This window comes from Skermanella aerolata KACC 11604 (assembly GCF_000936425.1).
Lineage (GTDB): Bacteria > Pseudomonadota > Alphaproteobacteria > Azospirillales > Azospirillaceae > Skermanella > Skermanella aerolata.
Window position 1 is genome coordinate 288,358 of record NZ_AVFK01000001.1, and the last position, 115,343, is coordinate 403,700.

Sequence of the window (115,343 nt, forward strand, 5' to 3'; positions counted from 1 at the left end):
GACGACGAACGACAGGATGACGGCGGAAAAGGCCATGCCCAAGTCCAGCCGCGTCGCGACGATGACCCGGCTTAGGATATCCCGTCCCAGCGCGTCGGTGCCGAACGGATGGGCCATGCTGGGCGGCACCAGCTTCGCCGTCGCATCCGTCATCAGCGGATCGTAGGGCGCCAGCGACGGACCAAGCAGCGCGCAGGTCAGCAAAAGCAGGAGGATGCCGACCGCCACCAGCGTCAACGGGTTTTCGCCGAAGGCGTGGCCGGCATTTCGGGTCAGGTTTGCAAAGGTCATCGGTCAGCCCTCGAACCGGACGCGGGGATCGATCAGCGTCGCCAGGACATCGACCAGCAGGTTCAGCAATATGTAGAGGAGCGCCATCATCAGGACGAAACCCTGGACGGCTGCGTAGTCGGAGGCGAGCACGGCGGAAACCGCGTAGGCGCCGACCCCTTGCCAGCCGAACACCTGCTCGATCAGGACGTTCGATCCCAGCAGGAACGAGAACACCATCCCCAGCACGGACGAGATCGGCAGCAGCGAGTTACGGAACGCGTAGGTGAACAGGACCTTGGATGTAGGCAGCCCGCTGGCGTGGGCGGTCCGGACGAAGTCGCTGGACAGGGATTCGAGCATGGCGGCGCGGGTGATCCGAGCCAATGGGGCCAGTGCGAACAGCCCCAGCGAGATTGCCGGCAGCACCAGTTGCGCCAGGGCCGCCCGGAAGACCTCGCCGTCGCCGGCGATCAGCGCATCGATCGTATAGGCGCCCGTGACCCTTGGCGGGGCGGTATAAAGGATCTCGTTCAGCCGGCCCAGCGGCTCCGGCGCCCATCCCAGCAGGAAATAGAACACGTAGACCAGCAGCAACCCGATGAAGAAGGTCGGAAAGGCGGCGCAGACGGTGACGATCACGCGGCAGGCGTGATCGGCGGGCCGGTCCAGCCGGATCGCCGCCAGCACTCCCATCGGTATGGCGCAGCCGATCGCGAAGACGAGCGCGTAGGCGGACAGTTCCAGCGAAGCGGGTAGGCGGTCCACCAGATCGGTCAGCACCGGCTGTCCGGTGGTCAGCGATTTCCCCAGGTTCCCGCGCAGCAGGTCGGCGACGTAATAGAAGAACTGCTCGACCAGCGGCCGGTCCAGTCCGAGCTTCTCCCGGATCTCCGCGATCGAGTTGGCGTCCGCCGCCGGTCCGGCGAAGTAGGCGGCGGGATCGCCGGGCAGGGCATGCGACAGCAGGAACGTCAGCACGACGACGCCCGCAAGGCTGGGCAGGGTAGCGAGCAGACGTTTCCAGACGAAGTTCATCGGGCACGGGTCCTCTGCGACTGTTCCGGATGCGTGAGCCATGCCCACGCATCCGGCTATCCAATCGCAAAGCCCGTGCCGTTTAGCCGCTGCCAGGGAAATTCAGTGTTTCCAGGGTGCTTCGAGCTTGAACGAAAATCTTACATACTTGAATATGATAGAAATCGAAGCACATGATTAAAAATCATGCTCTCAGTGGACCTGCGGCGTATTCACCCAGATGATCCGGGCCTCCACATCACCGACATTGCGGTAGCTGTTGGTCAGGTAGGCCTTGAAGAAGAAGCTGTCGCCGGCGGACATGCGGTATGTAGTGTCGTCTATCGTCAACTCGATCTCGCCGCAGACAAGATAGCCGACAGCCTCGCCCTGATGGGTGATCAGGTCGATCTTCTCGCCGCCGGGAGCCACGACATGGACATTGGCTTCCAGCAGGTTGCCGGCGCCTACCGGAACCAGCCGTTCATAAGTGACGCCGGTGCCGCCTCTCAACGCATCCACGAACACCTTCAGGCGTTCCTCCGGCTTCTGCACCAGCATATGTTCGTCGATCCTCAATCCGAAGAATGACGCCATATCTCGGTCCAGCGCATGAACCAGCTTGTTGAGCATCGGGATCGAAGGCAGGACCTTGCCGGACTCGATCTTGGAAATCATGCTCTCATCGCAGTCGACGGCGGTCGCCAGATCTTTCATGCGCATGCCCTTCAACAGGCGCGCGTGACGTAACCGGACACCGACTTTCAGGGGTGCGCTTTCTTTCGTCATGATGTCCTGTCAATGAACCAAAGAAATCAGGAAAAGAAGATCAAGTAATTATGCCAATAGCATTGAAGTTCGACCGGTAAGTTCCACAAGAGTACGCTTGTAAAAGCACCTTGACGTAGGTCGGGCCTCTTCAGCCCGACATCTAACGCTCACGACCAGCGGAGCTTCGATAGTCAAACCTCCTTCAATCTCGCTGTTCGGCCCAAAGCGAAGCGACAACCGACAGCCACACGCCAAGAGCATGATGGAAAATCATGTAAAATTCAACGTGTCCTATGGGCAGACATCGGCAGGATGGGCCGCCACGATCCGCCCTGCCACCTCGCCGAAACCGACGCGGTAGCCGTCGGCCTGGCACCAGCCCGTGATGACCACCTCGTCACTGTCCAGCAGGAACGACCGCTCGCCGCCGCCCTCCAGCGTAATGGGTCGCTGCCCGTTCCAGGTCAGTTCCAACAGACTGCCGAAGCTGTCCAGTGCCGGACCGCTGATCGTGCCGGACCCCATCAGGTCGCCGATCCGTGTGTTGCAGCCGGAAACGGTGTGGTGCGCAAGCTGCTGCGCCATGCTCCAGTACATGTGCCTGAAGTTGGTGCGGCAGACCGTCGTGGCCTTCCCGGCGCCTTCCGGCTTCAGCGATACCTCCAGGTGAAGGTCGACCGACGCTTTGCCGCCCTGCCGCAGATAAGGCAGAGGCTCCGGGTCCTGCACCGGTCCGGCCACCCGGAACGGCTCCAGCGCCTCCAGCGTCACGATCCAGGGCGAGATGGACGTCGCGAAGGTCTTGCTGTTGAAGGGGCCGAGCGGCACGTATTCCCATTGCTGGATATCGCGGGCGCTCCAGTCGTTCATCAGCACCATGCCGAAGATGCGTCTTTCGGCATCGCCGACCGGAACCGGCTCTCCCAGGTCATTGCCTTCTCCCACGATGAAGGCGGTCTCCAACTCCATGTCGAGCTTTCGGCACGGACCGAAACTCGGGACCTCGTCGGCGGGCGCCTTGGTCTGACCGTTGGGCCGCCGTACCGGCGTGCCGCTGACGACGACCGAACTGGCGCGCCCGTTGTATCCGACCGGGAGGTGCAGCCAGTTCGGCAGCAGCGCGTTCTTCGGATCGCGGAACATCGTCCCGACATTGGTCGCATGCTCCTTGGACGAATAGAAATCAGTATAGCCGCCGATTTCCACCGGCAGATGGAGCAGAGATTCCGTCATCGGAACCAGCGCGCGGGACCGCAGATCGGGATCGTCGCGCAGCCTCGGAGCGTCATCGCGCAGCAACTCGCTGATCCTCGCCCGCGTGTCGCGCCAGACCGTCCTTCCCAGGGCCATAAAGGCGTTCAGGCTCGGCTGGTCAAATACCCGGCCGCCCCTGGAACCGGCGCTCAGCAGACCGGCCTGTTCTAGAACCGACAGATCCAGAACCCGGTCGCCGATCGCGACGCCGACCCTCGGCGTAGGCTCCGCGCCGGTCGAGAAGACGCCGAAGGGCAGGTTCTGTATCGGGAAGTGGCTGTCGGGCGCCACCGCGACGAAGGACTTCAGCCGGGGATCGTTGGGATGCATCGATGTTTACTCCCTCGCCCTCACGGCCGCTCGGGATCGAAGTGCTTGCGGAGCCGTGCGCCATAGGCGCCGTAGTCCCGCTGCACCTGTTCCACTCCGGCGGCATAGGCGGTCACGCGCTGGGCAAAGCGCGTCTCGAACATGAAGGCCAGCGTTCCCTCCAGCTTGTGCGGCTTCAGCACCGCATTGCTCGCTCCTTCGAAGGCGTCCGCATCCGGCCCATGGGGCAGCATCGTGTTGTGCAGCGAGAACCCGCCCGGCACGAAGCCGCCGCCGGTCTTGGCATCGTAGACGCCCTGGATCAGCCCCATGAACTCACTCATGACGTTCATATGGTACCAGGGCGGACGGAAGGTGTTTTCCGCCACCATCCAGCGTTCCGGGAAGATCACGAAGTCGATGTTGGCGGTGCCCGGCGTTTCCGAGGGCGAGGTCAGCACCGTGAAGATCGACGGGTCGGCATGGTCGAACAGAAGGGGGCCGACCGGCGAGAAACGCCGGAGGTCGTATTTGTAAGGCGCGTAGTTGCCATGCCATGCCACCACGTCGAGCGGCGAGTGCTCGATCTCCGTCACCCACAGCACGCCGCCCCACTTCGCGGTCAGCTTGGCGGCGATGTCGCGATCCTCATAGGCCGCGATCGGCGTCAGGAAGTCGCGCGGGTTGGCAAGGCAGTTCGCGCCGATCGGTCCGCGCTCCGGCAGGGTCAGCGCGCCGCCATAGTTCTCGCAAAGATATCCGCGGGCGGGGCCGCCGCGCAGGACGGCACTGAACTTGACGCCGCGCGGGATCACGGCGATCTCGCCGGGATCGATGTCGATCACGCCGAACTCGGTCCTGAGTCTCAGGCCTCCCTGTTGGGGAACGAACAGCATCTCGCCGTCGGCATTGTAGAAGTATTCGTCTTCCATTGACCGCGTCGCCAGATAGACATGCGCCGCCATGCCGGACTGGGTCCCCGCATCGCCCGCCGTCGTGACGGTCCTGATGCCTTCGATCAGCGACAGGCTTTCCGATGGGATCGGAAGCGGGTCCCAGCGCATCGGGGCAGGGGGAATTTCGACCTCGATGCAGGGGGCGGTGCGCCACAAGCCGGCGTCGGCTCTGGCGAACCTGCCCCAGTTGGCGACAGTCGGCCGGATGCGGTAGAGCCAGGAACGTTCGTTGGTCGCGCGCGGCGCCGTGAAGGGCGAGCCGCTGAGCTGCTCCGCATAAAGCCCGTAAGCGCATTTCTGTGGAGAGTTGCGCCCGATCGGCAGGGCGCCGGGCAATGCTTCCGATTCGAAGCCGTTGCCGAAGCCCGACTGATACGCCGGCGCCGCTTCAGGGCCGCCGGCATCAGCCGGATTGGATGCCGAAGTTTCCGTCATGGTCATCGTGCCTCCCCTGAAGCTGCCTAACGTTTTTATATAGTTCGATCACGGACGCTCCGGACGATCATAACCCAATTTGCTCTGGCTGGTCCGAGGGCCGAATGCTGGCTCTTCTCGATGATGGCGATCGTGCAGGTCCCCCGCCGCATTCGTCCTTTTCACAACGATTCGGAAATATTTCCTATACTATTTTGCGGTAATCTACGAACCGCAAGTCGCACAGGAAAGCCATCTTCATGCTTGAAAATATAGTTCCCAACCACACCAAATCCACCCCGCACCTATGCGATCATAGGTACGAAATCCGATCTTGCGCGGCGGCGATGTTGAGGAATGATGACATTTGCGTACAGGTACCCCCTGTCATCATCGGCTGTAAGGGGCTTGGGCAGGCATGCTGACCCTCCCCCCGGGACCGGTCCAAGTTCCCGACAAACCCGAGACCAAATCCGATATTGAACGGATAGGCTTGCGGAATCAGCGGGATACCGGCAAAAAACGTCGATAAACTCGTGCAGCGAACACGTCCGGACAGGGAGTCCCTCAGATCATGAATTCCGCATCCAGCCGCCTTGGCGCATTTTTGGCGGTGGGCCTCGCCTGTCTCGCCTCTCCGGCCCTTGCCCAGTCCGGCGAAACCAAGCCGGGCGAGATCAAGATCGGCATGATCACCACGTTGTCCGGTCCGGGCAGCGGGCTCGGCAACGACGTCCGCGATGCCTTCGCGCTGGCGGTCAAGGATCTGGGCGGCAGCCTGGGTGGCTTGAAGGCGACGGTGATCGAAGCCGACGACCAGCAGAAACCCGATGTCGCCAAGCAGTTGGCCGACCGCATGGTCGAGCGCGACAAGGTCGATGTCGTCACCGGCATCATCTGGTCCAATCTGGCCTTGGCCCTGATGCCCAGCCTGGAACGGGCGGAAGTTTTCTTCCTCAGCCCCAATGCCGGGCCGTCGCAATTGGCGGGCAAGCAGTGCAACCCGTTCTTCTTCGGCGTCGCCTATCAGAACGACGGCCAGCATGAGGCGATGGGCCAGCACATGCAGGCCCAGGGGATCAAGCGGGCCTATCTGATGGCCCCGAACTACCCGGCCGGCAAGGACGCGCTGACCGGCGTCAAGCGGTTCTTCAAGGGCGAGGTCGTGGGCGAGGTCTATACGACGGTCGGCCAGCTCGACTACGCTGCCGAACTGGCCCAACTCCGCGCGGCGGCGCCCGACGGCGTCTACATCTTCTATCCCGGCGGAATGGGCATCAACTTCGTCAAGCAGTTCGAGCAGGCCGGTCTTAAGGGCAAGGTGCCGCTGTTCGGGCCGGGCTTCAGCTTCAGCGAGGACTCGCTTCCGGCCATCGGCGACGCGGCACTCGGCGTCATGAACACCGCGCAGTGGAGCAGCGATCTCGACAATCCGCAGAACCGCAAGTTCGTCCAGGGTTTCGAAGCTGCCTATAACCGGCTGCCCTCGGTCTACGCGGCGCAGGCCTACGACGTGGCCCTGCTGCTGGACAGCGCGATCCGCAAGACGGGCGGCAGCCTGACCGACAAGAACGCCTTGCGCGCCGCCTTGCAGTCCGCCGACTTCAAGTCGATCCGGGGCGACTTCAAGTTCAATGCCAACCACTTCCCGATCCAGGACTATTACCTGCGCGAGGTGGTCAAGGACGACAAGGGACGTTTGACCAACGTGATCCGGAGCACCGTCTTCGAGGACCACGCCGATCCCTATGCCGCCGAGTGCAAGATGTGACCCTGCTTCTGCTGATCGAGCAGGGGCTCAATGGACTTCAATTGGGAGTGATGCTGTTCCTGATGGCAGCGGGGCTGACGCTCGTCTTCGGCATCATGGACATGATCAATCTGGCGCATGGCTCCTTCTATATGGTTGGAGCCTACCTGACCGCCACCTTCGCGCCGGTGTTCGACAGCTTCGCGCTGGCGGTGCTCGCGGCCTTGCCGCTCGCGGCTCTGGTCGGCATGGCGGTGGAGGTGGTGGCGCTCAGGACGCTGTATCGGCGCGAACACCTGGATCAGGTGCTCGCGACTTTCGGCCTGATCCTGTTCTTCAACGAACTGGTCCGGATCGTCTGGGGACCGCAGCCGATCTTCCTGCAACCGCCGTCCTGGCTGGCCGGCACGGTGGAGATCATCCCCGGCGTGCCCTATCCGGCGTTCCGGCTGGCGATCATCGCGGTCGGCTTGGCGGTCGCTGTTTTCCTCTACCTCCTGATCACCCGCACGCGGACCGGCATGCTGATCCGCGCCGGCGCCTCCAACCGGGAGATGCTGGGAGCGCTGGGCGTCGACGTGAAGCGGCTGTATACCCTGGTCTTCGGACTGGGCGCCGCTTTGGCCGCGCTGGCGGGCGCAATGGCCGGTCCCGTCCTGGCTGTTCAGGTCGGGATGGGCGAGAGCGTGCTGATCCTGACTTTCGTCGTCATCGTGATCGGTGGACTCGGTTCGGTCAGGGGCGCGCTGGTCGGGGCGCTGCTCGTCGGCATGGTCGATACGCTGGCGCGGGCGCTTCTGCCAACGGTGCTGAGGACGATGATGCCGCCGTCGCAGGCGGACGGCATGGGCGCGTCGCTGGCTTCCATGACGATCTATATCCTGATGGCCGCCGTTCTTGCCTGGAAGCCTCGCGGGTTGTTTCCGGCCCATGCGTGATCATGGCCGTGAAACATTGGCTGTTCTGATCGGGCTGGCCTTCCTGCTGGCATTGCCGTTCCTGGCGGAGGCTGCCGGCAAAGGGTTCTACGTGACCCTGTTCACCCGGATCCTGATCTTCGGTCTGGCCGCCGTCAGCCTCGACCTGATCCTCGGGTATGGCGGCATGGTCAGCTTCGGCCATGCCGCCTTCGTCGGGGTCGGCGCCTATGCCGTCGGCATCCTGTCGTGGCACGTCTTCGACGGCTCGCCGCTGATGACGTGGCCGGTCACCCTCGAGGGGACGGAGAACGCCTTCGTCGTCTGGCCGCTGGCGATGCTGATGGGCGGGCTGTTCGCCTTGGTCATCGGTGCGATCAGCCTGCGGACGACTGGCATCTCCTTCATCATGATCACGCTGGCCTTCGCCCAGATGCTGTTCTACCTGGCGATCGGCCTGCGGAAATACGGCGGGGAGGACGGCATCGCGCTCTACAACAAGAGCCAGCTCGTGCCGCCGATCGATCTGTTCGACCGGACGACCTTCTACTATGTCTGCCTGGGGCTGCTAGTGGCGTTCCTGGCGGTCTGCCGCCGGCTGACCCGCAGCCGCTTCGGCATGGCGGTTCAGGGTGCCCGGATCAACGAGCGGCGCATGAAGGCACTGGGCTTCTCGCCCTATCGGTACAAGCTGACGGCCTTCGTCATCTCGGGCGCGGGGGCGGGGCTGTCCGGCGCGCTGCTGGCGAATGCGGCCGAGTTCGTCGGTCCGGCCTATATGTCGTGGCAGCGCTCGGGCGAGCTGATCGTGATGGTCGTGCTGGGGGGCATGGGCACGCTGTTCGGCCCGGTCGCTGGAGCCGCTGCCTTCCTCCTGCTGGAAGAATGGCTGGCCGACCTGACCGAGCACTGGCAGATCATCCTGGGACCGATCCTGCTGTTCGTCGTGGTCTTCGCCCGGCGCGGCCTGTGGGGCTGGGTCGCGGGTCAAGGGCGGGAGGACCGATAGCCGATGCTGGAAACCCGCGATCTCTATAAGCACTTCGGCGGGCTGGTCGCGACCGACCATGTCTCCCTCTCGATCCGCGAGGGCGAACTGCATGCGGTGATCGGCCCCAACGGCGCCGGCAAGACCACGCTGATCGCCCAACTGGCGGGCGAGCTGCGGCCCGATGGCGGCGCCATCCTGTTCGACGGAAAGGACGTCACTCGGACGCCGGTCCAGCGCCGGGCCGCTTCCGGGCTCGCGCGCTCGTTCCAGATCACAAGCGTCTTTCCGTCGTTCAGCGCGCTGGCGAACGTGGCACTGGCCGTCCAGGCCCATGCCGGGCACAGCTTCCGCTTCTGGCGCCGGGCGGCACACGATGCGGCGCTGACAGGCCCGGCGCGGGACGCGCTGGAACTGGTGGGGCTGGGGTCGCGCGCCGAGGTTCCGGCCGAGCTGCTGTCGCATGGCGAACAGCGGCAGCTGGAGATCGCGATGGCCCTGGCGACCCGTCCGCGCATGCTGCTGCTCGACGAGCCGATGGCCGGCATGGGGCCGGCGGAAGGCGCGTCGATGGTGGACCTGCTGCGGAAGCTGAAGGGACGCTACACGATCCTGCTGATCGAACACGACATGGACGCGGTCTTCGCCCTGGCCGACTGGATCACCGTGCTGGTCCACGGCGCCGTCATCGCCACCGGCACGCCGGAAGAAATCCGCTACGACGCGGAAGTGCGCCGCGCCTATCTGGGCGAGGAGACCGTCTGAGCCATGCTCCAGGTCACCGATCTCCACACCTTCTACGGTACCAGCCAGGCATTGTTCGGCATGTCGATGACGGTCGGCGCCGGCGAGGTCGTGACCCTGCTGGGACGGAACGGCATGGGCAAGACGACGACGGTCCGGTCGATCATGGGCCTCACTCCCCCGCGTTCGGGTACGGTCATGTTCGAGGGCGCCGTGATTACCGGGCTGCCCTCCTTCAAGGTCGCCCAAGCTGGCCTTGGGCTGGTGCCTGAAGGGCGGCAGATATTCGGCAACCTGACGGTTCGGGAAAACCTGATCGCTACAGCCCGACCGGGACCCTGGGACCTGACGGCGGTCCACGCCATGTTCCCACGGCTGAGGGAGCGCGGCGGCAACATGGGCAACCAGCTTTCCGGCGGCGAGCAGCAGATGCTGGCGATCGGACGGGCCTTAATGACCAACCCGCGCCTTCTCATCCTGGACGAGGCGACGGAAGGGCTGGCGCCCCTCATCCGGCAGGAAATCTGGCACTGCCTTTCCGGGCTCAAGGCCGCCGGGCAGTCGATCCTGCTGATCGACAAGAACATCGAGCCGATGCTGCGTCTGGCCGACCGGCACTACCTGATCGAGAAGGGCCGGGTGGTCTGGTCCGGCACGTCGCCGGAACTGGAGGCGCTGCCCGAGCTTCGGCAGCGGTATCTCGGTGTTTGACCCTGATGCGTTCCCCCGATCAGCGCCTGATCCGTCTCAGCGACCGGCTCTGCTGGTCGGCGATCGCCGTTTCCTGGAAGGCTTGCAGCCGCGTCACGAAGATCTTGGCGGCGCGGGAGATATGGTTTCGCGCCAGCGTCTCCACCCTGTCGGCCTCGCCCGCGATCACGGCCTCAAGAATGGCCGCATGCTCGTCCCAGATGCTGCCGGGCATCTTCTCGTCGTCGCGCAGCACCTCGCCCATGACGCGGCGCAGATAGTGCCAGTAGGGCGCCGTCGTCTCGCCGATCATGAGGTTGCCGGAAATTTCGTACAGGAAGCAGTGGAACGCCATGTCGGCCGCGATTTGCTTCGTGACGGAGCCGGTTGCGACGGCTTCCCGGCCGGCCGCGATCAGCGTCGGCCCTTCCACACGCGCCCGTTCCGAACCGCACTCCGCCGCCTTCCGGCACGACAGTCCTTCCAGCACCTCCCGGATTTCGTACAGGTTGCGGATGAAGTCCACGTCAAGCGGCGAGACGACGAGGCCGCGCCTGGGGGCGTCCCTTACGAGCCCGTGGTTGCGGAGCAGCAGCAGCGCCTGCTGCACCGGTTGCCGCGAGACGCCGTAGACCTCGGCCAACTCGTCTTGGATCAACCGGGAGTTCGGCGGAAGCTTCCCTTCCGTAATCTCCGAGAGAATCGCTTCGTATACCTGCTCTACGAGGCGGGATTGAGGTGTCAGGGCGCGCATTCAGTCCTCAGCCGGATGTATCGCAGCAAAATTTACCGCACCGCAGCAGATAAACCTATCCTACAGTTCTTCAATTTGCATTCCGTGTTCTAAATTCAAATATCGCATTCGAAAGCGGCCGAGGCGTAGGGATGGAAGAACGAAGGGACTGGCTGGCTACCGGTCAGCCCGCCGCTTCCAAGGCCTTGCGCGCCATGGAAAGCGCGCCTTCCTTGCTTCCGGCGGCGCCGCAGAACCGGGCGGCATGGACGAAGACCGCATCGGGAACGCCCGAAGCCTTCTGGACTTCGGCATCCCTCAGTCCCGCCCACTCCAGCGGAAGCGGAACCCGCTGGTCGAAGCCGCCGGGCGTCCCGGGCATCGCGACGATCATCCAGTCGGTCTCCCGTCGATAGATGGCATAGACGACGGGCAGGCGGCATTCATGGACGACGCCTTGCCAGGGCACGCTGCTGGGCAATTCCAGTATGCGCGGGTCCGCGCCGGCGGCATGCGCCTCCAGCACGAGGTTGCGTGAGAGGATATGGGCAAGCTCCCGTTTCGCGACGCGGCGCAGCGTGTCCGCCGCGAACCCGGCCGCCGCCTGGAAATGCCCGTCGGGATCGCCGTCCTCGGTCCAATTCGGATTGAAGGTGTCGATCTGGTCGGCATAGGACAGGGGCGAAGCCTTTTCCTCACCGGTATCGACCCGGTCGATCTGCCGGATGAACCCGTGGTCCATCCTTGACCAGAGTTCCTCGATGTTGGCGTTCACGTCATCGGGCTTCAGGCCATCGATGCGGGACCTATCCGCCATGTTCCTGAGGGCGGAACGGCCGAAATCCCGCCATATCAGTCCGGCCGAGCTGTAGAGATGACCATCGTCGCGCTTCGGCGCGCGGTCGGCCGGCATGTGGTGGTCGTATCGTCCCTGCTCGGGAGCGTAGACGCCTCCGACGTCGAAGACGAGCGCCGCCTGAGCTATCAGCTCCGCAGAACGGCTGCGCACGAAAGACCCGGCGACCCCAGCATCCGCAGCGCACAGGATCGCAAAGGCCGTCACCTCGTCCGCATGGAAGTATCCCGAATGCGTAAGGGCGCGAATCGTCGCCATGGAGCCGCCTGACTTCGTTGTCCGATCTCCATCGCTTCTCCGGCTATCGAAGTCAAGACAAGTTCCAGCCGCGCTGTTACCCCCAGCTTTCGACGGCGCCCTGCCGCCGGGCACGAACCCTTGGCGCCGCCGGGTTTGCCGCCATCCTCGAAGTCCATTCGGGTATCGGCGACGGCTTGCCGAACAGCCATCCCTGTGCAAGCGTGACGCCGGCATTCCGCAGGAAATCACCCTGATCGGTCGTTTCCACCATCTCACCGACGGTTTCGATGCCAAGATCGCCGCAGAGACGGACAAGACCCCGCAGCAGCACGTCGTCTCTGCGGGAAGCGCCGATGCGCTTGATATAGGAGCCGTCGATCTTGACCCCGTTGACGGTCAGTGCCTGCAAGTATTCGATCGAGGCGGCGCCCGCTCCGAAGTCGTCTAGATAAACGGCGAAGCCTCGCCGCCTGATCTCCTGGATCACGCGCTCGGCCTTCACCAGGTCCTGCAATCGGGCGCTTTCGGTGATCTCCAGCGAAAGATTGCCGGCGAGATCGCGGTTCTCGTCCAGCATTGCCAGCAGCAGGCGGATGAACAGGGAGTTGTCCAGGGAGCGGCCGGATAGATTGACCGCCAGCCGCAAGGGCGAAACGCCTGGACCGTTCGGCGCCGACCTCATCGTCGAAACCGCACGGGTACATACCGCGATATCGAACTTTTCGATCACGCCGATTTCTTCCGCGAACTGGACCTTCTCGAACGGGCTGGAGCCGTCCGCGAATCGCGCAAGGACCTCGAAGTGGTGCAGCGAACCGTTGGACAGTTCGACGATCGGCTGAAAGGACAGGTCGAACTTCTCTTCACGGATGACCGTGGCGAATTCGCTCATCCGTTGCAGGGCGCTGCTGACCATCTGCTCGAAGGTCTGGCTGACCGATCCCGGCAGCTTGGCGTTCGATCCCTGCGAAGCGAAACGGTTGACCGCGAATCGAACCGCCTGCACAAGTTCCTCGCGGCCAAGGGTCTCGGCGTCCAGATCGACATGATGGGCACTGATCCCGAGGTCGATGCCGTTGCGGACGCTTTCTTCGGTAATGTCCGCCAGTCCCTTGCGCAGACTGAGATCGTCGCCGTTATGAGCGATGCCGAAGCGGGTCTCGCTGAGCCGAGCGGCGGCGTTGTGACCGGCAGCCGAGTTCTTGAGCAATACGCTGATTCGCTGTACCAGCGTCTGGCACATCTCGGGATTGCTCCGAGCCAGCGCAACCAGCCCCGGAGCGTCCAGGAATGTCAGGGCCGCACCGGCTTCGCTCGCTGCCTGTGTAGCCTTGACGAAGTCGTCTATGCTCGTCGTGAGCGGTCTTTCCGTCTCTCCTTCTCCCGGGAGCGTCGTCAGCACGCAGGACAGCCATTGATCCTGTCCTGACAGCCGGCAGGCGCTGAGGGCGGCGTGACGCTCGGGGCTTCCGCTCGGTGTCGCCATGCGGACGGTCAAAGGTCCGCAACGCCCCTGCGGCCCCAGCCCCGCCACCATCGCCCGTACCGGATTGTGATCGGCGGCATCGAAGAGATCGAGCCAGTTCCTGCCGACGAGAGTGTCTTCACGCCTGTCGGTCAGGGTCTGCGCTGCTCCCATTGCAAAGCTTATCTCACCCGAGACTCCAACCTCGATCAGAAGATCAGCCGCAGCGAAAGCGAAAGAGACGAATCTCTTTAGGTGTCTACTCATCGATCGTTCTCGGTCCACAGGACTCACAATTCAGTGAAGGGATATTGCCTGCAGAAGTTAAAGAATGTACCAGCATTTTCTTATGTATTTGGTTCTAAGCTTCTTAGCATAGGCGGTGAGAGCTTGAGAGGTGGATCTAAAGAAATGTCAGGGAGTAAAGTTTTCGGCTGGCTGAGGTCCCGGTAAACTCCAGCCGCCCTTTCAAACAATGCCAATTAACCTTTCTAAACTCCTGGAGACCAGACTTTGGAGCGGGAAGGGTTGTTTCATCCAAGATAGACCATCCAGTCCATTGGCATTGTCGTTCGGTTATCGGGAGTTCAGCGGAACCGCTTCGTGAACGCCCGGACATGCGCCGGATGTGCCGGACCGGTCCATGTCCCTCATCTCCCGGCGCGACACCGGAGACACCTATGACACCGCGTACACTGCCCTTTGATCCCAAGCTTCGAACGAGCCGGGAAGCGGGCTGGATGTCGGGACGTGCCGCGAAATCGATCCGGTGGATCGCCCTGCTCGGACTTTGTGCCGCCTATCTTCAGGGCGGGTTGAACAAGGCGACCGACTTCGGCGGCGCTATCGCGGAAATGGAGCATTTTGGGCTGATGCCGGCGGCGCCTTTCGCCGTTGCGACCATCGTCCTCGAACTGGCGGCGTCGCTGATGATCCTGGCCGGCATCCATAGGTGGGCCGGTGCCCTCGCGCTGGCGGGCTTCACGTTGATGGCGACATTGATCGCCGGCCGTTTCTGGGAGATGGCACCCCCGGAGCGGTTCATGGCGGCCAACTCCTTCTTCGAACATCTCGGCCTGATCGGCGGGTTCTTGCTGGTGGCCTGGCACGACCTGGATAGCCGTGCGCGGCTTCGGACCTCGGCGATGGACCGCTGACCAACAATGATCTGCAGGAATATCGGAATGCCGCGGCCCATGGATGGAGAGCTTTCAAGTTGACCCAGAGTACCGAGCACGTAGCTCCGCGACCGGAACCAGCCTCCTCTTCCGGCAGCTTCGCACCGCTTCGCCAGACCGTCTTCGCCGTGCTGTGGGCGGCGACGGTGCTGGGCAATACCGGCAGCTTCATGCGCGACGTCGCCAGTTCCTGGCTCATCACCGACCTATCGAGTTCTCCGGCGGCCGTCTCGATGATTCAGGCCGCCGGTACATTGCCGATCTTCCTGCTGGCGATCCCGGCCGGCGTGCTGTCGGACATCCTCGACCGGCGCAAGTTCCTGATCGTCATCCAGATCATGCTGGCATCGGTCAGCGGCACACTGATGCTGCTGTCGTATTCCGGCCAATTGACGGTCAGTTCCCTGATCGCGCTGACCTTCGTCGGCGGCATCGGTGCTGCCCTGATGGGGCCGACATGGCAATCGATCGTTCCGGAGCTTGTGCCCAAGCGCGACCTGAAGAACGCGGTCGCCCTGAACTCGCTGGGCATCAACATCGCGCGGTCGATCGGACCGGCTGCCGGCGGTCTGATCCTCGCCTCGTTCGGAGCCGCCGTCACCTATGGCGCCGATGTGCTGAGCTATGTCTTCGTCATCGCGGCGCTGGTCTGGTGGCGCCGGGCTCCCAATGCCGAGGACGCCCTGTCGGAACATTTCTTCGGGGCGTTCCGGGCCGGTCTGCGCTTCGCGAGGGCCAGCCGCGAACTTCATGTCGTGCTCTTCCGCTCCGCCGTCTTCTTCGCGCTGGCCAGCGCCGTCTGGGCGCTGCTGCCGCTCGTCGCCAGGAACCTCCTGGAAGGCGACGCCGGGTTCTACGGCATCCTGCTGGGTGCCGTCGGGGCCGGCGCCATCCTGGGAGCGCTGGGTTTGCCGCGCCTGCGGCAGCGGCTGGACGCGGACGGCCTGCTGCTGCTGTCCGCCATCGTCACCGCCTTGGTGATGGCGGTGCTGGCGCTGTCGCCGCCGAAGTGGCTGGCGGTCGCCATCCTGCTTTTGCTTGGTGCCGCCTGGATCGTGGCCCTGACGACCTTGAACGGAACCGCCCAGGCAATTTTGCCGAACTGGGTGCGCGGCCGTGCCCTGGCGGTCTACCTGGCCGTGTTCAACGGTGCGATGGCAGCGGGAAGCGTCGCGTGGGGCTTGGTGGCGCAGGAAGTGGGTATTCCCGCGACGCTCCTGACCGGTGCCGCCGCACTCGTGATCGTCGGCTTCCTCCTGCACCGGGTCAAGCTGCCGACCGGAGAAACGGATCTGGTGCCGTCCAACCATTGGCCGGAACCGCTTACCGCCAGCCCCATCGAGCACGACCGGGGACCCGTGCTGATCCTGATCGAGTACAAGGTGCGGTCCGCGGATCGGACCGCGTTCCTTAACGCACTGGATACTCTATCGGAGGAACGCCGCCGCGACGGCGCCTACGGCTGGGGCGTTACCGAGGATTCCGCCGATCCGGAGAAGATGCTGGAATGGTTCATGGTGGAGTCCTGGGCGGAGCATCTCCGGCAGCACAAGCGCGTCTCCAACGCCGATGCCGACCTTCAGCAGGAGGTCATACGGTTCCATGTCGGCACGGACAGGCCGCTGGTCCGGCATTTCCTGACCGTGGAGAAACACCGGCGTCATGCCATTAAGAAGGGCCGGTAAGAAAGCCGGGCATTGATCGGCTCGCTTACCGGCATCGTGTTAGGCTACGGCGTCATGCCCTGACAAGCAATGCCAGGGGGAAGCCGCCCAGCAGTTTGTCCGCCGTCAAGACAGCGCCTTCCTCCTGGCTTTCGGCGTCGAGCACCGCTCCGGTCAGCAGGTTTTTCCAGCGGCCGGAGCCTTCTCCGGTGACCGACGCCGGCAGCGTCACCACCGTATCGCCCCAGCTGAGCCGATTGCCTGACTCGTCTTCCAGGCGTGCGACCAAACGCGGCACCGCGATGATCACATTGTCACCTTCATGGACGCGCGCGAAGGCGCAGATCTGCTCGGATTTTTCGCCCTGGGCGGTCAATGCCTCGTAGCCGCCGAAGGCGAAAAGCTCGGGCTTTTCTTCCCGCAACTTCAGGGCCTTCAGCGTCACCGCCAGCTTGACGACGCCGTCCTGCCAGTGGTCCATGAAGCCGGGCAGGCTGGCCGGGTCGGCTTCAAGCTCGCCTTCCACCTGCTCCAACGCCCGCTGATGGGTTTCGTAATCGACCGGCAGGCGGTTGTCGGGATCGACCAGACTGAGGTTCCACATCTCGGAGCCCTGGTAGATGTCCGGCACGCCGGGAACTGTCAGTTTCAGCAAGGCTTGGGCAAGGCCGTTGAGTGCTCCCAGCTTTGCCACCTTCGCCTGGAAGGGGACGAAGGCTTCCAGGAACGGATTGCGGCGCGTCACGTCCAGGCACTCGTGCAGGAAGGCGATGACCGCGTCTTCGTATTCCGTGTTGGGAGCGGCCCAGGTCGAATGGACCTTGGCTTCACGGATCGACTTGATCATTGCGCCTTCGACACGTTCGATATAGCCCTTCAGCAGCGATGCATCCGGTTGCGTAACGTTAGTCAGTTCGGCGGGCCACGACCCGAGCAGGAGCTGGTAGAGCAGGTATTCGTCGTTCTTGTCGGGCGGTGCGGTGCCGGCCATGTCGCCGCGCCGGGCACGGACCATCCGGCTCCAGGTTTTGATCTGGCGCTCCCACTCGTCCGGCATCTCGGACAGGACGTTCAGTCGGGCACGCGTGTCCTCGCCCCGCTTGGTGTCGTGGGTGGAAGTGCCGAGCATGGCATGGGGCCAGCGCCGCGCCCGCTCCAGGTTGGCGTAGTGGAACGCGCTGACGGTGACGCCGAACATATCGGGATGGCCGCCGACCTCGTTCAGCGAGACCAGCCGGTTGTAGCGGTAGAAGGCGGTGTCCTCCAGACCCTTGGCCATCACCGGCCCGCTGTACTGCTGGACGCGCATCGCCAGCCGGATCACGGCGAACCGGCTGTAGCCGCTGCGCGGCTCGGCCACCAGATCGCCGGTCAGCAAGGCTTGCAGGAAGTCGAATACGCTGGGGTCGGCGGCATCGACCGCGCGCCGCGCCTGGGTGATCGCCCAGTCGATATCGCGCCGGTCGCTGTCCGCCGGCGTCGAGCCGTCGATATAGGTCCGGTAGACCGGGAAGCGGGCGACGATCTCCTTCAGGGCGGAATGAAGGATGTTGTTGGTGAAGTCGGCCGTCCGCCAGTTGGAGCGGGCGACGCGCGCGGCGTCGCGGGCGAGCACGTTCAGCTCGCTCGCCATCTCGTGCTCCATGATCCTGATCTTGCACTCGTGGACGATGTCCTCGAAGGGCTGGGTCAGGCCGGTGAAGTCGGAATAGATGCGGCTGAAGGCTTCCTCGTTGGCGGAATCCACGAACAGCCCGCCGACGAGGTTTGTGAACTCGTAGCCGGTGGTTCCTTCGATCGGCCAGTCCTCGCGCAGGCGTTCATGGTGCGCCAGGATCTTTTCGACGACGAGATAGAACGGCTTCGGCGCCTTCTCGCGCAGGCGGATGCAATAGCCTTTGGGATCGACCAGCCCGTCGATGTGGTCGATCCGGATGCCGTCCAGCGTGCCGTCGGCGACGAGGTCGAGAACAAGGCGATGCGCTAGATCGAACAGTTCCGGCTGCTCCATGCGCAGTCCGGCCAGCTCGTTAATGTTGAAGAAGCGGCGGTAGTTGATGTCGTCGGCGGCCACCTTGAAGTAGGCGGCCCGCCAGTTCTGCTGCTGGATCAGGTCGTGCAGCGGGCGGAAGCTCTCCGGCTTGCCCGGCGTGCCGGTGAGTCTCTTAATGCCGGCCTCGATGGCCGCGGCGACATCGGGCTTCTCGGCGACGAGGCTCGCCAGTTCGGCCTTAAGCTCCTGAGCGCGGCGCTCGACATGGGGACGGAAGGTGGGAAGGGCGTCGAAGGCGTCGCCCAGTGTCTCCAGGTCGGCTTGGTCGTGGCCCAGGATCTCGGCATAGTTCAGCGGGCAGATCGGCAGTTTATGGCTGTCATAGGCCCAGACCGCGAAGCTGCCTTCCTCCGCGTCGAACTTCAGGACCAGATTGCCGTCTTCCAGCACCTTGCCGTACTGGTCACCCAGGAACGGGATCAGCAGCTTGCCCTGAAGGAACCGGCGGTCGGGGTCCCAGTCGATATCCATGTAGCCGGCATAGGCGGAGTCCTGGCCCCATTCCAGGATGTTCAGCCACCATGCATTGTCCGATCCGCCGACGCCCATGTGGTTCGGCACGAAATCGACGATCTGGCCAAGTCCGGCCTCCTTCAGGCTGGCGACCAGCCGGCGGAAACCTTCCTCGCCGCCCAGTTCCGGATTGATGGCGTTGTGATCGACGATGTCGTAGCCGTGCGTGCTGCCCGGCCGCGCCTTCATGTAGGGCGAAGCGTAAAGATGGCTGATGCCGAGCCGGGCCATGTACTTGGTCAGGTCGGCCGCGGCATCGAACTGGAAGTCCTTGTTGAACTGAAGGCGGTATGTCGCGCGCGGAACGGGAATGCCTTCGGCGGTCTTCAGGCCGGGGGTTTCTTGGGGAGAGTTACTCATGGATGTCAGCCTATCGAGCAGGGGAAACGGGCGGGCGGGCATCCCGGAAGATCCGTGCCAGCGCGACAACGCGCGGGTTGCCGGTTAGTTCCTCAAGACTCAACGACTGCTTGCGCCGCCAGTTTGGGTGCTGGTCGGTGGTGGCGGGCAGGTTGACCTGATGGGGCTCGTCGGTCAGTTCGTCGATCTGGACCATTGCGATAGCGGAACGAGTTTGGGCCAGGAAGCGGTGGACCGCCTCCGACAGCCCGCCGGCATAGGGGGAGGTCGCGGTGAAGCCATGGGGCAAGGCGAGCTTCGCTTCTTCCAGGGCATCCAGAAGGGCCTGCTTGTCGCGGCGGCGCAGGTCGCGTTGCTTGTCCGCCTCGCCGTCGCCGGGATAAAGCCCGTGCTGCTCCTTCAGGTCGATGTCGTGCTCTTCCCACCAGCCATGCAGGGTGGCCAGATCGTGGCTGCCCGCCGTGGACAGCGCCAGTTTCGGGTAGTCGTTGGGGCCGACGAAACCGCCGTCCTCGGCGTATTCGAAGAAGACGACGCGGTACGACAGGATGCCGGCAGATTCCATCTTCTCGCGGAAGCCTTCCGGCACGGTGCCCAGATCCTCGCCAACCACGATGCATTGGTTGCGCTGGCTTTCCAGCGCCAGAATGCCGACCATGTCGTCCATCGGATAGGCGATGTACATGCCCTCGGACGCCGGCTTGCCCTCCGGTATCCAGTACAGGTGCTGGAGCGCCATGACGTGGTCGATCCTCAAGCCTCCGGCATGGCGCATATTGGCCCGCACCAGATCGATGAAGCCGGCATAGGCTTCGTTCCGCAAGGCCAACGGATTGAAGGGCGGCAGGCCCCAGTCCTGTCCGGCCGGGTTGAACAGGTCGGGCGGCGCCCCGACATGGGCCGAGACGATCACCACGCCGGGGTTGGACCAGGTCTCCGCCCCTCCGCTGTCGGCGCCGACCGCCAGATCACGGTACAGTCCGACCGGCATGCCCCTGGCCTTCGCCATGGCCGAGGCTTCGGCCAGTTGTTCGTCGGCGATCCACTGGGTCCAGGCCATGAAGTCCACGTCGGGGGCATGCTCCCGGGCGAACTTCTCGACAGCTTGGCTGTCAGGAGCCTGGTAATCCTTCGGCCAAGCCCTCCAGTCCGCCTTGTCCGGCGCGAAGTGGCGGCGGAGCGCCAAAAAGCGGCACAGCCGCTCCAGCGGTTCGCCCTGTTCCTTGCGGAAGGCGTCGAATGCGGCTTTCCGGTCGGATGAAGCCCGCTCCTGGAACTGCTGGAACATCACTTCCAGCACCGGCAGCTTGAGCGCCGTCACTTCGGCATAATCGACCAGCGGCGCTTCGCGGCAGGCCTGGAGCCGGCGCTTGAACTCGGGGGCTTCCGACAGTAGCCGGCAACGTTCGCAGGTCGCGTATTCCGGCACCTTCGCCGGGTCGATGTTGAGCATGTTCAGGTAGAGCCGGCTAGCCGGGGAGTAGGGGCTGGCGTGCTCCGGATTGTCGGGGAACATCGTGTGCAGCGGGTTCAGCCCGATCACGCCGGCTCCCATCCCAGCGGCGTCCTCGACCAGCTTCTTCAGATCGGCGAAGTCGCCGATGCCCCAGTCGTCCTGGGACCGCAGCAGGTATAGTTGGGCAGAAATCCCCCAAATGCCGGGGCCTTCGGTCAGCGCGCCGGGCAGGTAGCAGCGGTCCGGCGTGACGATCAGCGGCATCGCCACCTCGTCCATGCCGCCGCCCGACAGGCCGAGCCGGTGGTATCCGGGAGGAAGGACGACGTCCACCACCAGCCGCCGCCGTTCTATCGCACGGTCCTGGTGGCGGCCGGTGCGCAACAGTTCCAGGTCGGAGAACTTGACCGTCCCTTCATGTTCGCGCGCTCCGCCTTCCTCGGCGATGCGCCAGCGCAGGCGAGCGCCGCTGGCGGTGAACGACACGGGCACGTCGATCCGGCCGGCACTGGCCTTGACCACCAGCACGGGCGGCAGCGGGTGCGTCAGTTCCGCGTCATCCAGGGCTGCAAGCCGGCGCTCCGCTTCCTGCTCGTCGGCGGCGGGATGGCCCAGGACGGTCAGCATGGCGCGCTTGGCGTGCTCGCCGATGTGGACGGTCTCTCCCGTGGCGCTCTGGTACTCCAGCTCTATCCCCACCCGCTCCGCCAGCCGGTCCAGCGTCGGGGTCGCGGAGGCTGGCTTGCGGTCCAGCAGTTCCAGCACGCCGGCCAGCGGGATGCCGACCCAGTCCGGCCGGTTCGCCAACTCGTAGCCGACCTCGTACAGCGCCTTCTCGAACAGGAACAGGCTCAGCAGGGCGTCGGCATGTGCGGGGTCCTTGGGGTATCCCGCAGCACCCGGGATCGCCGCCTTGTAGGCGTCCATGAAGGCCCCGGTGACGGCGGCGGTCCATTGCTCCGGCTGCTCCGGCTTGGCGGTCGCCGCGGCGTAGGCGAACGATCGCAGCATGCCGGCGACATCCCGCAGCGGCGAATGCTTCGCTCGGCGCTCCGCCAGCGGGCGCATCGGCTCGCCCTCGAAATCGATGATGAAGAAGTCGCCGCGCGATACCAGCACCTGGCCCAGATGGTAGTCGCCGTGCAGCCGCGTCCGGCAGACCTCCAGCCCCTTGGGGGCCAAATCGTCGAACCGGCGGATCAGTTCCTCGCGTCGGGCCAGCAGGCTTTCAGCCTTCGGCCTGACGTCAGGGCCAAGCTTGGGCAGTGCCCGTTCCAGTGAGTCCAGGGTCTTTCGGGCCATGGTCCGCACCGCTTCGACCCATTCGTGCACGGTGGCCTGCGTGACGCGCTCGGGCCGGAAGGCGGGATCGCTCGATGGCGCCGCCATCGCGTGGTGCATCTCGGCGGTTCGCTTCCCCAGTTTTCCGATCAGCTTCAGCAGTTCGGGATCGGCCGGCGTCCGGGTCCGTTCCAGCACGTATCCCCAGGCGTCTTCCGCATCGGGAACCAGCGCCTGGACGACGCATAGCGCCGTGGCGCCGCCACCGTCGTGGCCGACACGCTCGATCGATCCCAGCAGGGCAGGGGAGTTAGGGAACTTCGCCACTTCGGTCAGGAAGCGTCCGACCTCCAGTTCCGGGTGGGTGCCCTGCTCGAGCTTGCGGAAACCCTTCAGCATCGCCTTGCCGCCGATACGGATCGAGGTGTTGGACTGTTCCGTCCGCGACCGTTCGATCGGTTCCACGTCGTCCAGGTCGCCGCCGCTCTGCCGAAACCTTAGGCCGCCGGTTTCGCGGCCTTCCCGCATGCCCTTGACCAGGGCGTTGACGAAGGTATTGCGGGCGAAGGCGTCGATCAGGAAACCCCGAGGCACCTTTGCCAGGATCGCGGGATCGCCGACATCCGCCTGATCCTCGCCGACGACCGCTAGCGGCAGGAAGTAGCGCTGCTCGGCGCAGCCGGGCGGGCGGACCAGCAGTGTAGCCAGCAGGACCGGCCCTTCGGCGGTATCGAGCGCCGGCTTGTCGAGCACGGTCACCACCGGGGCGCCGGCATCCTTGGCTCCGTACCAGCGGTGCCGCATCAGGTAGGCCGGAAGCACCCGCCTTTGCAGGGCATCCAGCGTGTCGCCGCCAAGCGCGGTCAGGTCGGAGAGGTCGATGATCGGGATTTGAGCGGCGGACGACGCCATGGGGAGCACCCTTGGTATGAACGGTGTCCGCCCAACCCTTGCAACCTGCCATTGGTTCCTGCCGATCCGTCAAAGGGCGAGGCATTCGATCTTGCGCCCAGCTACTACCCCTTCGTTGCTATCGACCTACGGCCTCCGGCGTTGGACTGTGCAGGCATGGCGGGTCCTCCGGCTGCGCCTGGGTGTGGGAGGCTTTTTATGACCGATGGCTGCAAGATCCTGATCGTCGAAGATCAGATGCTGATCGCACTGGATCTGGAGCGGCTGATCGCTGGGATGGACTATCAGGTGTGCGGCATAGCGCGTACACGGAGCGAGGCCTTGCGCCTTGCGGAGGAGCACCGTCCCGATCTGGCCGTCATGGATGTGCGCTTGGCGGATGGCAGCGACGGCATCGCCGCCGCGCGCGAGTTGCGCCAGCGCTTCGGCATCGCGGCGCTGCTGATTTCCGGCCAGATCGATGCCGCGCAGGCCGAACTGGCCGAAGCCTCCAGTTTCCTGCGGAAGCCGTTCGAGGCGCGCCAGCTTCGCCGCGCCATCGCCGATGCGCTTCGCGACCGTCCCGAACCGGCGCCGGAAGCCTAACGCTCCAGCGTCCGCTCCATCCGGTTCGTTTCGCCGCGCAGATCCTGCAACTCACGCCGTCCGAGCGTGTCCAGCTTGCCTTGTCTGTTCAACTGTTCGCGCCTGTTCTGGCTTCCGCGAAGCTGGTCACGGTACAGTTCCGCGCGTCCCCTGTCCGGCGGGTCGATTCGCTCGGACGGCGAGGGAAACCGGTAGGGCGCTACGACGTTGCGGTCCGCCGGGGTTTCCGCCAGGGCTGCGCCTAGCGGCAGCAGCGCGGCGGCAATGGCAACGGCTAGAATGGTTTTCATGAAAATCATGTAGGGCCGGTTCCCGCCTGAAACCAGTGCGGGTCAAGCGATCGTGCTCAGATCTGCTCAAGTATTGTGCAGATTGTGACTGAAGACTGCTGCGATTGTCATGTACCGAACATTGACTACCATATATTTTTTAATTAATTTTATTAAAATAATTCGGCATGGAAATTAGTTGGCGCAGGTGATTATCGGTCTTTCCGATGCTGATCTCGTCCTTTCGCAAGCTGGGTTCTTCTTGCTGTGAACAGATCTGTTTATTCAATGCGAAGGGAAACAGGCAAAACATCATGTTCAGCATCCGTCATCGTCTTCTCGGCCTTGCATCGGGCATTATTGCCGGTCTCGGCTTCATGTCCGCAGCGGCAGCCGCCGAACCCGTCAAAGTGGGCATCCTGCATTCCCTTACCGGCACCATGGCCATCAGCGAGATAACGCTGAAGGATACGATCCTGATGCTGGTCGATGAGCAGAACAAGAAGGGTGGCGTGCTCGGCCGGTCGCTGGAAGCGGTGGTCGTCGATCCGAAGTCCGATTGGCCTACCTTCGCGACATCGGCCGAAAAGCTGCTGGGCGAGGACAAGGCGGCCGTGGTGTTCGGCTGCTGGACTTCCGTGTCGCGCAAGCACGTGCTGCCCGTCTTCGAGAAGCATAACGGCCTGCTGTTCTATCCCGTCCAGTACGAGGGGCAGGAACAGTCCCCCAACGTGGTCTATACGGGAGCCACCCCCAACCAGCAGGCGATTCCGGCAGTGGAATACCTGATGAGCGCCGATGGCGGCTCCGTAAAGCGTTTCTATCTGGCCGGCACCGACTACGTCTATCCGCGCACGACCAACGACATCCTGGTCAACTTCCTGAAGTCGAAGGGCGTCGCCGAAAGCGACATCATCGTCAACTACACGCCGTTCGGTCATCAGGACTGGGCGAAGATCGTGACGGAGATCAAGGACTTCGCCTCCAAGGGCAAGAAGGCCGCCGTCGTGTCCACGATCAACGGCGACGCCAATATCGGTTTCTACAACGAACTGGCGAAGCAGGAGATCACCGCCGCCCAGACTCCCGTCGTGGCCTTTTCGGTCGGCGAGGGCGAACTGGCGGGTCTGGACGTGACGCCGCTGGTCGGCCACCTGACCGCCTGGAATTACTTCATGTCGTCCGACACGCCGGAGAATACCGCCTTCATCTCCCGCTGGCAGGCTTTCATGAAGGACGACCTGCGCGTGGTCAACGACCCGATGGAAGCGCATGTCATGGGCTTCCAGCTTTGGGTCAAGGGCGTGGAAAAGGCAGGGACGACCGATGTCGCCAAGGTACGCGAAGCCATGAAGGGGCTGACCGTGCGCTCCCTGTCGGGTTACGACGTAGTCTACGACGGCGAGACGCAGCACCTGCACAAGCCGGTGGTGATCGGCGAGATCCTTCCCTCCGGCCAGATGCAGACCGTCTGGAAGTCCTCCGGACTGGTCGAGCCGAAGCCCTGGAGCCCCTATCTGCCGAAGAAGTGAGTTGAGCGTCATGGACAGTGTCAGCGGTTCCGTTGCGGCTGCGTCCGCTACCGTCAGCCTGGGCCGGCGGCTCGCCCTTGCCGTTGCGGCTGTTGTGGTCGCGGGTGTCGCCCTCCTGGTGTCGGTACAGACTTTTTCCGCGTCCAAAGAACTGCGGGAAACGGCGGAAAACGGTACGCTGACACTGTCCGAAAGGCTGGTTCTCGACGCGGCGGAGGTGGTGCGGTGGCGCAAGGTGCCCGCCATCGACGCCTTCCTCGAAGGCGTCACCGCCAATCAGCGGGTCGATGCCGCGGCTTTGGCCGTGTTCGACGAGACCGGCAAGCTGCTGACCGCCAAGGCTGCGTCCGACCGCATTCCCTTCGATCTCGAATCGGCGTTCACGGCGAACCGCGAAGCCTTGATGCAGGGAGAGTCCCTGCATTACGGTACCGGCGATCACTTCGTCGTCCTGGCTCCGACCCGGTTCGGCAAGGACAACCGCATCGTCGGCTTCTTCACCGTGGCCTGGAGCATGGAGAGGATCGACGCGGACCTGAAGTCCTCGCTGATGCGCCAGACGGCGCTGTCCGCCGGCATGGTGGTGGCCGTCGTGCTGCTTCTGCTGCTGACGCTCCGCCGGGTGGTGATAGCACCGCTCCACGGCATGACCGCCGCCATGACCGGGCTGGCCGATGGGCGGCTCGACGTGGTCATTCCGCCGCGTGCGCGCCACGACGAGATCGGCGCCATGGCCCGGGCGCTGATCACGTTCCGGGAAAACGCGCAGGAACGGGTCCGTCTCCAGCAGGAGAACGAACGGCAGAAGCTGGAGGCGGAGGACGCGCGGCGCGCCGAGATGCATCGTCTGGCCGAAACCTTCGACCATACCGTCAAGGGCATCGTCGATGCGGTCGGCACAGCCGCCCGTCAGATGCAGACCAGCGCCCAGAGCCTGACCGCCATAGCGGGGCAGACCAGCGCGCAGGCGACCCAGGTGACTGCGGCCAGCGGGCATGCGCTGGCCAATGTGCAGACCGTGGCTGCCGCTACCGAGGAGCTGAGCGGTTCGATCGGCGAGATCGGCCGGCAGGTCGCCACCAGCGCCGGCATGGCGCGGGCCGCGGTCGCCGAGGCGGAGCAGACGAACCATACCGTGGAAGGTCTGGCGAGCGCCGTGGCTCGCATCGGCGAGGTGGTCCAGCTTATCCAGGACATCGCCAGCCAGACCAATCTTCTGGCGCTGAACGCGACCATCGAGGCGGCCCGTGCCGGTGAGGCTGGCAAGGGTTTCGCCGTCGTCGCCAGCGAGGTCAAGCAGCTTGCCAACCAGACCGCCCGCGCCACCGATGAGATTTCCGGTCAGATCGACACGATCCAGGCTGCCACCACCGGGGCCGTCGACGCCATCCGCCACATCGGCCATACCATCGTCGGCATCGACGAGATCGCCGCGACCATCGCCGCCGCCGTCGATCAGCAGGCCGCCGCTACCGGCGAGATCGCCCGCAACGTCCACGAAGCAGCCCATGGCACGACGGAAGTCAGCCGCAGCATCGGCGACGTCACCCAAGCCGCCAGTGAAACCGGCGCTGCCGCCGTCCAGGTGCTGTCCGCCTCGGACGACCTGACCCGCCAGTCCGACCGGCTGGGCCGGGAGGTCGAGATGCTGATCGCGACGATCAGGGCGGCGTAAGCGCCGCCCTTTTCCCCTGCCGCCTCCCATACCTCTTCCTGAAGCATATCGGATTCGTCAGCCACTCTTGATCTTTTTGCGCGCATAGTGTGTTCTTGATTTGTTCTTGGTGAGTCAGGGGTATGGCGGCACAGTGCTGAGAGTTGGCGCCAGGGGCTGGGGCAAGAGGTCGGGAGTGGTTGAATATCGATGGCGCGGCGGGTTCTTTCCTTATGGCTGCCTGGGCTGGCGACCGACCGGCTGGCCCGGCGCGAGCCGGCCTTGCGAAGATCGCCGCTGGTCACCGTCGTCGGGGATCGTGGCCGGATGATCGTTGCGTCGGCCAATGCCATCGCCGAATCGGCCGGCATCCAGCCGGGCATGACGCTGGCCGACGCCCGCGCGCTGGAGCCTGCGATCCGTCCGGTCGATGCCGATTTTCCGGCCGATGCGCGGGCATTGGACGGCTTGGCCGACTGGTGCGGGCGCTATACGCCCTGGATCGGTCTGGATTCCCCGGATGGAATCTTTCTCGACATCACGGGGTGCGGCCACCTGTTCGGCGGCGAGGCGGCGTTGCTGGATGGGTTGACCGGGCGGCTTGACGGTTTCGGCTATGGAAGCCGTGCCGCCATCGCCGATACGCCCGGCGCCGCCTGGGCGATGGCGCGCCACGGTGCGGAACGTTATGCCATCGTGCGGCCGGGGCAGGGCCGCCAAGCCCTTGCAGGGCTGCCGGTCGAGGGATTGAGGCTGCCTGCGGAAACTTCGGCCGGGTTGCGCCGGGTCGGGATGCGGCGGATCGGGGACCTCTACGCGATGCCGCGCGCCGGCATCACCGCAAGATTCGGTGCCGTCGTCACCCGTCGGCTGGATCTGGCGCTGGCGATCTCGCCTGAGCCGATCTCGCCGCGCCGGCCGGTTCCGCCCCATATCGTCCGCACCGCCTTCGCAGAACCGATTTCGACGCCGGAGAACCTGACCGTCGCCACCCGCCATCTGCTGGATGATCTGTGCGCCGGCATGGAGCGGGCGGGGCAAGGGGCGAGACGGCTCGACCTGGGTTTCTTCCGGGTCGATGGCCGTGTCGAGCGGTCCAGCGTCGGGACCAGCCGGCCGGTTCGAACCCCTCCCCACCTTGCCCGCCTGTTTGCCGAAAAACTGGATCGGGTCGAGCCCGGCCCCGGCGTCGAGATCATGATCCTGGCCGCGACGACCGAACCGCTCGGCGCCGTTCAGACCACGATGCAGGTAGGATCCCCGGCGCTGTTCGCCGGAGAACGCGAAGAAGAGGCCGAGTTGGTGGACCGGCTGGGCAACCGCCTCGGATTGCCTAGGGTGCGCCGCCTGCTGCCGCGGGAAAGCTGGTGGCCGGAGAACAACGTCGAGCAGGCGGCGGCGCTGGACGGTCCCGGTCCGAAGGCGGATCAGGCTGCGCCGTGGCCTTCCGACCGTTTCCGCCCCGTCCGCCTGCTGACGCGCCCCGAACCCATCCACGTCATGGCCCCGGTGCCGGACGATCCGCCGATGATGTTCCGCTGGCGCGACGTCCCGCACAAGGTCGCCCATGCTGAAGGACCGGAGCGGCTGGAGCCGGAATGGTGGCGTGAATTGACCGAAATGCGGGACTATTACCGCGTCGAGGACTTGGCCGGCCGTCGCTTCTGGGTCTACCGTGCCGGCCTTTACCAGCAGGACCGCGCGGCGCGCTGGTACCTGCACGGGGTCTTCCCGTGACCGTCCCCAGGTCTTCGGTATCCGGTCCGGTTTATGTCGAGCTTCAGGTCTCCACCAACTTCACCTTCCTGCGCGGCGCCTCCCATGCCGAGGAACTGGCGCTGAGTGCGGCGGCGCTGGGACACGCCGCCATCGCGGTAACCGACCGGAACAGTCTGGCCGGCGTCGTGCGTGCCCATATCGCCGCGAAGGGTGCGGGTATCCGTCTGGTGGTCGGCTGCCGGCTCGACCTGACCGACGGACCGAGCCTGCTGTGCCTGCCGACCGACCGGGCCGCCTATGGCAGGCTGTCGCGGCTGCTCACCGTGGGCCGCCGGCGGGCGCCCAAGGGGCAGTGCGAGCTGAGCCGCGCCGACCTGTACGAGCATGACGAAGGCCAGATCCTGATCGCCGTGCCGCCGGAGCATCCGGACGACGACTTCGTCGCAGCGCTGCGGGATTATCGGGCACGGTTCCGCAAGCGGCTCTATCTGGCGGCGAGTCACCTCTACCGGGGCGACGATGCCCGGCGGCTGGCGCATCTGGCGGCGCTGGCCGTAGATGTCCGGGTACCGCTGGTCGCCACCAACGACGTCCATTACCACGCACCGCACCGCCGGGTGCTTCAGGACGTGCTGACCTGCATCCGCGAGCACCGCACGCTCCACACCGCCGGCTACCTGCTGGCGGCCAATGCCGAGCGGCACCTGAAGGCGCCTGAGGAAATGGCCCGGCTGTTCCACCGCTACCCCGGCGCCGTCGCCCGCACGGCGGAGATCGCCGCCGCCTGCGCCTTCTCGCTGGACGAGCTGCGCTACGAATACCCGGATGAGATCACCGCCGAGGGCCGCACCGCGCAGCAGGAACTTGCCCATCTGACGGCTCTGGGTGCCGCCGAGCGCTATCCCGAGGGGGTTCCGGCCAAGGTCCAGGCGGCGATAGATCACGAGTTGCCGCTGATCGAGCAGCTCGGCTACGCGCCTTACTTCCTGACCGTCCACGATATCGTGCGGTTCGCCCGGTCGCGCGACATCCTGTGCCAGGGCCGTGGTTCGGCCGCCAACTCGGCCGTGTGCTACTGCCTGGGCATCACCGCCGTGGACCCGGCACGGTCCGACCTGCTGTTCGAACGCTTCGTTTCCGCCGCGCGCAACGAACCGCCCGACATCGACGTTGATTTCGAGCATGAGCGGCGGGAAGAGGTGATCCAGTACATCTATGCCAAATACGGCCGCGACAGGGCGGGGATCGCCGCCACCGTCAGCCGTTACCGGGCACGCGGCGCCGTTCGCGACGTCGGCAAGGTATTCGGCCTGTCGGAGGACACGGTGGGACGGCTCGCCGGCTCGATTTGGGGATGGGGGCGGGAAGGGATCGACGAGGAGCGGGCACGCGAGCACGGGCTCGACCCTGCCGATCCGACGCTTCGCAGGGTGCTGGATGTCTCGGCCGAACTTCTCAATTTCCCGCGCCACCTGGGACAGCATGTCGGCGGCTTCATAATCACGCGGGGGCCTTTGTCGGAACTCTGCCCGATCGTCAACGCGGCCATGCCCGGCCGGACGACGATCGAGTGGGACAAGGACGATATCGACGCGCTCGGCATCCTGAAGGTCGACGTATTGGCTCTCGGCATGCTGACCTGCGTGCGCAAGGGCTTCGACCTGCTGGCCCGCCACTACGGCAAGGACTGGACACTGGCGACCATCCCGGCGGAGGACAAGGCGGTCTATGCCATGCTGTGCAAGGCCGACAGCCTGGGTGTGTTCCAGGTGGAAAGCAGGGCGCAGATGTCCATGCTACCGCGCCTGCGTCCCAAGACCTTCTACGATCTGGTGGTTCAGGTCGCCATCGTCCGGCCCGGTCCGATCCAGGGCGACATGGTCCATCCCTACCTGCGCCGGAGGCAGGGCAAGGAGAAGGTCGAGTACCCGTCGGAAGAACTGCGTCAGGTGCTGGAAAAGACGCTCGGCGTGCCGCTGTTCCAGGAGCAAGCGATGAAGATCGCCATCGTCGCGGCCGGTTTCACCCCGTCGGAAGCCGATCAGCTCCGCCGAGCCATGGCGACGTTCAAGAAGGTCGGCATCATCCACACTTTCCGGGAGAAGATGATCGAGGGCATGGTCGCGCGCAACTACGACCGGGCCTTCGCCGAACGCTGCTTCCACCAGATCGAAGGCTTCGGCACCTACGGCTTTCCCGAAAGCCATGCGTCGAGCTTCGCGCTGCTGGTCTATGTCTCGGCTTGGATGAAGTGCCACCATCCCGACGTCTTCGCCTGCGCCCTGCTGAACAGCCAGCCCATGGGCTTCTACGCCCCGGCCCAGATCGTGCGCGACGCGCAGGAGCATGGCGTGACCGTGCGGAGTCCCGACCTCAACCATTCCGACTGGGACTGCACGCTCGAGCCGGTCCAGGAAGAAGGGGGCGGCGGCAGGTTCCATGCCTTGCGGCTGGGTCTGCGGCAGATCAAGGGATTCCGTCAGGCGGAGGCCGCCGCACTGATGGCCGCCCGCCTGGATGCTCCGTTCCGGGACCCCCCTGACGTCCGCCGGCGCAGCGGCCTGTCGGCGTCCTCGCTTGAACTGCTGGCCCAGGCCGATGCATGGCGTTCCCTCGGCCTGGACCGCCGCGCGGCATTGTGGGCGGTGCAGGCGTTGGGACCGGAGCCGCTGCCGCTGTTCGCCCGGCTCGACGGCGCCGTCGTGGACGAGCCCGAAGTCGCCTTGCCCGAGATGGCTCTGGGCGAGCATGTGGTGGAGGACTACTCCAGCCTGTCCCTGTCGCTGAAATGCCATCCGCTTACCCTGTTGCGGGATGGACTGGGGCAATCCGGGATCCTGCCGACCAGCCGGCTGGCCGAGGTGCGCCATGGTACGAGGATGTCCGTAGCAGGACTCGTCCTGGTCCGGCAACGGCCGGGCAGCGCCGACGGAGTCGTCTTCATCACGCTGGAGGACGAGCACGGCGTCGCCAACCTGATCGTCGTGCCGCCCGTGTTCGAGCGGTTCCGCAAGGTGATCCTGACAGCCCGCCTGATCGGCGCGACCGGCCGGGTAGAGCGCCAGGACGGCGTGATCCACCTGCTTGCCGACCACTTGGCAGACCTGAGCTTTCGCCTGCGCGAGTTGACCGCCGAGCCGGATTACTTCCAGCCCGGCGCCATGGCCGGCGGCATCGCCCGGGCCGACGAGGTGAAGCGCCCAACTGCGGACTATCGCAAGAGCGGCGAGGTCGTCCAGGTCTTTCCCGACGGGCGGAATTTTAAATAGCGGGAAGGTCGGCAGATAGCGGGAAGATCGACGGCTTGCCGCCGGGGAGTGCGTCAGCGCGACGCTAGCCCCGAAGTCTTCAGCAGGGTGCGGAGCGACAGCAGCGCCTGCTTGCGTTCCGCTTCCGCCTTGAAGCGCTTCATGAAAGGTTCGAGGAATTCCGGACTGTTGACCGCACGGCCGACCGCCTCGACGGCGCAGGCCCGCGCCTTGCCTTCCGGCAGGGGGGAAGCGGCGCACAGCTTCATCAGTTGCAGGATGCGGTCCATGAAGCTGCGGTTCGGCGCGTTCAAGACGTCGATGCGGATGATGTCGAGCAGGGTCGCGTCCAAATCGCCCAGCAGTCTTGCCTTGGTGTCGGCATCCATATCGGCGCCCGCCACGTCCCGATGCATGCCGACCAGAACGGGCAGGGCCGCCGGACGGTCCTTGCCGCCACTCTCGCGGACCAAATCGTCCGGCGACCATGCGGCGCGCACGAACTCCGTCATCTTGGCCTTGCTGGCGACGTACGGCATCAAATCGACGATCCGCACCAGCGTACGGACCTTTTCCGACGGCAGCCGGCACTGGCTGATCGCCTCGGTCACGCTTTCCGGGTTGATCAGGCGAAGGGCACGCTGCTCCAAGGTTTCCAGCATCTCGATGTCGTCGGCGAGCGGCGGCGTCTTCCGGAAGAGTTCCATCAGCAGGTGCAGCGTCTGAGCCTGGTTCCACAGCGCCCGCTCCGCTTTCAGAGGCGCCAGATTGGTCAGTTCGCGGACCACCCGGCGCTCGATCGTGCTGCGTGTCCGCGGGCACTGTCCCCGGCTGATCAGCCAGTTGAGCGCCCTGATGCCGTCGGAGGCCCGGTTCGACGGCGGCTCGTAGCGTCCGGCATGGAGATCCACCAGCGCCCGGATCTGGGTCAAGCGGTCGGAATGCTCAGGTCCGGTCAACTCGTTCGGCGTCGTCGTCGCGTTGACGATTTCCGCAAGGATCGCGTCGATCGGCATCACGAAGCGGGCCGGCAGGTCCTCTTCGACGAGATGGCCCAACGCGTCGAGCTTGCCGATCCAGCCTTTGCTGTCGGCGAGATAGAGCGCCAGGGCACGAAAGATATGGTAGGAGGCGGCAGTTCCGTGCTTGGCTTCCAGCCCAGCGCATTGGGAGCCGTATCCCCCGGAGACGCAGGCCAGCACCGGCGCCTTCTTGGCATCGGCCCTCAGCTCGCCCAGCAACTGGTCGGCCAGCGCCAGCAGCTCCTTGAAGCGGCGCTGGACCGGGACGTCGGATCCCTGGACCTGATTGATCGCGGCTTTCTGGAGAGCCCCCTGCAAGGTCGTGCCGGCATCGTTCAGACGAAGCGCGTGCGCTTCCGAATGCAGCAGTTCGAGCGGCGTCAGGCGGTTGTCGTCCATATAGCGCTGAAGCGATGTCGCGATGATTTCCCGCGCCCTGTCGCCGCGCAGGTCCGATGGGACCCGGCACAGCCCGTCGCCGCCGGGGACCGGCATGATCAGCGGTATGGCCGGATCGACCATGCCGTCGCGCCAGAGGGTACGGGACAGGATGGTCCGGCTTACGTGCCCGTAATCCTCGTATTCCGTACAGCGCGCTATCCTGACGCCGAAACCGACCTTGTCCGCCTGCGCATTGCGTGCGCCGGCTTCCGCCTCCTCCAGGTCGTCCGTGATCCTGGCGCACATCCAGTAGCTGCCATGGTATGTGTGCAGCTCGAAGTAGATCCGGGTTTTTCCAATGGCTTCGATAGTTTCAGACACGCAATCGGACCCTTTTTGGATCGTGAACCACACAGCAAGGCGACATCCTGCCGTTCTATAGCCTTGGAATAACCATAATGCATAGTATCTTAAAACTTTTTGCAATCCGATAGGGTTATCTATGGTGCGAATTGTCGCTTGCGATGATTGACCGGCGTAATCGAAAGAGGTAAGTTTCGTCATCGATCTCGCAAAATGCGGAGAATTAAAATGGAAGTTGGTAGCTATCCCTCGCCCCTAGGCGTCATCGGCCAGAAAATCGGTCAGAAGAGCCAGCAGACACAGGCGCAGGTCGTCACGGACGCTATGCAGAGCACCAAGGAACTCGTTCAGAGTTCGGCGCAGTCAGGCGGCAACAGCGGCCATAAGATCGATATCAAGGCCTGACCACGGCGCTGCGGCAAACCGGGCGCCAAGTATATCCGCATTTTGCTGTTCGTTTGCGCCGCTGGTGGTCCGCCTCAAGTCGTTGGGCCGTGGGTCCAGTCTTCCCGATCAAGATCGATTGGAGAGACCGGATTCACGGCCCGAATCTTTTCCGCAGATTTCAACCATTTCTCCTGTCAAGTTGAGCGGTTAACCCTTTCGTGTTACCTGAGCATCTAAAATGCCGAACACACTGAATGCCGTGAGCGGGGACCAGCCCTTTGGGGCGGGAGAGGACAATGACCGGGGCCGGACTTTCTGAACAGGACGTCAAACGTCTGCTGGTGGATCGCTCGCCCCAGGCGAGGATCGAGACCATGTCGAAGGTGGTCGCCGATTTCGAGTCCGGGAGGTTCGCAGCCAAGGAGGAAGATCTGGTCCGCCAGATCCTCCAGCGCTTGGCCATAGACGCCGAGATGGCGGTCCGGGAGGCGGTAGCCTGGCAGATCTATAACAGCCCGCTGCTCAATGACGATCTGGCCCAGCGGCTTGCCCATGACGTCGCCGAAGTCGCGTTCCCGATCCTGCGTCATGCCTCCGCCCTATCCGACGATTTCCTGGTCGGCATCGTTCAGCAGCGGGACAGCAAGAAACAGGTGGCCATAGCTGCCAGGGACGAAGTATCGGCCGGCGTCTCCGACGCCATCGTCGATACCGGCAACGTCACGGCAATCGAACGGCTGGTCCGCAATCCGGGTGCGGACCTGACGGAGCCGACCCTTCAGAAGACTCTCGACCGTTTCGGCGGGATTGATGCGATCAGCGAGTCCATGGCTGGCCGAGTCGACTTGCCGATCGCCGTAATCGAAAAGTTGATCCATTACGTATCGGAGGAAATCCGGGACGAACTGGCGGCACGCCATGATCTCCCAGTGGGAGTGCTCGGCGGGCTTGTCGAGCACGGCCGGGAGGCGGCGACCCTACTCCTCCTCAAGCCACTCTCCGGACGCTTCCGCGATGCCGAACTCTTCGTGAAGCATCTCCATGCCAACAACCGCCTGAGTCCGTCGCTGCTGCTCCGTGTTCTTTGTAGCGGCGACGTCGACATGTTCGTCGCCGGCATAGCCGTCCGTTGCAACCTGAGCGTCGCCAACGCCCGACTGCTCGTCTTCGACGAAGGTCAGCTTGGCATGCGCGCAGCCTTCGAACGTTCGAAAATCCCTACGGCCCTGCTGCCGCCGTTTCGCGCGGCCCTGGCTGTCGTCCGCGAGATGGGGTACCGCGACGACGAGGGGCATCGCCCGGATTTTCAGAAGAAGGCGGTCGCGCGCGTGTTCAACGACTGCGGCAGCAGCGGCGACAAGGACATCGAGGAACTTCTGCTACAGCTGTTCGATCACAAAACCGATGTCCGTCTAAAAGACGTCGTCCCTGCAACTGCTAGCGGCAGTCAAAAACAATAAAATTGCTTCTTGTGTATAATTTTTCATGATTCGTCGCTTATCGCTTTCTGTTCTGGTATCATTTATCAGCCTACTAACTAACTTTATTATCGAACTGGACCATGGAAGCTACCCATGCAGGAGAGCCGGTGGCGCATTACTCGCAACGGGACGAGGCTACCTACAACCCTCGGCATGGGCGTGAGCATAGCCCTGACTTGCGCGTGAGCGATATCCCGGCCGATGCCATGGCGATCATCGCCGATTGTCAGGTTCCTCTGGTCCTTGTCGGCGTCACATGGCCTTACGAGCTGGCGAAGTCGCCGCTGTTGTACGCCAATGCCGCCATGCTCGACCTTATCGGCCGGAACGCCGAGTCCGATCTTCCCGCGGGCCTTCAGCTTGCTTCCCTGTTCAGGATCGGTATTCCGGAGTCGTGCTGCCCGGCTGAGGTCGAGTTGTTTTCCGCCCTGTCGGTTACGACCGCGCCGGGCGGAGTCCCGCTGGCCGGAACGATCATGGTCGTTCCGGTCAAGGACCGGCTCGGCAGGCCGGCCCAGCGGTTCGCGGCGTTCCTGGCTGGAGAGCCGGCACCGCAGGAACGCCGTCTCGTCATCTCCTTGCTAAGGGCGGCGGCCCTGGCGCTGGCCCAATCCGCCGAAGTGGCGACCGCACGCACCACGCTCAACACGGTCCTTTCCAGCCTGACCGATGCCTTCATGTCGGTCGACCATTCATGGTGCTTTACACGCGTCAACCGCATGGCGGCGCAGGCTTGCGGCATGGCGCCGGAAGACATGATCGGACGCTCCTTCTGGGAACTGTTCCCCGAGGCGATCGGCAGTCCGCTCCAAGCCGCCGCGTATCGGGCGGAAAACGAGCAGGTGCCGGTCCAGGCGGAAGCTTTTCACCCCCGATTCGGCCGCTGGTCGGAATACCATGTCTACCCGTCTCCCGACGGTCTGGGCATCATCGAAACGGACATCACCTCACGCAAGCAGCAGGAAGCACGCCAGCGGCTGATGGCGGACCTGAACGAGGCGATCCGCCTGCTGGCGGATCCGACCGAGATGATGGAGGTCGCCCTCGTCCTGACCGGACGTCATTTCGGCGCCTCGCGCATGGTCTTCGCCGAGATCGATCCGGCAACCTTGAGTGTCGGCGCGTACCGGCAATACGTCGACAATGCCCCTGAATTTCCGAGCGATATTACGCTGGGCGATTTTGGCGAGGCGGCGCTGGAGCATCTTCACCGCGGGCATACCCTAGCGGTCGAGGATGTCATGACCGACGAGCGGACGGCAGCGGGCCTTGAAGCGTTCAAGCGGATCGAAACGCGGGCCCTGCTGGCGGTACCTCTTACCAGATCCAATCGCTTGCTGGCGCTTTGCTCCCTTCACGACAGCGTTCCCCGGCAGTGGTCGAGCGACGAGATCCTCATGGCCGAACGCGTCGCGGAACTGATCGGCGAGGCGGTCGAACGCTCCCGTGCCGAGAGGGCGGTACGCAACGGCGAACGGAGACTGCGGCTCGCCACACAGGCGGCGGCTCTCGGCGAGTTCGAGTACGATCCTGCCAGCGGTGCGATGATACGGTCGATGCTGGTGGACAGGCTGTTCGGTTTTCAGCCCGGAGAGGCCGATACCCGACTCGCACCGCTGCTGGAGCGTGTGCATCCCGACGACATCGCGGCCTTCCAGCAGGGACTGGCGGATGCGCTGGCAGGCAGGTCCGACTGGAACCACATCTTCCGGGTCGTCCACGAAAGCGGCCGGACCGCCTGGATCACATCGGTCGGCGAAGTGATCCGCCGGCCCGACGGCAAGCCCGAGCGGATGGTCGGCATCATCCGCGACATCACGGTGGACTGGCTGGCCGAACAGGAACTGCGCCGGGCCCGCGACGCCGCAACGGAGGCCAGTGCCGCCAAGACCCGCTTCCTGGCCGCAGTCAGCCATGATTTGCGGCAGCCGATTCAGGCCGTTTCCCTGTTCCTCGAGTTGCTCGGCAACAAGCAGATCTCGCCCGATGTCCGCGACTTGGTCGGAATGATCGACGTATCGGTCAAAGGGCTACAAGGCATGCTCAATGGCCTGCTTGACGCGGCGCGCCTTGATGCCGGCATTGTCAAGCCCGTGCTCCAGACCTTCGACCTCGACGAGTTGCTCAGCAGGCTGGCGGCCGAGTTCGAGGCGCAGACTTCCGCCGCGAAGCTCATGTTCGAGGTGAGGCCTGCGACGGTGGCGGTATACAGCGACCCCGTGCTGCTCGAACAGATCCTGCGCAACCTGCTGTCCAATGCGGTCAAGTTCACCACGCGCGGATGCATATTCCTGGAATGCGTGCGCGGAGACACTTCGGTGGACATCCATGTCGCCGATACCGGCCCTGGGATACCGGAGGATCAGACCGAAGCGATCTTCCAGGACTTCCTGCAACTGGACAACCCGGCGCGAGACCGCAACCGGGGCATCGGCCTTGGTCTTGGTACCGTCGCCCGCACCGCGCGCCTGCTCGGCCATCCGGTCAAGGTGACTTCCAAGGTCGGCGAAGGATCGATCTTCACCGTCACCGTCCCGGTCTCGGATGCGTCCGTGAAGCAGCCGGAAAAGGCATGGAGCGGCAAGGAGCAATGGCAGGACCGCATTCTGGCCGGACGCACGGTGCTGGTCGTGGACGACGATCACGCCGTTCTGACCGCACTCCAGATGCTGCTTGAGGACTGGGGAATGCGGGTCGTGCATGCCGGCGCTTTCGAGGAGGTTGCCGACCTTCTGGCCCATGGACAGGTTCCGGTCCTGGATCTGGTCCTTACCGATTACCGCCTGCCCAACGGCGCCACCGGCGCTCAGGTGATCGAACTGGTCAGGCAGCATCCGTCCCATATCGGCATCGCCGGTCTGGTGATGACGGGCGACACTTCGCCCGAACGCCTGATCGAAGCGCAGAAGGTCGAGTGCCGGCTGCTGCACAAGCCCGTCAATCCCGACGACCTGAAGCGAGCCCTGATCGCCTGCTTCTGATGCCCCGATCCGGCTTCCGACCCAGCCGTTCCGCCGCAAGCATGATCCCGGTGGCCGTTCCTTTGCGTCAAGGGCTTGCATCGCGATCGTACAACGCCATCTGAAATCGAAGAGCCTGAAATCGCAAAACGGTTTTTCCACCGGCTGGAGTAAACGAACCATGTTCGATTCGGATGCCAACCGGGGCCGTGATCCGGAACCAGCGGATCCCAACCTCCGCAGCATGACTCGTGTGGCGCTTCTCGGCGGCTTTTCCGTACTGCTGGCGTTGCTTTGGCCGCGTGAGCTTTTTCCCGTGATGCTGGCGGGATTTCTTTTCATCAACGCGCTGATGAGCGCCTTCGCGGCGGCCGTAAAACGCCAACCTGTCTGGGGCGCCACCTTCACCCGCTGGGATGAAGCCGCTGCGTTTTATGTGTTCGGCTTCCTTGCCGCGTTGTTCATCGACCCGGCGGTGATGGAGGAAGCGCTGTCGGCATCCGGAATTCAGGGCTGATCGAGCGCCGGACCGTTTTGGCTGGTTGTCGAAAGTTGTGATGAGCGTCACAATGGTATTGTCCGAAAGGTGGTAGCCTTTCGTTCTGCTTTTTTAACCAGCACCGGTTTGCCATGGCGTTCAGTGCGACCTTCTGGGGCGTGCGCGGTACGATACCCTGTCCTTCGTCGACCCACATGCGGTTCGGCGGCAATACCAGTTGCGTCGAGGTGACGGCGGGCGACCACACCATCATACTGGATTGCGGTACCGGTTTTCGGGCACTCGGAAAGGACCTGATCTCGCGGACCACCCGCCGGGCGACCATCCTGCTCAGTCATTTCCACCTTGACCATATCGCTGGCTTTCCCTTCTTCCAGCCGGCCTACAAACCCGACTTTTCGTTCCGCATCATGGCCGGACGCTTCAACGCCTGTCCCGACATCCGTTCGGTGCTGGCAACCCAGATGGACCCACCGCTCTTTCCGGTACCGATGCGGACGATGCGCGCCGACCTGACGTTCGAGGATTTCCGCCCCGGCGATACGCTGACCCTCGACGGTGGCTTGACCGTCCGGACGGCGGTGCTGAACCACCCGGATGGCGCCTGCGGCTACCGGATCGATCACGAGGGGCATTCGCTCGCCTATGTGACCGACACCGAGCATGTGCCGGATGCGCCGGACCGGAACATCCTGGAACTGATCGATGGTGCGGATCTGGTGATCTACGACGCGACCTATACCGAGAAGGAGTTTGCCTGCAAGGCGGGATGGGGACATTCCACCTGGGTAGAGGGGATCAAGCTGTGCCAGTCGGCCGGTGCCCGCCGGCTTGCCCTGTTCCACCACGAACCCGACCATGACGACACAGGCATGGAAGAGATCGAGGCGGAGGCGCAATCGGTCTGGTCTTCCGTCTTTGCCGCCCGCGAGGGGGAAACGGTCACGCTGGAATAACCGGCCTGAGAATGATTGGCCGGGGAATGACCGGCCTGGGAACGATGCTTGCGGCGGCGGTCACCGCGTCTGGACGAACCGGGTCGGCCAGTCGCTACGCGGGACGATCCTGATCACGTAGGGCGACGTCAATACCTGGGCATTGATGGTGCCGGGGGCCGGTATTCTCTCCCCGTAGGAGATCACCATCTCCCGGCTCGCCGGCAGCCCCTGCTCGGTGAAGCGCTGATCGGTCGTTATCTGCTCGTTGATGCCTTCGATCGCGACCCCGTAACCGGCGGTCTGACGCATGCCGAGGAATATCCCGATTCCCATCCAGCCCTGTGGCAGGGGACCGGGTGCCGGATTGGCCGCCAGGTTCCATATGTCCTGCCACTCCTGTTCGGTCCGCGCGATCAGGGTCGTGCGGCCCTGGACGCCGGCCTGGATGCCGCTCCATTCGAAATGGCCGTCGATGCCGGGCGGAGCCCGCCCGGCCTGGGCGCCCTCGGCGTTCGACAGGGGTTCGCCCGCCAGAAGGTTCATGGCGGGAGTGCAGCCGTTTGCCAGGATAAGAACGGCTGTGAGTACGGCTCCAGGGACAGCGAAACGGGGAATATGCATCTATCAGGCAACTCGCGGCAGGGCTGTTTCCACCAGCTTGGCCCAATAGCTGGCGCCCACCGGCAGGATCTCGTCGTTGAAGTCGTAACCGGGATTGTGGACCATGCAGGCGCTGGGACCGCCGGCCTGTCCGATCCAGACATAGGAACCGGGCTTCTTGTTGAGCATGAACGCGAAGTCTTCCGCTCCGGTGCTGGGGGCGGGATCGTAGATGACCTGCGAAGGCCCGACCACCTCGGCGGCGACCCGGCCGGCGAACACCGTTTCTTCGGCGGTGTTGACCGTGGCGGGATAGTTGCGGCGGTAGTCGATCTCCACCGTGGCGCCGAAGGCTTCCGCCGTGGCGGTCGCAACGCGCCGCAATCCTGCTTCGACCATGTCCTGCACCGCGACCTCGAAGGTCCGCACGGTACCGCTGAGCGTCACCTCGCTCGGGATCACGTTGTAGGCGGAGCCGCCGTGGATCTGGGTGACGCTGACAACGGCCGAGCGCAGCGGATCTGTATTGCGGCTGACGATCGATTGCAGCGCCGTCACGATATGGGCGCCGACCACGACGGGATCGATGCCGAAATGGGGCATGGCGCCGTGGGCGCCGTTGCCGCGGACCTTGATGTCGAACTGATCCGCCGCCGCCATGATCGGGCCGGTGCGGACCGCTATGGTGCCTGCCGGCATTTCCGGCCAGTTGTGCATGCCATAGACTTCGCTCACCGGGAACAGGTCGAACAGGCCTTCCTCGACCATCTTCTGGGCGCCGCCCTTGCCTTCCTCGGCCGGCTGGAAGATGAAGTGGACCGTGCCGTCGAAGTTGCGTGTCTCCGCAAGGTACTTGGCGGCTCCGAGCAGCATGGTGGTGTGGCCGTCATGGCCGCAGCCATGCATCTTGCCCGGATTCGTCGACGCATGCGGAAAATCGTTTTGTTCCTGCATGTTCAGCGCATCCATGTCGGCGCGGAGCGCTATCGACTTGCCGTTGCCCAAGGCTCCGCCACCCTTCAGCGTGCCGACGACACCGGTGCCCCCAAGGCCGCGATGCACCTCGATGCCCCACTCCTCAAGCTTCGCCGCGACGATGCCGGAAGTCCGGAACTCTTCGAACGCCGTTTCGGGATGGGCGTGGAAGTCGCGCCGCCAAGCGGTCATCTCTTCCTGGAAATCAGCGATTCGGTTGATGATCGGCATGTATCGTCTCTGGTTTCGTGCAAGCTTGCCCGCAAGGACACAAGTGGGCCGGGGGAGGGCCGGGGACACGTTAGCAGAGAGATCGCGGTCAGGACAGACGCAGAGGTTCGGCTACCTCATGCAGGCGGGCATCGATCGCCTCGGATGTCGGCAGGCTTTCCTGGGCGCCCAGGGCCATGCAGGCGAGCGACGCACCGACGCTGGCGCGGTGAAGCGCCTCCGCCGGTTCGGCGCCGCCGTCCAGTGCGGCCGTGAGGATGCCGCAGAAGGCGTCGCCGGCGCCGGTGGTATCGACAGGGTTGATCTTGAGCGGAGCCGCCGTCCAGAGAGCCCCGTCCGACTCAGCCATTAGGGCGCCGGCGCTGCCCAGGGTCACGACGCAGGTGACGCCGCAGGTCCGCGCCAGATCGCGGGCGAGACCGGTGGCGGAACTGGCTGACAGGCCGAGGCGGTCGGCGATCTCCGCCGCTTCATGCTCGTTGACCACCAGCACGTCGATCAGCTTCAGGACTTCCGGCGGGACGTCGGCGGCGGGCGCCACGTTGAGCACGGTGCGGGAGCCAAGGTCGTGGGCGCGCCGGATCAGCGCCCAGTTCTGTTCCGCCGGCACTTCCATCTGCATCAGGACAGTGGTGCCCGGACCGAGCCTGGAATCCTCCACCCGGTCCGACGCGGCCGCCAGATTGGCGCCGCTGGCGACCGAGATGAAGTTCTCAGCATCGGCATCGACGCAGATCATGGCGCAGCCGGTCGGCTGCTCGACCAGATGGATGCCGGAGGTATCGACGCCGGCGCGCACGAGGTTCTCGACCAGACCCGAACCGAAGGCATCGGGGCCGACGCAGCCGGCCATGGCGACCGGCGCGCCGGCGCGGGCTGCGGCGACGGCCTGATTGTTGCCTTTCCCGCCCGGCTTCAGCGTATAGCCGGGGCACAGGACCGTCTCTCCAGGTTTCGGCAGAACCGGGACCGTCATCACGAGGTCCATGTTGAGTGAGCCGAAAACCAGAATCATGGCAGTCCCGTTCCCTGAAGAAAAACGGCGCCGCTCAGTGTGAGAACAGCACCGGTATGGTCATGTGGTGCATAATATGCCGCGTTACGCCGCCCAACACCAGTTCGCGAAGCCGCGACCTGCCATATGCGCCCATCACCAGCAGGTCGGCCGACACGTCCGTCGCGTAGTTCAGGATCATGTCGCCCGCATCCATGCCCCTGGCCGAGAAGTGATCGGCGGTCACCATGACGCCGTGGCGGGCCAGGTGGAGTGCGATGTCGGCTCCTGGTTCGTCTCCCAGCCCGTCGAAGCCGGGCTTCGGGTTGACGGCAAGGACGCTGACCTTTTGGGCAGCTTCCAGCAGCGGCAGGGCGTCGTTGACGGCGCGGGCGGCCTCCCGGCTGGCATTCCAGCCGATCACCACGCGTTCGCCGATGCTGGCCTGTCGACCCGCATAGGGAACCACCAGCACTGGCCGGCCGCAGTTGAACAGGACGTCCTCCGGATGGACCGGCGGCACCTCGCCGTCGCGGTCGGGGTCGACCTGGCCGACGACGACGAGGTCGGCATAGCGGCCGACGATGCCGGTCACTTCCGTCGGATTGCCGCGCAGGGCGCGCCATTCCGACCGGCCGCCGATACCGGCCAGTTCGACGGCCCGGCGGAACAGGGCGGCGGCTTCATCCGCATGCTCCTGGGCGGTGCGCCGCTGGATGGCGATGATGCCTTCGCCCAGTTCGCCCGCCACATAGCTGGGGAGGACAGGGGGAGAGGCGATGAACAGGCCCGTCAGGTGCGCGTCGTGCTTCTCGGCCAGCAGGATCGCGGCATTGACCCGCGCAGTGGACTGGGCGGTTTGGTCCACGACGACGACCAGGTTCTTGAGCGCCATGGTTTCTCTCCCTCTTTTTGCATCATCGCCGCCTTGGCAGGCAGGCAAAGGGCTCCCTGCCCTCCAAACCAGCATCCTCCCGTTGCCGGTCCCCAATCATTGATTAGGATCAAAAGGGTGTTCAGGAAGAAAGGCGTTCAGGACGAAAGGCCGTTCAGGAAGAAAGGCTGCGCGGCTTCGCGACGCTCAGCCGATCGGCCCAGGGCTCCAGTCCTTCCAGGATGCCGTCGTACAGCTCTACCCCGTTGCGGAGTTGGTCCGCGCGCCGTTTCAGGCCACCTTCTCCGGGCAGCCGGACGGGCGGCCCGCCGGGACGGGGCGGCGTGGCATGTGCGGCATCGGCCAACCAGGTCGTTTCCCGGATGAAACCGTCCCGGCCCCCGAAGGCGTCGGGATCGAACACCTGGAGGAAGACCGAGGCGCCCCAACCGGTCGCTCCGTCCGCGCGGCCATACCCGCCCAGCGCCGACGTCATCATCTCGACCATTAATCCCAAGGCATAGCCCTTGTGCCCGAGGTCGAGGCCGCCGAGCGGCAGGATCGCCCCGGGCGGTTCGGCGAAATACGCGGAAGCATCGGCAGTGGCGTTGCCGTGGCCGTCGATCAGCCAGGGATGGGGCAGGGGCTTGCCTTCGGCGTGGCTGCGGTTGGTCAGCCCGTTGGTGGTGGTGGACATGCTGACATCGAGCAGGACCGGCCCCTTGGATGTCGGCCAGCCGGCGGCCAGCGGGTTGGGCGTCATGATCCGGCCGATGCCGCCATGCGGCGTCACGCTGGCGCCCGCCGGATCGGAGCTTGCCAGGATGATCGCCAGTCCCCTGTCGATCGCCCGTTTCAGATAGGCGGCCAGACAAGCGATATGGTGGCTGCGCCGGATCACGACGGTAGCCGTGCCGTACTGCACGGCGCGCTGGCTCGCCAGATCGAGCGCCTGGACCACCAGCCAGGGGCCGGGCAGGCGCCGTCCGTCCCAGGTTATGGCAGGCCCGGTGTCGGCGATCGTTTCCGGGTCGCCGCCGGTCGTCATGGTGCCGGCATCGATTTCCTTCAGGTAGCCGGGGAGCAACTGGAGACCATGGGTGGTATGGCCGAACAGGTCGCCTTCCACCAGGATCTCGGCGACGGTCCTGGACCGGGTTGCCGGCAGGCCGGAAGCCTGAAGCAGGGCTTCGGCATACCCGACGAGCTTATCGGCGGCGAAGCGTGGCATCGTGTTTCCTCCATGCGCTCTGTCTGAATTTTCTGATGTTGACGCCGCCCATGGGGCAGCGGATCGTTTGCCATGGCAACAAAAATTCGCCATGGGAAAACCCATAGGGGAGGAGCAAGCAAGATGGAAAGTCCTTTCGAGATCGTCGACAGCCGGTTCCGCCGTTACGCGCTCGGCAATGTCTTCATCGAAAAACTGCATACGGGAATGCGCTGGGCGGAGGGGCCGGTCTGGTTCGGAGACGGCGGGCACCTGATCTGGAGCGACATACCGAACAACCGGATGATGCGCTGGGTGGAGGGAGGCGGCGTCAGCGTGTTCCGCTCGCCGTCGAACTTCACCAACGGCAACACCCGCGACCGCCAGGGCCGGCTGGTGAGCTGCGAACATGGCGCCAGGCGGGTTACGAGGACCGAGTACGACGGCTCCATCACCGTACTGGCCGACAGCCACAAGGGAAGACGGCTGAACTCGCCCAACGATGTCGTGGTGAAATCGGACGGCTCGATCTGGTTCACCGATCCGCCATACGGCATCCTGACCGACTACGAGGGCCACAAGTCCGAGATCGAGCAGGACGGCTGCCACGTCTACCGGATCGATCCGGAGTCCGGCCAAGTCGCGGTGGCCGCCGGCGACTTCGACAAGCCGAACGGCATCGCCTTCTCACCGGATGAACGGATGCTCTACGTCGCCGATACGGGAGCTTCGCATCGTGACGACGGACCGCACCATATCCGCGCCTTCACCGTTTCCGAATCGGGGATCCTGTCGGGCGGCGAAGTCTTCGCCACGATCGAGCCCGGGCTGGCGGACGGGTTCCGCCTGGACACCGACGGGAACATCTGGACCAGCGCCGGCGACGGTGTCCATTGTTTCTCGCCCAACGGCGACCTGTTGGGAAAAGTCAGGGTTCCGGAGGTAGTTTCCAACCTCGCCTTCGGTGGACCGAAACGGAACCGGCTGTTCATCACCGCCACGACGTCGCTCTACAGTGTTTATGTCGGCGCCGTCGGGGCGGGGCGGTTCTGACCGGACGGGTCGACGGCTACGACGCCGAGGTTGAAGAAGCCTCGGCGTCACGCTCCGCATCCGGCGGGGTGTTGCTGTTGTCGTGGCGCAAAGTGGAACTGTCGAATGGCTGGAGCCCCAGATCGGCCATGACCTGCTCAAGACTGCGCGGTGGTGTCAGTAGATAGCTGCTGATAGGCATTGAAACTCGCTCCGTTCCGATGGAGACAAATTAGCGTGATCGAGTAAAAGACAGATTAATGACAGAGATTTAATTGCCGTTAAGCATGACTGACAGCCGAATGTTGCCATTTACAGGTCAAGTAACTTCGCTGCCGAAAGAGTCCGCTCGTCGCTAAAGAGGTTACTCCTACTACTTTTGACTTTATAGTGGATGGCTTCGCCATGTGGAAAATTCTGACTTTGGTTCTCGCCACCGCCGCCCTGGTGGTATTTCATACGCCTCTCATGGCGTTGGCCTTCTTCGGCGTCGTTGTCGGCTTGTTCGTTACAACCGTCTTCGCCTCAACCTCAAGTTCCGGGGGGCGTGAGTTGTAGGGCGACGGCAAAGCGGCCAGCCCGGTCCCCTCTGCGAGACCGGGCCGCCCGTCGCGGTCATTCGGCCGCGTGGTGCGTCATTTCAAGCGGGCGCTTCTTCGGCGGCGTCTGAGGCGGCGCCACCGAAGCGCGCAGCAGAAGGGAACAGCCGAACATGATCAGGCCGATTACAAAGACCACTAACGAAGCGAGCGCGGCAAAGGCCGACCTTGTCTCGTCGAGCCAAAGCGTGACCCCTGCGACGATAAAGCACGCATAGCTCCCCAACCCGATCAGGCCGGCCAGCGGACCGATGTTGAACGGAACGTTACTCAACCGCTTCTTTAAGTCCTGAGCCCAGGTGCTCGCCGTTGCATAAATCATGACTGTGCCTGACCTGTTCCTTGTTTTGATTCGGAATTGCCAAGAATAAGCGCGGTTTGCGGTTCCCGCGTCAAGCCGTTTGGTTGGCTCCGGCATAGGCCGAAAATAAGGCGGAAAGGAGATGCTCAACTGCGCGCCATTTAACCGCTTGTTGACCATCAAGCCCCAAAATTGTCTCCATGCGGCGGAGGATCCGCGTTACGGGTACTGGAGATGACGGTGTCGGGCAGTTTTGAAATCCGCCCTCGCGGGGGCGATCTTGAAGGTGGAGTTTCCTCCTCGCGCCGCACGGCGGATCATCACCGCGGCGGTGACGACGCCCTGTTCGACGAGTTCAACAATACCCTGGCACGCCTGGAAGGCGCCGGCCGCGACCGTGGAAGCACCAGCGGCCTGATCACCCAGATCGAGCAGCTGGCCTCCGTGGTCGAGCGGCAGGCACAGGAACTGCGCGTCGCCCGCGGGGCCGCCGCCAAGCTGGAAGGCGAGAACGAACGGATGCGGCAGATGCTGCACGCCCTGATCGCCGCCATCGACGCGGGGGAGACAAGGCTGTTCGGAACGGTGGAGCGCGCGGAGCGGCGTCTGCGGGAACTCATCGATACCGGCACCGCCTTGCCCGAACCGTCCCATCAGGTCCAGGCGCCGCGTCCGCGGGCCGCCCGTCCCATCCGCGAACCGGAACCCGGCCGGCCAGCCAAGCCGTCCATCCGGGTCATCGAATAGCCGAGTAAATCGCCGTGCGGGTGCCGGGCCTTTCAAGCCCGGCGATTCCGCGCAGCCGTCATTCCTATTCCAGTCCGACCTTTTTCCTGACGTCGTAGCTGCGGTCCTTGGCCCAGCGCTCCAGGAAGGATGCCAGTTCGCTGTCTGGAGGATCGGGCAGAACGACTTTCAGCTTCACGTACTGATCGCCGGCTATCCCGCTTTTAGCGTCGGGAATTCCCTTGCCCTTGAGCCGCAGGGTGCCGCCCGTGTTGGAGCCGCGCGGCACCTTGACCGCGACCTGACCGCCCAGCGTCGGCACCTTGATCGTGGCGCCCAGCACCGCTTCGGGAAGGCTGATCGGCAGCTCGAGGTGAATGTCCGATTCCTTGCGGACGAAGAACGGGTGCTGCTCGACATGGACCTCGACGATCGCGTCGCCGGCCGGTGCCCCGCCCATGCCGGCGATGCCTTGGCCCTTCAGCCGGAGCTTCTGCTGGTCTTCGGTCCCCGGCGGGATAGCCACGTCGATGCTCTTGCCGGTCGAAAGATTGATTCGGCGCTTGGTGCCGAGTGCAGCTTCGGTGAACGGGACGGTGACCGAATAGGCGATGTCGGTGCCGCGTTGCTTGAAACCGGCGCCGGCACCGGCTCCGCCGCGACGGCGGCCGGCGCCGAACAGGTCGGAGAAAAGATCCTCCGCGTCGAAACCGCCGAAGTCTCCGGCGCCCGCCCCGGCGCTGCGTCCACCGCCCGAATATGCCCGGTGAAGCGGACGTTCGTTGCCGTTGGCGTCTATCTCGCCACGGTCGAACCGCCCGCGCTTTTCCGTATCGGACAGCAGGTTGTAGGCGCCCGAAACGTCCTTGAACCGTTGTTCGATGTCGGGGCGGCCCGGATTGAGGTCCGGATGATACTGCTTTGCGAGCTTCCGGTAAGCCTGTTTGATTTCTTCGGCTGAGGCCGACCTGGTCAATCCCAGAACCTGATAAGGGTCGCGCATGACGGCCACGAGATAAAGTATCCTGTCAAAAAGATCCGGCACTACGGCGACCACCCGCCATCCGGAACGGTGGCGGGCGTCTTGACAGGTCCGACTATCCCGATCGATCGCCGCAGCTTACTGCACGATCTTCCAGGAACCGTCGGGCTGCTGGCAAGCTTGGCCGAAAGCCTGTTGGGTTCTGCCCCCGACAGTAACCGTTTGCTGGTATTCCCGGCAATAAGCGTTTGTGTTCGACTGGCGGCCCTCACGGATTGGCACGATCACGCCGGAGTTGCCGCTCTCGGGATTGTTCCAGACGATCTTCTGTCCGATCGGAGCCGCATAAGCCTGCTGAACCGCGCGCCCGGCGTAAGCCTGGTCGGCGCGATCGAGGGAGGAGCCGATCTCGCTGCCGAGCAGGGCGCCGAGGATCGTGCCGGCGCCGACCGCGACCAGCTTGCCGGTGCCGCCGCCGATCTGCGAACCGAGCAGGCCGCCGGCGGCAGCACCGCCCAAAGTGCCGAATCCCTGCTTCGGACCGATCCCGTCCGTCGTGCATCCGGCGACGAGCGTCAAGGCGAGGAGCGCCGGAGCGAATTTCTTGACCATCTTGCTGCAAAGCCTCGTTAATTCATGCCAGAGTGCGACGGTTCACCCAGGCGCTGCCAATTCGGACACTGGACCGGCATCCCCCGCCGAGGATACCTGCCATCTGAATCGGCCGACCGGTCTGTCCGCCGACGCATGGAAATCCGTATCGTCTCTAATAATGTATATTCCGTTTCACTCCAGCGTATGACGGGGATCACAGATGATTGAGTTTAATGCAAACGATCCCTTCGGGCTGTTCCGCCAATGGATGGCCGATGCGGAAAAGTCGGAACCTGAAGATCCCAACGCGATGGCGCTGGCGACTGCCGACGCCTCGGGCGTGCCGTCAGTCCGCATGGTGCTTCTGAAGGGGATCGACGACAGGGGGTTCGTCTTCTATACGAACCTGGAAAGCCGAAAGGGCGTCCAGCTTGCTGAAAATCCCAACGCGGCCCTGTGCTTCCACTGGAAATCGCTCAAGCGGCAGATCCGCGTCGAAGGTCCGGTCGAGGCGGTGAGCGAGGCGGAAGCGGACGAGTATTATCATAGCCGTCCGCGCGGCAGCCAGATCGGCGCCTGGGCATCGCGCCAGTCCAGGCCGCTGGAAGGACGCTGGGAGCTGGAAAAGCGAGTGGCGGAGTTCACCGCAAAGCATGCGATCGGCACGATCCCCCGGCCACCGCACTGGTCGGGCTTCCGTGTACTTCCCAGCCGGATAGAGTTCTGGCACGACCGCCCTTTCCGGCTTCACGACCGCGTGGTTTTCCATCGTGCAGGAGGAGGGGCCGGGGAAAATGCTGCGGGAGATAAAGGATGGACAACGGAGCGGCTGTTCCCCTAATAGCGCCGTATGGTGCAAGGGAACGACAAGATGGCCGATTTGAAACGGGACCGGGCAGAGCCTGTAGATCATGACGGCGCCTTGCGCCGCCGCGCCACCTATGCCAGCGTCGCCGTCGCGGCGACGCTGATCGTCGCCAAGCTGACGGCCTACCTGTTCACCGAGTCGGTCAGCATACTGTCTTCCCTGATCGACAGTTCATCGGACCTGCTGGCGTCGCTGGTGACGCTGCTCGGCGTGCGGGTCGCCTTGCGGCCGCCGGACCGGTCCCATCGCTACGGGCATGGCAAGGCGGAGTCGCTGGCGGCGCTCGCCCAGGCTGCCTTCGTCACCGGATCGGCCGTTTTCCTCAGCTATGAGGCGATCAACCGGCTGATCAATCCGCAGCAGATCCAGGAAGGTCTTGCCGGCATCGCCGTCATGATCCTCTCCATCTTCCTGACCGTCGGCCTCGTGGCATACCAGCGCCATGTGATCCGACGGACGGGATCGATGGCGATCGGCGCCGACAGCCTGCACTACAGCGGCGACCTGTTCATGAACCTCGCGGTGATCGCGGCGCTCGTGATCACCAATGCCACCGGCGTCGGGTCGGTGGACCCCATCTTCGCGCTCGGCATCGCCGCCTTCCTGGTGTTCGGCGCGACCCGGATCGCCAAGGGGTCGCTCGATACCCTGATGGACCGCGAACTGCCGCATGCCGACCGGAAACGCATCCGGGACATCGTCATGGCCCATCCCGCCACGCGTGACATGCACGACCTTCGCACTCGCAATGCCGGCAGCATCGTCTTCATCGAACTGCATCTGGAACTCGACAGCCACCTGACGCTTGCCGCCGCCCACGACATCACCGATGCGGTGGAAGCCCAGCTGATGGAGGCTTTTCCACAGGCCGAAGTGCTGGTCCACCAGGAACCCTACGGCCTCAGCGACGAGCGGCTCGACACCCGGATCGCCGAAGCCGGCCGGCTTCGGCGTGGTTTGTGAAATCTTAACCTCGATCCCCCGATCATCTGACCTGAATATGGATCAGGCGACGTTCGGGGTCGGTCGTGATACGGAAATTGGCTGCGCTGTTGATGACCGTGCTGGCGTTGACCGCCTGCCAGGATGAGGTGCCGTCCGAGGACGCCATAGCAAGCCTGCTTGAAGTTTCGACGAACCAGGAACTGGCGCTCGTCAGGATCGGACAGGCGGCGGGACCGAACGCCGGCATGATCCCCGACGCCGTGCGGATCGTCAATTTGAAGAAGCTGGGTGCCGTCACCGACAGCAAGGGGATCTACGTAGCCTCGATCCAGTTCGACGTGATGGTCGAACACAAGGGTGCCCTGACGCTCAACCAGCGCGGCGCCAAAGCAAGGCTCAAGTTGAGCCGCGCCGAGAATGGATGGCAAGTAGTCGAGAAGCAGTAGCCGATTAAGTTCCGCATTGCGGCATGGTGTCGCTGAAAAACTTAACTATCCGGCAGTTTTCTTATACCTTTCAATAATAAATACCTATCCAAAGGAGTAATATTTCAGTTTCTAATGAACTCCATCGTATCGAAGCGGAATACAATGGCGGGATTTTCATTAGATTTGTTATTGTTATGTGTGGCTAACTAGCAGATTTGGCAACGTTTTATTTAACGGAGACCGCTGTTAAGAGAGTGCCTCGAACAGGTCGCCTCGACCAACTTCGGAGCTCTCGATGGGTGTTTTCTCTGCAAGCGCGGGGAGCCAGCTTCTCGGTTTCTTCACCGGCCGCAGGCCGAACCGTGCCGCCTCGCCCAGGCCGGCGCGGGAAGAAAGCGACGCGTGTGCGGAGCGGACGATTGGCCCTTCGATCCCCGAGGACGGCTTCCGGGCGGTGTCGGAATTCGACGGCAAGATGCTGGAGGCGATGTTCACCGAAGCCGGGGGAGGTGGCGGTGCCGGTGCCGGTGGCGGCGGCGATGGCGGTCTGGAAATGGAGGACAACGCCAAGCGCCCCGGTGGGGAAGGTTCCCGCAACTGGGGAACCGATTACGGAGCCGCCGCTTCGGCTGTCGCCGCCCTGGATGTGCGAACCCTGACCACCCGAGCCGCGGCGGCAGTCGCAGTGGCGTCCGGCGACCTCGGCGCCGACGGCCTGTTCGATCAGGACAATGCCGACGGCTGGACGGAACTTCTGCAAAACGCGGGCGCTCCGCGCGAAAGCTTCGGTTTCGATGCCGGGTTTGCCGACGATGCCGAAGACGGCCGGATGACCGATCCCGAAAGTGGCGAAGGTTTCCCCAATCTGCGCGGTCGCGGGCACCTGCCCGATCTCAGCGAGGCGATCGGGGCGAGCGACGGCCTGAGGCAGCGGGTGGCCGATTTCATGTCTTCGGGCCAGGGTGGAGCGGACGCCGGCTTCCTGGTCACAGTGGAACGTGAGGTAACGGGAATCCTTTACGGCTGGGCTGGGATCGACGGAGTCGAAGGCGGCGCAGCCGACAGGGCACAGGCCAGCTTTCTGGACAGCTATTTCGGCAATGCTTCCGGCGTCGGGATCGCGAACGTCCTGCCGCCGGAAGAGATCTCCGGCCTGTTCGACGAGGTCCGCGATGCGGCGATGCTGAAACTGGCCGGGCAGGGGCCGGTAGCAGGCCTGTTCCGTGACTTGTCCTATGATGCGGACGCAGACCGCCTGACCGGCAGTGCAGCCATGGACCGGAACACGCTGACCGCAGCCGGCAGCAGCGCCGCCACCCTGGGGCCGGATGGCGAGGCCGGAGTCTGGCGGGCCTTGGCGGAGTTGACCCACAGCTTCGAAGCGGTGCTCGGATCATCCGGCGCATTGACGACGCTGTTCACGGACATCTGCGGCCGAGGGGCGGAACTGGCCGGCCGGGTAGGCGAAGGCATGCGCGTTTTCGGCATCGCCCCCGGCGGCCTGAAGGTCAAGTTGCCTGGGAGCGAAGACGCTGGCGAGGAGAGCGGGAGTACCGACGACGACGGCAGCGGGAGCGAAATGGAATCGACCGGCGCGGGAGAGGCCGACTCGGCACCGGACGGCCATGCCTCGGTCTTGAACCGGGATGCCTGCGACCCAAGCCAGGACTGGTCTGTCCTGCCAGGCGGTTCGGGCACTTCACAGGGATTCGGCGGCCTGTTCGGAGATTACCCGGCCGACCGCTCCCAGTCGTGGGCTGCCACAAGCGACGGCTTCCAGTGGCAGTCCGCCGCCTTGTTCCAGATCCCGTCGATCGCAGGGTTTTCCATCTTCGACAGCTTCGGCCAGCCGGAATTCCAGGCTGTATGAAGGTAGCGTGTTTTCAACCATTGATACAGGAATCGAGATCGAATCCGATCGATCGATAGAGTGATCGTTTAAGTCATTCGCTAATTAAGGTTCATTTAATAAACAAATGTGAGCATTTTGAAACGGAGGAATCAGAACTCCTGAACAATTAAAAATGGATCTGCCAGCCTATGGACACCATGCTGAGCGGTAAGTCGTTCCTCATCGGCGCGGTAGCGCAGGAAGCGGGAACGCTGGGGATCGAAATCGCCGACGTCGCGGGCAGCGTCGAGGATGTCAGTTCGCGCATGGCGAAGAAGACAGAGATCTTCGCCGGGCTGAGTGGCGCCGCCCACAGCGTGACGAGCAGCAGCAGCCATATCGTCACAGCCGCGAAGGCGGCGCGCTCGGTCGCCCATGGAGCGCTGACCGAAGTGGAGCAGTCGCGCGGCCGTCTCAAGACCTCGCTGACCGACATCGGCGCCCTGGTCGAAGGTGTCACCGGCATGGAAAGTCAGCTTGCCGGCCTGCGTGAAGCGCTGATCCGGATTGGCAAGGTCGCCCAGGAGATCAACGCGATCGCCAAGCAAACCAACCTGCTGGCATTGAACGCGACGATCGAGGCGGCACGGGCGGGCGAGGCTGGACGCGGATCCGCCGTGGTCGCCGGCGAGGTGAAGGCTCTGGCCAGCAAGACGGGCGAGGCCACCGCCGAGATCGACACGACCTTGCGGTTTCTCAACGAACAGGCACGCCTGCTGATTGCCGAGAGTGGCGAGAGCATGGTCAAGGCGAAGGCCGTCGGAGCAGGCACCCAGGCGCTGGGGTCCATGATCGACATGGTCGGCACCGCGATGGTCGAGGTCGACCGGGAAACCGGACGGATCGACGATGCCGCCATGGTGATCGGCGAGACGTCGCGGTCGTTCGAAGCCCGCATCGCCGACGTGACGGGCGACGTTCAGCTCTCCAGCAGCGACCTGAACTCCGCGCGCGACAGAGTCAACAAGCTGCTTGGGGTCAGCGAAAGGCTGATCGGGATCATCGCCGAACTCGATGTCGAGACGATCGATACTCCCTTCATCCGGCATGCGCAGAACGCCGCCAGCCGCATCTCGGCTCTCTTCGAGGATGCGATCCGCTCCGGGAGGCTGACCGAGGACGCGCTGTTCGACGAAGCCTACCAGCCCATCCCCGGCACCGATCCACAGCAGCTGCGATCGCGCTTCACCGATTTCACGGACGCGATGCTGCCACCGATACAGGAGGCCCTGCTGGAGTCCGACAAGCGGATGGTGTTCTGCGTGACGGTGGACCGGAACGGCTATCTGCCGACCCATAACAGGAAGTTTTCCAAGCCTCATGGCGCCGATGTCGCCTGGAACACGGCAAACGGGCGTAATCGGCGGATCTTCGACGACCGCGTCGGTCTGGCCGCCGGCCGCAATACGCGGCCATTCCTTTTGCAGACCTACCGCCGGGACATGGGGGGTGGACAGTACTGCCTGATGAAGGATGTTTCGGCGCCGATTACCGTCGGGGGCCGTCATTGGGGCGGCCTGAGGCTTGGCTATACGGCGTCGACTTCCTGATTCGCGGCGGATACGTCGTCAAACCAGGGGAATTATTGGCAACAAACGCGAACGAAATCCTGTTACCTTGGCAATGTGTCCTATAAAGCAGGGGTGAGGCTGCGAGTTTGCAGGAATATTCACTGATTTCTTGCAAATGACGGCCCTGTCCTTGCGAACTTGCATGGACGCCATCATGGTGCCGCCGGTTTTCGCACTACGGGGTTCGGCCGATGCAACAGATTAGATTATCGCTCTACCGCTGGCTGAAGTCCGTTATGGATGAGCGCGACTGGACGGCTTCCGCATGGGCCAGGCGCGCCGACGTCACGGCGACCAACCTGACGCGCTTTCTGAAGGACCCGGGCAACGCCAGCATGCCGAGCGCCGAAACGATCGGAAAACTGGCTTTCGCCGCCGGATCGGAACCGCGCTTCCTGTCGACCAATACGCAGCTTTCGCCCTCCTGCCGCGTGCCCGTACTCAGCCATGACCAGATCCTGAGGGTGATGGCCCTGTCGCGTGCAGCCGCACAGGACTATGTCAGCGCCGCGCTGAATGGCGGTGGACCAAGCGTCCTGCTGGACCATCCGACATCGCCCCGTGCCTTCGCTCTCCAGATCAACTCGCTGCACATGAATGCCGGCGGCTTGCTGCCGCGCGACCAGATCGTGATCGAGCCGGTTGATCAAGTGCCGCCCCGCAAGGGCGACATGGTGATCACGGTCGATGGAAACTCGATCTGCGCCTATCGCTACTACCATCCTCAACTGGTACCCATCAGCACCGATCCCGACTGCTGCCCCATGGTCGCCGAAGGCGCCGAGGTCGTCGGCGTCGCCATCCTCGTCGTCCGGCCGCTGCGCGCCGAGGCGGTCGTCTGATACTGGCATGAGGCGATAACCACCGGTTTTCCAGCCTGCGGCGACTCGGAAACTTGCCCGAGTCGGTTTCTCGATCTCGTTCCCATTTTGTTCTTGGTTAATTGCGATTTCGCAGTTAACATTGGGGAAACTATGCCCATATAGGGATGACGCTGATGCGAAGGTGCAGCGGCTCAGGGATCGACAGATGGCATTGTCCGAAGACCAGAAAGAGTTCCGGGCCGGGCGCATAGGGTCCAGCGACGCAGTCCGCATCATGGGCGGCGACTGGACGGCTCTATGGCTTGAGAAGACCGGCAAGGCGGCACCGCCTCGGCTGGACTTCGTTCCGGCAGTACAGATCGGCATTGCGACCGAACATCTCCACCCCCGCTTCTATACTTTTCGTACAGGAATAGGTGCCTATCCCGCCGATCACCGTACCTATGTGCATCCCAGGTTCGACCACATCGTCGCCAACCTGGACTTCATGACCTGGGAAACGCCTCCGCGCGACCCGATGGAGCCGCCCGACACCATTCTTGAGGCCAAGTTCCATTCCGGCTTCAAGACCGACGAGGATCTGGCGACCAAATATTACTGGCAGCTTCAGCACCAGATGATGGTGTCCGGCTACGCGCACTGCATCCTGTCCGTCCTGCGCCCCACCGGTTATTCCTGCTTGACGGTCGAGCGTAACGACTCGGACGCCGGGCTGTTGCTTGAAACGATCCAGGCGTTCTGGTGGCATATCGAGAACGATATCGAACCCGGTGACCCGTTGCCGGTGGAAGCGCCCGATATCGAGGAAATGACCGTTCTCGACATGTCCATGCATAACCGCTTCGTCACAGTCGGCGGCGTGCTGAGCGACAACCACGACCGGGTACAGGCGTACCGGGCGGCCGAGGCCGAGTTGAAGGCGATGATGCCGGCGGGTGCCCGCATTGCCTTCGTGCCGCCGTCCGACCCGGCGGCTCGCGGAATCGTCCTCAGCCGGTCGCGGGACGGCAAGCTGTCGCTGCGGCTCGGCGACCTGCCGCGCAAGTACCGGAACCGCTCGGAAACCTGGCTGCCTGAACCGGCTTCGGAGCCAGCTTACGACCTGCTGAACGACTGAGCTTTCTGACCTGATCGAGCCTTGGAGAACCGCAGCATGCCACGCTTTGCAAAGCCGGCCGAAGGGCCGGAAACCGAACACGCCCCGGCCGGCGGCCAAGTGCCCATGCGCGACGACGCCATGCGTGACAACCCCGTCCGCGATAACATGGAGTTCTGGAACGCGCTGAAGCGGACCGACCCCAAGGCGACCAAGCCGTTCCAGCGGGCCGGCGGCTTCCGCGGCACCCAGATCGATCCGGCTTGGCGTCTCCAGATGATGACCGAAGTGTTCGGTCCGGTCGGCAAGGGATGGGGCTACGAACAGCTGGAGTGGACGATCGCCGAGCGCATGGTCTTCATCTGCTGCCGCGTCTGGTACGTCGATCCGCAGAGCGGCGAGAAGCATTTCACCGGGCCGCAATGGGGCGGCACCGAGATGGTCCGCCGCAACCGCGACGGTACCGAGCGTCCCGACGACGAATGCTTCAAGATGTCGATGACCGACGCCATCGGCAAATGCATGCTCCAGGTCGGCTTGGCCGCCGACATCTATTTGGGCCAGTTCGACGACAGCAAGTACCGCGAGGAATCGGAAGTCTTCTACACGGTCAAGAGCAACCCGGACCTTCAGCCCCCGGCGGTCGAGAAGTTCGAGGCCGACCTGAAGGAGAAGCTGGACGCCATAGCCGATCTGGACGCGCTGGACGACTTGTGGCGCAGCGGCATCAACGCCCGGATCCGGGAAATCGGCTCGGTCGACAAGGCGGCGCAGAACCGCATGATTTCCGCTTTTTCGCAGAAGAAGAACGAGATCCTGAAACGCCACGAGAACGACCAGCAGGCGGCCTGACGCCGCCTGCCGCCGGTCAGGAGAATTCCCGATGTATCAGCGCTTCATAGCCGTCGGCCGCCTTGGCCGCGATCCGGAAATCAGCATCACGGCCGGCGGCAGCCGCATGGCGAGCTTCAGTCTTGCGACCAGCGAAGTCGCCAAGGGCGAGGAACGCGCGGAGTGGCACCGTGTCGTCGTCTGGGACGAGCGGTTGGTCGACGTGATCGAACGCCGTGCCCGCAAGGGTACCCTGGTAGCGCTGGAAGGTCAGATCCGGACCCGCCGCTGGAGCGGCAGGGACGGCAAGGACAACCACTCGACCGAGGTCGTGCTGGACCGTTTCACCAGCCGTTTCCAGGTCCTGTCGGGCGCCCGCCCGCATGAGGAACCCGTGGACGGCGTCGAGACCAACCAGCCGGTATTCGACAAGAGATTCGCCTTCGATGAACTGCCGTTTTGATGGGTGCGATATCGCATTTTTCGGCGGAGTCACCATCTTGATATCATTGCATAAATGCAGCTCCGCGCCCGGAGGAAGCCTCACTGGAGGACCCCTCGCATGACCATGACCGACAACGCCGACATCGGCGAAATCTACCGCTCCCCCAGTGGTCTGCTGACGCGCACCGCCTGGGAAGACGAACTGGAAAGCTCCTTCGACCAGATGCCGCGCTGGTATCGGTCTGCCGCTGAACGTGACCGCCGGTTCGCCCGCTGGGTTCACGCCGAAGCGAAAGGGCTTGCCTGCCACCTGGACCGTCTGGTCCGGCCCGATACCAAGCCGGCGCTCGCCCGCCATCTGCGTGCCGTCAGTCAAGCGCTCTGGGACGACGCCGACTGGGCGCGCCACCGCATCGACGGCAGCATGGACGAGGCCGCATGATGAGAAAGACATCCGAGATGACGCTGGAACAGCTTCAGAAGCGCCTGCGCGAGGCGCATGCCCGCATCGGCTTCGAAGGCCGCTTCGCTTTCACTATCGATCAATCCGCGGCGCTGAGTGCCGGCAACGGACACGGCGGTTGCTACGTCACCCATTGGTTTCGCCCGACGCCCTATGCCTTCGAGGACTGCAAGGCGGTAGGCGCCGGTTCCGTCGCCGACTGCATCGCGGCACTCGACCGCTATGTCGCCTCGTTCCCAAAGGCCATGACCAACGAGGAAGTCGGCATGACCCTGGGAGTCGTTCCCCGGCACGAGGAACGTTACGAGGTCGCCGCCGAATGAGGATTGGCCTCTTCCGCCTTGGAAGAGGGTAGGTCGATCGTGAGCCTGCTGCTTCGAAGTCTACGGCCGCCAAGACGTGCCGGCTACAGACCTTCGTAGCGCGAGGCATACTTGCCGACATAACCCTTCATGCAGGCGCGGTGGAACCGTTGCGACTGCGTTTCCCAGTCGTCACCGGGCCTGACCCAGCTAACATAGGTGGTGCCGGTCCTGTGATCGGTCCGTAGATATCGTCCGATGCCCTTGTCGCCCGTGACCCACTGGCCCGGCTGTAGCCGCAGGGCTCCTTCCGACATCAGCATGGATATCTGCGACGTGAGCTGGATGGTTGGAAGATACCGCATGATCGTTTCTCCGCAGCGAGGTCCGAAACCCCGGAACAGACATGCCGCAGGCCGGCGCGAGCCGCACATCCGATAGGACGGCGGCGGGGCTTTGGAGCCTTGAAGGCAGCATTACGGGGACAGGTTATATGTGGTGTTTTTGGCACATCTTTCAAGACGTTCCATTGTTCTTGGTTGGAACAAATCATGAACGTATAATCTATTTCTGGACCTTCCATGGTCCTCATTGCGCTCAATCCTGGAAAAGATGATGGCAACGACGAAAAACCGCCCTTCCGACACTGTGTCGATGCGTGTCGAGCACGCCCTCAATCTTACCCGCGGCCGGCTGAAGCTGTGGCTGGTCTTCGAAGACGATGCCGCCGTGGCGGAAGCGCGCATCCTGATCCAGCAAAAGAAGGCTCGGCATCTGCTGGCGCTTTCCCGCAACGACCTCGAGCGCCGTCACGAGAAGGCGGTGCGTGAGATCATGGAGCGCTATGCCGGCATCACTCAGCCCGCCGCCGCTCCGCCGGAGCCGGCAGCCGCCGTATTACCACAAGTCAAGCTTCCGCAAGCCAAGTTGCCGGAAGTAAAGCCCGTTCCTCGCCGCCGTGCCAAATCCCGGCAACATGCCGAAGCTCTTTCCGGTTAGGATGCAATGACAGCGGTGGCAACAGCAGCGGTTCAGCCGAGGGTGGGACCAGGGACCAAATCGACTGCGCCCGCAGCGCCCGACCGGGAAGTACTGGCGGGTCTGGTCGAACGGGTGACCTTTCACAATGCGGAGAACGGGTTCTGTGTCCTCCGCATCAAGGCGCGTGGCCATCGCGACCTGATCACCGTCGTCGGCCACGCCGCGTCGATCTCGGCGGGGGAGTTCGTCCAGGCGACGGGCTCTTGGAACAACGACCGCACCCACGGCCTCCAGTTCAAGGCCGGCTTCCTGCGCACGACGATGCCGACCACGGCGGAGGGCATCGAGAAGTATCTCGGCTCCGGCATGATCCGGGGGATCGGCCCGGTTTATGCCAAGAAGCTGGTCAAGGCCTTCGGCACGGATGTCTTCGACGTGATCGAGCGGGAGGCGGACCGGCTGCGCGAGGTCCCGGGCATTGGCCCCGTCCGCGTCAAGCGGATCATCTCCGGTTGGGCGGACCAGAAGGTGATCCGGGAAATCATGCTGTTCCTGCACTCCCACGGCGTCGGCACGTCGCGCTCCGTCCGCATCTTCAAGACCTACGGCGCCGATGCGATCCAGCTCATCTCCGAGAACCCCTACCGGCTGGCGCGCGACATCCGGGGCATCGGCTTCATCACCGCCGATGCCGTCGCTGCCCGCCTCGGTATCGAGAAGACCGCGATGGTGCGGGCACGCGCCGGTATCGCCTATGCCCTGGCCGAAGCGATGGACGAGGGGCACTGCGGCTTTCCGCGCGACGAGTTGGTGACCTTGGCCGAAAAGCTTCTGGAAATTCCCCAGGCGCTGATCGAGGACGCGATAGCGCTCGAACTGGCCGACGGGACCGTGGTCGCCGACCGGCTGGATGGGCGCGACGCGGTCTTCCTGAGCGGTCTCTACCGGTCCGAACAGAACATCGCCATGCGCCTGCTCGATCTGGCGGCGGGAACTCCGCCCTGGGGCGGCATCGATGCCGACGCCGCTATCCCGTGGGTCGAGGGCCGTACCGGCCTGACCCTGGCGGAAAGCCAGCGCACCGCCGTCCGGCTGGCGGTCTCGTCCAAGCTCCTGGTGATCACCGGCGGTCCGGGTGTGGGCAAGACGACGCTGGTCAATTCCATCCTGAAGATACTGGCGGTCAAGGGCCTGAAGTTGGCGCTGGCGGCTCCGACCGGTCGGGCCGCCAAGCGCCTGACCGAAAGCACTGGCCTGGAAGCCAGGACGATCCACCGCCTGCTCGAGGTCGATCCCGCCCATGGCGGCTTCAAGCGGAACGAGATGCAGCCGCTGGAATGCGACCTGCTGGTGATTGACGAGACGTCGATGGTCGACGTGCCCCTGATGAATGCTCTGCTCCGCGCCGTGCCCAGCCAGTCGGCGGTCCTGCTGGTCGGCGACGTCGATCAGCTGCCATCCGTGGGTCCCGGACAGGTGCTTGCCGACGTCATCAATTCCGGGGCGCTGCCGGTGGTGCGGTTGACGGAGGTGTTCAGGCAGGCAGCGGAGAGCCGGATCATCGTCAATGCTCACCGCGTCAACCAGGGCCTGATGCCGGAACCGCCACCGGCCGGCGATGGCCTGACCGATTTCTACTTCGTCGATGCCGCCGATCCCGAGGATGGCGTGCGGAAGCTGATCCACATGGTCCGCGACCGCATCCCCCGCCGGTTCGGCCTTGACCCGGTGCGCGATATCCAGATCCTGTGCCCGATGAACCGGGGCGGTATGGGCGCCCGCTCGCTCAACATCGAACTCCAGAAAGTCCTCAACCCGCCGCGCGATCCCCGGATCGAGCGATTCGGCTGGACGTTCTGCGAGGGCGACAAGGTCATGCAGATCGAGAACGACTACGACAAGGAAGTCTACAACGGCGACCTCGGCGTGGTCAGCAAGATCGACGCCGAGGACAATTCGCTGCTGATCGAGTTCGACGGGCGCGAAGTCGCCTACGACGCGGGCGAACTGGATCAGGTCGTGCTGGCCTATGCCACCACGATCCACAAGTCGCAGGGATCGGAATATCCCGCCGTCGTCCTGCCGCTGACGATGCAGCATTATACGATGCTTCAGCGCAACCTCGTCTATACCGGGATCACGCGCGGCAAGCGCCTCGTCGTCATCGTGGGACAGCGCAAGGCCATGGCGATGGCCGTCAAGGGGAACCAGAGCAGGCGGCGCTGGTCGAAGCTGGGGGACTGGCTGACTTCAGCTAATCATTGACAATGACCCGGCGGCTTGCTTCCAATCCGCCCGGCTGTGAAACGTACCTCAAAATCCAGGGTTGGCCGGTTGAAGAAGCGCCGCGAGACCAACCAGCTAGACCTCTTCGCGCAAAGGCAGGGGACGATTCCGCCTGTCGAGCCGTCGTCCGTGGCGTCGTCCGGACCGTCACCCGAGCCCTCGGCCGCGGAAGGCGTTCCCCTGCGCCCGATCGGCGAGTGGCCGACCGACCACTTGCTGGACGCTCTCAACCTCCACCTCTACGCCGAACCGCCGGACGACCCGCCGCTGGTCGCCTCCATCGTCGAACTGGGGGAGCGCGGCGAACCGCGTGCCGTACCGCTCCTGATCCGCACGTGCCGGCGCTTCGCCGGGTTCGACGCTCGACAGCCGGCGGCGGAGGTCGCGGCGGCGTTGGACGCGCTGGCGAAGATCGGCCCAGCGTCGGCAGCGGTGCCCCTGATCGACCTGATCCGACGGGGGCTGTTCAGCCCGGCTTCCACCGTGGCGGCTCTGGACTGCTTCGGCAAACTGCGCTGCCGCCAGGGCGCCGACCTGATACCGGCAGGTCTCGGCCATGAAGCGCCGATCGTGCGGCAGGCGGCCTGCGCCCTGGCGGCTTCGCTCCATCGGCGCGAGGATACCAAATTGCTGGAGCCCCTGCTGTCGGACCTGGACCGGGGTGTCGCCAAGTCGGCCCGTCTGGCGCTGGGAGCGCTAGGATACAAGCCGGCGCGGGAACCGCTCGAGGAACTGCTGGACCGGGCCACCCCGATCGACATTCCCCTGGTGGCCCAGGCTCTGATCGCGGTGGCCGACGACGACACTCCGGTCAAGCTGGCCCGTGCCGCCGAGCGCTGCGACGAGGAGGGGCGTTGCGCCATCGTCGCGGCACTGGGCGCCATGGAGACGCCGAACGCCGTCGCTCAGCTTATCCGGCTGAGCAGGGACGGCCGCCCCGTCGTTCGCCTCGCCGTGATCGAAGCCCTTGGGCGCCACGAGGACGACCGGATCGTCCCGGCACTGGGGGCCTTGACCCGGGATTCCGACGCCGAGGTGATCGAAGCGGCCGAAGCGGCTCTCAAAAGCTTCGATGCGTCGCCGGAATGGTAAGCAAATACAGAAAAAATCCGCCGGGTCTCGAAGACCCGGCGAGTTGAACAGGGAGGCTTCGCGTCTGGGAGACGCCGGATAAATGGAACGGCCCTACGGACCGACCAAGTAGTGAGCACCGCCGGGCGATACCCACACTTTTACGATACCCTCATTCTTGCATCGCACAACGCTACTTTAGGTCACCAATACTTTGGTTCAGTATGCCCATGTGCTTCATTGGCAACTATCAAGCCGTTGCCAACCGGCGCGCACCCGTCCTGAGCCTGCGCTCCATCGATGTTCCCAGTGGATCGTTCCAGGGATCGGAAGGCGCGTTCCGCCTGCTGCGCCGGTCCGGGAGTACCGCCGCGTCGGCGCTGAGAAGGGGCAGCACGCGGAGAGATCCGCAGTTCTGCCGGATCGTACGCCGTTCGATCAGCATGCGTGTCTCCGCAACGAGCGACGGCGCCACTGTTACCGGTCCACCGGGCTCGTCCACGGCAACCACAGCAATTCGGGGTGCGTTGCGTTGTGGTCCGCGCGGCATCGATGCCTTCGTTCCCGGCTTCCGATCAGCGAAGAAGACGTGCCCGTCGATCCGGTGGCTGACCGCCATCGCCGTCGTCCAGACTGGCATCCGCCTCAGTCGCTTTGGCGCCACGTAGTGGGTGGCACCCTGGCTGTAATCCGGTGCCAAGCCGGTCAGCGAGAGCACGGCGACTTCCGCCGCCCTGTGCCACGCATCCCGATCCTTGATCTCGGCCGGTTGTGACATCGGTCGGGTATTGGTCCAGGAAAACTGCTTTTTCTGATATACGACTCCGCAGATCCCCTCGGACCATCGCTTGTCGCGCACCCTGTTCAGGGTGACGGCGGCAACGGCGTACTGGCCTCGCGGCCCTTCGCCACGCGCCTCGAAGTAGATGTTTCGCGCCATGCACAAGGTATCCTGCCGGTCCAGACCTGCCGCTTCCGGATGCCACGAAGCCACTGCGGAAATCATCTGGATCACGGTCAGCAGCGGAGTCCATTCGGGGGTGAGCATGGAACGGGCATCCTGTCGGGTTTTGTCCGGGGAACTGCGGGTACCGGTCGGTGCCGCATCGGCATTTTCCAGAACAACGCCCGGACATGCTTGTTCCGGTCGCTCAAGGTATGGCGGACTGTCCGATCGGGCAGGCGGACTGCCCTAAATTGCGGGATTTCGTTGCCGGTTGATTATTCCAGGAGCTAAGATAAATTTTCCATAAGTCACAACGTGTCACAACAGCCGGACGCTGGAGGTCACGATGAAAACCAACAAAAGTCGCAACACCGATGGGCTCCCGCCGGTCTATTTGATGGCCGGAGCGGTTACCGCTATTTTGGTATGCGCGCTGCTTTCTATCGGCTTGGGGTGAAGACTCAGCTCCGATCGTCGGGCACTCCGACCGGTCACCGCTGAATCGTCACAGGCACCCCAACGGACACGCCGGATGCTGCGGCACTCTGCCGGACAGCGCCTTGAGTCCTGCCTTCGTCGTAGCATCGGAGGGAGTAATAGGCCGGTGGAAGTAAACGCTGGCGCGTGGACCTATCCGAAAAAGCGGTTAAAAAGCCGTTAAACAAATGTTGACCACAACAAAGGCAGCAAGCATTATGCGCTCAAGAGAGGTACACACCCCTCGTAATGAGCGGGTTCAAATGCCTCCAACGGCCTGAAAACGCACTTTCTTGCGGATTCAAGGCTCGCAGATGAAGAACCAATGCGCTGAATTGAGGGATTTCGAGATGACCGAACAAGACACTATTCTGATCGAGCCTAATCGTTTGTTCCGTGAAGGCATCAAACACCTGCTGGCAGGTAGCCCCTTTCGTCTAAGCAGCGAATATGCCTCCATCGACGACGCCGTGGCGGCCGATGTGCAGTCCTGCAAGCTTGTGATCGTCGATTATCCGGCCGATGCCGACGAAACCCTGGCAGCCTTGCGCGCCGGTTTCCCGCATTCCCGGATCGTCGTCCTGGCCTCGGAACTGTCGGCCGACCGGCTCAAGGCCGCCATGGGCGCCGGTGCCGACGGCTACCTGCTGAAGGATGTTTCGCCGGAAGCGCTGATCCAGTCGCTCCAGCTCGTCGTGATCGGCGAGAAGGTGTTCCCGACCAACCTCGCGGCGCTGCTGCTGTCCCAGATCTCCGCCCCCGCTCCCCAGGGCTCCTGGCGCGGCCTGTCTGCCCGTGAACGCGAGATCCTCCAGCACCTCGTGATGGGCGCCAGCAACAAGCTGATCGCCAACCGCCTCGGTATAACCGAAGCGACGGTCAAGGTTCATCTCAAGACCCTGCTGCGGAAGATCGACGTCAACAACCGTACCCAGGCCGCGATCTGGGCCATGAACAACGGCATCATCCCCGAGCAGTCGATGAACGGCGACATGCCCGCCACCCGACGCCTGCAGGCTGTCTCCGCCTGATATTGCGGTTTCTTCGGTACGGGTCGGGCGTCGCATCCGCGGCGCCGTCCGGCCCGCCGAGTTGAATGCTTCCCAAAAATAAATTTTACATTCTCTCTATAAGATTGCCGGAACTACCTATTTAGTATGATAAGGCTGCGCATCCGGATTGTTCCGGATCTCCCCATACGACGTACCGGGGTTCGATGCGCATGCTTTTCTCCGACTGGCCGGTTCGCCTGGCTCAGGTTCTACGGATTGCCGTCTTCATTGTTATTCTCGGCTGCTTGCCCGCAACTGTTTCGGCGCAGGCGCCGTCATCCGATTTCAAGGCCATGCTCGCCGGCTGGCAGACCGCCCTCGACAAGATCGCGGGGCGGCTGAGCCGGGGCAGCCTCGACGATGCCGAATATGAGGAACTGCGCGCCGGATTGGCTTCCGTGTCGGAAGAGGCGCGCCGGGTTTCGGCAGGAACCTCCGATGAACTCCGCGACAACCAGCAACTCGCCGATGCCCTGGGGAGTGCTCCGGTCGACGGTGCGCCGCCGGAGTCTCCGGCTGTCGCCGCCGACCGGACACGCCTGACCAGGATCATCGCTGAACTCGACGGGCATCGCCGTCAGGCCGAGTTGATGGCCACCAAGGCGGACATGCTGACCGAGTCGGCCTCCGACAAGCGGATGCGGCAGTTCACCGAAGCGCTGATGCTCCGGAGCGTCTTGCCGCTCGCTCCGGAAACCTGGGCCGGCTTGCCGGCCCAGGTCGAGTTCCTTCGCGACCGGGTCGCCCGTGCCTTCGACGCCGCGATGGCGAAGCAGGCATGGCGGGAGCACACGATCGAGCTGACCGGCGCCTTCTTCCTTGCCGTCGGCGTCGCTTGGCCGCTGCGCAGGCGGCTGAGGGCCCGGCTCGGCCACGGCGTTACACCGGCTGCACCCCCCACCCGCCGCCAGCGCATCATGGCGATGGCGGCCGAGGCCGCCGGCCGCTGCCTGCTGACCGTCCTGCCGGTGCTGGGCGTGACCATGGCGGTCCTGGCGACACTCGGCAGCGACGGCAAGACGGCACCCCTCCATGCCTTTACGATCGCGGCGTCCGGCGGTATCTCGATCTATCTGTTCTTTTCGGGACTGGGCAACGCCGTCCTGGCGCCGAACCGACCGGACTGGCGGCTGCACGGGATCGATCCCGCGTCGGCCTGCCGCCTGACTTGGCGGATCACCCTGTTCGCGTTGGGCAGTGCTGTCGCGGGCGCTTCCATCGCGCTTCAGAGCAGGCTGCTGTCGCCTCCCGAACTTCAGTCGGTGACAGGTTTCGCGGCATTGTTCCTGGCCACCGCTACCATCCTGCCGCTTCTTCCGGGCAAGTTGTGGCGCACCTTGCCGATCGAGCGGGAGACATCGACGGAAAGCGCCATCAGCGACGCGTCGGCAATGCCCAGCGCCGCGTCGCCTGGCGCTTTTCGCGTGTCCTGGATCGACCTCCGCTATCTGGCCGGTGCGGCATCTCTCATAGCCCTCGGAGCTTCGCTGGCCGGCTATCGCAACTTCTCGATCTATGTCGCTCAGCTCTCGCTCGCGACGGTCGCGGCTGCCGGCATCCTGCTGCTGATCCGCGGAGTCGCCCGCGAACTGCTGAGCATGGCGATGGACTGCGAGGAAGGGCTGGCCGCCGAAGTCCGCCTGCTGCTGGTGCGGTCCCGGAAAGGCGTGGAAGCCGCAAGCTGGATCGGGCGCGTCCTGATCGATGCGCTATTGATCGCGGCTGGCGGAGCCCTGCTGCTGCCTTTGAGCGGCATCGACTGGGCTGAGCTTCAGGGAATGTTCGCGGCCTTCATGCATGGCGTGACGGTCGGCGGTGTCCGGCTGGCGCCTGCCGACATGATGGCGGCATCCCTGCTGTTCTCGCTGGCTGTCATGGTAACGCGCTACATCCAGCGGATGCTGGATGTCAGGGTGCTTCAGCGGCTCCAGATCGACCTTGGGGTCCAGAACTCGATTCGGACCGGGGTCGGGTATTTCGGTTTCATCATGGCGATGCTGGTCGCGATCGGCGCCCTCGGCCTCGATCTCTCCAACCTCGCCCTGGTAGCGGGTGCGTTATCCGTCGGTATCGGCTTCGGTCTTCAGAACGTCGTCAGCAACTTCGCCGCTGGGCTGATCCTGCTGGTCGAGCGGCCGATCAAGGTCGGGGACTGGGTGATCGTCGGCGACAGGGAAGGCGTGGTGAAGCGGATCAGCGTCCGCGCCACCGAGCTCCAAACGTTCCAGCGGGCGTCGGTAATCATTCCGAACTCGGAACTGGTGTCCAAGGCAGTGCTCAACTGGACCTTCAAGGACAAGTTCGGACGAGTCGACATCAAGGTAGGCGTCAAGGCGGGCTCCGACCTGAAGCTGGTGCGCGAAACCCTGCTGTCCTGCGCCAACGCCCACCGTCAGGTCGCAAGTTCCCCCAGCGCCTTCGTCGTCTTCCAGGACTTCAACGGCAGCACGATGAACTTCGAACTCCGCTGCTTCGTCCGCGATGTGGACTTCTACCTGGCGACGGCCAGCGACCTGCGATTCGCTATCGTCGAGGCGTTCCAGAGCAAGGGGATCGGGATCGCCTGAAACGAAGCGTACAAAAACACTCGTCCGTGAAGAACTCGGCTGCCATCCCGTCCATTACACCGAATTCATCGGCCCGTAATGCGGATCTCACGTCGATTGCCCTACTTTGGCCATACCGCTCATGTCTTATGCACCGACGGCCGGCCGTATCCGATGCGGCAGGCCGCCCGATTAAACAAGGACTGGTCTGCCATGTACGCTTCCGAGCCATTCTTCAACTTCGAGCCGCGGCATCCGGTTGTTCCGGGCTGGTTCCGGAAGCTTGTGGTGCCGGTCCTGCTGCTTCTGGCACTGCCGCTTTCGCTTATGCTGCTGGCTCTGATGCTTGGCCTGACGGCGGTCCGTTCGGTCCTGAGCCTGTTCGTCCGGCGTCCGGTACCGGTGCGCCCGCAGCCGCAGCGCGCCGCAGACGGCGCTCAGATCCTGAACGACGTCGACTATGTCGTCCTGGACGACGAGAAGCGTTAGGCGGAGTGCCGATCCGGCGGCGGGACCACCCCGCCGCCGAGTCGGCCATTCCTGGTGCAAGCGTCCTCAGAGCGCGTCGGCGATGGCCTTGCCCAGTTGCTCCGTCGTAGCGTTTCCACCCATGTCGGGGGTCAGGAGTTCCGGCTGGGTAAGGACCTTCTCTATCGCCCGGACGATGACCTGTCCGGCGTCCTTGTGGCCTAGATGGTCCAGCATCATGGCACCTGACCAGATCTGGCCGATCGGGTTCGCGATGCCCTTGCCGGCGATATCGGGTGCCGAGCCGTGGACCGGCTCGAACATCGACGGGAAATCGCGTTCCGGATTGATGTTGGCCGAGGGCGCTATCCCGATGGTTCCGGTCACCGCCGGCCCCAGGTCCGACAGGATGTCGCCGAACAGGTTGCTGCCGACCACCACGTCGAAGCGCGACGGGTTGCGCACGAAATGCGCCGTCAGGATGTCGATGTGATACTGGTCGGTCCTGACTTCCGGATAAGCCTCGCTCATCGCCTTCACCCGCTCGTCCCAGAACGGCATCGTGTGGATGATGCCGTTCGACTTGGTCGCCGAAGTCAGGTGCTTCTTCGGCCGTGACTGCGCCAGATCGTAGGCGTAGCGCAGTATCCGGTCCACGCCGCGCCGGGTGAACACATTCTCCTGGATAGCCATCTCGTTATCGGTGCCGGGATAGAGACGCCCGCCGATCTCCGAATATTCTCCCTCGTTGTTTTCCCGCACGATCCAGAAGTCGATATCCGGCCGTCCGGCGAGCGGGCAGGGGACGCCTTCGAACAGTCGCACCGGCCGCAGGTTCACGTATTGCTGGAAGTTCCGCCTGATCGGGATCAGAAGCTCCCACAGGGAGACGTGGTCCGGCACCGTGGGCCAGCCCACGGCGCCCAGATAGATCGCGTCGTGTCCCTTGATCCCGTCGAGGCCGTCCTTCGGCATCATGCTGCCGGCGCTGTGATACCGGTCGCAGCTCCAGTCCAGGTGATCCCACGTAAACTCGATGCCGAAACGTGCGGCGACGGCATCGACCACCCGTATCCCTTCCGGCATCACTTCCTTGCCGATACCGTCACCCGGGATGACGGCAATCCTGTACTTCGCCATTTGCTGGCTCCCTCCTTTTTTGTCGCGACATATGAACGCGCTGGCCCACGATCGGTAAAGCCGCAATTCGCTCCGGCCGCGCTTGTAAATTGGTCCCGCCGCTGCCACACACCCATTTCTACTGACAACGGCGAGGGGCTGACGGCATGGATGCGACGATGATCGGGCTGACCGCGGTGGGTGTCGCGGTGACCGGCGAAACGCCGCGAGTCCTGGTCGTTCGTCAGGTCCCACCTACCGCGCCGGCCGGTGACCCGGTAGTCGAGGGCATGCCCGCTCCCCATCGCGACTCGCTGCCGTTCGGCCCGTTCGACCCTCAACAGCACAGAACGCTGGAAAGCGGTCTGCGCGATTGGGTGGAGCAGCAGACTGGGCTGCCTTTGCGGTACGTCGAGCAGCTCTACACCTTCGGCGATCGTTATCGCGACCATGGCGAGCTGACCGGTGGCCCCCGAGTCGTCTCGGTCGGATACTTGGCACTGGTACGGGAAGCGCCCTTGTCGGGGACCGGTGGTGCTGAGTGGCGCGACTGGTACGAGTTCCTGCCCTGGGAGGATTGGCGCGACGGCCGGCCGCCACTGGTCGACCGAGTAATCCGTCCGGCCCTCCGGCGCTGGATCGACACGTCGCGCGACGAGGCGGCCCGCGACCTGCGGACCGAGCGCGTCGGCCTCAGCTTCGGCAGCGGTGTGGAAGACACCGCCTGGGACTTCGAGCGCGCGCTGGAGCGTTACGAATTGCTGTACGAAGCGGGCCTGGTAGTCGAAGCCCAGCGCGACCGCGATGCTATTAGGGCGGCGGGCAAGGCGGACCCCATCACCCAGCGTTCGTCGGAAACGCCGAAGGCGCTCGGCAAGCCGATGGCATCGGACAACCGGCGCTTCCTGGCGGCGGCGCTGGGCCGGCTGCGCGGCAAGCTGAAATACCGCCCGCTGGTGTTCGAACTGCTGCCGCCGACCTTCACCTTGTTCCGCCTTCAGCAGGTCGTCGAGGCGCTGTCGGGCGTCGGCCTCCACAAGCAGAACTTCCGCCGGCTGGTCGCTTCCGGCGGACTGGTCGAGCCGACCGGCCAAGTGGAAACCTTGAGCCGTGGCCGCCCAGCCGAACTGTTCCGCTTCCGCCGGGAAGTCCTGCGGGAGCGAACCTCCTCCGGCGTCGGCGTTCCGGCGGTCCGCGCCGCCGACTGAACTTGCGGCGCAGGCCGCCGCCGACGATCTGCTTTGCAGATCCGGGTCCGTGTACCGGGTTCAAGGCCTTCTGACATTGCATGGCATGTGGCGCCTTGGCGCATGGCATTGCGCCTGGATTTCGGGCAATGCTTATGCTGCAATGCAACATGGCTGGTGTCGCTGATGCTGGCCGTCTCCTGGAACCAAGGCCGATCATGCGCCCATCGCCCTCGCTCTCCGACTTAGACACTTCAGTACCGGTCTTCCGGCTCATCGCAGCCGGCGTACTGCTGCTGGTCCTGTTCGTCATCGCGACCGTCGGTTCGACCGCACCGGCGGAAGAGGACCCGATGCGAGCGAGGCTTGCCGGCGTTCTGGACGCCGGCCTCCGTGACAAGCTGTCGCATTATGCGGAGACGATGGCGGAAGAACGGCCGGTGATCGAGATCGAGACCCCGGAGGGGCGCTTCAAGGCCGACAACTGTACAGGGTATGTGGCGCTGACCGGGCGCGATGCGCGCGGCCGAGGTTTGGCCGACCATCCGCTGGCGTCCCACTATCAGGAATGCTCGCTCATGCGGCTGCTCCACAATTCCAGGACGCCGGAGGAGCATATCGCACCGCAAGCTAGTCTCGCCCGCGCCGTAGCCGATCGTCTCGACCCTGCGACGCTCAATGCTCTTGCCCCGGCTTGGGGCGGCAAGACGCGCCGGCTGGCGAACGTGCCGGCAGACAGCTTCGCCGTGACCGACCACAGGATCGATGTTGCACATGGCGACGCCAGGTGGAGCCTGGATGTGGTGGCGTCGGTCGACGTTGCCGGCTCCCCTGTCGAAGATCTGGTCGTGCGTGTCGGTCGCGGCTCCGGCGCCGGCACCTTCATGGTCCTGATGACCCGTGACGACGGCGCACTGGCAGCACTTCCGCTCAACGTCTTCGTCGCGGGCGGCGGCTTGGCGATGGCTCAGGCACAAGCTCAGGGTTTCTGAAAACGGTCTTTAAAGTGGCGCGGAGAACCATGTTCTCCGCGCTTTTTCGTAGCCCTATTTATGCTTATTAAGAGTATATAGTGATATACTCGTTGCGAACATAAATAGAATGTGCTCAGGTAGAGCAGAAAGGCCTTCAGCAAAGCCCTGAAATAAGCCATCCTGGAACCAGCCAATGTCCGCAGCCGCCGATCTCGCCTATACCCCTGCCGTTGCCGAAGCGACCGCATCCATCTACGAACGGATGCGTCGGGTCGTTCCTGCGGTCGAATGGCCGTTTCATGCTCCCTTGATCCACGCGATCAACACGCTGAAAAGGGTGCGTAATGCCGTCATCCTGGCTCACAACTACCAGACGCCGGAGATCTTCCACGGCGTCGCCGACATCGTCGGCGACAGTCTGGCGCTGGCCCGGCAGGCGGCGAGCACCGATGCCGACGTGATCGTGATGGCGGGCGTTCATTTCATGGCGGAAACCGCCAAGCTGCTGAACCCGGAAAAGGTCGTGCTGATCCCGAGCCTGTCGGCGGGCTGCTCGCTGGCCGACAGCATCACAGGCGCGGACATCCGCCTGCTCAAGCAGAAGTACCCCGGCGTGCCGGTGGTGACCTATGTCAACACATCGGCCGAAGTGAAGGCGGAAACCGACATCTGCTGCACCTCCGGCAATGCGGTGCAGGTCGTGGAAAGCCTCGGCGTGGACCGCGTGCTGTTCCTGCCGGACGAATATCTGGCAAAGTACGTCGCGACCCAGACCAAGGTCGAGATCATCGCCTGGAAGGGCCACTGCGAGGTCCACGAGCGCTTCACCGGCGATCAACTCAGGGAATACCGCACACGGTTCGACGGCATCACCATCATCGCCCATCCGGAATGCCCGCCCGACGTGCTGGAGGCGTCCGACTTCGTCGGCTCTACTGCCCAGATGATCGACTACGTGGGCGACAAGCGTCCAGCCCGCGTGCTGATGGTGACCGAGTGCTCGATGAGCGACAACGTCGCGACCGGTCTGCCGGACGTCGAGTTCATCCGCCCGTGCAACCTCTGCCCGCACATGAAGCGGATCTCGCTCGCCAACATCCTGGAAAGCCTCACCACGCTGGAACCGCGCGTCGAGATCGATCCGGCCATCGCCGACCGGGCACGCCTTGCCGTCGAACGCATGATCGCCGTTGGCCGCTGAAAGGCCGCAGCCGGGAAACACACGCCATGAAGCATATCGTTGAAGGGACAGCGGGCGGAATGCCCGCCGTCCGGGATGCCGGGATCGTGGTCATAGGCTCCGGCATGGCCGGGCTGACCACTAGCCTGCGCCTGTCGCCGCGACCGGTGACCCTCCTGACCAAAACGCCGGATCTGCTCGGCGGCTCCAGCCCCTATGCTCAGGGCGGAGTGGCCGCCGCGATCGGCCCGGACGACGATCCGGGCGAACATGCCGCCGACACCGTCACGGCGGGCGCCGGGATCACCGATGCCCTGATGGCCCGCCTGCTGGCGGCGGAAGGCGCCGATCAGGTCCGTCGGCTGCTTGCCTCGGGGGCGGCTTTCGACCGCGATGCCGACGGTACGCCGATGCTTGGCCGTGAAGCGGCCCATGGGCGCGCGCGGATCGTGCATGCCGGGGGTGACGCCACCGGCCGCGTCCTGACCCACGAGTTCGCCGACCTCGTTCGCCGCACCGGTTCGATCACGGTGATGACCCAGGCCTTCGCCGTCGATCTGATCGTCCGCGACGGGCGGGTCCACGGCGTACTGGCCCGTCACGCCGAGGACGGCTGGATCTTCCATCGCGCCAGCCATGTGGTACTGGCGACCGGCGGCGTGGGAAGCGTCTTCCTCCATACCACCAATCCGGCGGAGAACACCGGGGACGGCCTCGCCATGGCGGCGCGGGCCGGAGCTGCCCTGGGCGACCTTGAGTTTGTCCAGTTCCACCCGACGGCGCTGGCGGCGGACGACGGGTCCGGCAAGCCGCTGCCGCTGCTGACGGAGGCTCTGCGCGGGGCAGGGGCCGTCATGCTCGACGGCCAGGGTCGTCGCTTCATGCCGGCCGAGCACCCGGATGCCGAACTGGCGCCGCGCGATGTCGTCGCCCGCGCCGTCTGGCGCCGGGTTGCGGCGGGAGAGCGGGTCACGCTCGACATGCGCGCCGCCCTTGCCAAAGACGCCGGGCATTTCCCGACGGTGCTGGACCTTTGCGCGCAAGCCGGCATCGACCCGACGCGCGAGCCGGTGCCGATAGCGCCCGCAGCGCACTACCATATGGGCGGCGTCGTCACCGATGCCGACGGACATACCAGCATCGACGGCTTGTGGGCCTGCGGCGAAGTCGCGAATACGGGCGTCCACGGCGCCAACCGCCTCGCCAGCAACTCGCTGCTCGAAGCGCTGGTGTTCGGCGACCGGGTCGCCCGCGCGATCGTCGTCGCGGGTGTGGGTGGCAAGCGTCCTCCCATCGCGATCCCGGCGATACCTTCCGTTCCCGCCGGCAGCGGCGAGGCCGTCGCAGCACTGCGCGGACGCGTACGGCGCGCGATGTACGATCATGTCGGGTTGTCGCGGGATGCTTCGGGGCTTGATCGGGCGCTAACGCTCCTGGCCGGGCTGGAAACCGAACGTACCGGCATGCCAGCGCAGGCGCCCGCCGCCTTCGCCGACACCGTCGCCTGGGGTGAACTGCGCAACCTCCTCCTGAGCGCCGTCCTGATTACCCGCGCCGCCTCCCAGAGGGAGGAGAGCCGGGGCGCCCATTACCGCTCCGATTTCCCCGCCGCTTCGCCAGCGTGGCAGCATCGCCGTTTCATCAGCCTGCGCGACTTCGACGCCCTGCGCGTTCCGCAGCAACCCGTAAAGGAAAGCCGCCATGCCGTACCCGCTGGTCTATGAACCGCTGGTCCGCGCCGCCCTGCTGGAAGACCTCGGCCGCGCTGGTGATCTGACGACCGACACGGTGGTCCCGGCCGACGCCACGGCGCGCGCCCGCTTCGTCGCCCGTCATCCCGGCCGGGTGGCGGGGCTGACAGTCTCGCTGTCGGCGTTCCGGCTGCTCGATCCCGGCTTGACCATCGAGACGCTGATTTCAGACGGCAGCGACGTTGCCCCCGGCGATACCCTGGCAGTGGTGTCCGGTCTTGCACGACCGATCCTGTCGGCGGAACGTACCGCGCTGAACCTGCTGGGACGCCTGTGCGGCATCGCGACCGCTACGCGCGGGATCGTTCAGGCGGTAGAAGGCTGCAAGGCACGCATCACCTGCACCCGCAAGACCACGCCCGGCCTCCGCGCGCTGGAGAAGGAGGCGGTGCGCTTCGGCGGCGGCAGCAACCACCGCTTCGGTCTGGACGACGCCGTGCTAATCAAGGACAACCACCTGATCGCCGGCGGCGGCATCCAGGCCGCCGTCGCGCGTGCCCGCGCCGGACTTGGCCACATGGTCAAGATCGAGGTGGAGGTGGACACCCTGGCCCAGCTCGAGGAGCTTATCCCGCTGGGTGTCGATGCCGTCCTGCTCGACAACATGCCGCCGGAAACGCTGGCCCGCGCCGTCAGCATGGTCGATAGCCGGATGCTGACGGAGGCTTCCGGCAACATCAGCGCCCGCACCGTCCGCGCCGTAGCGGAAACCGGTGTCGATATGATCTCCGTCGGCTGGCTGACGCACAGCGTCACCAACTTCGACGTGGGTCTGGACTTCGACTGACGCAGGAGCACCAAAATGTTGGGCCGTGGCCCAACATCACGTCATTACTTCTGCTGTTTCGCCGCCTGCGCCCGCGCGAAGGCTTCCGCCAAAGCGCCGCCCAGGGCGGGTCCCGCCGACATCACCGCCGGTTCACGCGGAGCCCGCTTTTCCCCACGGTCCTGACGGTCGCCGCGATCCGGCCGCTTGCCGCCGCCGGCATTGCCGCCGGGCGCACCTGACGCCGGGCGCCGGTCGCGCTGCTGGTCGCCGCGTCCACCCCGGTCCGAACCGCCGCCGCTGCGTTCGCCCCGCTGCTCACGCGGCTTCTGCTGCTGAGGCTGCGCCGCGGCACGCGGCTCCGGTGCGGCCGGGCGGGCCGCCTGCTCGTCCAGGCGCATGGTTAAGGCGATCCGCTTCCGCTTGAGATCGACTTCCAGCACCTTGATCTTCACCACGTCGCCCGCCTTGACCACCGTATGGGGGTCCTTGACGAACTTGTTGGCAAGCTGGGAGATGTGGACCAAACCGTCCTGGTGGACGCCGATATCGACGAAGGCGCCGAAGGCCGTGACGTTGGTCACGACGCCTTCCAGCACCATGCCGAGTTCCAGGTCTTTCAGTTCATGGACGCCGTCCTTGAACACCGCCGTCTTGAATTCGGGACGCGGGTCGCGGCCCGGCTTCTCCAGCTCCGCGATGATGTCCTGAACGGTCGGCAGGCCGAACTTGTCGTCGGTGAAATCTTCCGGGCTCAGCGAGCGCAGCAGCGGCGCGTCGCCGATGATTTCCTTCAGCGGCTTGCCGGCCTTGGCGATGATACGCTCCACCACCGGATAGGATTCCGGGTGGACGGCGGAGGCGTCCAGCGGGTCGTCGCCGTTGGCGATGCGGAGGAAGCCCGCCGCCTGCTCGAACGCCTTCGGCCCGAGCCGGGCGACCTCGTTCAACTGCTTCCGGGTGCGGAACGCGCCGTTGCGGTCGCGGAATTCCACGATGTTGCGGGCGACGCTGTCCGACAGGCCGGACACCCGCGCCAGCAGCGGCACCGATGCCGTGTTCAGATCGACGCCGACGGCGTTCACGCAGTCCTCGACCACGGCATCCAGGCTGCGCGCCAGCTTGGAGCCGCTGACGTCGTGCTGGTACTGGCCGACGCCGATTGACTTCGGCTCGATCTTGACCAGTTCGGCCAGCGGGTCCTGAAGACGCCGCGCGATCGATACGGCGCCGCGCAGTGACACGTCGAGCTGCGGGAACTCCAGCGCCGCCACTTCCGACGCCGAATAGACCGACGCGCCGGCTTCCGACACGACCAGCTTGGAGAGGTTCAGGTCAGGGTGCTGCTTGATCACGTCGTTGACCAGTTTGTCGGTTTCCCGGCTGGCCGTGCCGTTGCCGATGCTGATCAGTTCGATCTTGTGGCGGAACGCCAGGGCGGCGATAACGGCGATCGAGCCTTCCCAGTCGTTCTTCGGCTGGTGCGGATAGATCGTCGTCGTCTCGACCACCTTGCCGGTCGCATCCACGACGGCGACCTTGACGCCGGTCCGGATGCCAGGGTCGAGGCCGATGGTCGCACGTGGGCCGGCGGGAGCCGCCAGCAGCAGGTCGTGCAGGTTGCGGGCGAAGACGCGGATGGCGTCGCCCTCGGCGCGGTCGCGCAGGTCGCCCAGCAGGTCCAGCTCGACATGCAGGCCGATCTTGGTCTTCCAGGACCAGCGCACCGTTTCCAGCAGCCACTTGTCCGCCGCCCGGCCGGCATCGCGGATGCCGAGATGGTTGGCGATAATCGCTTCGCAGGGATGTTGGAGGTCGGTCGCGGGATCGCCGACCTCGATCCTGAGGTCCAGCACGCCCTGGGTGCGGCCCCGGAACATGGCGAGCGCCCGGTGCGACGGGATCTGCTTCAGCGGTTCGAAGAAGTCGAAATAGTCCGAGAACTTGGCGCCTTCGTCGCGCTTCGCCTCGACCACGGCGGAGACCACCTTGCCGTTGTCGGCGACATAGCCGCGCAGGCGGCCGACCAGTTCGGCGTCCTCGCCGAACCGCTCGACCAGGATATGGCGGGCGCCTTCCAGCGCCGACTTGACGTCGGGAACGCCCTTTTCCAGATCGACGAAGGCGACCGCCGCCGCTTCCGGAGCGACGGCCGGGTTCTCCAGCAGCCCCAGCGCCAGCGGCTCCAGACCGGCCTCGCGGGCGATCATCGCCTTGGTGCGGCGCTTGGGCTTGTAGGGCAGGTACAGGTCTTCGAGCCGCGTCTTGGTGTCGGCCGCGTCAAGCTGCGCCTTCAACTCGTCCGTCAGCTTGCCCTGTTCGGCGACACTGGACAGGATGGCGGTACGCCGCTCCTCAAGCTCCCGAAGGTAGCGCAGGCGCTCCTCCAGCGTCCGGAGCTGCGTGTCGTCCAGGCCGCCGGTGGCTTCCTTGCGGTACCGCGCGATGAACGGAACCGTCGATCCCTCATCCAGCAGGGCAATGGCTGCCTCGACCTGGTTTTGCCGGGCGGAGAGTTCGTCGGCGATACGTTTGCTGATGCTGATCATGTCGTGAAGGCACGGCTGCAGTGAAAACCGAAAGTCGGGTGGGCCACCCTATACTCCGTTGAGATGCCTGAAGGCTAGGGACCTTATCGACACAAGCCATATCGGGTTGTTGGTTAACGTGAAATTAAACACCCTCCGGCAATTCTGGGTCGCCCTCATGGAGGATCCATATGCCTGTTCCACTCATAGCGTTGACGGTTCTCTGGCTGGCGATCGGCTGCGCATTCACTTGGCAGTGCCGCTTCGCAACGGCATCGAGGGGCTGGCGGGGGCAGTTGGCTCAACTACTTGCGACTTTCGTCCTCACGGTCATCTGGCCGGTACTGGCCTGGGCCAGGGTGCTGGCACTGCTGCCGTAGCTGCACGAGCGGCCATGCGCTGCTCGGTGTAGCCTGCGGCAAACTGGCTCAGGGTCATTGAGACTGGCCCGGTTAACTAATTTTTGACACGGTTGGCGACATCATAATGTCACAGACGCACGGTGGTGCGTTTCCTCCCTGACTGAAAAACTCCGGCCTTCACGTCAGTGAAGGCTGGTTTTTTCTTGGCCCGCCGCCGTGATGGAAGACTGCCGAAATCCCCTCCCGGCGCCGGATGCCCGGACGGGATATTTGCACCAGGGGCGGCCCGGCATGTTATAAGCGGGGGAAATATCCTTATACCCGCGGTGGTTTCTCACCATGGTCCCTCAGCCGGTTCCCAACCTTGGCATTCATTAGTCTATGCATCGCGGCGATGCTGCTGCTGGCATTCGCCGGCATGGCGAGGCAGTGGCTGCCTCGCGCCCATGAAGTCGTGCATGGCGGCATGGCCATCGTCTGCGGCGGTGCCGCGCTGGCCGTACTGGTTCGCCTAGCGATGGGCGAGACGGGTATCGATACGCTGGCGCTGCCGGTCGGGCTGCCTTGGCTGCACGCCAATCTGCGGCTGGACGCCTTGTCCGCCGTGTTCCTGCTGGCGGTCAATTTGGCGGCGTGCCTCGCCGCCGTCTTCGGCTGGAGCTATGCGCGGCACGACGACGAGCCGGGCAGGGTGCTGCCGGTCTTCCCGCTCTTCATCGCGGCGATGAACCTCGTGCTCGTCGCCGACGACGCTTTCGTCTTCCTAGCGGCGTGGGAGTTCATGTCGCTCACTTCTTGGCTGCTGGTGCTTTCGACCCATCGGGAGGACGAGACGCCGCGCGCGGCGCATGTCTACTTCGTCATGGCAAGCTTCGGCACGGCCTGCCTGCTGCTCTGCTTCGGCATGCTGGCCGGCACCACGGGGGACTACAGCTTCGCCGGCATCCGGGCGCAGCCTCAGGATGTAGTATCGGCCAGCATAGCGGCTCTGCTGGTGCTTCTGGGAGCGGGGTCGAAGGCAGGTCTGGTGCCCCTTCATGTCTGGCTTCCGCTGGCCCATCCCGCCGCACCCAGCCATGTCTCCGCCCTGATGAGCGGGGTCATGACCAAGGTTGCCATCTATGGCCTGATCCGCGTCCTGTTCGATCTGGTCGGCCAGCCGCTCTGGTGGTGGGGAAGCATCCTCGCGGTGATCGGCGCCGTGACTGCCGTCGTCGGCGTGCTCTATGCCCTGATGCAGGACGACGTGAAGAAACTGCTGGCCTACTCGACGGTCGAGAATATCGGCGTGATCGCTATCGGGCTGGGGCTGGCGCTGGTGTTCAAGGCATCGGGCGTACCGGCCCTGGCGGCTCTCGGCATGACGGCCGCCATGCTCCACGTCCTCAATCACAGCCTGTTTAAGAGCATCCTCTTCTTCACGTCGGGCGCCATCCTGACCGCCACGGGGGAGCGTAAATTAGATCGGCTGGGTGGGCTCATCCACAAGATGCCCAAGACGGCGCTGTTCTGCCTGATCGGTTCGGCCGCGATCTCCGCCCTGCCGCCGCTCAACGGCTTCGTGGCGGAGTGGATGCTGTTCCAGGCCGTCCTGAACGGCCCATTGCTCGAGCAGTGGGAGCTGAAGATCGGATTCGCCGTGATCGGGGCGCTGCTGGCGCTGTCGGCCGCCCTTGCCGCCGCCTGCTTCGTCCGCTTCTACGGCATCGTCTTCCTGGGCCGCCCGCGCTCGCCTGGCGCGGAAAAAGCGCGGGAGGTCGATCCGGTGATGCTGACCGCCATCGGGGTGCCGGCCTTCCTGTGCATCGTCGTCGGCGTACTGCCGACCTTGGTCATCCAGATGATCGAGCCTGTCAACCGCCTCGTCGTGGGAGAGGGCCTGCTCGATGCCGGCGGCCATGGCGGCTGGGTCTGGCTGGCGCCCGCCAGCGCGTTCGGCAACAGCTACAGCGGCCTCATGATGTTCCTAACGATCATGATCCTGACGATCCTGGCCGTCTTCATGATCCACCGCTACGCGTCCAACCGGGTGCGGCGCTCGATCGCCTGGGGCTGCGGCTTCACCGATCCCGCTCCCCTCGGCCAGTATTCCGCCGACAGCTTTTCCCAGCCGCTGAGGCGGGTCTTCGCCGGGCACCTGTTCCGGACCCGCGAGCGGGTCGACATGCCGGCACCGGGGGAAACGCGGCCTGCCCGCTTCACGTTGGAATCGCGCGATCCCGCCTGGGACTGGCTGTTCACCCCGATCACCCGCGTTGTCGGCTGGATTTCCGAGCGGGTCGATGCGCTCCAGTTCCTCACCATTCGCAGCTACCTGTCGCTGATGTTCTTTGCCCTGGTAGCGCTTCTTGTCATGGTGGCGGTGTCGCAATGATGGTCGTCCAGGCCCTACTCGCGGGCGTCTTCCAAGTCGTCCAGATGGCGCTGCTGCTTCTGCTGGCTCCGGGTTTGACGGGATTGGTCCGTGTCATCAAGGCGCGGCTGCTCGGACGGCGCGGGCCGCCGCTGGTCCAGCCCTACCTTGATCTGCTCCGGCTGCTGAAGAAGGAAGTGGTGCTGGCCGAGAACGCCTCCTGGCTGTTCCGGACGACGCCCTATCTGGTGTTCACCGCGATCTGGCTGGCGGCGGCCCTGGTGCCGACGTTCTCCACGGCACTGGCGCTGACTGCTACCGCCGACCTGATAGCACTGGTGGCCTTGCTGGCCAGCGCCCGCTTCTTCCTGGCGCTTGCCGGGATGGACGTAGGGACCAGCTTCGGCGGATTGGGATCTTCGCGGGAGATGATGATCGCGACGCTGGCGGAACCGGCCATGCTGATGGTGATTTTCTCGGTCGCGATCCTGGTGCGGACGACCTCGCTGTCGCTGATCGTCGATTTCATGCTGAGCGGCGGCGTAGGCCTGCGGGTGTCGCTGGCGCTGGCGCTGATCTCGCTCCTGATGGTCGCCATCGCGGAGAACGGCCGCGTGCCGATCGACAACCCGGCCACCCACCTCGAACTCACCATGGTCCACGAGGCCATGGTGCTGGAGTATTCCGGACGGCATCTGGCCCTGATCGAAGCGGCCGGCATGATGAAGCTGGTGCTCTACATGGCGCTGATCGCCTGCATCTTCCTGCCCTGGGGGATCGCCGCTCCCAATGACGGTCCGGTCGAGTTGCTGATCGGCCTGGTGACCTTCGTGCTCAAGCTCGTCGCCGGGGCCGTGCTGCTCGCGATGTTCGAAACCGGGATCGCCAAGATGCGCGTATTCCGTTACGGCGAGTTCCTGGGCGGCGCCCTGCTGCTGAGCCTGCTCGGCGCGATCTTCCTTTATGTCTCGACGGGATTGTAGGCGCCGGTCATGCCCAGCATTCACTACGACATCGCCCATCTGCTCGGAGCCCTTGTTCTGCTGCTCAGCTTCGCCCTGCTGTACCAGCGGCGTCTGTTCGCGCTGATCAAGATGTTCGCGATCCAGTCGGCGGCACTAGGCGCGGCTGCGGCGTGGCAGGGCTATATCCAGGATGCGCCGCACCTCTATGTCACCGCCGTGCTGGCACTCGGCATGAAGGCCGTCGTCATTCCGGTGGCGCTGCACAGGATCATCGTCAAGCTGAACATCGCGCGCACGATCGATACCGCGCTCGGTGTCGGCCCGACCATGATCGCGGGCGTCAGTCTGGTGACGCTGTCGATCCTGCTGGTGCTGCCGGTCACATCAGACGTCACGGCGCTGACGCGCGAGGATCTGGCGTTGGCCCTTTCGGTCGTGCTGCTGGGCCTGCTGACCATGATCACCCGGCGCAACGCCATTGGTCAGGTCGTGGGCTTCATGTCGCTGGAGAACGGGCTGATCCTGGCTGCCGTCGGCGTCCAGGGCATGCCGCTGATCGTCGAGATGCTGGTCGCCTTCGCCGTCATGGTCGCCTTCATCATCTTCGGCATCTTCTTCTTCCACATCCGGGAACGGTTCGACACCCTCGACCTGCACGACCTGGACAGCTTCCGCGGGGAAAGCCGGTGATCTTCCTTCCGGTCAACCCGGTCCACATCATCCTGGCGCTGCCCTTCCTGTCGGCATTGGGGCTGGCCGTCGTCGGGCCGCATCGGCTGGCGACGCGGCTCAACGCACTGGCCTCCGGCCTGACGCTGGTGGCGGCCTCCACCCTGCTGAGCGGCTTTCCGGAAACGACGGCGCTGTTCCTGGTGGACGACTTCAACGCCTATCTGGCGCTGCTGACGGCCTTCGTCGGATTCACGACCTCGCTGTTCAGCGCTGGCTATATCGAGCACGAGGTCGAGACGGGGCGGCTGAAGCCACCCTTTCTGCGCTTCTACCATTCCATGTACCAGGCCTTCATGTTCACCATGCTGCTGGCGCTGTTCGCCAACAACTTAGGGGTCCTGTGGGTCGCGGTGGAGGGCGCCACGCTGACCACCGTCCTGATGGTCAGCCTCTACCGGACGCCGGCGGCGCTGGAAGCGGCCTGGAAGTACTTCATCCTGTGCGGCGTCGGCATCGCGCTTGCTCTATTCGGCACGATCCTGATCTATCTGGCCGCCCAGCCCGTGATGGGCGGCGGGACGACGGCGATGACGTGGTCCGACATGATGGGCCGGATGAACCGCGTCAGCCCGGAACTGCTGAACCTTGCATTCGTGTTCATCCTGATCGGCTACGGAACCAAGGTCGGGCTGGTGCCGCTGCATGCGTGGCTGCCCGATGCCCATGCCGAAGGCCCGACGCCGATTTCGGCCGTGCTGTCCGGCCTGCTGCTCAACGTGGCGCTCTATGCGGTGCTGCGCTTCAAGATGCTGATGACGGCCAATGGGCAAACGATGGCGCCGGGGCCTCTGATGATCCTGCTGGGGCTGCTGTCGCTGCTGGTGGCGGCCTTCACGCTGTACCGCCGGCGCGATATCAAGCGCCTGTTCGCCTACAGCTCGATCGAGCATATGGGGATAATCACCTTCGCCTTCGGCATGGGCGGTCCCGTCGCCAACTTCGCGGGACTGCTCCACATGTCGATGCACAGCCTGACGAAGTCGGCGATCTTCGTCGCGGTCGGGCTGGCGACCCAGGTCAAGGGAACGCAGCAGATCTCCGAGATCAGGGGCCTGACCACGAGCCACCCCGCCATCGGCTGGGGACTGGTCGTCGGCGTCCTCGCCATTGCCGGGGCTCCGCCGTTCGGCATCTTCCTGAGCGAGTTCCTGCTGGTGACGTCGACTTTCGCCAGCAACCCATTGCTGGCGCTGCCGCTGATCGCCGGCATCGTGATCGCGTTCGGCGCCCTGATCCTGCGGCTTCAATCGCTGGCCTTCGGCGCGCCGAGCGGATCCGTCGAGCCCGTCGCGACCAGCACCTTCCCGCTGGTCCTCCACATGATCATCGTCCTGGTCGCTGGCGTTTGGCTGCCGGAGCCGCTGGTTGCTTGGTTCCAGTCCATTGCAAGACTTCTCGGCTGAGGGGAGGGATATCATGCTCGACTATCTGGCCTCCGTCGGTCTGCGCGCCGAGAACCACCGCCCCTATCCGCGCTTCGACCTCAGCCGCGAAGCCTGGGCCGAGTTGGTGACCACCCTTGCCGCCAAGGACGACTGGTCGTTGCTTGGCCTGTGGGCTGACACCGCGATCGTCCACATGGCGCTCCGCGATGAAGCGGCCATGACGGTCGGAGTCGTTTCCCTCTCCTGTCCGGAAGGCAGGTTTCCCTCCGTCGCCGGCGTGCGTCCCGGCGCTATCCGGCTGGAACGGACGATCCAGGACCTGTTCGGCATCTGCGCCGAGTCGCTGGTCGATCCGCGCCCCTGGCTCGATCATGACAGCTGGCCGATCCGGTTGCCGCTGTCGGCAGACCCGCCCGACCCCCTTGGCCAGCCGGAGCCCTATCCCTTCCTGCCGGTCGAAGGACCCGGCCTGCACCAGATCCCTGTCGGTCCCGTCCATGCCGGCATCATCGAACCCGGTCATTTCCGTTTCACCTGTAATGGCGAAACCGTGGTCCGGCTGGAACAGCGCCTGGGCTACGTCCACAAGGGCACGGAATGGCTGATGGCGGGCCGCTCGATTGCGGAAGCCGGCAAGCTGGCGGCGCGCGTCTCCGGCGACAGCACCGTGGCGCATTCCTGGGCCTTCGCGGGCGCCGTCGAGGCCGCCGTCGGAGCGCCGGTCCCGCCGCGCGCCGTCTGGCTGCGGGCGCTCATGGCGGAACTGGAGCGGCTGGCCAACCATCTCGGCGATATCGGCGCCATCTGCAACGATGCGTCCTTCGCCTTCATGCTGGCCGAATGCGGGCTGCTTCGGGAAAAGGTGCTGCGGACGGCGGACGCGTGTTTCGGGCACCGCCTGATGATGGACCGGATCGTTCCCGGCGGCGTTGCGGTTGACCTGCCCGCTGAAGGGCGAGACGCGATCTTAGGTCTGGTGCGGGATATAGCCGTCGCCTTCCCGCCGCTCGTCCGGATCTACGACGAGAAGGCCTCGCTTCAGGACCGCACTGTCGGCACGGGCAGGGTGGATGGCGGACTGGTCAATCGCTTCGGGGCCGGCGGACATGTCGGGCGGGCATCGGGGCGCGGGCTGGACGCCCGCCTCGGTCCGGGCTATGCGCCCTACGACGAGCTGGAATTCAGCGTCCCCGTCTTCACCGAAGGCGACGTCAACGCCCGCGTCTGGGTCCGGATCAGGGAGGTCGAGGCCAGCCTGTCGCTGGTCCAGCAGATCCTGGACAAGCTGCCGGAAGGCCCAGTCCATGTTCCAGTAGTTCCGATGGCCGGGCAGGGCATGGCCCTGGTGGAAAGTTTCCGGGGCGAGATCATGACGTGGGTCGCGGTACGGGAAGATGGTATCGTGACGCGCTGTCACCCGCGCGATCCGTCCTGGTTCCAATGGCCGCTGCTGGAAGCAGCGATCGAGGGCAACATCGTCGCGGACTTCCCGCTTTGCAACAAGAGCTTCAATTGCTCCTATTCCGGGCACGACCTGTAGCGTGACGCCATGCTGAAGACCATCGCCCGAAACCTGCTGCGCGGCCCGGCTACCATGAAGGGGCCGGAAGCCGCCGAGGCCGGTATCGAGGAACTTGCCGGCCGGCTCGACCGCGCGGCGCGCATCCGCTTGGGGCGCAGCCTGTCGATCCGGCAGGTCGATGCCGGTTCGTGCAATGGCTGCGAGCTGGAGATCCACGCCCTCAACAATGTCGTCTACGATCTGGAGCGCTTCGGCCTGCGATTCGTCGCCTCGCCCCGCCATGCGGACGTGCTGATGGTGACCGGACCGGTCACCGCCAACATGCGCGACGCCCTGTTCCGCACCTGGGACGCGACGCCCGACCCCAAATGGGTCGTCGCCGTCGGTGGCTGCGCACTCGACGGCGGGCTGTTCAAGGGAAGCTACGGCATCGTCGGCGGCGTCGGCGCCGTCATTCCGGTCGATCTCCACATCGCCGGCTGCCCGCCGCGCCCAGCCGACCTGCTCGCCGGCCTCGTGGCCCTGGTGGAAGCGGCGAAGTAGGAAGCGGCTAAGTAGTCGCTATGACGGCCGGTGAGTCGGGAACAGCGTCACCGTCAGGTCGCGGATGAAGCGGTCCATCCGGTCCGGCTTGGCGGCGTCCTCCGCTTCGATCGTGCCGATGGCGCCGGACATCGCCCTACCGCCCTTGCAATAGGCGGCGCGCACCGTCACGTCTTCCTTGAACGGCTGCGACGGCGGGATATGGGCCGCGCAGAGTTCCGAGTCGATCACCTGAGTCTCCGGATTGAAGACCATGACGACCTTGTACATCGGTCGGCCGCCGGGACCGGCATCGGGGCCGAACTTCAGGCTGGCTCCGACCTGGACCCGGTTCATCGACGTCAGCACCTGCTCGGCAAAGCGGTCGGCGGCAACGTCGCTGGGGTTGCCGTGGATCAGGGTCGTCAAGATCGCCTTGTCGCCCCCGGCATAGCCAAGCTCGTCCGGACTGTAGCCGGGATCGACCTGGGTCTGCGTCACCCTGCCGTAATCCTCGCAGGCGGCAAGCAGAAGCAGCGCCGCCAAGGCGGCGCCGATGTTTTGTGGTTTCATAAGTCCGATCAGTTCAATTGCCCGACTTCACTGCCGCCGCGCGACGAGCGCCGCGAGGCAGCTTGCGGATCGAAGGAGTTCAGGAGGTTGACGACGGCGGTATGCCCGCCCTCCTGGGCGTAGTTCAGCGCGGTCCGCCCGTGGATGCTGGTCGTCCCGATATTCGCTCCGTTCTCCAGCAGGACCCGGACCGTATCGAGATGGCCACCGCCGGCCGCCGCCATCAGCGCCGTCTTGCCTTCGACGTTCATGGAATTGACGGCGCTGCCGGACTGCAACAGCGTCCGGACGGCGGCGTTGTTGCCGATCGAGGCCGCGTACATCAGCGCCGTGCCGCCGTTGCGGCTGCGGGCGTTGGGGGCAGCCCCTGCCGCCAGCAACTGCCGGACGGCAGGCGCGTTGCCCTGCTCGGACGCCAGCATCAGTGCCGTCTTACCGTCAGGAAGCTCATAATCGATGTCGCGGCCCGCCTGGATGACGGACTGAAGCATGCCCGGCTGCTGGAACGCCTGGATCATCTCCTCGCGGGTTGAGAACCGGTTGGGCGGCGGCAGGGACTGGTTGGCCGGACCGGCCGTTCCGTCCGCGCGGTCGTCGTAATCGGGGGGCAGGCGCAAGATCTGGTCGGGCGCTGGTTGCGGCGGTGCGACCGCAGTGTCCGCCGGGGGTTCGGCCGCAGCGGCCGCCTGACGCTTCCGTTCAAGGTTGCGCAGATGGGTCTGGAAGTTCTGGTCGCTGGGATCGACGCTTAGGCCGCGCCGGTAGAAGCCGGCCGCGTTGTCGAACTGGCCGCGCTCCTCCGCCGTTATGCCCCAGCGCAGATAGCTGTCCTTGATCGCGCTCAGGATGGCGGCGGCCTTGGGATGCTGGGGCGCTATCTGCGTGATCTGCTGATAGATCTCGAAGGCATTGCTGCCGGGCGGAGTCGTCAGCAGCTTCTGCTCGATGTAGCGATCGGCACGGGCCGCAAGGTCGGTGACCCTTTGCTCATCGCCCGAATTCGACGACGGCGGAACGGGCGGAGTCGGGGGGACCGGCGTGGCGGGTGACGGGGCCGCTTCCGGAACCGCTGCCGGCGTTGATGCCGTATCGCCCGGCGGCAGCGCCGACCGGGGCGTGGGTGGCGGTGCGACCGAGATCGGCGGCGTTTCCGGGATGGGCTCGGCCGGGCGTACAGCGACGTCGGTCTCGGTCGCGCCGTCGGACCAGGGAGCCGGACCGCCGGTAGCGGTCTCGTACAGCCGCTCGATCGCCTCCGGATGCATCACGGCAGTCGCGGCGCCGGCCCCGACCAGCAAGGCGGCGACGCAGGCGGCCACCAGCGGCCAGCGGCGCGGCCGGCTGAAATCCTGCTGAATCTGATAGCGGGGGTCGGGCCGTATGCCCGGATAAGCGTCCGCCTCCAGCATTCGCGGCTCGGGCCGGTCGGACCGGCGGCGAATGACGGCTTTAGGCGGCTCGACTTGGTCGTCCCAGTCATCGGGCTCCCGGTCGAGCTCCGGTTCCCGCGGCGGTTGATATGCGCGCACGGGAACAGGGCGCGGTGCCGGCTGGTAGACCTCCCGGTGCGGCGGCGCTACGGGCTGTGCCGGGAACGGCACGTGAGCCGGCGCCTGTACGGGAGGGGGCGACATCGGCGCGATCGGCCGCAGGCGCGCTATCGGCTCCTGGACCTCGGCGGGTTCAGGCTCAGGCGCGTGGGCGAAACCGTCCTGCAAGGGCTGAAGGCCGAGGTCCGCCGCCACCTGATCGATCCGCGCACGTGTGACGGTTCGTTCGCCAGCGCGCGACGCGCCGCTCAGCGCCACATCGGCCAGCGTGTTCACCATTTGCAGCAGGCCGCCCGAATACTGCGTCATCGCCTGTATCGCGGCGGGCTCGAAGATGTCGTCCCGATCCGCTCCGGCCTGCCGGATGCGCTGCTTGATGTAGCTGCCGACCTGATCCTGGTCGAGCGGTGGGAGGTGATACGACACCCCCAACCGCCGCATCGGGTCTTCCAGGCCCGGTTCCGCCAGCATGCGCTCCAGATCGGGCGCACCTGCCAGCAGGACCTGGAGAAACCGGCCGGTCTCGGTGTCGGAGGACGCCATGTCCACCAAGTCGTAGAGCACGGGCAGGTCGAGTTCGTGGACTTCGTCGACGATCAGGACGCCGGTCCCTGCTTCTTCGAGCCGTTGTTCCAGCCGCTCGATCAGGGCATCCATATCCGTCAGCGGCTGACCGTTGGCCTCGTCGTGAAGCAACTCGCCGCCGGCTTCCTGGATGATGTCCTCGACCGTCATTCCCGGTCTGGCGGCGACCGCGAGGACCATCGCGCCGTCGCCTTCCAGATGGTCGAGAAGTTCCTGAAGCAAAGATGTTTTGCCCGACCCGGTTTCTCCATAAAGAGCCATAAGCCGCCGACGCGCAAGGACAGCCAGAACGAAGCCGTTGAACGCTTCCTCATGCTCCTGAGACGCATAGGTAAAACGCGCTGTCGGCGTAATCTTGAAAGGTTCTTCGCGTAAACCGAAGCGGTTGCTCATCATGGCTATTCTATCGAATGGATTACCTGGCGACGCCTGAAAACGAAATTCCTCAGACGGTGCATCTACGGTTCTCATGTGTTTGGAGGATTGCACTCTATCAACCCCCGCATAATTCACGAACACATAAAAGGGGTGAAAAGTCCCCGTCGATTGGGGGTGTCCGCTATCGACCCGCGTATTCCCTGATCGGGACGCTGGTGGAACGCATTAGCGAAGGGGACTTTCAAGGAGGCTGGCAGCCCGGCATTTTTGCGATATTGTCGGCTGCATGAGCCAGACAGATCTATCGGCCGCCCCCGGCGGCACGGCCCAAAACGCCTCCAGTCAAGCCACTGGTCAATCGGTGTCTTCTCCCCATGTGGAGTTCATCGACGTCCGCAAGACCTATGACGGCGAGACCCTGGTCGTCAAAAACCTGAACCTGGAGATCCAGCGGGGAGAGTTCCTGACCCTGCTGGGGCCGAGCGGTTCGGGCAAGACCACGTCGCTGATGATGCTGGCCGGGTTCGAGGTGCCGACATCGGGCGACATCCGCCTTGCCGGACGGTCGATAGCGCGCCTGCCGCCGCACCGGCGCGACATCGGCATGGTGTTCCAGAACTACGCCCTGTTCCCGCATATGACGGTGGCCGAGAACCTCGCTTTCCCGCTGTCCGTCCGGAAGATGCCGAAGGCGGAGATTGGGGAACGGGTCGCCAAGGCGCTGGGCATGGTCCATCTGTCCCAGTTGGGCGGCCGGCGGCCAGCCGAACTCTCGGGCGGTCAGCAGCAGCGGGTGGCGCTGGCTCGCGCCCTCGTCTTCGATCCGCAACTCGTCCTGATGGACGAACCCCTGGGAGCGCTCGACAAGCAACTGCGCGAGCACATGCAGTTGGAGATCAAGCACATCCACGAATCGCTCGGCGTCACGGTCGTCTACGTCACCCATGACCAGACCGAGGCGCTGACGATGTCCGACCGGATCGCCGTGTTCAACAACGGCATCATCCAGCAGATCGACCTGCCGGACCGGATCTACCAGCAGCCCTGCAACAGCTTCGTCGCCAACTTCATCGGCGAGAACAACCGCCTGAACGGCATCGTGCGGGAAGTTTCCGGCGGCATCTGCCGGGTCGAGCTGAAGACCGGGCAGAGCGTCTTTGCCGCCGCCGTCGCGGCACATGAGCCCGGCCAGCCGACGACGTTGTCGATCCGGCCCGAGCGAATCGGTTTCCAGCCGACGCAGGACGAGGCGGTCACCAGCCTGGAAGCCCGCGTGCTGGAGCGGATTTACCTGGGCGATCACCTGCGCCTGCGGCTGGCGGTTGCGGACGCGGAGGATTTCATGGTCAAAGTGCCGTTCGCCGACAGTGCCGAGGCGTTCCAGACGGGCCATGCCGTTTCAGTCTGCTGGGCCGCCAAGGATTGCCGGGCGCTCGATCCCGTCTGACGCCGCTCCCCGGCGTCCGTTCTCCCGAATTTCGCCGCCGCGCGAGGCTATTCGACCGTGTTCCGCAAAATCCTTTCCGTCGGCGGCCTGACCTTGGCCAGCCGCGTTCTCGGCTTTGTCCGGGATATCCTGACCGCAGCGCTCCTGGGGGCGGGGCCGGTCGCCGACGCCTTCTTCGTCGCGTTCCGGCTGCCCAACCACTTCCGGGCGCTGTTCGCCGAAGGGGCGTTCAACGCGGCGTTCGTCCCGATGTTCTCTGCGTTCCTGGTCGGGCAGGGCCGGTCGCAGGCGCGGATCTTCGCCGAACAGGTCCTGGCGTTCCTGCTGGTGATCCAGCTTGTGCTGCTGGTCGTGTTCGAGCTGATCATGCCGTCGTTCATGCTGATCTTCGCGCCGGGCTTCTCGGACGAGCCCATGAAGTACGATTTGGCGGTGTTGTTCACCCGGATCACCTTCCCTTACCTGCTGTTCATCTCGCTGGTGTCGCTGATGGGGGCCGTCCTCAACAGCGTCGAGCGTTTCGCAGCGGCGGCCGCGGCGCCCATCCTGCTGAACCTGTGCCTGATCGCGGCGCTGCTCGGGCTGACCCCCTTGCTGCCGACGGCCGGCCACGCGCTTGCCTGGGGCGTCATGGCGGCCGGTGTCGCCCAGTTCCTTTATCTCGCCTGGGATTGCCACCGCGCCGGCATGTCGTTGAGGCTGGGGCTGCCGCGCCTAACGCCGGGAGTGAAGCGTTTCCTGGCGGTGCTCGGACCGGCGGCGCTTGGGGCGGGCGTTACCCAGATCAACCTGTTCATCGATACCTTGATCGCGTCGCTGCTGCCGACCGGCGCCGTCTCGTACCTATACTACGCTGACCGGATCAACCAGTTGCCGCTGGGCGTCATCGGCATCGCGATCGGCACCGTCCTTCTGCCCGAGCTGTCTCGTGCCCTGAAGGGCGGCAACATGGCCCAGGCCAGCGAAAGCCAGAACCGGGCGCTGGAACTGTCGCTCCTGTTCACTCTGCCCGCAGCCGCCGCTTTCCTGGCGGCGGCTTACCCGATCATGTCGGTCCTGTTCGAGCGCGGTGCATTCCAGGCTGCCGACGCCCGAGCGACCGCGACGACGCTGATGGCCTATGCGCTTGGACTGCCGGCTTTCGTCCTGATTCGCAGCCTGCTGCCGGGGTTCTATGCGCGGCAGGATACGCGAACTCCCGTCAAGATCGCGCTGGTCGTCGTGACGGTCAACGTGGCGCTGAAACTGGTGCTGATGCAGCCGCTCTCCCAGGTAGGGCTGGCGCTCGCCACTTCGGCGGCATCCTGGGTTAACTGCGCGCTGCTTGCGACCCTGCTGTTCCGGCGCGGCTTCCTGGTGCTGGATGCGCGGCTGAAGCGCCGGGTTCCCCGCCAACTGCTGGCCGCCGTCGCCATGGCCGCCGTTCTCGTCGGGCTTCAAGGCCCGCTGGCCGAGCTTCTGGCGGTCCACGATCTGGTGACCCGCACGCTCGCCCTTGGGGTGCTGGTATCCGCAGGTGTGGCAACCTACGCCGTGGCCGGGCTGGCGCTGGGTGTCGTCTCGCTAGCCGAGCTGAAACAATATACCCGCAGGCGCCGGAAAATCTGACCACCGTTGCGCTGGACACGCTGATCAAGCTGATGAAAACTAAAGGTGAAAAGCGATCAGTTAATCATAAAAACACGACAGGGTGACGATCGATGAGCTGGAAGACCAACCTTTTCCTGGGCGCCGCACTGCTGGGTGCGACGGTCGCAAGCGCCGAAGCCCGTGACCTGACGGTCACCTCCTGGGGCGGCAACTATCAGGACGCTCAGCGCGAGGTCTACTTCGCGCCTTTCTCCAAGAAGACCGGTACCAAGGTGGTGGACGACAGTTGGAACGGCGGCGTCGGCGCGTTGCGCGCCAAGGTCGAGGGCGGCAATGCCGACTGGGACGTCGTGCAGGTCGAGGCGGAGGAACTGGCGCTCGGCTGCGAGGAAGGCCTGTTCGAGCAGATGGACTGGTCGGCGCTCGGCGGTAAGGACAAGTTCATTCCCGCAGCCGTCCATGAATGCGGCGTCGGCGCCATCGTCTGGACGACCCTGATCACCTATGACGGTGCTCGCCTGAAGGAAGGCCCCAAGAGTTGGGCCGATTTCTGGAACACGGAGAAGTTCCCCGGCAAGCGCGGCCTGCGCCGTGGCCCCAAATACACGCTGGAATTCGCCCTCATGGCCGACGGGGTGGAGCCTTCGCAGGTCTACCAGACCCTCGGCACCGATGCCGGCATTGACCGCGCGTTCAAGAAGCTGGACCAGATCAAGTCGAGCATGGTGTGGTGGGAAGCGGGCGCCCAGCCGCAGCAGCTCCTGGCATCGGGCGAAGTGGCGATGACCAGCGCCTACAACGCCCGGATCGCGGCAGCTAATAAGAGCGACAACCGCGACTTCAGGATCGTCTGGCCGGGCGGTGTCTACGCGGTCGATAGCTGGGTCATCCTGCGCGACAGCCCGAACAAGGAAGCCGGGATGGACCTGATCGCCTTCATGAGCGACCCGGTCAACCAGAAGAACCTGCCGCCGAAGGTCCCATACGGCGTGACCAACAAGGAAGCCACTGCCCTGGTCGATCCCGCCGTCCTGCCGATCATGCCGACGGAACCCGGCAACCTTGCCGCCGGCCTCGAACTGAACACGGACTTTTGGGTCGCCAACATCGAGCGCCTGACCGAAAGGTTCAACGCCTGGGTCGGACAGTGACCGGAACGGCGAGCCGGACCCGGTGACTGCACCGACCGTACCAAGGGACTCCAGCCTTCAGGCCAGCAGCGGCGGCCTGAAGGCGGAGCTTCGGCGGACCCAGCGCCGCCGCAAGCTTGAGGCGGTGGCGCTGGTCGCCCCCCTTTTCCTGTTCCTCGCGGTCTTCTTCCTGGCGCCGATAGCCGCCATGCTGTTCCGCAGCCTGGACAATTCGGAACTGCCCTCCGCCATGCCGCGCACGGCGGAGGTTCTGCGGGCCTGGGACGGCGCCGGACTGCCGCCCGAGCCCGTGTTCGCCACCTTCGCGTCGGAACTCGCGGCTGGGCAGAAGGCGCGAAATCTCGCCGGCGTTGCCAAGCGGCTGACCTACGAACTTCCCAATATGCGTTCGGCCCTGTTCGCCACCGCCCGCGCCTTGCCTGAGCAGCCCGACGGCACGTGGCAGAAGACCCTGACCGGCGCCAATGCCGTCTGGGGGGAGCCGGCAACCTGGGCCGTGATGCGCCGTGCCGCGGCCCCCTTCACGCCGCTCTACCTGCTGGCCGCCGTCGACCGTGAGATGGATGCCAACGGCAATATCGTGTCGGTGGCGCCGGACCGGGCGATCTACGTCGATATCTTCATCCGCACCTTCTGGATCGCGATCGTCGTGACGGTCGTTTGCCTGTTCCTCGGGTACCCGCTGGCCTACAAGCTGGCGAGCCTGCCGCCGAGGATAGCCAACCTGCTGATGATCCTGGTCCTGCTGCCGTTCTGGACATCGATCCTCGTCCGCACCGGCGCCTGGGTCGTGCTGCTTCAACGCGAAGGGCCGATCAACGAGACGCTCCAGACCCTGGGCCTGATCACGGAACCGCTTCAACTGGTCTACAACAGGGTCGGCGTCTATGTGGCGATGGTCCACATCCTGCTGCCGTTCATGATCCTGCCGCTCTACAGCGTCATGAAAGGGATATCGCCGGCCTATGTGCGCGCGGCGACCTCCCTGGGAGCGACTCCGTTCACCGCATTCCGGCGGGTCTACCTGCCGCAGACGGTGCCGGGCATCGGGGCGGGCGGGCTGCTCGTCTTCATCCTGGGCGTCGGGTACTACATCACGCCGGCGCTGGTCGGCGGGGCAGGGGACCAGATGGTCAGCTATTTCGTCGCCTTCTTCACCAACCAGACGATCAACTGGGGCATGGCGGCGGCACTCGGTTCGGTGCTGCTGGTGGCGACCCTGGTGCTGTACTGGATCTATGCCAAGCTCGTCGGCGTCGACGGCATGAAGATGGGTTGAAGGTCATGAGCCTGCCTCCCTATGCCTCTCCTCTGGAGCGCGCGTGGCACGTGACGCTCTGGGCCATCGCGGTTCTGGTGCTTGGCTTCCTAATCCTGCCCATCCTGGTGATCGTGCCCCTGTCGTTCAGCAGCGGATCGTTCCTGAGCTTTCCGCTGCCGGGCCTGTCGCTTCGCTGGTATCACGAACTGCTCGGGTCGGAGCGCTGGTTGTCGTCGCTCCGCAACAGCGTGATCGTCGCCTTCGCCTCGACGATCCTGGCGACGGTGCTCGGCACGCTGGCGGCGCTCGGCCTTCAGCGCGCCAAGTTTCCCGGCAGTTCGCTGGTGCTGGCGCTGCTGATCTCGCCCATGGTCGTCCCACTGGTGATCGTCGCGGTCGGCGTCTATTTCTTTTACGCGCCGTTCGGGCTGACCGGCAGCCTCGTGGGGCTGACGTTGGCCCATACCGCCCTGGCCTCGCCCTTCGTCGTCATCACGGTATCGGCGACGCTCCAGGGCTTCGACACCAACCTGTCGCGGGCGGCGGCCAGCCTTGGCGCAGGCCCGACACTGGCGTTCTTCAGGATCACCCTGCCGCTGATCCTGCCCGGAGTGGTATCCGGGGCGCTGTTCGCCTTCGTCACCTCGTTCGACGAGGTGGTGGTGGCCCTGTTCCTGACCGGTCCGCAGGACCGCACGTTGCCGCGCCAGATGTTCGACGGCATCCGGGAGAACATCAGTCCGATCATCGCGGCGGCTGCCACGCTGCTGATCGTCCTGTCCGTCGCCCTGATGACCGTGATGGAGGCTTTGCGCCGCCGCAGCGAACGCCTGCGCGGCCTTCGCTAAGCTCGACATAATCAGAAAAGCCAAGAAGCACAAAAAACCGATAGAGGATCGTCCCCGGAGCATCCGCGCATCAACTCAAACCCGAGGTCATCATGCCTGAACCTGAGAGCATAGACGGTGTCCGGTACCATGCGGTCGATGCCGCCTACTTCGAGAAGCGGGGCCTTCGAAAATATGCCGGGGTATGGTCCCTGTGGGCGCTTGGCGTCGGCGCCGTCATCTCCGGAGACTTCTTCGGCTGGAACTTCGGTTTGGCGGCCGGCGGCTTCGGCGGGTTGTTCATCGCGACGCTGATCGTCGTCGTGATGTATCTGGGCCTCTGCTTCAGCCTCGCCGAGATGTCGCCGGCCCTTCCGCATACGGGTGGAGCCTACAGTTTCGGGCGCTCGGCGCTTGGTCCCTGGGGTGGCTTCCTGACCGGCCTCGGCGAGAACATGGAATACGTGCTGACTCCGGCGGTCATCGTGGTCGGCATCGGCGGCTATCTCGGCGCGATCTTCGGCACCCCGGCGGAATTGGCTCCGGTCTGGTGGCTGGTCTGCTACGTGATCTTCGTCGGGCTGAACTACTGGGGCGTCGAACTCAGCTTCAAGTTCACTCTGGTCATCACCTTCATCGCCCTGGCGATCCTGATCGTCTTCTTCGTCGGCGCCATCAGCCATTTCGACTTCGCCGCCAACGCCCTCAACATCGAGCCTGGACCGGGCGGCAGCGCCTTCCTTCCCTTCGGCTTGGCTGGGATCACTGCGGCACTCCCCTTCGCGATCTGGTTCTTCCTGGCGATCGAGCAGCTCCCGCTGGCCGCGGAGGAAGCGCACGACCCCAGGCGCGACATGCCGCGCGGGCTTCTGCTGGGCCTCCTCACGCTGATCGCCCTTGCCTTCCTGACGCTGTTCCTGTCGGCCGGCATCGCACCCGGAGCGAAGGAAGTCGGCAGCTCGACCGAACCGCTGTTCCTTGGCTTTCAGACCATCTTCGGCGACGGCATCGGCGTCAAGGTGCTCGCCATGATTGCGGCGGCCGGCCTGATCGCCAGCTTCCATGCGATCATCTACGCCTATGGCCGCAACATCTACAGCCTCGCCCGCGCCGGCTATTTCCCGAAATGGCTGTCGGTGACCCATGGCGAGCGGAAGACCCCGCACGTGGCCCTGTTCGCCGGAGCCACGCTTGGCTTCGTGGTGGCGCTGGCGATGCAGTATTCCGGGAGCAAGCTGGTCGGGGCGGCGCTGCTTAATATGGCCGTGTTCGGGGCGATGATCAGCTACATCATGCAGCTCATGTCGTTCATCCTGCTGCGCTCCAAGCTGCCGCATATCGAACGCCCCTTCGTCAGTCCGCTGGGAGTTCCCGGTGCCGTCGTGGCGTTGGTCATCGCCGTCGTGACGCTGATCTCGCTGTTCCTCAACCCGGAGTACCGGCCCGGCGTCTGGGGCTGCGCCATCTGGTTCCTGGTCGGCATCGCTTATTTCGGTCTCTACGGCCGCCATCATCTGGTGAAATCGCCCGAAGAAGCTTTCGCCATCGGCCACCGCTCCAAAGGTGGAGCCACCGCGCCGGGCTTGGCCGATTAGGTCAACTTTGGCCCGACTGGCCCCGCTGGATTGACGATGCCCGCGATCTACCTGAACAAGGGTCGTTCCCGGTTCAGGTAGATCGCGTCAATGCTCGAATCGCTTTCCAGACTTCTCCTCATCGCCGTGATCCTGTCTTTCGCCGTTCCGGCGCGGGCCGACGAGGCAGCGGCCTGGGCGGCCCTGCGGGAAGGCGGCAAGATCCTCCTGATGCGTCACGCCACGACCAATCCGGGGGTCGGCGATCCACCGGGCTTCCGCCTGGACGATTGTTCGACCCAGCGTGTCTTGTCCGGTGCGGGGCGCGATCAGGCGAAGTCCATCGGTGCCGCCTTGCGGCAGAACGGCATGAAGGCCGGTCGGATACTGACCAGTGCTTGGTGCCGATGCGTCGATACGGCTGAACTGATGGATCTGGGGCCGGTGGAAGTTTTCGAACCGTTAAACTCGTTCTTCGGGCAAAGCGCCGAAGCAGAGCGGCAAACCGAGTCCGTGAGGAAACTGATCGCGGACTGGAAAGGTCCGGGGACCCTCGTGCTGGTGACCCATCAGGTCAATGTGACAGCCCTGACCGATATATTTCCCTCGTCAGGGGAGATGGTGATAATGGATCCGAACGGCCGATCCATAGGACGTATTTCTGCTAATTTTCGTTGAGGGTATATACCAAAGGCTATGGGTCTAGCGCCTCTGTACAGGCTTGCCCATTCTTCAACGATCTGGCAGAAAAAAGGCCGCTTCGAAAGCGGCCTGAGTCTAGGGAGGAAACGCCCAACAAGGGCGATGCAGCAATCGCTTGCTGCAATGCAAAAATTAATGATTGCGCGGTTCGATGCAATACCGAACCGACGGATACTCAGGCGAAACACCCAGTTTCTCATTTCGATGTTGCATTGTTGCCACGCTGTTTGAGCGATGGTGACGATCGAGCCTACTGTCGTACCGTAGACGGGCGAGATGCAGGCGCCTGGAGGTGCTTTTCCGAACCGGCGGGGCTGGGCTTGCCGGCGGCGGAGCGCTCCGACGCTTCTGACTCGATCACCCGCTCTCCTGAGATGAACGGCTCGACCGGCCGGCGCAGCGACTCAAGGGTCTCGCTTGGGTGGAAAACTGGATGGCGGGACTTCCCGTTCCTCGATCTCACCCGCCGCTTCCTCTCCGTCGCCGGACGGCTCCGGGACGCCACCCGGCGCATAGGGCGGCATGGCGTCGTCATTGGGATGGCGGGGCGAAACCGGACGCTCATCCGGTTTTCTAACATCCTTGTTCTGTTCCTCGGCCATTACCGGTCTCCTTGCTGGTTATGAAAGCAACAAGGGCGTACCGGTCAAAAGGTTCAGCCGGAATATGCGTGGATCAGGAAGCGCGTGGCGAAGAACATGGCGATACCGAGCAGCACGGAGATCAACAGCAGCATGGGCACGCTCAATCCGGCCCTGACCGGCGCGGGACGCCCGGCCTCTTCGAAGATGACGGTTGCGACGGTGCGGTTCGATGCTGGATCGGTAAAGCTCTGCTCGACCTTCACTTTTTGAAATTTTCCGGTTCCCAGGGCGCCCTTCGCTTCCGTCAGCGCCTTATCGAGGCCATCGCTGGTGCAGGCGACGCTCCATTTGTCGCGTCTGCGTACGGAAACTTGATATGTCAGCCGCCTTTTCGCCGGTGCTGGAGTCGATGTCATGGACCAACCTCAATCTGTGGATTGATAGAATACAATGATAATCTTAATTATCCTTTCGGTTTGATCCCTATCCCCTGAACTTTCTTCCATTGCGTCGTAGCGCCTGACATCGCGATGCCTATGATGCCGCGACCCTGCGTGCGCTGGCCCAGTTCGAAACAAGCCGAGAGGACCGATGGCTGACGCTACCCTGATCGTCGGACGCAACAGCCTGCTTGCCAGGGCCTTCCGGGATCATGGCGGCGTGGCGGACTGCCGCTTCGTCGGGCATGACGAACTGGATCGGCCCGACCTGCTGAACGGTGTCGGACGAATCGTCAATTTCGCTTTCCATCCGGATCTTCGGAATGGTCCGTACCGGGCGGACCTGGACATCGACCTGCGTCTGGGACGTGCGGCGGCGGAACTTGGGCTGCGCTACGTCATGATCAGCACCCGCAAGGTCTATGCGCCCGATCATGCGTTCGGCGCGTCGGAGATGTCGCCGCTGGGGCCCGTCGATGCCTATGGCCGCAACAAGCTGACGATCGAGCGTCTGCTGTCCAACCTGCTGGGTGACAGGCTGACGGTCCTGCGGATCGGCAACGTCGTCGGTTACGACCGCCAATCGTCCCGTCCCAGTTTCATGAGCATGGTGCTCGGGCGCCTTGCCGAAGAGGGCAGGGTGGTCCTCGACGTCAGTCCATTCGTCCAGCGTGACTTCCTGCCGATCGAACAGGTCGCCGCCGCGATCAGGTCTGTCCTGAACCATGACTTCGCCGGCGTCTTCAACATCGGCTCGGGTGCCTCGGTCGAAGTGGGGCGTCTGGCGCTTTGGGTGATCGAAGGGTTCGGGCGCGGCGAGCTCGTCATTTCGTCTCCCCGAGTCCATGATGAATTCGTGCTCGACGTTCGCAAGTTGCGGGCTGCTACCGATTGGTACTGGCCGGCCGGTGCCCTTCCGGAATACTGCCGCAGCCTCGGGCGGCGCCTGAACAAAGCCGAAACAGCAGGCGGCCACTGAATCCGCCATGCGGCGTGCCTTCTTAAAGACTCGAGCGATCCCCGACAGTGCTCTATGAAGAAGGTAATATGTGATCCTTTGAGCACACTGTGCGCTCAAAGGAGCGCATGCTTGTCGGCGTAGTTGCCTAACGCGCGGTTTCTCGCTTCATTGACTTCAGGCCGGTGGGCAAAACCGGTCGAAAGGCTTTTTATATGTTCAATGGAATTCCGTATTCGGTGGGGGCGATGAAGATTAAGACTTTGCCACTGGTCGTTGGCGCTGCTGTCTTGCTGGCAGGGACCAGCACCACGGTTATCGCCCAGGAATTGCGACGCGGTGCAAGCGTCCTTGAGCGCCCCAAGCCCGAACTCGACCCGCTGGGTATCCGTGCCGGCAGCTTCCTGATCTTCCCGAAGGTCGAGCTTGGCACGACCTACGACGACAACGTGTTCGCGACCGAGAACGACAAGGAAGGCGACTTCCTGTTTCAGGTTCTCCCGACCGTCACGGTGCAGTCCGACTTCAGCCGGCATGCCCTGCGGTTCAGCGCCGGCGCCGACGTCGGTCGCTACGTCGACAATACCAGTGAAAACTATGTCGACTACTTCTTCACCGGAGGCGGCCGGCTGGACGTCACCGGAGACTCGTTCCTGACCGGGGATCTCTCCTATCGCAAGCTGCACGAGGATCGTGGCGACCCCGATTCGCCGACGGCTGCCAGCGAACCGATCGATTTTGCCCGGACCAATGCCGAACTGGCTTATCAGCATCGGTTCAACCGTGTGATCGGCCGCGTCGGTGTCGGGGCGGAGAACGAGGACTACGACGACGTCGCGTCGATCACGGGGACGACGCTGGATCAGGACAACCGGGACAAGTGGGCTTATTCCGCCACGGGTCAGGTCGGCTACGATCTTTATCCGGGCTACCAGCCGTTCCTGCGCGTCACCTATACCCGGACCGAATACGACAACGGAACGGTCAAGCCCGACAGCGACACCTACGAGGCCGTCGTCGGCACGACGCTCGACCTGACCAACCTGCTGACCGGCGAGATCTTCGTCGGCTATCTGAGCCGCAGCTACGACGAGTCGCAGTTCAGCAACTTCACGGGGCTGGCCTACGGTCTGCAACTCGACTACGCGGTCACTCAGCTGACCTCGATCAGCGGCAACGTCACCCGCGGGGTCGAGGAAGGCTTCGGCGCCGTTCCCTCGCCGCGCGACCGCACGACCTTCCAGGTCGGCGTCGATCACGAGTTGCTGCGCAACGTGGTGCTGTCGGCGCTTGCTCAGTACCAGATGGACGATTATCAGAACACCCCCCAGGAGGAGGATTTCTACCTGCTCCAGGCCGGCGCGACCTACAACATCAACCGCAACTTCTATCTGCGCGGCACCTACAGCTATTCGACCCGTGATTCGAACCTGCCAGGTGAGGATTATGACCGGAACCTGTTCCTGCTGCGGCTCGGCGCTCAGCTCTAATCGGGAAAAATCGCTATCCGAACGAGACGGCGCCTGCATCGCAGGCGCCGTTTTCGTTTCAGCTAACTCGAAATTTCCGGTATTGGAGATAATTATCAGGCTAGAACAAAAGTGGCATGGTCAGTCCGTTATTTCGGTAGCGCCGAGGAATATCAGTGATGCCTTGAAAAAGATTATTGATTGTCCTTCCGTACTGCCATCGGCTTAATTCCTCTACTCTTTTTCAGTTTAGCGCCATTACCGATAGTATTCGTGTGGTCGTAAGGGATTGCTTGGGACCGCTGTCGGACATGAGCCGATGGACGCTCCGGCAAGCCAAACGGTCCGGCCCAGACTATTCGGCAAGGCCCAGAGAAGAGGAACCGATGTTTTTTGCTACCTGGAAGAAAGTCGCGACGGGTTGCGTCGTGGCGGTTGCACTGGCGGCGTGCCAGAATACCGGCTCGAACGCGCCGCTCGAAACACAAACCGCCTCTGTTGGCGAATATCAGTTGGGCGCCGGCGACGAAGTCCGCGTCACTGTATTCGGCCAGGAGCAGCTTTCGGGCACTTTCCGCGTCGATGGTGCCGGTTATGTCGCGATGCCGCTCGTTGGCGAAATAAACGCCAAGGGAAAGACAGCTCGTCAGCTTGAAATGGGCATCGCCCAGAAGTTGAACGAAGGTTACGTCCGCGATGCGCGGGTCAGCGCCGAAGTCGTGACCTTCCGTCCGTTCTACATCATCGGCGAAGTCACCAAGCCCGGCCAGTATCCCTACGTCAACGGCATGACCGCGACCACCGCAGTCGCGATGGCCGGCGGCTACACCTATCGCGGCCAGCAGGACTACATCCTGATCACCCGCGGCACCGACGCCGAGAAGATCGAGCGCCGTGCGCCCATCAATACCCAGGTGCTGCCCGACGACGTCGTGCGCATCCCCGAACGCTTCTTCTGATCCGGGTCATCCATGGAAATCGTCGAAACGGCCATTCCGGACGTGAAGCTGCTGACGCCGCGTAAGTTCGGCGATCATCGCGGCTTCTTTGTCGAAACCTACAACAGGAAAGTGCTGGAAGGCATCGGGTTCACCAAGGAATTCGTGCAGGACAACCACTCGCTGTCGGCTCCCGCCGGCACGATCCGGGGACTGCATTTCCAGCTCGAACCCTATGCCCAGGACAAGCTGGTCCGGGTCGTGAAAGGCGCCATCCTGGACGTCGCGGTCGATCTGCGCCGTGGGTCCCCGACCTTCGGCCAGCACGTCTCGGCTCGGCTGGATGCCGAAACAGGCCGCCAGATCCTGGTTCCCGCGGGGTTCGCCCACGGCTTCGTGACGCTCGAGCCGGATACGGAGGTCATCTACAAGGTGACCAACTTCTACGCGCCCAGTCACGACCGCGGCTTGCTGTGGAACGATCCCGACCTGGGGATAGAATGGCCGGTTTCGGCTGAAGACGCCGTTCTGTCGGACAAGGACAAAGTGCAGCCGCGCCTTCGCGATCTGCCGGACACCTTCTGACGAATATACGTTTCCTCCGACATCTTCCAAATGCGGGTGTTCTCTTCGGCCGATCTCAAAGAGGGCACCCGTTAGAGAGTATCGCACGGGAATAAGAACGAGTGAACGGGGGAGCCTGATAAGAGCACCCCGTTTCCCTCTTCAGAGAATACGGAACGAATGCTCCGCACTCCCGTTCGATTATATCGAGTAACTACCGAAGCGATAGCTGTAGCAACGCAGATCTTCGCTTAATATGGGCACAGTCCGCTAATGTGGATGCCCGGTCTTTATACGGACCCGAACACAATAACGTCATCGCACAGGTTTTTCATTTATCGCGGGAATCGCGGGTCTGTGCTTTGCCCAACTTTGCACCAGCCGAGGAATAGATTATGCAGCGTGTGATGGTCACCGGCGCCGGCGGTTATATCGGCACTTCCCTGGTTCCGATGCTGCTCGAGCAGGGCTATGCCGTGCGTGCGGTCGACCGGTTCTTTTTCGGTCATGAACTTCTGAAGTCCCATCCCGACCTGGAAATGGTCCGGGAGGACGTACGCCGCCTGAAGGTCGAGGATTTCGCGGGTATCGACGCGGTCATCGATCTGGCTGCCATTTCCAACGATCCCAGCGGTGAACTGTTCCAGGACGTCACCTGGGCCGTCAACCACAAGGCCCGGGTGCGGTGCGCCGAGCTGGCCAAGCAGGCCGGCGTCAAGCGCTACATCCTGCCGTCTTCTTGCAGCATCTACGGTTTCCAGCCGGACGGCGTCATTGCCAACGAGGAAACACCGACCAACCCGCTGACCACGTACGCCAAGGCGAACGAACAGGCCGAGCACGGCGTTCTGCCGCTGGCCGACGATAAGTTCACCGTCATCGTGCTGCGCCAGTCCACCGTGTACGGCTACAGCCCACGCATGCGTCTCGACCTCGCGATCAACGGCATGACCTATGGCGCCTGGAAGACCAACGTGCTTCCGCTGATGCGCGACGGCAGCCAGTGGCGTCCGATGGTCCATGTCCGCGACACCGCGTCGGCCCAGATCTTCATGCTGACGGCACCCGCGGAAAAGGTGAACGGCCGGATCTTCAACGTCGGTTCCGAAGCGAACAACTACCAGCTCGGCCAGCTCGCCCAGATCGTCGTCGATACCCTGCCGAACAAGGTCGAGATCGAGTGGTACGGCGATGCCGACACCCGGTCCTACCGCGTCTCGTTCGACAAGATCGAAGCGCTCGGCTGGAAGGCCAAGCTGGTCGCCCAGGACGGCATCCGCGAGATCGCTGCCAAGCTCGACAGCGGCGAACTGGACCGGACCACCGAGACGATCACGCTCGACTGGTACAAGAATCTGGTCAAGTGGCACGAGATCATCCGCAAAGTCGAGCTGTACGGCGGCATTTTCGATATTCCGGAAGCTGAAATCGACGCCCTGCGCCGGTCCGAGGCTGCGGAATAATGAAAGGGATCATCCTGGCCGGCGGGTCGGGGACGCGGCTTGCTCCCATCACCAGCGTGGTGAGCAAGCAGCTTCTTCCCGTCTATGACAAGCCGATGATCTACTACCCGCTGACCACGCTGATGCTGGCGGGTATCCGGGACGTGCTGATCATCACCACCCCCCAGGACCGGGACCTGTTCGCCCGGCTCCTGGGCGACGGTTCCAAGTGGGGGATGAACATCAGCTATGCGGTCCAGCCCAGCCCCGACGGGCTGGCGCAAGCCTTCATCATCGGCAAGGACTTCATCGGCAACGATCCGGTCTCGCTGATCCTGGGCGACAACATCTTCTTCGGCTACGGCATCACCGACCGCCTCCAGCGGGCGGCCAAGGTGACCCAGGGCAGCGTGGTCTTCGCCTATCAGGTCGCCGATCCGGAACGCTACGGCGTGGTTGCCTTCGACCACACCGGCCGGGTCACCGACATCGAGGAGAAACCCGCCAAGCCCAAGTCCAACTTCGCGGTCACCGGCCTCTACTTCTACGACAGCGATGTCGTCAACATCGCCAAGGACCTGAAGCCGAGCCCGCGCGGCGAGCTTGAGATCACCGATCTCAACCGCGTCTACCTGGAGCGCGGTCAACTCTCGGTCGAACTGCTCGGACGCGGCACCGCCTGGATCGATACCGGAACCCACGACAGCCTGCTGGGCGCCGGCAACTTCATCGAGGTGATCGAGGCCCGGCAGGGCTTGAAAGTGGCCTGCCCCGAAGAGATCGCCTGGCGCATGGGTTACATCGACGACGCCCAGTTGAACACGCTGGCGGCGCCGCTGATGAAGTCGGGCTACGGCAAGTATCTGCTGCGGCTGATGGAACAGGATTTCTCCGGCTGGCAGCCGGAATTCAAATCTGACAGTGAAAACGTTGACTATTCGGGCGCCGTCGTCTGACCGGCGCCCCTAAAGGAGATTGATATGATGGACAGTCCGGTTGTTCGGATCGGTGTTGTGGGCACCGGGTTTATTTCCTCGCACTTCATCATGGCCCTGGACCGGCAGGAAGGCTTCAAGGCTTCCCGCGTGTTGACCCGGCGGCCGGTCGACGGCTGCACCGGCTTTCCGCGTCCGGAACTGCTGACCAACTCGCTTGCCGAATTGATCGAGAATTCCGACGTCGTGCTGGAATGCACCGGCGATGCCATCCACGCGACCGACGTGGTGGCGGCGGCGCTCAGCGCCAACCTGCCCGTCGTCACGATGAACTCGGAGTTCCACATCACTGCCGGCTCCTACTTCGTCGGCAAGGGTCTGGTCACCGAGGCCGAAGGCGATCAGCCCGGCTGTCAGGCGGCATTGAAGGAAGAGGTCCTGGACATGGGCTTCGAGCCGCTGGTGTACGGCAACATCAAGGGCTTCCTGAACCAGGACCCGACGCTCGAGGACATGACCTACTGGGGCAACCGGAGCGGCATCAGCCTTCCGATGGTGACCTCCTTCACCGACGGCACCAAGGTCCAGATCGAGCAAGCCTTCGTCGCCAACGGCCTCGGCGCCGAAGTCGCGAAGCCCGGCCTGCTGGGCGTGCCCGACGACGACCTGCGCACGGGAGGCAGCGCCCTCGCCGAAGCCGCCGAGAAACTGGGCAAGCCGATCGCCGACTACGTCCTGTCGCTCAAGCTGCCGCATGGCGTCTTCGTCGTCGGCAAGCACGATCCGCGTCAGAAAGGCGCCCTGCGGTACCTTAAACTCGGCGACGGCCCTTATTATGTCGTCCTGAAGCACAATATCTTCGTGCACCTGGAAATCCTCCGGACGATTAAGCGCGTCATGAACCAGGGCCGCATCCTGCTGGACAACTCCGCCCGCCCGGTGGCCAGCGTCTGCACCGTGGTCAAGCGCGACTTGAAGCCGGGCGACAAGATCGCGTCCGGTATCGGCAGCTTCGACGTGAGGGGCGAGGCGGTCCGGATCGTTGACACGGCCGGGCACGTTCCGATCGGGTTGCTGGCCGATGCCGTAATCAAGCGTCCGCTGAAGCGCGGCGACATCATCGGCATGGACGACGTCGAACTACCCGACAGCCTGGCGCTCCGCGCCTGGAAGGACATCGAGCGGTCGGTCCTCAGCGGGCAGTCCGGCGAGGCCGAAAAGAAGTCGGCTCTCGCTTCCTGAGGACCGGTTCCCTCCGAGGTATATACCAAAGCACCCCGGAGGGAACCTGCCCGGTGCCCCAAATTGGAAGATATGCGGTTCCAGGGCTTGGTCGTGGCATCAACGTGTTCAAAGGTAAAACCGACGTATGCGTAACTTTTTCCGGAAACGGCGTAATCCCCAGTTCGGTGAGGCCGGCTCAGGTGAGAATGTCCGGCCGGATCTGGATCCGCGCGTGACACCGTTCGGCCCCCGTCTGGTGTCCGATCTTGGCGGTCCCGACGACGATCCCGATTTGGACGACTATCAGGACGACGGCCAGCCCGCGCGCCAGTCCAGCTATGAAGACGATCAGCCGCGCACCCACCGGCAGACCCCCTCGGTCCAGGCCGGAGCAGTCCAGGAAGACCGCGCTTTCATGATGCGGTCGGCCACCGACCTGCTGCATGCCCGCAAGGGCGACGAGCCGCAAGCCCGCAAGCCGGCGGAGCGTAGCCGCAAGGCCGACGACGAAGACCTGGAACTGCCGCGCTTCTCCCTGCCGGTAGCGGGAACGCTTCGATCGCGCGCCAGCGGCAATCTGCCGGGCCTGACGCCCGAGCTGAACAAGGCGCTGCGCGAAGCCTTCACGCCGACCCGTCCCAAGCAGGAAGTCAACTCCCTGTTCGTCGGGCGCCTCAACACCCTGCGCCGGATCATCGCCGCGATCGAGGAAGAGCGCGCCCATGTCGTCCTGTTCGGCGACCGCGGCCGCGGCAAGACCTCGCTTGCCAACGCGATCCAGCAGATCGCCTCGCAAGCCGGCTACTTCACGCTGAAGCTGACCTGCAGCGCCGAGCTGAGCTTCGAGGATGTCTTCCGCAACTTCCTTCGGCGCATCCCGGGCACGTTCTACCGCTCAGAAGTGGACAATCCCTTCGCGGCACGGCGCACCATGTCCAGCTTCGACGAGCTGCTGCCGGAAGGCTCGTTCAGCGTGACCGAGCTGAACGACGTGCTCGCCGAGATCCAGGGCGCCCATGTCCTGCTCGTGCTCGACGAGTACGACCGCGTGACCAGCGAGGACCTGCGGAACAAACTGGCCGAACTGATCAAGAACCTGACGGACAGCTCGATCCCCGTAACCGTGTTCATCGTCGGCGTCGCGGAAAGCCTCGACCAGCTGATGGGTAAGCATCCATCCATCCAGCGTTCGCTGGTGGCGGTCCACCTACCGCTGATGAGCGACAAGGAGATCGACCGGATCATCGTCGCCGGCTCCGAGTCCGCCGGCGTCGGCTTCAGCGACGAAGTCCGCGACCTGATCGTCATGCTCGCCAAGGGGCTGCCCTATTATGCGCAGCTTCTGTCGCTCCATGCTGCCCGAAGCGCGGTCAGCCGGGGTGCGACCCAGGTCGGCGACAGCGATCTGGTCTATGCGGTCGCCCGCTGCGTCCAGGAAGCGGAGCGCGGCATCATCGAGGCCTACAACAAGGCGCTCGGTCCCGACCGGAAGGCTTCGTTCGCCGACGTCCTGTACGTGGCCGCTCAGTGCCGGTCGGACGACTACGGCAGCTTCCACCCCGGAGATATGGCCCAGGTTCCGGTCCGTGTCGACGGCGAGCCGCTGCCGCTTCTGTCGCTCCAGTATCCGCTCAGCCGGCTCAGCGACGACGAACGGGGAGGCGTGCTCCAGCGCATCGTGGAACCCGGCGGCTTCCGCTATCGGTTCCGCAATCAGATGATGCGGCAGTACGTACTGATGCGCCAGGCGAGGGATCGCGGCCTGATCTGACCAAGCCTGGCCACCACCATCACCCGAGTGGAGCGTCCGCGGCGCTCCACTCGGCACTTCCTACCGTCCATGCCACCAGACATAGCCGGCGATTACCGAGACGATGAGGCCGAATAGCAGGATGAGTACCAGGCAGCTCATCATGAACTGCCGCATTTCTCCCTGCTTCCAGGCGCTTCGCGCAAGCAGCGCCAGATAGGCCGCAACGGCCAGACCGATCCCTTGTAGCGGTGTCATCTTCCCCTAAGACTCTTTCCGGTTCGCCGCGCCATGCCGCCGGGCGCGATGGTGTTTGCCTGATTTTCGCCATTATCCCTACCCGTTTGGGGAAGATATTGGCCGGATGTGTGCTCAAAACATCGCACCTTCCTATAATGATGCGATGACGGGGTACTTCGGCACACCCAAGGCTGGCGGCAAACGTAAATTTATATTAACCATATTTGCAGCGATTTGCGGCAGCTTCACTCCGGCACGCCAGTCGCATGGTTTAAGCATACAGCAAGTTATGCTGAGAGATGACGCTTGCCCTTTTACTGACACGTTCAAGGCTCATTCCAAGTCCTGTGGAAGTCGTTTGGAGTAAAGCAGTCACCAGTTCGATGATATTGACGCATTGTGATATTGACCGCCGACATGTTGCAGTGCAGTATGTGCGCAAGAATGCAGTAGTTGAACGTAACGTCGCAAGATCAGACAAGGCCGTTTGCACCGTCAGACGGCACAATAGAATATCTTGTGCGTTGTATCACCGCTATTTCAGAGAAAAAATGGCGAATAGGCTACCCTACTTCTCGACAAACGTTGGCATATGTCCAATGCGCGCGGAATGTACTCCATTAGGGAGGTATCCTGCTGATGCTTCGCTGGGGTAATTTCATCCGAAAGAGAGAAGGGGTCAGCCTTGAAATGCCACTGGTCGGGTAGCGGTAACCGGTCGATCGACCAAGATGGCGCAAGAAAAAACCCAATAGCCTTTCAGCGCGGGAGCAGACTATGCAACGTATCGAAGCTTTCCTGATCGATTCCAACAAACTTTTCCGGGAGGGGCTCAAGCGCCTGCTGGATGACTCTCCCTTCCAGATCGTTGCCGAAGCGGGCAACATCCGTGAAGGCGTCGCCATCGCCGAGTCGGGGCTCCGGCCTCAGCTCGTCCTGCTCGATCTGGTCAATGGCGGCGACGACGAAGCCGAGGCTATGCGGCGTCTGCGGGCATTGCTGCCGGACACCAGGATGGTCGTTCTGACGACCGACCTTTGCACGCGTCGTCTGGCGAACGCACTTGAGGCGGGCGCCGACGGTTACCTCATGAAAGACCTTTCGGCCGATGCCCTGGCTCAATCGCTGAGGCTGGTGATGATGGGCGAGAAGGTATTCCCGACCCATCTGGCCGCACTTCTCATCAGCGGCCGGGTCAACGGCAACGGGCTCGAAATGCCGATCTCGCGAAAGGGCCTGTCACAGCGCGAGGTTCAGATCCTGCGGTGCCTGCTCAACGGCGACAGCAACAAGATGATCGCCAACCATTTGAACATCACGGAAGCGACCGTCAAGGTTCACCTGAAGAGCCTGCTGCGCAAGATCAATGCCTCAAACCGTACACAGGCGGCCATCTGGGCGCTCAACAACGGCATCGGCGGAGAGCTGACCGGTAGCGCCGCGGCATCGATCGCCTGAAGCACTGCCGTATCGTAAGGAAAGAGGGCCGGTTTCCCGTGTACAAGGGGCCGGCCTCTTTTCTGTCCAGCCCGATCGCCGTCGGGCCCTGTCTGGTTGGCAAAGCCTTCGCCGGTTGTCAGCCTTCGCCGGTTGTCATCCTTCGGAAGTGCGCATCGCCAGCGGCGTCAGCGTTTCCGAACCCCGCGCCTGTTCGAGCGATGGCTGCTGACGTGCCGCGAAGACGCCGGCTTCGGTGCGGTTGCGGAAGTGCAGTTTCGACAGGACGCTTCTGACCATCGACTTGATGACGGCTTCGGACAGGTCGAGCTGGTCCGCGATCGTCCGGTTGTTGAGCCCCTGGCCGAGAAGAAGCAGCGTCTGGAACTCGACATCCGAGAGGCGAGGCAGAAGCGTCAGCCTGATCTCGTCCACCCCGAGGCGGGACAGGAACTGCTTGGGCATGAGGCAGTGCCCTTCCAGTCCCAGGTCGATCAGCTCGTTGATCCGGTCGGAGTTGATGTCCTGGAAGACCCAGGCATCTGCGAAGGCGAGGATGTGGGCTGCATCGAGCAACTCTCGGCTGCTTAGCACCACCACGATCCGGCTGCGCCGGGAAAGCCGAAGATAGACCATCGGCTCGTTCTCGCGCAGCGCCGCGAACTGCTGGACGCCGATCAGGATGGCGTCGGGGGTGATATTGCTTTGCTGAAGATCCGCAATATCGTGAAAAACGGATATCCGGTGTCGGCCGCCGTGTTCCAGGGCCGAGACCAGGTGGTCGGCGATCGTGTCGTCGTCGACGACGAGGCAGACATGCATGGGCGTCACTGTGTTCAACCTGGTATCATCCAAACCGGGGGGCAGCTTATGTCGGGCGGCTTGCTCATTGTGCACATGCATGGTTCGGCTCTGACTCTTGGCGCGAGGTCCCGGCTGGCGGGGCACCGCGAGGGGTGAAGACTGTCTGTCGAAGAGCAGTTCGTCATTTCCGAAAGTCTCTAAGCATTAAAGTTGAGGGTGCTAAGAAGCTCTATGACAAACGCCGGAGTTAGAGCGAATATTATAGTAAAATCCAAAGCAGCGCGGTTGGTTAATTTACAATATCGCAGTGATTGCGGTGCGAAAATAAAGCAATGAGGTTATATTCTTGCTTATCGTGGCAATCCATCCGGTGTGTCGTGGCGCAAAAGTACGGACTTGATGCCAACTTAGGTTGTGCTGCGCTGAAGAGGCTATCCCATCAGACTGGGGCAAAGATAAGTGTCAAATAGATTGTACTTGAGAGATCATTGATCTGCCACGTAACGTTAGGTGAAGGCCATACCCAACGGTGAGTGCCGACATGACAAGTATCAGCACTATTCGGTGAAATGCGTGGCCTTCAGTTTACTCATAGAGCACTGATGAAGACACGAGGGAATCGAGCATTTCAAATGAACAGACGGTATAATCCAATTTCCCCCGATGGCCGTTGGCTTGCCGGATCGGGGGGAGGCGGAGTAGCAGGCCGCCAAGACAGCAGGGGCGTCATAGCTGACCTCGGAGCTTCATACCCCTTTATTTAGTATATGTTGACACTGGCTGGGCTACGTGGGCCCGCTCTGCCAGTTTGGAAAATTGGTGCGATTTCCCCGATCGATATGCATCTTTTTTCCCGAACATGCTATATCTTCTGGTAATGATTGACTGGACGCATTGCCGAGCGGCGATTTTCAGGCATATGTCCGAGAGTTGCTACGAAAGTCGCCCGGTCGGTTATGGAATCGGTGGGATCTTGGCTGCTGCGATGAACACTGGGCTATCGGTAGATGTTCAATCTTCGAATGGCCCCGTTCGTGCCGGATGTTTTCCGCCTTGGGCTGCATTATTGTGTTTGGGCCATAGAATGCCGGTAAGTGTTGGATGTACGCGGCGCGTGGCGGTCTTTGAGGTGCGATGATGAGGATTTTGATTGGTGACGACCATTTGCTGTTCCGCGAGGGGTTGCGCCGTCTGCTCGAGCAATTGAGCGCCGATGCCAAATTCACGGACGCCAGTACTTTTGACGAGGTTCTGCACCTCGTTCAGAATCCTGATGAAGTTTTCGACCTGATCCTCATAGATCTTCAGATGCCGGGCTGGCCGGGCTTCTCGGGACTTGAGCAGGTCTGCACGACGGCTTCGGACACGCCCGTTATCGTGGTTTCCGCGTCGGAAAGCCAGTCCGACGTCCGGAACTCGCTGGATGCCGGTGCCGCGGGGTTCATCCCGAAGTCGTCCAGCGTCAAGATCATGCTGAGCGCGATCAATCTAGTGTTCTCCGGAGGGATCTATCTTCCGCCTTCCGCCATCCATGCCGATGTGGCGGCCAAGGCCACGCCGATCTCGCACCATGACCACGATCATGGCGGCGACCGCATGGCATCCGGCCATCAACTGACCCAGCGGCAGTGGGAGGTTCTCAATTGCCTGCGCGAGGGGAAGTCCAATAAGCAGATCGCTTATGAACTCGGACTTTCCGAAGGGACGGTCAAAATCCACGTCACCGCGATCTTCAAGTCCCTGGGCGTGAAGAACCGCACCCAGGCCGTGATCGTCGCGTCGGAACTCCAGCGCTGAAGTCCGGAATGGTGCCGGGGCGCAAATCCCGGCACTGCGTTCCAGGGGAGTGCCGGTTTCAAGTCAGCAGGTCGAAGAACATACGCGCTGACGTGATCCCAAGGAACAGGGCGAATACGCGCCGCAGGTTCCGTGTCTTGATGCTGTGGGCCAGCTTCGCTCCCCAGGGGGCCGCCAGCATGGTCGCCGGCGCCAGGATGACTAGGGCGATCAGGCTGACATTGCCCAGCGACCATGGCGGCAACTCGTCCGACCCCCATCCGCCTATGATGGCGCCGATGGTACCGGGGAAGGCGATGATCAGGCCGATGGCCGACGCCGTGCCGACGGCGCGGCGAATTGGGTAGTTGCACAGCACAAGGGTCGGCACCGTCAACGTGCCGCCGCCAATTCCCATCATCGTAGATATCGTGCCTATCAGCATGCCGATGCCGAACCTCGACACGCCGCGCGGCAGTTGCTCCGCCAGCCGCAGGCCTTCCGGTGCGAAGGCCATGTGAAGGGCGACGGCGGCGGCGGTGACGGCGAAGACGCCGATCATTACCTCGCCCTCGACGATGCCGATCAGAACCGCGCCGATTACGACGCCGATGGCGATCGCCGGTCCCCAGCTCTTCAGCAGCGTCACGTCCACCGCATCTTTCCGGAGGTGCGACCGCATCGACACGATGGATGTCGGGATGATGGTCGCCAGCGACGTGCCGACCGCCAGTTTCATCGCAACGTCGCTGTCGATGTCCATCAAGTCCAGCAGGTGGTAGAGCACCGGTACGATGACGATGCCGCCGCCAACGCCGAGCAGACCCGCCAGCACCCCTCCGAAAAGTCCAACCCCAAGCAGCACGGCCGCCATGATGGCCAATTGAGTCATTGCCGGGGTCACTTGATTACCATCGCTCTCGTTTCCTTTACCAAGCGTCCCTCCCCGCCGTGGGGAGGAACGGCCGGATGAAGGAACAGTGTCTGTTTATCTCCCGATCGCATAAGCCTGCATCAGGCGCGGCGTCGCCGCGGCCTTGATCACGCCATCTTCACGGGATGCTGCGCACAAACGGCCGATCGACCATTCCGGCATCACCTCGACGTTATGCCCTTTTTGCTGCAGTTGCTCAATGGTCGCGGATGGCAGGTTCGCTTCCACCGCAAGGCTCCCCGGTCGGCTGGCGCGCGGATAGAAAGAGCCGGGAAAATGCTCGGTGTGGAACAGTGGCTGGTCGATCGTTTCCTGCAGGTTCAGCCCGTAATGGACATGGCGCAGGAAGAAGATCGGCTGCCACTGGTCCTGTTGGTCGCCTCCCGGCGTGCCAAAGGCGATGTAGGGCTTGCCGTCTCGAAGTGCCATCGATGGCGTCAGCGTCGTGCGGGGACGCTTGCGCGGCGCCAGACTGGCCGGCAAGCCTTCCTCCAGCCAGAACATCTGGGCGCGGCTGGTCAGGCAGAAGCCCAGTTCCGGAATGATGGGGGAGCTTTGCAGCCAGCCGCCGCTGGGTGTCGCCGACACCATGTTGCCCCAGCGGTCGATCACGTCGACATGGCAGGTATCGCCCCGCTTCTCGCCCTTTTCCTCCGCCAGATGCGCCATGGTCGGCTCACCGGCCCCGGCACCCTGGTCCGCTTCTCCGGCGCCGCCGGCGGCGCGTGGCACCGCACGTTCGGCCTGACCCTCATAGCCGGGGATGCTTCCGGGACGAAGTTCCAGCGAGGCCGTGTTGCCGACCAGCTTCCGGCGTTCGTCGTTGTAGGCATCGGACAGCAGCGTCTCGACCGGTACATCGACGAAGTCCGGGTCGCCGTAGTAGGCTTCGCGGTCGGCGAAGGCCAGCTTCATGCACTCGATCACGGTATGGACAAAGTCCGGGCCGTTCGGGTCCATCTTGTCCAGGTCGAAGCCCTTCAGCAGCGCCAGTTGCTGGAGGAAGACGGGACCCTGGCCCCACGGACCGGTTTTGCAGACGGTGTAGTTGCGGTAGTCGTAGGTCAGCGGCTCCTCGTAGGTCGCCTTCCAGCCGGCCATGTCCTGGCCGCTCAGCAGCCCGCGGTGGCGCCGTCCCGATACGTCCATCACCTCGTTGGTGCGGCAGAACTTGTCGATCGCCTCGGCGACGAAGCCCCGGTAGAACAGGTCGCGCGCCTTGTCGATCCGGGCCTCGCGGGTGGCGGCTCCCTGGGATTCCCGGACGATCCGGCCATAGGTTTCGGCAAGCTGGGAGTTGCGGAATAGCGCGCCGGCCTTCGGTACGGAGCCGTTCTGGAGCCACAGCGCCGCCGAGGTCGGCCAGTCCTGCTTGAACATCTCGCTGACGGTTTCGATCGTCTGCGCCACCCGCGCCAGCATCGGATGCCCGCCCGATGCGTAGAAGATCGCCGGCTCGATAACATCGGCCAGTTCCATCGTGCCGTGATCGCGCAGCATGGTCAGCCACGCGTCGAAGGCTCCGGGGACCACGGCGGCCAGCAGGCCGGTGCCGGGCACCAGCGACAATCCCTGATCGCGATAGGCCTGGATGGTCGCGGCTTCCGGGGCGGTGCCCTGACCGCAGATCACCCGCACCCGGTCTTCCCGCGCGTTGTAGATCAGGATCGGCACTTCGCCGGCGGGACCGTTCAGATGCGGCTCGACCACCTGGAGCACGAAGCCGGCAGCAACGGCCGCGTCGAAGGCGTTGCCGCCTTTTTCCAGAACGGCCATGCCGGAGGCCGACGCCAGCCAGTGGGTCGAAGTGACGGCGCCGAAGGTGCCTTGGATTTCCGGACGGGTTGTGAACATGATGAGCGGGTCCCTTTCAGATCATTCTTGTAGTCAGCTTCTTGCAGTCAGCTTCATGTCGTCAGCGGCTGTCGCGCGGATCGAGCGCGTCGCGCAGCCCATCGCCCAGGATGTTGAAGCCGAACACCACGACGAAGATCGCGACGCCTGGCCAGATCGCCATCCAGGGCGCCTGCGTGATGAAGTTCTTGGCGGTGTTCAGCATGCTGCCCCAGCTTGGGTCCGGCGGCTGCTGGCCAAGGCCGAGGAACGACAGGCTGGCCTCCGCAATGATCGCGGTTGCGATAGTCAGGGTCGATTGCACCAGCAGCGGCGGAAAGATGTTCGGCAGGATGTAGCGCCGGATGATCCTGAAGTCGGAACACCCGACCGCTCTTGCACCCTGCACGTAGTCCTCGGTCTTGACCGACAGTACCTGACCGCGCGCCAGCCGGACGAAGATGGGCGCCGCCGAAATGCCGATGGCGATCATCGCGTTGGTCAGGCTGGGGCCGAGGAACGCCGCCAAAGCGATGGCGAGGATCAGGAACGGGCAGGCCAGAACCGCCTCGGTGACGCGCGAGATCACGGCAT

99 protein-coding genes (2 of these 99 only partly in view) are annotated in these 115,343 nt (G+C 64.0%); 65 read left to right on the forward strand and 34 right to left on the reverse strand.

Going from position 1 to position 115,343, the window contains the following annotated elements:
* The 5 genes from N826_RS01305 to hmgA all read right to left on the reverse strand — a co-directional run.
* Positions 1–291, reverse strand: partial view of an ABC transporter permease gene (locus N826_RS01305; RefSeq protein ID WP_044425510.1) — the start only. The gene continues 561 nt to the left of window position 1, outside the view; only the first 291 of its 852 coding nucleotides appear in the window; its start codon is at positions 289–291; its stop codon lies off the left edge, out of view.
* Positions 292–294: 3 nt separating this feature from the next.
* Entirely contained in the window at positions 295–1,350 is a 1,056-nt protein-coding gene (locus tag N826_RS01310) for an ABC transporter permease (protein ID WP_244619395.1), read from the reverse strand.
* Between the two features lie 150 nt (positions 1,351–1,500).
* The gene (locus N826_RS01315; protein ID WP_044425512.1) at positions 1,501–2,076 is read right to left on the reverse strand and encodes a cupin domain-containing protein; all 576 of its coding nucleotides are present in this window, start codon (positions 2,074–2,076) and stop codon (positions 1,501–1,503) included.
* Positions 2,077–2,349: 273 nt separating this feature from the next.
* A complete protein-coding gene (fahA, locus tag N826_RS01320; protein WP_044425513.1) occupies positions 2,350–3,642 on the reverse strand; it encodes a fumarylacetoacetase in 1,293 nt (430 codons plus the stop codon).
* 20 nt (positions 3,643–3,662) lie between these two features.
* Positions 3,663–5,012, reverse strand: a complete 1,350-nt coding sequence (hmgA, locus tag N826_RS01325; RefSeq protein WP_044425838.1) for a homogentisate 1,2-dioxygenase — start codon at positions 5,010–5,012, stop codon at positions 3,663–3,665.
* Positions 5,013–5,565: 553 nt separating this feature from the next.
* Between hmgA and N826_RS01330 the strand changes: the two genes are divergently transcribed.
* The 5 genes from N826_RS01330 to N826_RS01350 are packed head-to-tail and all read left to right on the forward strand — an operon-like array spanning position 5,566 to position 10,101.
* A complete protein-coding gene (locus N826_RS01330; protein WP_052830736.1) occupies positions 5,566–6,762 on the forward strand; it encodes an ABC transporter substrate-binding protein in 1,197 nt (398 codons plus the stop codon).
* Positions 6,759–7,679, forward strand: a complete 921-nt coding sequence (locus N826_RS01335) for a branched-chain amino acid ABC transporter permease (protein WP_044425514.1) — start codon at positions 6,759–6,761, stop codon at positions 7,677–7,679. The genes N826_RS01330 and N826_RS01335 overlap by 4 nt, the downstream gene beginning before the upstream one ends.
* A complete protein-coding gene (locus tag N826_RS01340; protein ID WP_044425515.1) occupies positions 7,672–8,667 on the forward strand; it encodes a branched-chain amino acid ABC transporter permease in 996 nt (331 codons plus the stop codon). Before N826_RS01335 ends, N826_RS01340 begins: the two co-directional genes overlap by 8 nt.
* A gap of 3 nt (positions 8,668–8,670) precedes the next feature.
* Positions 8,671–9,411: an ABC transporter ATP-binding protein gene (locus N826_RS01345; protein ID WP_044425516.1), complete on the forward strand. Its 741-nt coding sequence runs from the start codon at positions 8,671–8,673 to the stop codon at positions 9,409–9,411.
* A gap of 3 nt (positions 9,412–9,414) precedes the next feature.
* A complete protein-coding gene (locus N826_RS01350; RefSeq protein WP_044425517.1) occupies positions 9,415–10,101 on the forward strand; it encodes an ABC transporter ATP-binding protein in 687 nt (228 codons plus the stop codon).
* 19 nt (positions 10,102–10,120) lie between these two features.
* Here the strand turns inward: N826_RS01350 and N826_RS01355 are convergent, their stop codons facing one another.
* From N826_RS01355 to N826_RS01365, 3 genes are all read right to left on the reverse strand, one after another.
* Complete coding sequence (locus tag N826_RS01355) at positions 10,121–10,834, reverse strand: GntR family transcriptional regulator (RefSeq protein ID WP_044425518.1); 714 nt, start codon at positions 10,832–10,834, stop codon at positions 10,121–10,123.
* Between the two features lie 163 nt (positions 10,835–10,997).
* Positions 10,998–11,927 carry an MYG1 family protein gene (locus tag N826_RS01360; RefSeq protein ID WP_044425519.1) on the reverse strand — a complete coding sequence of 310 codons (930 nt, stop codon included), beginning with the start codon at positions 11,925–11,927 and terminating at the stop codon, positions 10,998–11,000.
* A 76-nt stretch (positions 11,928–12,003) separates the two neighbouring features.
* Positions 12,004–13,548, reverse strand: coding sequence for an EAL domain-containing protein (locus N826_RS01365; RefSeq protein ID WP_044425520.1), 1,545 nt, complete (start codon positions 13,546–13,548; stop codon positions 12,004–12,006).
* A gap of 506 nt (positions 13,549–14,054) precedes the next feature.
* Here N826_RS01365 and N826_RS01370 point away from each other — a divergent pair.
* Together N826_RS01370 and N826_RS01375 are read left to right on the forward strand one after the other, a co-directional pair.
* Entirely contained in the window at positions 14,055–14,531 is a 477-nt protein-coding gene (locus tag N826_RS01370) for a DoxX family protein (RefSeq protein WP_244619394.1), read from the forward strand.
* Between the two features lie 59 nt (positions 14,532–14,590).
* Positions 14,591–16,237 (forward strand): MFS transporter, encoded by a 1,647-nt coding sequence (locus N826_RS01375; RefSeq protein WP_044425522.1) that lies wholly within the window; start codon positions 14,591–14,593, stop codon positions 16,235–16,237.
* 52 nt (positions 16,238–16,289) lie between these two features.
* Here N826_RS01375 and treY read toward each other — a convergent pair whose 3' ends face one another.
* Positions 16,290–19,142 carry a malto-oligosyltrehalose synthase gene (treY, locus tag N826_RS01380; RefSeq protein WP_044425841.1) on the reverse strand — a complete coding sequence of 951 codons (2,853 nt, stop codon included), beginning with the start codon at positions 19,140–19,142 and terminating at the stop codon, positions 16,290–16,292.
* A gap of 10 nt (positions 19,143–19,152) precedes the next feature.
* Positions 19,153–22,791 (reverse strand): 4-alpha-glucanotransferase, encoded by a 3,639-nt coding sequence (gene malQ / locus N826_RS41455; protein WP_052830737.1) that lies wholly within the window; start codon positions 22,789–22,791, stop codon positions 19,153–19,155.
* Between the two features lie 198 nt (positions 22,792–22,989).
* Here malQ and N826_RS01390 point away from each other — a divergent pair, with 198 nt between their 5' ends.
* Positions 22,990–23,376 carry a response regulator gene (locus N826_RS01390; protein WP_052830738.1) on the forward strand — a complete coding sequence of 129 codons (387 nt, stop codon included), beginning with the start codon at positions 22,990–22,992 and terminating at the stop codon, positions 23,374–23,376.
* On the opposite strand, the gene N826_RS01395 is transcribed toward N826_RS01390, so the two are convergent.
* A complete protein-coding gene (locus N826_RS01395) occupies positions 23,373–23,675 on the reverse strand; it encodes a hypothetical protein (protein WP_044425523.1) in 303 nt (100 codons plus the stop codon). The two genes, N826_RS01390 and N826_RS01395, sit on opposite strands and share 4 nt — an antisense overlap.
* A gap of 284 nt (positions 23,676–23,959) precedes the next feature.
* Here N826_RS01395 and urtA point away from each other — a divergent pair, with 284 nt between their 5' ends.
* From urtA to N826_RS01415, 4 genes are all read left to right on the forward strand, one after another.
* Positions 23,960–25,177 carry an urea ABC transporter substrate-binding protein gene (urtA, locus tag N826_RS01400; RefSeq protein ID WP_052830739.1) on the forward strand — a complete coding sequence of 406 codons (1,218 nt, stop codon included), beginning with the start codon at positions 23,960–23,962 and terminating at the stop codon, positions 25,175–25,177.
* A 10-nt stretch (positions 25,178–25,187) separates the two neighbouring features.
* Positions 25,188–26,852, forward strand: a complete 1,665-nt coding sequence (locus N826_RS01405; RefSeq protein ID WP_044425845.1) for a methyl-accepting chemotaxis protein — start codon at positions 25,188–25,190, stop codon at positions 26,850–26,852.
* 189 nt (positions 26,853–27,041) lie between these two features.
* On the forward strand, positions 27,042–28,568 hold the full coding sequence (locus N826_RS01410; RefSeq protein ID WP_044425524.1) for a Y-family DNA polymerase: 1,527 nt from the start codon (positions 27,042–27,044) through the stop codon (positions 28,566–28,568).
* A complete protein-coding gene (locus tag N826_RS01415; RefSeq protein WP_044425525.1) occupies positions 28,565–31,819 on the forward strand; it encodes an error-prone DNA polymerase in 3,255 nt (1,084 codons plus the stop codon). Before N826_RS01410 ends, N826_RS01415 begins: the two co-directional genes overlap by 4 nt.
* A gap of 53 nt (positions 31,820–31,872) precedes the next feature.
* On the opposite strand, the gene N826_RS01420 is transcribed toward N826_RS01415, so the two are convergent.
* Positions 31,873–33,582: a hypothetical protein gene (locus tag N826_RS01420; RefSeq protein WP_147040040.1), complete on the reverse strand. Its 1,710-nt coding sequence runs from the start codon at positions 33,580–33,582 to the stop codon at positions 31,873–31,875.
* A 210-nt stretch (positions 33,583–33,792) separates the two neighbouring features.
* Between N826_RS01420 and N826_RS42765 the strand changes: the two genes are divergently transcribed.
* The 5 genes from N826_RS42765 (at position 33,793) to N826_RS01440 (ending at position 39,847) form a co-directional block, all read left to right on the forward strand.
* Positions 33,793–33,969 carry a hypothetical protein gene (locus N826_RS42765; protein WP_157599311.1) on the forward strand — a complete coding sequence of 59 codons (177 nt, stop codon included), beginning with the start codon at positions 33,793–33,795 and terminating at the stop codon, positions 33,967–33,969.
* 278 nt (positions 33,970–34,247) lie between these two features.
* Positions 34,248–35,411, forward strand: a complete 1,164-nt coding sequence (locus tag N826_RS01425; protein ID WP_044425527.1) for a DUF2336 domain-containing protein — start codon at positions 34,248–34,250, stop codon at positions 35,409–35,411.
* A gap of 101 nt (positions 35,412–35,512) precedes the next feature.
* The gene (locus tag N826_RS39570; protein ID WP_084720402.1) at positions 35,513–38,413 is read left to right on the forward strand and encodes an ATP-binding protein; all 2,901 of its coding nucleotides are present in this window, start codon (positions 35,513–35,515) and stop codon (positions 38,411–38,413) included.
* Positions 38,414–38,573: 160 nt separating this feature from the next.
* Positions 38,574–38,909 (forward strand): hypothetical protein, encoded by a 336-nt coding sequence (locus tag N826_RS01435; protein WP_044425528.1) that lies wholly within the window; start codon positions 38,574–38,576, stop codon positions 38,907–38,909.
* Positions 38,910–39,022: 113 nt separating this feature from the next.
* Complete coding sequence (locus N826_RS01440; RefSeq protein WP_044425529.1) at positions 39,023–39,847, forward strand: MBL fold metallo-hydrolase; 825 nt, start codon at positions 39,023–39,025, stop codon at positions 39,845–39,847.
* Positions 39,848–39,907: 60 nt separating this feature from the next.
* On the opposite strand, the gene N826_RS01445 is transcribed toward N826_RS01440, so the two are convergent.
* The 5 genes from N826_RS01445 to N826_RS01465 form a co-directional block, all read right to left on the reverse strand.
* Positions 39,908–40,372, reverse strand: a complete 465-nt coding sequence (locus tag N826_RS01445) for a protease complex subunit PrcB family protein (RefSeq protein ID WP_044425530.1) — start codon at positions 40,370–40,372, stop codon at positions 39,908–39,910.
* A gap of 81 nt (positions 40,373–40,453) precedes the next feature.
* Positions 40,454–41,635: a M20 aminoacylase family protein gene (locus tag N826_RS01450; protein ID WP_044425531.1), complete on the reverse strand. Its 1,182-nt coding sequence runs from the start codon at positions 41,633–41,635 to the stop codon at positions 40,454–40,456.
* An 88-nt stretch (positions 41,636–41,723) separates the two neighbouring features.
* Positions 41,724–42,650: a ribokinase gene (locus tag N826_RS01455; protein WP_044425532.1), complete on the reverse strand. Its 927-nt coding sequence runs from the start codon at positions 42,648–42,650 to the stop codon at positions 41,724–41,726.
* Positions 42,651–42,684: 34 nt separating this feature from the next.
* Entirely contained in the window at positions 42,685–43,524 is an 840-nt protein-coding gene (locus N826_RS01460; protein ID WP_044425533.1) for a universal stress protein, read from the reverse strand.
* Positions 43,525–43,678: 154 nt separating this feature from the next.
* Positions 43,679–44,734: an Ldh family oxidoreductase gene (locus N826_RS01465; RefSeq protein WP_044425534.1), complete on the reverse strand. Its 1,056-nt coding sequence runs from the start codon at positions 44,732–44,734 to the stop codon at positions 43,679–43,681.
* A gap of 123 nt (positions 44,735–44,857) precedes the next feature.
* Here N826_RS01465 and N826_RS01470 point away from each other — a divergent pair, with 123 nt between their 5' ends.
* Positions 44,858–45,766, forward strand: coding sequence for an SMP-30/gluconolactonase/LRE family protein (locus N826_RS01470; RefSeq protein WP_044425535.1), 909 nt, complete (start codon positions 44,858–44,860; stop codon positions 45,764–45,766).
* A 16-nt stretch (positions 45,767–45,782) separates the two neighbouring features.
* Here the strand turns inward: N826_RS01470 and N826_RS42770 are convergent, their stop codons facing one another.
* A complete protein-coding gene (locus N826_RS42770; RefSeq protein WP_157599312.1) occupies positions 45,783–45,947 on the reverse strand; it encodes a hypothetical protein in 165 nt (54 codons plus the stop codon).
* A 413-nt stretch (positions 45,948–46,360) separates the two neighbouring features.
* Complete coding sequence (locus N826_RS01475; protein ID WP_147040038.1) at positions 46,361–46,828, reverse strand: hypothetical protein; 468 nt, start codon at positions 46,826–46,828, stop codon at positions 46,361–46,363.
* Between the two features lie 57 nt (positions 46,829–46,885).
* Here N826_RS01475 and N826_RS01480 point away from each other — a divergent pair, with 57 nt between their 5' ends.
* The gene (locus tag N826_RS01480) at positions 46,886–47,392 is read left to right on the forward strand and encodes a hypothetical protein (RefSeq protein ID WP_147040036.1); all 507 of its coding nucleotides are present in this window, start codon (positions 46,886–46,888) and stop codon (positions 47,390–47,392) included.
* Between the two features lie 64 nt (positions 47,393–47,456).
* Here the strand turns inward: N826_RS01480 and N826_RS01485 are convergent, their stop codons facing one another.
* Together N826_RS01485 and N826_RS01490 are read right to left on the reverse strand one after the other, a co-directional pair.
* On the reverse strand, positions 47,457–48,374 hold the full coding sequence (locus N826_RS01485; protein WP_044425847.1) for a DnaJ C-terminal domain-containing protein: 918 nt from the start codon (positions 48,372–48,374) through the stop codon (positions 47,457–47,459).
* Positions 48,375–48,491: 117 nt separating this feature from the next.
* Positions 48,492–48,965 (reverse strand): RT0821/Lpp0805 family surface protein, encoded by a 474-nt coding sequence (locus tag N826_RS01490; protein WP_044425538.1) that lies wholly within the window; start codon positions 48,963–48,965, stop codon positions 48,492–48,494.
* Between the two features lie 202 nt (positions 48,966–49,167).
* Between N826_RS01490 and pdxH the strand changes: the two genes are divergently transcribed.
* The 11 genes from pdxH to N826_RS01545 all read left to right on the forward strand — a co-directional run bounded on the left by pdxH (position 49,168) and on the right by N826_RS01545 (position 58,631).
* The gene (gene pdxH, locus N826_RS01495; RefSeq protein ID WP_044425539.1) at positions 49,168–49,788 is read left to right on the forward strand and encodes a pyridoxamine 5'-phosphate oxidase; all 621 of its coding nucleotides are present in this window, start codon (positions 49,168–49,170) and stop codon (positions 49,786–49,788) included.
* A gap of 30 nt (positions 49,789–49,818) precedes the next feature.
* Positions 49,819–50,778, forward strand: coding sequence for a cation diffusion facilitator family transporter (locus N826_RS01500; RefSeq protein WP_044425848.1), 960 nt, complete (start codon positions 49,819–49,821; stop codon positions 50,776–50,778).
* A 77-nt stretch (positions 50,779–50,855) separates the two neighbouring features.
* A complete protein-coding gene (locus tag N826_RS01505) occupies positions 50,856–51,206 on the forward strand; it encodes a hypothetical protein (RefSeq protein ID WP_147040033.1) in 351 nt (116 codons plus the stop codon).
* 277 nt (positions 51,207–51,483) lie between these two features.
* Positions 51,484–53,058 carry a hypothetical protein gene (locus tag N826_RS01510; RefSeq protein ID WP_044425541.1) on the forward strand — a complete coding sequence of 525 codons (1,575 nt, stop codon included), beginning with the start codon at positions 51,484–51,486 and terminating at the stop codon, positions 53,056–53,058.
* Between the two features lie 170 nt (positions 53,059–53,228).
* Positions 53,229–54,629: a methyl-accepting chemotaxis protein gene (locus N826_RS01515; protein ID WP_044425542.1), complete on the forward strand. Its 1,401-nt coding sequence runs from the start codon at positions 53,229–53,231 to the stop codon at positions 54,627–54,629.
* A gap of 212 nt (positions 54,630–54,841) precedes the next feature.
* Positions 54,842–55,492, forward strand: coding sequence for a helix-turn-helix domain-containing protein (locus N826_RS01520; protein ID WP_044425543.1), 651 nt, complete (start codon positions 54,842–54,844; stop codon positions 55,490–55,492).
* A 187-nt stretch (positions 55,493–55,679) separates the two neighbouring features.
* Positions 55,680–56,591 carry a YqaJ viral recombinase family protein gene (locus N826_RS01525; protein WP_084720404.1) on the forward strand — a complete coding sequence of 304 codons (912 nt, stop codon included), beginning with the start codon at positions 55,680–55,682 and terminating at the stop codon, positions 56,589–56,591.
* Between the two features lie 36 nt (positions 56,592–56,627).
* The gene (locus N826_RS01530; protein WP_244619393.1) at positions 56,628–57,422 is read left to right on the forward strand and encodes a hypothetical protein; all 795 of its coding nucleotides are present in this window, start codon (positions 56,628–56,630) and stop codon (positions 57,420–57,422) included.
* A 31-nt stretch (positions 57,423–57,453) separates the two neighbouring features.
* On the forward strand, positions 57,454–57,864 hold the full coding sequence (gene ssb, locus N826_RS01535; RefSeq protein WP_052830743.1) for a single-stranded DNA-binding protein: 411 nt from the start codon (positions 57,454–57,456) through the stop codon (positions 57,862–57,864).
* Between the two features lie 99 nt (positions 57,865–57,963).
* Positions 57,964–58,287, forward strand: coding sequence for a hypothetical protein (locus N826_RS01540; protein WP_244619392.1), 324 nt, complete (start codon positions 57,964–57,966; stop codon positions 58,285–58,287).
* Positions 58,284–58,631, forward strand: coding sequence for a hypothetical protein (locus tag N826_RS01545; RefSeq protein ID WP_244619391.1), 348 nt, complete (start codon positions 58,284–58,286; stop codon positions 58,629–58,631). Before N826_RS01540 ends, N826_RS01545 begins: the two co-directional genes overlap by 4 nt.
* Before the next feature lie 83 nt (positions 58,632–58,714).
* Here N826_RS01545 and N826_RS01550 read toward each other — a convergent pair whose 3' ends face one another.
* Positions 58,715–58,975, reverse strand: a complete 261-nt coding sequence (locus N826_RS01550) for a hypothetical protein (RefSeq protein ID WP_044425544.1) — start codon at positions 58,973–58,975, stop codon at positions 58,715–58,717.
* A gap of 250 nt (positions 58,976–59,225) precedes the next feature.
* On the opposite strand from N826_RS01550, the gene N826_RS01555 reads away from it, so the two are divergent.
* The 3 genes from N826_RS01555 to N826_RS01565 all read left to right on the forward strand — a co-directional run bounded on the left by N826_RS01555 (position 59,226) and on the right by N826_RS01565 (position 62,969).
* On the forward strand, positions 59,226–59,609 hold the full coding sequence (locus N826_RS01555) for a hypothetical protein (RefSeq protein WP_044425545.1): 384 nt from the start codon (positions 59,226–59,228) through the stop codon (positions 59,607–59,609).
* Between the two features lie 15 nt (positions 59,610–59,624).
* Entirely contained in the window at positions 59,625–61,856 is a 2,232-nt protein-coding gene (gene recD2 / locus N826_RS01560) for an SF1B family DNA helicase RecD2 (protein ID WP_425600595.1), read from the forward strand.
* 69 nt (positions 61,857–61,925) lie between these two features.
* A complete protein-coding gene (locus N826_RS01565; protein ID WP_044425546.1) occupies positions 61,926–62,969 on the forward strand; it encodes a HEAT repeat domain-containing protein in 1,044 nt (347 codons plus the stop codon).
* Between the two features lie 229 nt (positions 62,970–63,198).
* Here N826_RS01565 and N826_RS39575 read toward each other — a convergent pair whose 3' ends face one another.
* Complete coding sequence (locus N826_RS39575) at positions 63,199–63,996, reverse strand: cell wall hydrolase (protein ID WP_052830744.1); 798 nt, start codon at positions 63,994–63,996, stop codon at positions 63,199–63,201.
* A gap of 725 nt (positions 63,997–64,721) precedes the next feature.
* On the opposite strand from N826_RS39575, the gene N826_RS01575 reads away from it, so the two are divergent.
* The 3 genes from N826_RS01575 (at position 64,722) to N826_RS01585 (ending at position 68,458) form a co-directional block, all read left to right on the forward strand.
* The gene (locus tag N826_RS01575) at positions 64,722–65,402 is read left to right on the forward strand and encodes a LuxR C-terminal-related transcriptional regulator (RefSeq protein ID WP_044425856.1); all 681 of its coding nucleotides are present in this window, start codon (positions 64,722–64,724) and stop codon (positions 65,400–65,402) included.
* Between the two features lie 191 nt (positions 65,403–65,593).
* Positions 65,594–67,990, forward strand: coding sequence for a mechanosensitive ion channel domain-containing protein (locus N826_RS01580; protein ID WP_169789272.1), 2,397 nt, complete (start codon positions 65,594–65,596; stop codon positions 67,988–67,990).
* Between the two features lie 192 nt (positions 67,991–68,182).
* Positions 68,183–68,458 carry a hypothetical protein gene (locus N826_RS01585; RefSeq protein WP_044425548.1) on the forward strand — a complete coding sequence of 92 codons (276 nt, stop codon included), beginning with the start codon at positions 68,183–68,185 and terminating at the stop codon, positions 68,456–68,458.
* A gap of 66 nt (positions 68,459–68,524) precedes the next feature.
* Here the strand turns inward: N826_RS01585 and N826_RS01590 are convergent, their stop codons facing one another.
* Positions 68,525–69,577, reverse strand: coding sequence for a tartrate dehydrogenase (locus N826_RS01590; protein ID WP_044425549.1), 1,053 nt, complete (start codon positions 69,575–69,577; stop codon positions 68,525–68,527).
* Between the two features lie 146 nt (positions 69,578–69,723).
* Here N826_RS01590 and N826_RS01595 point away from each other — a divergent pair, with 146 nt between their 5' ends.
* From N826_RS01595 to nadC, 5 genes are all read left to right on the forward strand, one after another.
* Entirely contained in the window at positions 69,724–70,764 is a 1,041-nt protein-coding gene (locus N826_RS01595) for an NUDIX hydrolase (RefSeq protein WP_244619390.1), read from the forward strand.
* 197 nt (positions 70,765–70,961) lie between these two features.
* A complete protein-coding gene (locus tag N826_RS01600) occupies positions 70,962–71,735 on the forward strand; it encodes a hypothetical protein (protein ID WP_044425550.1) in 774 nt (257 codons plus the stop codon).
* Between the two features lie 175 nt (positions 71,736–71,910).
* Positions 71,911–72,918: a quinolinate synthase NadA gene (nadA, locus tag N826_RS01605; protein WP_044425551.1), complete on the forward strand. Its 1,008-nt coding sequence runs from the start codon at positions 71,911–71,913 to the stop codon at positions 72,916–72,918.
* A gap of 26 nt (positions 72,919–72,944) precedes the next feature.
* Positions 72,945–74,621, forward strand: a complete 1,677-nt coding sequence (locus N826_RS01610) for an L-aspartate oxidase (protein ID WP_244619389.1) — start codon at positions 72,945–72,947, stop codon at positions 74,619–74,621.
* On the forward strand, positions 74,599–75,435 hold the full coding sequence (gene nadC, locus N826_RS01615) for a carboxylating nicotinate-nucleotide diphosphorylase (RefSeq protein ID WP_044425552.1): 837 nt from the start codon (positions 74,599–74,601) through the stop codon (positions 75,433–75,435). Before N826_RS01610 ends, nadC begins: the two co-directional genes overlap by 23 nt.
* Before the next feature lie 44 nt (positions 75,436–75,479).
* Here the strand turns inward: nadC and N826_RS01620 are convergent, their stop codons facing one another.
* Positions 75,480–77,963, reverse strand: a complete 2,484-nt coding sequence (locus tag N826_RS01620) for a Tex family protein (protein ID WP_044425553.1) — start codon at positions 77,961–77,963, stop codon at positions 75,480–75,482.
* A gap of 170 nt (positions 77,964–78,133) precedes the next feature.
* On the opposite strand from N826_RS01620, the gene N826_RS01625 reads away from it, so the two are divergent.
* The 7 genes from N826_RS01625 (at position 78,134) to N826_RS01655 (ending at position 85,804) form a co-directional block, all read left to right on the forward strand.
* Complete coding sequence (locus N826_RS01625; protein ID WP_044425554.1) at positions 78,134–78,322, forward strand: hypothetical protein; 189 nt, start codon at positions 78,134–78,136, stop codon at positions 78,320–78,322.
* A 346-nt stretch (positions 78,323–78,668) separates the two neighbouring features.
* The gene (gene hyfB / locus N826_RS01630; RefSeq protein ID WP_244619388.1) at positions 78,669–80,678 is read left to right on the forward strand and encodes a hydrogenase 4 subunit B; all 2,010 of its coding nucleotides are present in this window, start codon (positions 78,669–78,671) and stop codon (positions 80,676–80,678) included.
* Positions 80,675–81,640, forward strand: a complete 966-nt coding sequence (locus N826_RS01635) for a respiratory chain complex I subunit 1 family protein (RefSeq protein ID WP_044425556.1) — start codon at positions 80,675–80,677, stop codon at positions 81,638–81,640. Before hyfB ends, N826_RS01635 begins: the two co-directional genes overlap by 4 nt.
* 9 nt (positions 81,641–81,649) lie before the next feature.
* On the forward strand, positions 81,650–82,312 hold the full coding sequence (locus N826_RS01640) for a hydrogenase-4 component E (RefSeq protein ID WP_044425557.1): 663 nt from the start codon (positions 81,650–81,652) through the stop codon (positions 82,310–82,312).
* Complete coding sequence (locus tag N826_RS01645; protein WP_044425558.1) at positions 82,309–83,757, forward strand: hydrogenase 4 subunit F; 1,449 nt, start codon at positions 82,309–82,311, stop codon at positions 83,755–83,757. Before N826_RS01640 ends, N826_RS01645 begins: the two co-directional genes overlap by 4 nt.
* A gap of 13 nt (positions 83,758–83,770) precedes the next feature.
* Entirely contained in the window at positions 83,771–85,279 is a 1,509-nt protein-coding gene (locus tag N826_RS01650; protein WP_044425559.1) for a hydrogenase large subunit, read from the forward strand.
* A gap of 9 nt (positions 85,280–85,288) precedes the next feature.
* Positions 85,289–85,804 carry an NADH-quinone oxidoreductase subunit B family protein gene (locus tag N826_RS01655; protein WP_044425560.1) on the forward strand — a complete coding sequence of 172 codons (516 nt, stop codon included), beginning with the start codon at positions 85,289–85,291 and terminating at the stop codon, positions 85,802–85,804.
* A gap of 18 nt (positions 85,805–85,822) precedes the next feature.
* On the opposite strand, the gene N826_RS01660 is transcribed toward N826_RS01655, so the two are convergent.
* Positions 85,823–86,356: a hypothetical protein gene (locus N826_RS01660; protein ID WP_044425561.1), complete on the reverse strand. Its 534-nt coding sequence runs from the start codon at positions 86,354–86,356 to the stop codon at positions 85,823–85,825.
* Positions 86,357–86,364: 8 nt separating this feature from the next.
* The gene (locus N826_RS01665; RefSeq protein ID WP_084720407.1) at positions 86,365–88,962 is read right to left on the reverse strand and encodes an ankyrin repeat domain-containing protein; all 2,598 of its coding nucleotides are present in this window, start codon (positions 88,960–88,962) and stop codon (positions 86,365–86,367) included.
* Positions 88,963–89,155: 193 nt separating this feature from the next.
* Here N826_RS01665 and N826_RS01670 point away from each other — a divergent pair, with 193 nt between their 5' ends.
* From N826_RS01670 to N826_RS01700, 7 genes are all read left to right on the forward strand, one after another.
* Positions 89,156–90,316, forward strand: a complete 1,161-nt coding sequence (locus tag N826_RS01670; protein WP_084720408.1) for an ABC transporter ATP-binding protein — start codon at positions 89,156–89,158, stop codon at positions 90,314–90,316.
* 57 nt (positions 90,317–90,373) lie between these two features.
* Entirely contained in the window at positions 90,374–91,924 is a 1,551-nt protein-coding gene (gene murJ, locus N826_RS01675; RefSeq protein WP_044425564.1) for a murein biosynthesis integral membrane protein MurJ, read from the forward strand.
* Positions 91,925–92,016: 92 nt separating this feature from the next.
* Entirely contained in the window at positions 92,017–93,057 is a 1,041-nt protein-coding gene (locus N826_RS01680; protein WP_044425565.1) for an ABC transporter substrate-binding protein, read from the forward strand.
* Between the two features lie 22 nt (positions 93,058–93,079).
* A complete protein-coding gene (locus N826_RS01685) occupies positions 93,080–94,336 on the forward strand; it encodes an ABC transporter permease (RefSeq protein WP_044425566.1) in 1,257 nt (418 codons plus the stop codon).
* 5 nt (positions 94,337–94,341) lie between these two features.
* Positions 94,342–95,166 (forward strand): ABC transporter permease, encoded by an 825-nt coding sequence (locus tag N826_RS01690; protein WP_044425859.1) that lies wholly within the window; start codon positions 94,342–94,344, stop codon positions 95,164–95,166.
* Between the two features lie 92 nt (positions 95,167–95,258).
* Positions 95,259–96,740, forward strand: a complete 1,482-nt coding sequence (eat, locus tag N826_RS01695) for an ethanolamine permease (RefSeq protein ID WP_044425567.1) — start codon at positions 95,259–95,261, stop codon at positions 96,738–96,740.
* Between the two features lie 90 nt (positions 96,741–96,830).
* Positions 96,831–97,397 (forward strand): histidine phosphatase family protein, encoded by a 567-nt coding sequence (locus N826_RS01700; RefSeq protein WP_044425568.1) that lies wholly within the window; start codon positions 96,831–96,833, stop codon positions 97,395–97,397.
* Positions 97,398–97,825: 428 nt separating this feature from the next.
* Here the strand turns inward: N826_RS01700 and N826_RS42775 are convergent, their stop codons facing one another.
* Positions 97,826–98,023, reverse strand: a complete 198-nt coding sequence (locus tag N826_RS42775; protein ID WP_157599313.1) for a hypothetical protein — start codon at positions 98,021–98,023, stop codon at positions 97,826–97,828.
* A 53-nt stretch (positions 98,024–98,076) separates the two neighbouring features.
* The gene (locus tag N826_RS01710) at positions 98,077–98,421 is read right to left on the reverse strand and encodes a hypothetical protein (protein ID WP_044425570.1); all 345 of its coding nucleotides are present in this window, start codon (positions 98,419–98,421) and stop codon (positions 98,077–98,079) included.
* 175 nt (positions 98,422–98,596) lie between these two features.
* On the opposite strand from N826_RS01710, the gene N826_RS01715 reads away from it, so the two are divergent.
* The 8 genes from N826_RS01715 to N826_RS01750 all read left to right on the forward strand — a co-directional run bounded on the left by N826_RS01715 (position 98,597) and on the right by N826_RS01750 (position 107,746).
* Positions 98,597–99,424, forward strand: coding sequence for an NAD-dependent epimerase/dehydratase family protein (locus N826_RS01715; protein ID WP_044425571.1), 828 nt, complete (start codon positions 98,597–98,599; stop codon positions 99,422–99,424).
* 227 nt (positions 99,425–99,651) lie between these two features.
* Positions 99,652–100,893 carry an outer membrane beta-barrel protein gene (locus N826_RS01720; RefSeq protein WP_044425860.1) on the forward strand — a complete coding sequence of 414 codons (1,242 nt, stop codon included), beginning with the start codon at positions 99,652–99,654 and terminating at the stop codon, positions 100,891–100,893.
* A 365-nt stretch (positions 100,894–101,258) separates the two neighbouring features.
* A complete protein-coding gene (locus N826_RS01725; protein WP_044425572.1) occupies positions 101,259–101,831 on the forward strand; it encodes a polysaccharide biosynthesis/export family protein in 573 nt (190 codons plus the stop codon).
* 12 nt (positions 101,832–101,843) lie between these two features.
* The gene (gene rfbC / locus N826_RS01730; protein WP_044425573.1) at positions 101,844–102,395 is read left to right on the forward strand and encodes a dTDP-4-dehydrorhamnose 3,5-epimerase; all 552 of its coding nucleotides are present in this window, start codon (positions 101,844–101,846) and stop codon (positions 102,393–102,395) included.
* Between the two features lie 374 nt (positions 102,396–102,769).
* Positions 102,770–103,837 (forward strand): NAD-dependent epimerase/dehydratase family protein, encoded by a 1,068-nt coding sequence (locus N826_RS01735; protein WP_044425574.1) that lies wholly within the window; start codon positions 102,770–102,772, stop codon positions 103,835–103,837.
* Positions 103,837–104,772, forward strand: a complete 936-nt coding sequence (gene rfbA / locus N826_RS01740) for a glucose-1-phosphate thymidylyltransferase RfbA (RefSeq protein WP_186818055.1) — start codon at positions 103,837–103,839, stop codon at positions 104,770–104,772. The genes N826_RS01735 and rfbA overlap by 1 nt, the downstream gene beginning before the upstream one ends.
* A 24-nt stretch (positions 104,773–104,796) precedes the next feature.
* Positions 104,797–105,993 (forward strand): NAD(P)-dependent oxidoreductase, encoded by a 1,197-nt coding sequence (locus N826_RS01745; RefSeq protein ID WP_044425575.1) that lies wholly within the window; start codon positions 104,797–104,799, stop codon positions 105,991–105,993.
* Positions 105,994–106,207: 214 nt separating this feature from the next.
* On the forward strand, positions 106,208–107,746 hold the full coding sequence (locus N826_RS01750; protein ID WP_244619386.1) for an AAA family ATPase: 1,539 nt from the start codon (positions 106,208–106,210) through the stop codon (positions 107,744–107,746).
* 60 nt (positions 107,747–107,806) lie between these two features.
* Here the strand turns inward: N826_RS01750 and N826_RS44125 are convergent, their stop codons facing one another.
* Complete coding sequence (locus N826_RS44125; RefSeq protein ID WP_169789274.1) at positions 107,807–107,983, reverse strand: hypothetical protein; 177 nt, start codon at positions 107,981–107,983, stop codon at positions 107,807–107,809.
* 759 nt (positions 107,984–108,742) lie between these two features.
* On the opposite strand from N826_RS44125, the gene N826_RS01755 reads away from it, so the two are divergent.
* Positions 108,743–109,423, forward strand: coding sequence for a LuxR C-terminal-related transcriptional regulator (locus N826_RS01755; protein ID WP_044425576.1), 681 nt, complete (start codon positions 108,743–108,745; stop codon positions 109,421–109,423).
* Positions 109,424–109,558: 135 nt separating this feature from the next.
* Here the strand turns inward: N826_RS01755 and N826_RS01760 are convergent, their stop codons facing one another.
* Positions 109,559–110,233, reverse strand: coding sequence for a LuxR C-terminal-related transcriptional regulator (locus N826_RS01760; protein ID WP_244619413.1), 675 nt, complete (start codon positions 110,231–110,233; stop codon positions 109,559–109,561).
* 1,110 nt (positions 110,234–111,343) lie between these two features.
* Between N826_RS01760 and N826_RS01765 the strand changes: the two genes are divergently transcribed.
* Positions 111,344–112,003: a LuxR C-terminal-related transcriptional regulator gene (locus N826_RS01765; RefSeq protein WP_044425863.1), complete on the forward strand. Its 660-nt coding sequence runs from the start codon at positions 111,344–111,346 to the stop codon at positions 112,001–112,003.
* A gap of 58 nt (positions 112,004–112,061) precedes the next feature.
* On the opposite strand, the gene N826_RS01770 is transcribed toward N826_RS01765, so the two are convergent.
* The 3 genes from N826_RS01770 to N826_RS01780 form a co-directional block, all read right to left on the reverse strand.
* Positions 112,062–112,874 (reverse strand): sulfite exporter TauE/SafE family protein, encoded by an 813-nt coding sequence (locus tag N826_RS01770; RefSeq protein WP_044425578.1) that lies wholly within the window; start codon positions 112,872–112,874, stop codon positions 112,062–112,064.
* Between the two features lie 96 nt (positions 112,875–112,970).
* A complete protein-coding gene (locus N826_RS01775) occupies positions 112,971–114,770 on the reverse strand; it encodes a gamma-glutamyltransferase family protein (protein ID WP_044425579.1) in 1,800 nt (599 codons plus the stop codon).
* Between the two features lie 61 nt (positions 114,771–114,831).
* On the reverse strand, positions 114,832–115,343 hold the 3' portion of the coding sequence (locus N826_RS01780; RefSeq protein WP_044425580.1) for an ABC transporter permease. 376 nt of this gene lie beyond the right edge of the window; only the last 512 of its 888 coding nucleotides appear in the window; its start codon lies off the right edge, out of view; the stop codon is at positions 114,832–114,834.

Bases quoted from the DNA above. Each gene is read 5' to 3' on its own strand.
- N826_RS01520 (WP_044425543.1), top strand. From the start codon at position 54,842: ATGCAACAGATTAGATTATCGCTCTACCGCTGGCTGAAGTCCGTTATG.
- rfbA (WP_186818055.1), top strand. From the start codon at position 103,837: ATGAAAGGGATCATCCTGGCCGGCGGGTCGGGGACGCGGCTTGCTCCC.
- N826_RS01465 (WP_044425534.1), bottom strand. From the start codon at position 44,734: ATGCCACGCTTCGCCGCCGATAAGCTCGTCGGGTATGCCGAAGCCCTG.
- N826_RS01395 (WP_044425523.1), bottom strand. From the start codon at position 23,675: ATGATTTTCATGAAAACCATTCTAGCCGTTGCCATTGCCGCCGCGCTG.
- N826_RS01445 (WP_044425530.1), bottom strand. From the start codon at position 40,372: ATGAACCTTCTGGCGGGCGAACCCCTGTCGAACGCCGAGGGCGCCCAG.
- N826_RS01460 (WP_044425533.1), bottom strand. From the start codon at position 43,524: ATGGCGCTCAAGAACCTGGTCGTCGTCGTGGACCAAACCGCCCAGTCC.
- N826_RS01715 (WP_044425571.1), top strand. From the start codon at position 98,597: ATGGCTGACGCTACCCTGATCGTCGGACGCAACAGCCTGCTTGCCAGG.
- N826_RS01670 (WP_084720408.1), top strand. From the start codon at position 89,156: ATGAGCCAGACAGATCTATCGGCCGCCCCCGGCGGCACGGCCCAAAAC.
- N826_RS01555 (WP_044425545.1), top strand. From the start codon at position 59,226: ATGGCAACGACGAAAAACCGCCCTTCCGACACTGTGTCGATGCGTGTC.
- N826_RS01655 (WP_044425560.1), top strand. From the start codon at position 85,289: ATGCTGAAGACCATCGCCCGAAACCTGCTGCGCGGCCCGGCTACCATG.
- N826_RS01405 (WP_044425845.1), top strand. From the start codon at position 25,188: ATGGACAGTGTCAGCGGTTCCGTTGCGGCTGCGTCCGCTACCGTCAGC.
- N826_RS01545 (WP_244619391.1), top strand. From the start codon at position 58,284: ATGATGAGAAAGACATCCGAGATGACGCTGGAACAGCTTCAGAAGCGC.
- hmgA (WP_044425838.1), bottom strand. From the start codon at position 5,012: ATGACGGAAACTTCGGCATCCAATCCGGCTGATGCCGGCGGCCCTGAA.
- N826_RS01650 (WP_044425559.1), top strand. From the start codon at position 83,771: ATGCTCGACTATCTGGCCTCCGTCGGTCTGCGCGCCGAGAACCACCGC.
- N826_RS01610 (WP_244619389.1), top strand. From the start codon at position 72,945: ATGAAGCATATCGTTGAAGGGACAGCGGGCGGAATGCCCGCCGTCCGG.
- eat (WP_044425567.1), top strand. From the start codon at position 95,259: ATGCCTGAACCTGAGAGCATAGACGGTGTCCGGTACCATGCGGTCGAT.
- ssb (WP_052830743.1), top strand. From the start codon at position 57,454: ATGTATCAGCGCTTCATAGCCGTCGGCCGCCTTGGCCGCGATCCGGAA.
- N826_RS01530 (WP_244619393.1), top strand. From the start codon at position 56,628: ATGCCACGCTTTGCAAAGCCGGCCGAAGGGCCGGAAACCGAACACGCC.
- N826_RS01550 (WP_044425544.1), bottom strand. From the start codon at position 58,975: ATGCGGTATCTTCCAACCATCCAGCTCACGTCGCAGATATCCATGCTG.
- N826_RS01365 (WP_044425520.1), bottom strand. From the start codon at position 13,548: ATGGGAGCAGCGCAGACCCTGACCGACAGGCGTGAAGACACTCTCGTC.
- nadA (WP_044425551.1), top strand. From the start codon at position 71,911: ATGTCCGCAGCCGCCGATCTCGCCTATACCCCTGCCGTTGCCGAAGCG.
- N826_RS01590 (WP_044425549.1), bottom strand. From the start codon at position 69,577: ATGGCGAAGTACAGGATTGCCGTCATCCCGGGTGACGGTATCGGCAAG.
- N826_RS01470 (WP_044425535.1), top strand. From the start codon at position 44,858: ATGGAAAGTCCTTTCGAGATCGTCGACAGCCGGTTCCGCCGTTACGCG.
- N826_RS01485 (WP_044425847.1), bottom strand. From the start codon at position 48,374: ATGCGCGACCCTTATCAGGTTCTGGGATTGACCAGGTCGGCCTCAGCC.
- urtA (WP_052830739.1), top strand. From the start codon at position 23,960: ATGTTCAGCATCCGTCATCGTCTTCTCGGCCTTGCATCGGGCATTATT.
- N826_RS01310 (WP_244619395.1), bottom strand. From the start codon at position 1,350: ATGGCTCACGCATCCGGAACAGTCGCAGAGGACCCGTGCCCGATGAAC.
- N826_RS01710 (WP_044425570.1), bottom strand. From the start codon at position 98,421: ATGACATCGACTCCAGCACCGGCGAAAAGGCGGCTGACATATCAAGTT.
- N826_RS01435 (WP_044425528.1), top strand. From the start codon at position 38,574: ATGTTCGATTCGGATGCCAACCGGGGCCGTGATCCGGAACCAGCGGAT.
- N826_RS01765 (WP_044425863.1), top strand. From the start codon at position 111,344: ATGAGGATTTTGATTGGTGACGACCATTTGCTGTTCCGCGAGGGGTTG.
- N826_RS01440 (WP_044425529.1), top strand. From the start codon at position 39,023: ATGGCGTTCAGTGCGACCTTCTGGGGCGTGCGCGGTACGATACCCTGT.
- N826_RS01580 (WP_169789272.1), top strand. From the start codon at position 65,594: ATGCTTTTCTCCGACTGGCCGGTTCGCCTGGCTCAGGTTCTACGGATT.
- N826_RS01585 (WP_044425548.1), top strand. From the start codon at position 68,183: ATGTACGCTTCCGAGCCATTCTTCAACTTCGAGCCGCGGCATCCGGTT.
- N826_RS01700 (WP_044425568.1), top strand. From the start codon at position 96,831: ATGCTCGAATCGCTTTCCAGACTTCTCCTCATCGCCGTGATCCTGTCT.
- N826_RS01315 (WP_044425512.1), bottom strand. From the start codon at position 2,076: ATGACGAAAGAAAGCGCACCCCTGAAAGTCGGTGTCCGGTTACGTCAC.
- rfbC (WP_044425573.1), top strand. From the start codon at position 101,844: ATGGAAATCGTCGAAACGGCCATTCCGGACGTGAAGCTGCTGACGCCG.
- N826_RS01360 (WP_044425519.1), bottom strand. From the start codon at position 11,927: ATGGCGACGATTCGCGCCCTTACGCATTCGGGATACTTCCATGCGGAC.
- N826_RS01755 (WP_044425576.1), top strand. From the start codon at position 108,743: ATGCAACGTATCGAAGCTTTCCTGATCGATTCCAACAAACTTTTCCGG.
- N826_RS01735 (WP_044425574.1), top strand. From the start codon at position 102,770: ATGCAGCGTGTGATGGTCACCGGCGCCGGCGGTTATATCGGCACTTCC.
- N826_RS39570 (WP_084720402.1), top strand. From the start codon at position 35,513: ATGGAAGCTACCCATGCAGGAGAGCCGGTGGCGCATTACTCGCAACGG.
- N826_RS01345 (WP_044425516.1), top strand. From the start codon at position 8,671: ATGCTGGAAACCCGCGATCTCTATAAGCACTTCGGCGGGCTGGTCGCG.
- N826_RS01455 (WP_044425532.1), bottom strand. From the start codon at position 42,650: ATGATTCTGGTTTTCGGCTCACTCAACATGGACCTCGTGATGACGGTC.
- N826_RS01665 (WP_084720407.1), bottom strand. From the start codon at position 88,962: ATGAGAACCGTAGATGCACCGTCTGAGGAATTTCGTTTTCAGGCGTCG.
- N826_RS01720 (WP_044425860.1), top strand. From the start codon at position 99,652: ATGAAGATTAAGACTTTGCCACTGGTCGTTGGCGCTGCTGTCTTGCTG.
- N826_RS01575 (WP_044425856.1), top strand. From the start codon at position 64,722: ATGACCGAACAAGACACTATTCTGATCGAGCCTAATCGTTTGTTCCGT.
- malQ (WP_052830737.1), bottom strand. From the start codon at position 22,791: ATGGCGTCGTCCGCCGCTCAAATCCCGATCATCGACCTCTCCGACCTG.
- N826_RS01775 (WP_044425579.1), bottom strand. From the start codon at position 114,770: ATGTTCACAACCCGTCCGGAAATCCAAGGCACCTTCGGCGCCGTCACT.
- N826_RS01600 (WP_044425550.1), top strand. From the start codon at position 70,962: ATGCGCCCATCGCCCTCGCTCTCCGACTTAGACACTTCAGTACCGGTC.
- N826_RS01725 (WP_044425572.1), top strand. From the start codon at position 101,259: ATGTTTTTTGCTACCTGGAAGAAAGTCGCGACGGGTTGCGTCGTGGCG.
- N826_RS01690 (WP_044425859.1), top strand. From the start codon at position 94,342: ATGAGCCTGCCTCCCTATGCCTCTCCTCTGGAGCGCGCGTGGCACGTG.
- N826_RS01625 (WP_044425554.1), top strand. From the start codon at position 78,134: ATGCCTGTTCCACTCATAGCGTTGACGGTTCTCTGGCTGGCGATCGGC.
- N826_RS01745 (WP_044425575.1), top strand. From the start codon at position 104,797: ATGATGGACAGTCCGGTTGTTCGGATCGGTGTTGTGGGCACCGGGTTT.
- N826_RS01640 (WP_044425557.1), top strand. From the start codon at position 81,650: ATGCCCAGCATTCACTACGACATCGCCCATCTGCTCGGAGCCCTTGTT.
- N826_RS01355 (WP_044425518.1), bottom strand. From the start codon at position 10,834: ATGCGCGCCCTGACACCTCAATCCCGCCTCGTAGAGCAGGTATACGAA.
- N826_RS42775 (WP_157599313.1), bottom strand. From the start codon at position 98,023: ATGGCCGAGGAACAGAACAAGGATGTTAGAAAACCGGATGAGCGTCCG.
- N826_RS01390 (WP_052830738.1), top strand. From the start codon at position 22,990: ATGACCGATGGCTGCAAGATCCTGATCGTCGAAGATCAGATGCTGATC.
- N826_RS01660 (WP_044425561.1), bottom strand. From the start codon at position 86,356: ATGAAACCACAAAACATCGGCGCCGCCTTGGCGGCGCTGCTTCTGCTT.
- N826_RS01370 (WP_244619394.1), top strand. From the start codon at position 14,055: ATGACACCGCGTACACTGCCCTTTGATCCCAAGCTTCGAACGAGCCGG.
- N826_RS01450 (WP_044425531.1), bottom strand. From the start codon at position 41,635: ATGCCGATCATCAACCGAATCGCTGATTTCCAGGAAGAGATGACCGCT.
- pdxH (WP_044425539.1), top strand. From the start codon at position 49,168: ATGATTGAGTTTAATGCAAACGATCCCTTCGGGCTGTTCCGCCAATGG.
- N826_RS42770 (WP_157599312.1), bottom strand. From the start codon at position 45,947: ATGCCTATCAGCAGCTATCTACTGACACCACCGCGCAGTCTTGAGCAG.
- N826_RS44125 (WP_169789274.1), bottom strand. From the start codon at position 107,983: ATGACACCGCTACAAGGGATCGGTCTGGCCGTTGCGGCCTATCTGGCG.
- N826_RS01525 (WP_084720404.1), top strand. From the start codon at position 55,680: ATGGCATTGTCCGAAGACCAGAAAGAGTTCCGGGCCGGGCGCATAGGG.
- N826_RS01510 (WP_044425541.1), top strand. From the start codon at position 51,484: ATGGGTGTTTTCTCTGCAAGCGCGGGGAGCCAGCTTCTCGGTTTCTTC.
- N826_RS39575 (WP_052830744.1), bottom strand. From the start codon at position 63,996: ATGCTCACCCCCGAATGGACTCCGCTGCTGACCGTGATCCAGATGATT.
- N826_RS01500 (WP_044425848.1), top strand. From the start codon at position 49,819: ATGGCCGATTTGAAACGGGACCGGGCAGAGCCTGTAGATCATGACGGC.
- N826_RS01635 (WP_044425556.1), top strand. From the start codon at position 80,675: ATGATGGTCGTCCAGGCCCTACTCGCGGGCGTCTTCCAAGTCGTCCAG.
- N826_RS01620 (WP_044425553.1), bottom strand. From the start codon at position 77,963: ATGATCAGCATCAGCAAACGTATCGCCGACGAACTCTCCGCCCGGCAA.
- N826_RS01540 (WP_244619392.1), top strand. From the start codon at position 57,964: ATGACCATGACCGACAACGCCGACATCGGCGAAATCTACCGCTCCCCC.
- N826_RS01340 (WP_044425515.1), top strand. From the start codon at position 7,672: ATGCGTGATCATGGCCGTGAAACATTGGCTGTTCTGATCGGGCTGGCC.
- N826_RS01425 (WP_044425527.1), top strand. From the start codon at position 34,248: ATGACCGGGGCCGGACTTTCTGAACAGGACGTCAAACGTCTGCTGGTG.
- N826_RS01330 (WP_052830736.1), top strand. From the start codon at position 5,566: ATGAATTCCGCATCCAGCCGCCTTGGCGCATTTTTGGCGGTGGGCCTC.
- N826_RS01595 (WP_244619390.1), top strand. From the start codon at position 69,724: ATGGATGCGACGATGATCGGGCTGACCGCGGTGGGTGTCGCGGTGACC.
- N826_RS01410 (WP_044425524.1), top strand. From the start codon at position 27,042: ATGGCGCGGCGGGTTCTTTCCTTATGGCTGCCTGGGCTGGCGACCGAC.
- N826_RS01680 (WP_044425565.1), top strand. From the start codon at position 92,017: ATGAGCTGGAAGACCAACCTTTTCCTGGGCGCCGCACTGCTGGGTGCG.
- N826_RS01515 (WP_044425542.1), top strand. From the start codon at position 53,229: ATGGACACCATGCTGAGCGGTAAGTCGTTCCTCATCGGCGCGGTAGCG.
- N826_RS42765 (WP_157599311.1), top strand. From the start codon at position 33,793: ATGGAAGTTGGTAGCTATCCCTCGCCCCTAGGCGTCATCGGCCAGAAA.
- nadC (WP_044425552.1), top strand. From the start codon at position 74,599: ATGCCGTACCCGCTGGTCTATGAACCGCTGGTCCGCGCCGCCCTGCTG.
- N826_RS01490 (WP_044425538.1), bottom strand. From the start codon at position 48,965: ATGGTCAAGAAATTCGCTCCGGCGCTCCTCGCCTTGACGCTCGTCGCC.
- treY (WP_044425841.1), bottom strand. From the start codon at position 19,142: ATGAGTAACTCTCCCCAAGAAACCCCCGGCCTGAAGACCGCCGAAGGC.
- fahA (WP_044425513.1), bottom strand. From the start codon at position 3,642: ATGCATCCCAACGATCCCCGGCTGAAGTCCTTCGTCGCGGTGGCGCCC.
- N826_RS01350 (WP_044425517.1), top strand. From the start codon at position 9,415: ATGCTCCAGGTCACCGATCTCCACACCTTCTACGGTACCAGCCAGGCA.
- N826_RS01770 (WP_044425578.1), bottom strand. From the start codon at position 112,874: ATGACTCAATTGGCCATCATGGCGGCCGTGCTGCTTGGGGTTGGACTT.